General features: G+C 70.9%; 106 protein-coding genes and 1 pseudogene (1 of these 107 only partly in view). 62 read left to right on the plus strand and 45 right to left on the minus strand.

What is annotated here, in order from left to right:
- From ABD371_RS22745 to ABD371_RS22770, 6 genes and pseudogenes are all read right to left on the minus strand, one after another.
- Window positions 1-178 (minus strand): annotated as a pseudogene (locus ABD371_RS22745) (ABC transporter); the annotation flags it as partial.
- A gap of 100 nt (window positions 179-278) precedes the next feature.
- A complete protein-coding gene (locus ABD371_RS22750) occupies window positions 279-605 on the minus strand; it encodes a DUF1048 domain-containing protein (protein WP_344479651.1) in 327 nt (108 codons plus the stop codon).
- Window position 606: 1 nt separating this feature from the next.
- Window positions 607-963 carry a DUF1048 domain-containing protein gene (locus tag ABD371_RS22755; RefSeq protein WP_344479653.1) on the minus strand — a complete coding sequence of 119 codons (357 nt, stop codon included), beginning with the start codon at window positions 961-963 and terminating at the stop codon, window positions 607-609.
- Entirely contained in the window at window positions 960-1,286 is a 327-nt protein-coding gene (locus ABD371_RS22760) for a PadR family transcriptional regulator (RefSeq protein WP_344479655.1), read from the minus strand. Before ABD371_RS22760 ends, ABD371_RS22755 begins: the two co-directional genes overlap by 4 nt.
- 76 nt (window positions 1,287-1,362) lie before the next feature.
- Entirely contained in the window at window positions 1,363-2,703 is a 1,341-nt protein-coding gene (locus ABD371_RS22765; protein WP_381734219.1) for an MFS transporter, read from the minus strand.
- A 226-nt stretch (window positions 2,704-2,929) separates the two neighbouring features.
- Window positions 2,930-5,920, minus strand: coding sequence for a bifunctional [glutamine synthetase] adenylyltransferase/[glutamine synthetase]-adenylyl-L-tyrosine phosphorylase (locus ABD371_RS22770; protein WP_344479659.1), 2,991 nt, complete (start codon window positions 5,918-5,920; stop codon window positions 2,930-2,932).
- Window positions 5,921-6,151: 231 nt separating this feature from the next.
- Here ABD371_RS22770 and ABD371_RS22775 point away from each other — a divergent pair, with 231 nt between their 5' ends.
- Together ABD371_RS22775 and ABD371_RS22780 are read left to right on the plus strand one after the other, a co-directional pair.
- A complete protein-coding gene (locus ABD371_RS22775) occupies window positions 6,152-6,667 on the plus strand; it encodes a pyridoxamine 5'-phosphate oxidase family protein (RefSeq protein ID WP_344479661.1) in 516 nt (171 codons plus the stop codon).
- A 23-nt stretch (window positions 6,668-6,690) separates the two neighbouring features.
- Window positions 6,691-7,122 (plus strand): VOC family protein, encoded by a 432-nt coding sequence (locus ABD371_RS22780; RefSeq protein ID WP_344479663.1) that lies wholly within the window; start codon window positions 6,691-6,693, stop codon window positions 7,120-7,122.
- Window positions 7,123-7,176: 54 nt separating this feature from the next.
- Here the strand turns inward: ABD371_RS22780 and ABD371_RS22785 are convergent, their stop codons facing one another.
- Window positions 7,177-7,386 carry an antitoxin gene (locus ABD371_RS22785; protein ID WP_344479664.1) on the minus strand — a complete coding sequence of 70 codons (210 nt, stop codon included), beginning with the start codon at window positions 7,384-7,386 and terminating at the stop codon, window positions 7,177-7,179.
- A 104-nt stretch (window positions 7,387-7,490) separates the two neighbouring features.
- Complete coding sequence (locus tag ABD371_RS22790) at window positions 7,491-8,852, minus strand: glutamine synthetase family protein (RefSeq protein ID WP_344479665.1); 1,362 nt, start codon at window positions 8,850-8,852, stop codon at window positions 7,491-7,493.
- Window positions 8,853-9,091: 239 nt separating this feature from the next.
- On the opposite strand from ABD371_RS22790, the gene ABD371_RS22795 reads away from it, so the two are divergent.
- From ABD371_RS22795 to ABD371_RS22805, 3 genes are all read left to right on the plus strand, one after another.
- Complete coding sequence (locus ABD371_RS22795) at window positions 9,092-9,463, plus strand: hypothetical protein (protein WP_344479666.1); 372 nt, start codon at window positions 9,092-9,094, stop codon at window positions 9,461-9,463.
- A gap of 66 nt (window positions 9,464-9,529) precedes the next feature.
- Window positions 9,530-10,177, plus strand: coding sequence for a thioredoxin-like domain-containing protein (locus ABD371_RS22800; RefSeq protein ID WP_190121867.1), 648 nt, complete (start codon window positions 9,530-9,532; stop codon window positions 10,175-10,177).
- A gap of 5 nt (window positions 10,178-10,182) precedes the next feature.
- Entirely contained in the window at window positions 10,183-10,848 is a 666-nt protein-coding gene (locus tag ABD371_RS22805) for a DUF305 domain-containing protein (RefSeq protein ID WP_344479667.1), read from the plus strand.
- Between the two features lie 73 nt (window positions 10,849-10,921).
- Here the strand turns inward: ABD371_RS22805 and ABD371_RS22810 are convergent, their stop codons facing one another.
- Window positions 10,922-11,377 carry a DUF5990 family protein gene (locus ABD371_RS22810; RefSeq protein WP_344479668.1) on the minus strand — a complete coding sequence of 152 codons (456 nt, stop codon included), beginning with the start codon at window positions 11,375-11,377 and terminating at the stop codon, window positions 10,922-10,924.
- Between the two features lie 91 nt (window positions 11,378-11,468).
- On the opposite strand from ABD371_RS22810, the gene ABD371_RS22815 reads away from it, so the two are divergent.
- A complete protein-coding gene (locus ABD371_RS22815) occupies window positions 11,469-11,888 on the plus strand; it encodes a CBS domain-containing protein (RefSeq protein ID WP_344479670.1) in 420 nt (139 codons plus the stop codon).
- Here ABD371_RS22815 and ABD371_RS22820 read toward each other — a convergent pair.
- Together ABD371_RS22820 and ABD371_RS22825 are read right to left on the minus strand one after the other, a co-directional pair.
- Window positions 11,873-12,754: an alpha/beta fold hydrolase gene (locus ABD371_RS22820; RefSeq protein ID WP_344479672.1), complete on the minus strand. Its 882-nt coding sequence runs from the start codon at window positions 12,752-12,754 to the stop codon at window positions 11,873-11,875. The genes ABD371_RS22815 and ABD371_RS22820 overlap by 16 nt on opposite strands.
- Window positions 12,754-13,428, minus strand: a complete 675-nt coding sequence (locus ABD371_RS22825; RefSeq protein WP_344479673.1) for a DUF998 domain-containing protein — start codon at window positions 13,426-13,428, stop codon at window positions 12,754-12,756. Before ABD371_RS22825 ends, ABD371_RS22820 begins: the two co-directional genes overlap by 1 nt.
- 90 nt (window positions 13,429-13,518) lie before the next feature.
- Here ABD371_RS22825 and ABD371_RS22830 point away from each other — a divergent pair, with 90 nt between their 5' ends.
- The 3 genes from ABD371_RS22830 to ABD371_RS22840 all read left to right on the plus strand — a co-directional run bounded on the left by ABD371_RS22830 (window position 13,519) and on the right by ABD371_RS22840 (window position 17,549).
- Window positions 13,519-13,947, plus strand: coding sequence for a DUF6153 family protein (locus ABD371_RS22830; protein ID WP_344479675.1), 429 nt, complete (start codon window positions 13,519-13,521; stop codon window positions 13,945-13,947).
- An 80-nt stretch (window positions 13,948-14,027) separates the two neighbouring features.
- A complete protein-coding gene (locus tag ABD371_RS22835; RefSeq protein ID WP_344479676.1) occupies window positions 14,028-15,641 on the plus strand; it encodes a multicopper oxidase family protein in 1,614 nt (537 codons plus the stop codon).
- Between the two features lie 153 nt (window positions 15,642-15,794).
- Entirely contained in the window at window positions 15,795-17,549 is a 1,755-nt protein-coding gene (locus tag ABD371_RS22840; RefSeq protein ID WP_344479678.1) for an NAD+ synthase, read from the plus strand.
- An 83-nt stretch (window positions 17,550-17,632) separates the two neighbouring features.
- Here ABD371_RS22840 and ABD371_RS22845 read toward each other — a convergent pair whose 3' ends face one another.
- Window positions 17,633-18,664: an endonuclease/exonuclease/phosphatase family protein gene (locus ABD371_RS22845; RefSeq protein ID WP_344479680.1), complete on the minus strand. Its 1,032-nt coding sequence runs from the start codon at window positions 18,662-18,664 to the stop codon at window positions 17,633-17,635.
- 411 nt (window positions 18,665-19,075) lie between these two features.
- Here ABD371_RS22845 and panB point away from each other — a divergent pair, with 411 nt between their 5' ends.
- The 3 genes from panB to ABD371_RS22860 all read left to right on the plus strand — a co-directional run bounded on the left by panB (window position 19,076) and on the right by ABD371_RS22860 (window position 21,958).
- Window positions 19,076-19,936: a 3-methyl-2-oxobutanoate hydroxymethyltransferase gene (gene panB / locus ABD371_RS22850; RefSeq protein WP_344479682.1), complete on the plus strand. Its 861-nt coding sequence runs from the start codon at window positions 19,076-19,078 to the stop codon at window positions 19,934-19,936.
- A 112-nt stretch (window positions 19,937-20,048) separates the two neighbouring features.
- Complete coding sequence (locus tag ABD371_RS22855) at window positions 20,049-21,062, plus strand: ATP-binding cassette domain-containing protein (RefSeq protein ID WP_344479683.1); 1,014 nt, start codon at window positions 20,049-20,051, stop codon at window positions 21,060-21,062.
- On the plus strand, window positions 21,059-21,958 hold the full coding sequence (locus ABD371_RS22860) for an ABC transporter permease (protein WP_344479685.1): 900 nt from the start codon (window positions 21,059-21,061) through the stop codon (window positions 21,956-21,958). Before ABD371_RS22855 ends, ABD371_RS22860 begins: the two co-directional genes overlap by 4 nt.
- A gap of 38 nt (window positions 21,959-21,996) precedes the next feature.
- Here ABD371_RS22860 and ABD371_RS22865 read toward each other — a convergent pair whose 3' ends face one another.
- Window positions 21,997-25,275, minus strand: coding sequence for an ATP-binding protein (locus ABD371_RS22865; RefSeq protein WP_344479686.1), 3,279 nt, complete (start codon window positions 25,273-25,275; stop codon window positions 21,997-21,999).
- A gap of 128 nt (window positions 25,276-25,403) precedes the next feature.
- On the opposite strand from ABD371_RS22865, the gene ABD371_RS22870 reads away from it, so the two are divergent.
- Window positions 25,404-26,210 (plus strand): site-2 protease family protein, encoded by an 807-nt coding sequence (locus tag ABD371_RS22870; protein ID WP_344479688.1) that lies wholly within the window; start codon window positions 25,404-25,406, stop codon window positions 26,208-26,210.
- Between the two features lie 21 nt (window positions 26,211-26,231).
- Here the strand turns inward: ABD371_RS22870 and ABD371_RS22875 are convergent, their stop codons facing one another.
- Both ABD371_RS22875 and npdG read right to left on the minus strand, forming a co-directional pair.
- Complete coding sequence (locus tag ABD371_RS22875) at window positions 26,232-26,411, minus strand: hypothetical protein (protein WP_344479689.1); 180 nt, start codon at window positions 26,409-26,411, stop codon at window positions 26,232-26,234.
- Between the two features lie 97 nt (window positions 26,412-26,508).
- Window positions 26,509-27,204 (minus strand): NADPH-dependent F420 reductase, encoded by a 696-nt coding sequence (gene npdG, locus ABD371_RS22880; RefSeq protein ID WP_344479691.1) that lies wholly within the window; start codon window positions 27,202-27,204, stop codon window positions 26,509-26,511.
- A 117-nt stretch (window positions 27,205-27,321) separates the two neighbouring features.
- Here npdG and ABD371_RS22885 point away from each other — a divergent pair, with 117 nt between their 5' ends.
- Window positions 27,322-27,927 carry a hypothetical protein gene (locus ABD371_RS22885; RefSeq protein ID WP_344479692.1) on the plus strand — a complete coding sequence of 202 codons (606 nt, stop codon included), beginning with the start codon at window positions 27,322-27,324 and terminating at the stop codon, window positions 27,925-27,927.
- Between the two features lie 228 nt (window positions 27,928-28,155).
- Window positions 28,156-29,436 (plus strand): MFS transporter, encoded by a 1,281-nt coding sequence (locus ABD371_RS22890; protein WP_344479694.1) that lies wholly within the window; start codon window positions 28,156-28,158, stop codon window positions 29,434-29,436.
- A 55-nt stretch (window positions 29,437-29,491) separates the two neighbouring features.
- On the opposite strand, the gene ABD371_RS22895 is transcribed toward ABD371_RS22890, so the two are convergent.
- Window positions 29,492-29,731 carry a hypothetical protein gene (locus ABD371_RS22895; protein ID WP_344479695.1) on the minus strand — a complete coding sequence of 80 codons (240 nt, stop codon included), beginning with the start codon at window positions 29,729-29,731 and terminating at the stop codon, window positions 29,492-29,494.
- 77 nt (window positions 29,732-29,808) lie between these two features.
- On the opposite strand from ABD371_RS22895, the gene map reads away from it, so the two are divergent.
- Both map and ABD371_RS22905 read left to right on the plus strand, forming a co-directional pair.
- The gene (gene map, locus ABD371_RS22900; RefSeq protein WP_344479697.1) at window positions 29,809-30,666 is read left to right on the plus strand and encodes a type I methionyl aminopeptidase; all 858 of its coding nucleotides are present in this window, start codon (window positions 29,809-29,811) and stop codon (window positions 30,664-30,666) included.
- Between the two features lie 101 nt (window positions 30,667-30,767).
- A complete protein-coding gene (locus ABD371_RS22905) occupies window positions 30,768-31,487 on the plus strand; it encodes a biliverdin-producing heme oxygenase (protein WP_344479698.1) in 720 nt (239 codons plus the stop codon).
- 49 nt (window positions 31,488-31,536) lie between these two features.
- On the opposite strand, the gene ABD371_RS22910 is transcribed toward ABD371_RS22905, so the two are convergent.
- The 3 genes from ABD371_RS22910 to ABD371_RS22920 all read right to left on the minus strand — a co-directional run bounded on the left by ABD371_RS22910 (window position 31,537) and on the right by ABD371_RS22920 (window position 35,608).
- A complete protein-coding gene (locus ABD371_RS22910) occupies window positions 31,537-32,292 on the minus strand; it encodes a PhzF family phenazine biosynthesis protein (protein WP_344479700.1) in 756 nt (251 codons plus the stop codon).
- Between the two features lie 113 nt (window positions 32,293-32,405).
- On the minus strand, window positions 32,406-34,136 hold the full coding sequence (locus ABD371_RS22915; protein WP_344479701.1) for an HtaA domain-containing protein: 1,731 nt from the start codon (window positions 34,134-34,136) through the stop codon (window positions 32,406-32,408).
- 23 nt (window positions 34,137-34,159) lie between these two features.
- On the minus strand, window positions 34,160-35,608 hold the full coding sequence (locus ABD371_RS22920; protein WP_344479703.1) for an HtaA domain-containing protein: 1,449 nt from the start codon (window positions 35,606-35,608) through the stop codon (window positions 34,160-34,162).
- 254 nt (window positions 35,609-35,862) lie between these two features.
- On the opposite strand from ABD371_RS22920, the gene ABD371_RS22925 reads away from it, so the two are divergent.
- From ABD371_RS22925 to ABD371_RS22945, 5 genes are all read left to right on the plus strand, one after another.
- Window positions 35,863-36,864 carry a heme/hemin ABC transporter substrate-binding protein gene (locus ABD371_RS22925; RefSeq protein ID WP_344479705.1) on the plus strand — a complete coding sequence of 334 codons (1,002 nt, stop codon included), beginning with the start codon at window positions 35,863-35,865 and terminating at the stop codon, window positions 36,862-36,864.
- 2 nt (window positions 36,865-36,866) lie between these two features.
- Window positions 36,867-38,033 carry a FecCD family ABC transporter permease gene (locus ABD371_RS22930; protein WP_344480012.1) on the plus strand — a complete coding sequence of 389 codons (1,167 nt, stop codon included), beginning with the start codon at window positions 36,867-36,869 and terminating at the stop codon, window positions 38,031-38,033.
- Complete coding sequence (locus tag ABD371_RS22935; RefSeq protein ID WP_344479706.1) at window positions 38,024-38,929, plus strand: heme ABC transporter ATP-binding protein; 906 nt, start codon at window positions 38,024-38,026, stop codon at window positions 38,927-38,929. Before ABD371_RS22930 ends, ABD371_RS22935 begins: the two co-directional genes overlap by 10 nt.
- An 82-nt stretch (window positions 38,930-39,011) precedes the next feature.
- Window positions 39,012-39,986 (plus strand): FTR1 family protein, encoded by a 975-nt coding sequence (locus ABD371_RS22940; RefSeq protein WP_344479708.1) that lies wholly within the window; start codon window positions 39,012-39,014, stop codon window positions 39,984-39,986.
- Window positions 39,919-40,875 carry an SCO2278 family lipoprotein gene (locus ABD371_RS22945; protein ID WP_465270034.1) on the plus strand — a complete coding sequence of 319 codons (957 nt, stop codon included), beginning with the start codon at window positions 39,919-39,921 and terminating at the stop codon, window positions 40,873-40,875. The genes ABD371_RS22940 and ABD371_RS22945 overlap by 68 nt, the downstream gene beginning before the upstream one ends.
- Window positions 40,876-40,896: 21 nt before the next feature.
- On the opposite strand, the gene ABD371_RS22950 is transcribed toward ABD371_RS22945, so the two are convergent.
- Window positions 40,897-41,688, minus strand: a complete 792-nt coding sequence (locus ABD371_RS22950; RefSeq protein ID WP_344479710.1) for a bifunctional DNA primase/polymerase — start codon at window positions 41,686-41,688, stop codon at window positions 40,897-40,899.
- 129 nt (window positions 41,689-41,817) lie between these two features.
- Complete coding sequence (locus tag ABD371_RS22955) at window positions 41,818-42,435, minus strand: TetR/AcrR family transcriptional regulator (protein WP_344479711.1); 618 nt, start codon at window positions 42,433-42,435, stop codon at window positions 41,818-41,820.
- Between the two features lie 205 nt (window positions 42,436-42,640).
- Here ABD371_RS22955 and ddaH point away from each other — a divergent pair, with 205 nt between their 5' ends.
- Entirely contained in the window at window positions 42,641-43,471 is an 831-nt protein-coding gene (ddaH, locus tag ABD371_RS22960) for a dimethylargininase (RefSeq protein ID WP_344479712.1), read from the plus strand.
- Here ddaH and ABD371_RS22965 read toward each other — a convergent pair whose 3' ends face one another.
- The 3 genes from ABD371_RS22965 to ABD371_RS22975 all read right to left on the minus strand — a co-directional run bounded on the left by ABD371_RS22965 (window position 43,472) and on the right by ABD371_RS22975 (window position 47,747).
- Window positions 43,472-44,509: a small ribosomal subunit Rsm22 family protein gene (locus ABD371_RS22965; RefSeq protein ID WP_344479713.1), complete on the minus strand. Its 1,038-nt coding sequence runs from the start codon at window positions 44,507-44,509 to the stop codon at window positions 43,472-43,474.
- A gap of 65 nt (window positions 44,510-44,574) precedes the next feature.
- Window positions 44,575-45,993, minus strand: a complete 1,419-nt coding sequence (locus ABD371_RS22970) for a multidrug effflux MFS transporter (RefSeq protein ID WP_344479714.1) — start codon at window positions 45,991-45,993, stop codon at window positions 44,575-44,577.
- Window positions 45,994-46,061: 68 nt separating this feature from the next.
- A complete protein-coding gene (locus ABD371_RS22975) occupies window positions 46,062-47,747 on the minus strand; it encodes an alkaline phosphatase D family protein (protein ID WP_344479716.1) in 1,686 nt (561 codons plus the stop codon).
- 40 nt (window positions 47,748-47,787) lie between these two features.
- Between ABD371_RS22975 and ABD371_RS22980 the strand changes: the two genes are divergently transcribed.
- The 4 genes from ABD371_RS22980 to ABD371_RS22995 all read left to right on the plus strand — a co-directional run bounded on the left by ABD371_RS22980 (window position 47,788) and on the right by ABD371_RS22995 (window position 53,401).
- Entirely contained in the window at window positions 47,788-48,567 is a 780-nt protein-coding gene (locus tag ABD371_RS22980; protein WP_344479717.1) for an SDR family oxidoreductase, read from the plus strand.
- 50 nt (window positions 48,568-48,617) lie between these two features.
- On the plus strand, window positions 48,618-48,947 hold the full coding sequence (locus ABD371_RS22985; RefSeq protein WP_344479719.1) for a MazG-like family protein: 330 nt from the start codon (window positions 48,618-48,620) through the stop codon (window positions 48,945-48,947).
- 371 nt (window positions 48,948-49,318) lie between these two features.
- Window positions 49,319-49,843 carry an Rv1352/Rv1906c domain-containing protein gene (locus ABD371_RS22990; RefSeq protein ID WP_344479720.1) on the plus strand — a complete coding sequence of 175 codons (525 nt, stop codon included), beginning with the start codon at window positions 49,319-49,321 and terminating at the stop codon, window positions 49,841-49,843.
- A 222-nt stretch (window positions 49,844-50,065) separates the two neighbouring features.
- Entirely contained in the window at window positions 50,066-53,401 is a 3,336-nt protein-coding gene (locus ABD371_RS22995) for a S8 family peptidase (protein ID WP_344479722.1), read from the plus strand.
- Window positions 53,402-53,508: 107 nt separating this feature from the next.
- Here ABD371_RS22995 and ABD371_RS23000 read toward each other — a convergent pair whose 3' ends face one another.
- Window positions 53,509-53,802 (minus strand): MBL fold metallo-hydrolase, encoded by a 294-nt coding sequence (locus ABD371_RS23000; RefSeq protein WP_344479723.1) that lies wholly within the window; start codon window positions 53,800-53,802, stop codon window positions 53,509-53,511.
- A 390-nt stretch (window positions 53,803-54,192) separates the two neighbouring features.
- Here ABD371_RS23000 and ABD371_RS23005 point away from each other — a divergent pair, with 390 nt between their 5' ends.
- On the plus strand, window positions 54,193-54,456 hold the full coding sequence (locus ABD371_RS23005; protein WP_381734222.1) for a winged helix-turn-helix transcriptional regulator: 264 nt from the start codon (window positions 54,193-54,195) through the stop codon (window positions 54,454-54,456).
- Window positions 54,457-54,769: 313 nt separating this feature from the next.
- A complete protein-coding gene (locus tag ABD371_RS23010; RefSeq protein ID WP_344479725.1) occupies window positions 54,770-55,192 on the plus strand; it encodes a hypothetical protein in 423 nt (140 codons plus the stop codon).
- On the opposite strand, the gene ABD371_RS23015 is transcribed toward ABD371_RS23010, so the two are convergent.
- Window positions 55,131-55,526: a HEAT repeat domain-containing protein gene (locus ABD371_RS23015; RefSeq protein ID WP_344480017.1), complete on the minus strand. Its 396-nt coding sequence runs from the start codon at window positions 55,524-55,526 to the stop codon at window positions 55,131-55,133. The genes ABD371_RS23010 and ABD371_RS23015 overlap by 62 nt on opposite strands.
- A 123-nt stretch (window positions 55,527-55,649) precedes the next feature.
- On the opposite strand from ABD371_RS23015, the gene ABD371_RS23020 reads away from it, so the two are divergent.
- Window positions 55,650-56,246 carry a dihydrofolate reductase family protein gene (locus ABD371_RS23020; RefSeq protein WP_344479726.1) on the plus strand — a complete coding sequence of 199 codons (597 nt, stop codon included), beginning with the start codon at window positions 55,650-55,652 and terminating at the stop codon, window positions 56,244-56,246.
- Between the two features lie 68 nt (window positions 56,247-56,314).
- Here the strand turns inward: ABD371_RS23020 and ABD371_RS23025 are convergent, their stop codons facing one another.
- Window positions 56,315-56,950 (minus strand): choice-of-anchor C family protein, encoded by a 636-nt coding sequence (locus tag ABD371_RS23025; RefSeq protein WP_344479727.1) that lies wholly within the window; start codon window positions 56,948-56,950, stop codon window positions 56,315-56,317.
- 290 nt (window positions 56,951-57,240) lie between these two features.
- On the opposite strand from ABD371_RS23025, the gene ABD371_RS23030 reads away from it, so the two are divergent.
- The gene (locus ABD371_RS23030) at window positions 57,241-58,362 is read left to right on the plus strand and encodes a lipid II:glycine glycyltransferase FemX (protein ID WP_344479728.1); all 1,122 of its coding nucleotides are present in this window, start codon (window positions 57,241-57,243) and stop codon (window positions 58,360-58,362) included.
- A gap of 16 nt (window positions 58,363-58,378) precedes the next feature.
- Here ABD371_RS23030 and rph read toward each other — a convergent pair whose 3' ends face one another.
- The 3 genes from rph to ABD371_RS23045 form a co-directional block, all read right to left on the minus strand.
- Window positions 58,379-61,021: a rifamycin-inactivating phosphotransferase gene (gene rph / locus ABD371_RS23035; protein WP_344479729.1), complete on the minus strand. Its 2,643-nt coding sequence runs from the start codon at window positions 61,019-61,021 to the stop codon at window positions 58,379-58,381.
- A 197-nt stretch (window positions 61,022-61,218) separates the two neighbouring features.
- The gene (locus ABD371_RS23040; protein ID WP_344479730.1) at window positions 61,219-62,061 is read right to left on the minus strand and encodes a helix-turn-helix domain-containing protein; all 843 of its coding nucleotides are present in this window, start codon (window positions 62,059-62,061) and stop codon (window positions 61,219-61,221) included.
- A gap of 7 nt (window positions 62,062-62,068) precedes the next feature.
- Window positions 62,069-62,851 carry a DUF6879 family protein gene (locus ABD371_RS23045; protein WP_344479732.1) on the minus strand — a complete coding sequence of 261 codons (783 nt, stop codon included), beginning with the start codon at window positions 62,849-62,851 and terminating at the stop codon, window positions 62,069-62,071.
- Window positions 62,852-63,041: 190 nt separating this feature from the next.
- On the opposite strand from ABD371_RS23045, the gene ABD371_RS23050 reads away from it, so the two are divergent.
- The 3 genes from ABD371_RS23050 to ABD371_RS23060 all read left to right on the plus strand — a co-directional run bounded on the left by ABD371_RS23050 (window position 63,042) and on the right by ABD371_RS23060 (window position 65,099).
- Entirely contained in the window at window positions 63,042-63,479 is a 438-nt protein-coding gene (locus tag ABD371_RS23050; protein WP_344479734.1) for a glycine-rich domain-containing protein, read from the plus strand.
- Between the two features lie 121 nt (window positions 63,480-63,600).
- Complete coding sequence (locus ABD371_RS23055; RefSeq protein WP_344479735.1) at window positions 63,601-64,257, plus strand: class I SAM-dependent methyltransferase; 657 nt, start codon at window positions 63,601-63,603, stop codon at window positions 64,255-64,257.
- Window positions 64,258-64,589: 332 nt separating this feature from the next.
- Entirely contained in the window at window positions 64,590-65,099 is a 510-nt protein-coding gene (locus ABD371_RS23060; RefSeq protein WP_344479737.1) for a DUF6879 family protein, read from the plus strand.
- Between the two features lie 92 nt (window positions 65,100-65,191).
- Here the strand turns inward: ABD371_RS23060 and ABD371_RS23065 are convergent, their stop codons facing one another.
- Complete coding sequence (locus ABD371_RS23065) at window positions 65,192-65,662, minus strand: NUDIX hydrolase (protein ID WP_344479739.1); 471 nt, start codon at window positions 65,660-65,662, stop codon at window positions 65,192-65,194.
- Between the two features lie 230 nt (window positions 65,663-65,892).
- Between ABD371_RS23065 and ABD371_RS23070 the strand changes: the two genes are divergently transcribed.
- The 6 genes from ABD371_RS23070 (at window position 65,893) to ABD371_RS23095 (ending at window position 70,024) form a co-directional block, all read left to right on the plus strand.
- Window positions 65,893-66,159 carry a hypothetical protein gene (locus tag ABD371_RS23070; RefSeq protein ID WP_344479741.1) on the plus strand — a complete coding sequence of 89 codons (267 nt, stop codon included), beginning with the start codon at window positions 65,893-65,895 and terminating at the stop codon, window positions 66,157-66,159.
- A complete protein-coding gene (locus tag ABD371_RS23075) occupies window positions 66,128-66,655 on the plus strand; it encodes a DUF6879 family protein (RefSeq protein WP_344479742.1) in 528 nt (175 codons plus the stop codon). Before ABD371_RS23070 ends, ABD371_RS23075 begins: the two co-directional genes overlap by 32 nt.
- 18 nt (window positions 66,656-66,673) lie before the next feature.
- Window positions 66,674-67,519, plus strand: a complete 846-nt coding sequence (locus tag ABD371_RS23080; RefSeq protein ID WP_344479744.1) for a helix-turn-helix domain-containing protein — start codon at window positions 66,674-66,676, stop codon at window positions 67,517-67,519.
- Window positions 67,520-68,163: 644 nt separating this feature from the next.
- Window positions 68,164-68,943 carry a hypothetical protein gene (locus ABD371_RS23085; RefSeq protein WP_344479746.1) on the plus strand — a complete coding sequence of 260 codons (780 nt, stop codon included), beginning with the start codon at window positions 68,164-68,166 and terminating at the stop codon, window positions 68,941-68,943.
- Window positions 68,944-69,237: 294 nt separating this feature from the next.
- On the plus strand, window positions 69,238-69,366 hold the full coding sequence (locus ABD371_RS23090; protein WP_344479748.1) for a hypothetical protein: 129 nt from the start codon (window positions 69,238-69,240) through the stop codon (window positions 69,364-69,366).
- 235 nt (window positions 69,367-69,601) lie between these two features.
- The gene (locus tag ABD371_RS23095) at window positions 69,602-70,024 is read left to right on the plus strand and encodes a hypothetical protein (protein WP_344479749.1); all 423 of its coding nucleotides are present in this window, start codon (window positions 69,602-69,604) and stop codon (window positions 70,022-70,024) included.
- Between the two features lie 220 nt (window positions 70,025-70,244).
- Here the strand turns inward: ABD371_RS23095 and ABD371_RS23100 are convergent, their stop codons facing one another.
- From ABD371_RS23100 to ABD371_RS23115, 4 genes are all read right to left on the minus strand, one after another.
- Window positions 70,245-70,820 (minus strand): TetR/AcrR family transcriptional regulator, encoded by a 576-nt coding sequence (locus tag ABD371_RS23100; protein WP_344479751.1) that lies wholly within the window; start codon window positions 70,818-70,820, stop codon window positions 70,245-70,247.
- Window positions 70,817-71,917, minus strand: coding sequence for a saccharopine dehydrogenase family protein (locus ABD371_RS23105; protein ID WP_344479752.1), 1,101 nt, complete (start codon window positions 71,915-71,917; stop codon window positions 70,817-70,819). The genes ABD371_RS23100 and ABD371_RS23105 overlap by 4 nt, the downstream gene beginning before the upstream one ends.
- Window positions 71,918-71,950: 33 nt before the next feature.
- Complete coding sequence (locus tag ABD371_RS23110) at window positions 71,951-73,843, minus strand: FG-GAP-like repeat-containing protein (protein ID WP_344479754.1); 1,893 nt, start codon at window positions 73,841-73,843, stop codon at window positions 71,951-71,953.
- 73 nt (window positions 73,844-73,916) lie between these two features.
- Entirely contained in the window at window positions 73,917-74,642 is a 726-nt protein-coding gene (locus tag ABD371_RS23115) for a hypothetical protein (RefSeq protein WP_344479755.1), read from the minus strand.
- Window positions 74,643-74,947: 305 nt separating this feature from the next.
- Between ABD371_RS23115 and ABD371_RS23120 the strand changes: the two genes are divergently transcribed.
- Window positions 74,948-76,117, plus strand: a complete 1,170-nt coding sequence (locus ABD371_RS23120; protein WP_344479757.1) for a hypothetical protein — start codon at window positions 74,948-74,950, stop codon at window positions 76,115-76,117.
- Window positions 76,118-76,202: 85 nt separating this feature from the next.
- Window positions 76,203-76,742: a hypothetical protein gene (locus tag ABD371_RS23125; protein WP_344479758.1), complete on the plus strand. Its 540-nt coding sequence runs from the start codon at window positions 76,203-76,205 to the stop codon at window positions 76,740-76,742.
- 70 nt (window positions 76,743-76,812) lie between these two features.
- Here the strand turns inward: ABD371_RS23125 and ABD371_RS23130 are convergent, their stop codons facing one another.
- The 4 genes from ABD371_RS23130 to ABD371_RS23145 form a co-directional block, all read right to left on the minus strand.
- Window positions 76,813-78,339: an NHL domain-containing protein gene (locus ABD371_RS23130; protein WP_344479760.1), complete on the minus strand. Its 1,527-nt coding sequence runs from the start codon at window positions 78,337-78,339 to the stop codon at window positions 76,813-76,815.
- A gap of 195 nt (window positions 78,340-78,534) precedes the next feature.
- Complete coding sequence (locus tag ABD371_RS23135; RefSeq protein WP_344479761.1) at window positions 78,535-79,425, minus strand: S1 family peptidase; 891 nt, start codon at window positions 79,423-79,425, stop codon at window positions 78,535-78,537.
- Between the two features lie 771 nt (window positions 79,426-80,196).
- Window positions 80,197-80,469, minus strand: coding sequence for a DUF397 domain-containing protein (locus tag ABD371_RS23140; protein WP_344479762.1), 273 nt, complete (start codon window positions 80,467-80,469; stop codon window positions 80,197-80,199).
- 4 nt (window positions 80,470-80,473) lie between these two features.
- On the minus strand, window positions 80,474-81,355 hold the full coding sequence (locus ABD371_RS23145; protein WP_344480019.1) for a helix-turn-helix domain-containing protein: 882 nt from the start codon (window positions 81,353-81,355) through the stop codon (window positions 80,474-80,476).
- Window positions 81,356-81,599: 244 nt separating this feature from the next.
- On the opposite strand from ABD371_RS23145, the gene ABD371_RS23150 reads away from it, so the two are divergent.
- Both ABD371_RS23150 and ABD371_RS23155 read left to right on the plus strand, forming a co-directional pair.
- Window positions 81,600-82,073 (plus strand): ATP-binding protein, encoded by a 474-nt coding sequence (locus tag ABD371_RS23150; protein ID WP_344479764.1) that lies wholly within the window; start codon window positions 81,600-81,602, stop codon window positions 82,071-82,073.
- A gap of 69 nt (window positions 82,074-82,142) precedes the next feature.
- Window positions 82,143-82,679 (plus strand): NUDIX hydrolase, encoded by a 537-nt coding sequence (locus ABD371_RS23155; RefSeq protein ID WP_344479765.1) that lies wholly within the window; start codon window positions 82,143-82,145, stop codon window positions 82,677-82,679.
- Between the two features lie 156 nt (window positions 82,680-82,835).
- Here the strand turns inward: ABD371_RS23155 and ABD371_RS23160 are convergent, their stop codons facing one another.
- A complete protein-coding gene (locus ABD371_RS23160; protein WP_344479767.1) occupies window positions 82,836-84,248 on the minus strand; it encodes an APC family permease in 1,413 nt (470 codons plus the stop codon).
- A 189-nt stretch (window positions 84,249-84,437) separates the two neighbouring features.
- Between ABD371_RS23160 and ABD371_RS23165 the strand changes: the two genes are divergently transcribed.
- From ABD371_RS23165 to ABD371_RS23195, 7 genes are all read left to right on the plus strand, one after another.
- Window positions 84,438-85,232: a polysaccharide deacetylase family protein gene (locus ABD371_RS23165; RefSeq protein ID WP_344479769.1), complete on the plus strand. Its 795-nt coding sequence runs from the start codon at window positions 84,438-84,440 to the stop codon at window positions 85,230-85,232.
- Complete coding sequence (locus ABD371_RS23170; RefSeq protein WP_344479770.1) at window positions 85,229-85,996, plus strand: SDR family NAD(P)-dependent oxidoreductase; 768 nt, start codon at window positions 85,229-85,231, stop codon at window positions 85,994-85,996. The genes ABD371_RS23165 and ABD371_RS23170 overlap by 4 nt, the downstream gene beginning before the upstream one ends.
- Window positions 85,993-86,739 (plus strand): SDR family NAD(P)-dependent oxidoreductase, encoded by a 747-nt coding sequence (locus ABD371_RS23175; protein WP_344479772.1) that lies wholly within the window; start codon window positions 85,993-85,995, stop codon window positions 86,737-86,739. Before ABD371_RS23170 ends, ABD371_RS23175 begins: the two co-directional genes overlap by 4 nt.
- Complete coding sequence (locus ABD371_RS23180) at window positions 86,736-87,854, plus strand: C45 family autoproteolytic acyltransferase/hydrolase (RefSeq protein WP_344479773.1); 1,119 nt, start codon at window positions 86,736-86,738, stop codon at window positions 87,852-87,854. The genes ABD371_RS23175 and ABD371_RS23180 overlap by 4 nt, the downstream gene beginning before the upstream one ends.
- Before the next feature lie 134 nt (window positions 87,855-87,988).
- On the plus strand, window positions 87,989-89,050 hold the full coding sequence (locus tag ABD371_RS23185; RefSeq protein ID WP_344479775.1) for an SGNH/GDSL hydrolase family protein: 1,062 nt from the start codon (window positions 87,989-87,991) through the stop codon (window positions 89,048-89,050).
- 87 nt (window positions 89,051-89,137) lie between these two features.
- A complete protein-coding gene (locus ABD371_RS23190) occupies window positions 89,138-89,656 on the plus strand; it encodes a helix-turn-helix domain-containing protein (protein ID WP_344479777.1) in 519 nt (172 codons plus the stop codon).
- Window positions 89,657-89,740: 84 nt separating this feature from the next.
- Window positions 89,741-90,178 (plus strand): NUDIX hydrolase, encoded by a 438-nt coding sequence (locus ABD371_RS23195; protein WP_344479778.1) that lies wholly within the window; start codon window positions 89,741-89,743, stop codon window positions 90,176-90,178.
- A gap of 6 nt (window positions 90,179-90,184) precedes the next feature.
- Here ABD371_RS23195 and ABD371_RS23200 read toward each other — a convergent pair whose 3' ends face one another.
- A complete protein-coding gene (locus ABD371_RS23200; protein ID WP_344479780.1) occupies window positions 90,185-90,805 on the minus strand; it encodes a hypothetical protein in 621 nt (206 codons plus the stop codon).
- A gap of 179 nt (window positions 90,806-90,984) precedes the next feature.
- Between ABD371_RS23200 and ABD371_RS23205 the strand changes: the two genes are divergently transcribed.
- Window positions 90,985-92,013 carry a hypothetical protein gene (locus tag ABD371_RS23205; protein ID WP_344479781.1) on the plus strand — a complete coding sequence of 343 codons (1,029 nt, stop codon included), beginning with the start codon at window positions 90,985-90,987 and terminating at the stop codon, window positions 92,011-92,013.
- Window positions 92,014-92,042: 29 nt separating this feature from the next.
- Here the strand turns inward: ABD371_RS23205 and ABD371_RS23210 are convergent, their stop codons facing one another.
- On the minus strand, window positions 92,043-93,749 hold the full coding sequence (locus ABD371_RS23210) for an ABC transporter substrate-binding protein (protein WP_344479783.1): 1,707 nt from the start codon (window positions 93,747-93,749) through the stop codon (window positions 92,043-92,045).
- Window positions 93,750-94,008: 259 nt separating this feature from the next.
- Here ABD371_RS23210 and ABD371_RS23215 point away from each other — a divergent pair, with 259 nt between their 5' ends.
- The gene (locus ABD371_RS23215; RefSeq protein ID WP_344479784.1) at window positions 94,009-94,548 is read left to right on the plus strand and encodes a hypothetical protein; all 540 of its coding nucleotides are present in this window, start codon (window positions 94,009-94,011) and stop codon (window positions 94,546-94,548) included.
- Window positions 94,549-94,626: 78 nt separating this feature from the next.
- Here the strand turns inward: ABD371_RS23215 and ABD371_RS23220 are convergent, their stop codons facing one another.
- From ABD371_RS23220 to ABD371_RS23230, 3 genes are all read right to left on the minus strand, one after another.
- A complete protein-coding gene (locus ABD371_RS23220; RefSeq protein WP_344479786.1) occupies window positions 94,627-98,352 on the minus strand; it encodes an nSTAND1 domain-containing NTPase in 3,726 nt (1,241 codons plus the stop codon).
- 111 nt (window positions 98,353-98,463) lie between these two features.
- Complete coding sequence (locus ABD371_RS23225; RefSeq protein ID WP_344479787.1) at window positions 98,464-98,925, minus strand: hypothetical protein; 462 nt, start codon at window positions 98,923-98,925, stop codon at window positions 98,464-98,466.
- Between the two features lie 46 nt (window positions 98,926-98,971).
- The gene (locus ABD371_RS23230; RefSeq protein WP_344479789.1) at window positions 98,972-100,267 is read right to left on the minus strand and encodes an MFS transporter; all 1,296 of its coding nucleotides are present in this window, start codon (window positions 100,265-100,267) and stop codon (window positions 98,972-98,974) included.
- A 140-nt stretch (window positions 100,268-100,407) separates the two neighbouring features.
- Here ABD371_RS23230 and ABD371_RS23235 point away from each other — a divergent pair, with 140 nt between their 5' ends.
- The 9 genes from ABD371_RS23235 to ABD371_RS23275 form a co-directional block, all read left to right on the plus strand.
- Window positions 100,408-101,331: a LysR family transcriptional regulator gene (locus ABD371_RS23235; protein ID WP_344479790.1), complete on the plus strand. Its 924-nt coding sequence runs from the start codon at window positions 100,408-100,410 to the stop codon at window positions 101,329-101,331.
- Between the two features lie 741 nt (window positions 101,332-102,072).
- A complete protein-coding gene (gene asnB, locus ABD371_RS23240; protein ID WP_344479791.1) occupies window positions 102,073-103,932 on the plus strand; it encodes an asparagine synthase (glutamine-hydrolyzing) in 1,860 nt (619 codons plus the stop codon).
- A gap of 62 nt (window positions 103,933-103,994) precedes the next feature.
- On the plus strand, window positions 103,995-105,377 hold the full coding sequence (locus ABD371_RS23245; RefSeq protein ID WP_344479792.1) for an aspartate aminotransferase family protein: 1,383 nt from the start codon (window positions 103,995-103,997) through the stop codon (window positions 105,375-105,377).
- A 3-nt stretch (window positions 105,378-105,380) separates the two neighbouring features.
- A complete protein-coding gene (locus tag ABD371_RS23250; RefSeq protein WP_344479793.1) occupies window positions 105,381-106,406 on the plus strand; it encodes an ABC transporter permease in 1,026 nt (341 codons plus the stop codon).
- A complete protein-coding gene (locus ABD371_RS23255; protein WP_344479795.1) occupies window positions 106,403-107,242 on the plus strand; it encodes an ABC transporter permease in 840 nt (279 codons plus the stop codon). The genes ABD371_RS23250 and ABD371_RS23255 overlap by 4 nt, the downstream gene beginning before the upstream one ends.
- Window positions 107,239-108,960: an ABC transporter ATP-binding protein gene (locus ABD371_RS23260; protein WP_344479797.1), complete on the plus strand. Its 1,722-nt coding sequence runs from the start codon at window positions 107,239-107,241 to the stop codon at window positions 108,958-108,960. The genes ABD371_RS23255 and ABD371_RS23260 overlap by 4 nt, the downstream gene beginning before the upstream one ends.
- Window positions 108,957-110,567 (plus strand): ABC transporter substrate-binding protein, encoded by a 1,611-nt coding sequence (locus tag ABD371_RS23265; RefSeq protein ID WP_344479798.1) that lies wholly within the window; start codon window positions 108,957-108,959, stop codon window positions 110,565-110,567. The genes ABD371_RS23260 and ABD371_RS23265 overlap by 4 nt, the downstream gene beginning before the upstream one ends.
- A gap of 135 nt (window positions 110,568-110,702) precedes the next feature.
- Window positions 110,703-112,022, plus strand: coding sequence for an LLM class flavin-dependent oxidoreductase (locus ABD371_RS23270; RefSeq protein ID WP_344479800.1), 1,320 nt, complete (start codon window positions 110,703-110,705; stop codon window positions 112,020-112,022).
- A gap of 65 nt (window positions 112,023-112,087) precedes the next feature.
- Window positions 112,088-112,356: the 5' portion of a hypothetical protein gene (locus ABD371_RS23275; protein WP_344479801.1), read on the plus strand. It continues 412 nt past the right edge of the window; 269 of the gene's 681 nt are visible here — the first part of the coding sequence; it begins with the start codon at window positions 112,088-112,090; the stop codon falls past the right edge of the window.

The raw sequence follows: 112,356 nt of genomic DNA on the forward strand, positions 1-112,356 counted from the left end.
TGGTCTTGCCCGCCCCGTTCGGGCCGAGCAGCGCGAAGACCGAACCCTCGGGGACGGCCAGATCGACGCCGTCGAGCACGGTCCTCTCCCCGTACGACTTGCGCAGACCGAGAGCGGAGACCGCGGCAGACGGCCGCCGCCCCTGATTATTTGACATGAGCATGACAGATAAAGCCATGACGGCTTCCTTTCGGAGTGGGGAGAAGCGGGCGGGGGGCAGGGTTCGCGGCGGCTTCACGCGCGCGGGCCGCCCCGCCCGCCGGTACGGGACGCGGGTGTTACTTCCCGGCGGTGCCGGGTTCCCCGGCGATGGAATCCTGGTAGACGTCCGCGTAGGTGCGCGAGTCCTTGATCAGGCCGTCGCAGAACGCGGCGACGTCGGTGCCGATGAGCTCCAGGACCCCCTTGCCCCCGGCGGCGCCCTCCTCGAAGAAGTCGACGACCCCGGGGAGCAGGGACTCGCCGAGCAGGTCGACCGGTCCGACCTTGAACAGGTACTTCCGCATCTCCTGGTAGACGATCCGGTAGTCCGGCGGGAGCGCCTTGACCCGGGCGGTGTGCGCCCGCCACTGCTTCTTGCCCTCGATGATGTCCTGGATGCCCATCTCAGCCTCCCAGCCGGCTCAGTTTCCTCGCGACGTTCCTGTTCAACTGCTCGCGCCACCGGTCGCGATAGGTACGCGCCCCTTCCCCGCCGGCCAGCGCCGCGCAGAAGCCCCGGACGTCGTCGCCGAGGACCTCGGGGACGCTCTGCCCGTCCGCCGCCGTCTCTTCGAGCAGCCCCAGGGCGGCGTCGAGGATCGGCATCAGATTGCGGCCGGTGAAGTCCCCATGGGGAAAGAGATGGGCCTTGATCTGGCCCCATGCCGCCCGGTGGTCGTCCGGCAGGGCCTCGGCCCGGACTTCGAACGCCTTCCAGTCCCTGGTGAGATCGCTGCCGGTGATGGTCTCCCAGAAGTTCATCTCCCGCCCTCCTTGAGCCTGTCGATGCGTGTTGAGACGTACTGCCATTTCGTCCAGAACTTCGCGAGTTCCTCGCGTCCGACGTCGTTGAGCGCATAGAACTTGCGCGGCGGACCGACCCCGGACGGCCGCTTCGTCACCTGGACGAGCTTGTTCCGCTCCAGCCGCAGCAAGATGGTGTACACCGTCCCCTCGACGACGTCGGCGAAGCCCAGCTCGTGCAGCCGGCGGGTGATGGCGTACCCGTAGGTCTCCTCGCGGCCGATGATTTCGAGCACGCACCCTTCGAGCGTGCCCTTCAGCATCTCCGTCAGGTCGTCCATGGTGAGTCCTCCTCGACCCAGTGGTACTGCGTAGCACCGAGTACGACTATACGGTACCACCGAGTAGTGGAGGATGTCAGCGCCCCGGTGCGGCTCGGACCCGGCGGGCCCGGGAGGCGAGCAGGGCGAGCAGCGCGCACGGGAGCAGGAGCAGGGAGAAGGCGGTGGCGTAGCCGACGGTGTCGCTCGCGCTTCCCTGAGCGAAGGCGTTGAACAGGGCGGACGCGAGGCCGAGGACGGCTATCTGGCCCAGGTTCTGGCTGGTCTGCATCGCGCTGCTGGCCTGGCCCAGCCGGTCGGCCGGGCTGTGCGCGAGCGAGAGCACGGTGACGGCGGGGGCGAGCAGGCCCATGCCGAGGGCCGCGACGACCATGGACGATCCGGCGACGGGCGAGGGTGTCGAGGGGTGCGCGCCGACGACGGCGGTCACGACCGCCGCCGCCATCACCAGCGCACCCGCCACGACCAGCCGTTCGCGCGGGCAGTTCTCCAGCCTTCCCTGCACCCAGGAGGCGGCGGCCCAGGCGAGGGCCGCGCCGGTGAAGGCCAGTCCGATCGCCGGGGGCGAGACATCGCGACCGGTGACGAGCATCAGCGGTACGAGGGCCTCCAGGGTGAAGAACACCCCGGAGCCCAGCCCCCTCAGCAGCACCGTGACCGGCAGGCCGCGCGCGGCGCGCCAAGTGCCCGGCGGGAGCAGCCGGGGCGCGAAGACGGCCAGCAGGGCGAAGCCGGCGACCGAGAACAGCAGATGGCGTGCGTCCCAGCCGGAGACTCCGTACTGGCCCAGCGCCGCGCCGAGGCTGACGGCGGTGGCGACCAGCAGCGGGGGGCGCGCCGCGCCGGTCGCCGACGGCTCTGCGGGCGAGGTCTTGGGCTCGGGCTCGGGCTCGGGCTCGGGCGACCAGGAGCCGCCGCGCAGTTGCGCCACGACGATCAGGGCGGGTACGGCGGTGAGCGCGGCCAGTCCGAAGAACATCTCGCGCCAGGACCACCACTCCACGACCAGCCCCGCCAGTGGCGGTCCGATCAGCGAGGGAACGATCCAGCAGGTGCTCATCAGGGCGAGTGCGCGGGGGCGCAGCCGTTCGGGATAGGCCTGTCCGATGGCGGTGTTGATCGCCACGGCGACCATTCCGGCCGCCAGCCCGTCGAGGAACCGTCCGGCCGCCAGCTGCCAGATGGAGGTGCTGGCCCCGGAGACCAGCAGCGTCACGACGGCGAGTGCCATGCCGGCGGCCAGCGGACGCCGTGCCCCGGCCCGGTCGGCCCAGTGGCCGCCCAGTACTCCGCCCAGCAGGCTCGCGGCGACGAAGCAGCCGGCCACCAGCGGGAAGAGGGCCACCCCGTCGAGGTCGCGGGCGGCCGTCGGCAGGGTGGGGATCACGGCCAGCGCGGCGAGTCCGGTCAGGAACATCACGGCGGCGAAGCTGTAGGTGGCGGCGGCGTACGCGCCGGAGAAGAGTCCGCCGTCCCCGCCGTCCCCGCCGCCGTCCCCGCGGTCGGGAGGAGTGGGCGGGGCCTGCGGCGAACGCTCCGGATCATGGGTCACGAGCGCACAAGCTATGCGCGCCGCGCGCCGCCGTGCCACCGGATTTCCGGTGCGCCCGGGTCCCCGGCCCCGGCCCGGCCCCGGGTCCCGGTCAGGCGTCGTAGAAGAGGGCCTCCATCACCGCGCGGGCGCGGCGGGTGATGCGGCGGTAGTCGTCGAGCATGTCGCCGACATGGCCGGGTCCGTAGCCGAGGTAGCGGCCGAGCGCGGCCAGTTCGCGGCCGTCGGAGGGGAAGGTGTCACCGGCCCGGCCGCGTACCAGCATCACGCCGTTGCGGACGCGGGACGCCAGCACCCAGGCCTCGTCGAGGATCTGGGCGTCCTCGGCGGCGATCAGCCCGGCGGCGTGGGCGGCGGAGAGCGCGCGCCGGGTACGGGTGGTGCGCAGGCCGGGTTCGGCCCAGGCGTGGCGCAGCTGGATGAGCTGGACCGTCCACTCGACGTCGCTCAGCCCGCCCCGGCCGAGTTTGGTGTGGAGCGTGGGATCCGCGCCGCGCGGCAGCCGTTCGGACTCCATGCGGGCCTTGAGCCTGCGGATCTCGCGCACCGCGTCCTCGCCGACGCCGTCGTGGGGGTAGCGCAGCGGGTCGACGAGTTCGATGAAGCGCTCCCCCAGCTCGCGGTCCCCGGCCATCGGCTCGGCGCGCAGCAGCGCCTGGCTCTCCCACACCAGCGACCAGCGCCGGTAGTACGCCTCGTAGGAGGCGAGGGTGCGGACGAGGGGGCCGCTCTTGCCCTCGGGCCGGAGGTCGGCGTCGATGAGGAGCGGCGGATCGGCGGTGGGGAGCTGGAGCAGTCTGCGCATCTCGGAGACGACGGCGTGCGCCGCGCGCCCGGCCTCCTGCTCGTCGACGCCCTCGCGGGGCTGGTGGACGAAGAGGACGTCGGCGTCGGAGCCGTACCCCAGCTCGTGTCCGCCGAAGCGGCCCATGCCGATGACGGCGAAGCGGGTCGGCAGCTCGTCGCCCCAGCGTTCGCGCACGGCGGCCCGGAGCGCGCCGGCGATCGTCGCCGCGTTGAGGTCGGTGACGGCGTCGCCGACGCGGTCCGCCAGGGCGCCGGTGTCGGCCTCGGCGGGGCTCTCCTCGGTGCCGTACGAGCTGATGAGGTCGGCGGCGGTGGTGCGGAACAGCTCCCGGCGGCGTACGCCCCGGGCCACCGCGACGGCGGTCTCGGCGCTGGCCTGGCGGCCGACGGCGGCCAGCACCTCGGGCTCCAGGTGCTCCCGGGAGCGCGGGTTGAGGCCGCCGGGGTCGCCGAGGATGGCGACCGCCTCGGGGGCGCGCAGCAGCAGGTCGGGGGCGAGCCAGCCGGCCGAGAGGACCCGGGCGAGGTTCTCGGCGGCGGCGCCCTCGTCGCGCAGCAGCCGCAGGTACCAGGGGGTTTTGCCGAGGGCGTCGGAGACCTTGCGGAAGCCGAGGAGCCCGGCGTCGGGGTCGGCGGAGTCGGCGAACCAGCCCAGCAGGACCGGCAGCAGGGTCCGCTGGATGGCGGCCTTGCGGCTGACGCCGGAGGCCAGTGCCTCCAGATGGCGCAGGGCGGCGGCCGGGTCGGCGTAGCCGAGGGCTTCGAGGCGCTGGCGGGCGGCCTGGGTGGAGAGCCGGGTCTCGCCGGGGGCGAGCTGGGCGGCGGCGTCGAGGAGCGGCCGGTAGAAGAGCTTCTCGTGCAGTCTGCGGACGACGGAGGCGTGCCGCCGCCACTCCCGGTTCAGTTCGAAGACCGGGTCCATGCGCAGGCCGAGCGAGCGGCCGAGGCGGCGCAGATCGGCCGGGTCCTCGGGGACGAGATGGGTGCGGCGCAGCCGGTGGAGCTGGATGCGGTGCTCCATGGCGCGCAGGAAGCGGTAGGCGTCGTCGAGCTGGCCGGCGTCCGCCCGGCCGACGTAGCCGCCGGCGGCCAGTGCCTGGAGCGCGTCGAGGGTGCTGCCGCTGCGGAGGCTAGGGTCGCTGCGGCCGTGGACGAGCTGGAGCAGCTGGACGGCGAACTCGACGTCGCGCAGTCCGCCGGGGCCGAGCTTCAGCTCGCGCTCGACCTCGGCGGCCGGGATGTTGTCGATGACGCGGCGGCGCATCTTCTGGACGTCGGGGACGAAGTTCTCGCGCTCGGCGGCCTGCCAGACCAGCGGGGACACGGCCGCGATGTACTCCTCGCCGAGGGCCGGGTCGCCGGCGACCGGCCGGGCCTTGAGCAGGGCCTGGAACTCCCAGGTCTTGGCCCAGCGCTGGTAGTAGGCGAGATGGCTGGAGAGGGTGCGTACCAGCGGGCCGTTGCGCCCCTCGGGGCGGAGATTGGCGTCGACCGGCCAGATGGTGCCCTCGACGGTGGTTTCGGAGCAGATCCGCATCAGATGGGAGGCGAGCCGGGTCGCGGCCCGGATCGCGCTGTTCTCCTCCGCGCCGCCGGCGGGTTCGGCGACGAAGACGACGTCGACGTCGGAGACGTAGTTGAGTTCGTGGCCGCCGCACTTGCCGAGCGCGATGACGGCGAGACGGCACTGTGCCGCGTCCTCGGGGGCGGCGGTGCGGGCGATGGCGAGCGCCGCGCGCAGGGTGGCGGTGGCGAGGTCGGCGAGTTCGGCGGCGGTCTCCTTGAGGTCGATCGTGCCGCAGACGTCGCGGGCCGCGATGCCGAGGAGGCTGCGCCGGTAGGCGATGCGCAGCGAGACCGGGTCGTCGGCCTCGGCGAGGCTGTGCTCGAACTCCTCGACGCCGGGGTGGAGGTCCGCCGCCTCCCAGGTGACGAGCGTCCGCCAGTCGCCGGGGTGCCGGGCGAGGTGGTCGCCGAGCGCCTCGGACGCGCCGAGGACTCCGAGGAGCCGGTCGCGCAGGGGTTTGGCGGCGAGGAGGGTGTCGAGGAGGACCCGGCGGTCCTCCTCGGGCTGTGCCTCCACCAGTCGTACCAGGCCGCCGAGGGCGAGATCGGGGTCGGCGACCGCGCCGAGCGCGTCGAGGAGCACGGGGTCGCTGTGGACGGCCGTCATCACGGGGAGATCGAGCAGCCGGTGGGCGGCTCCGGGGTCGGTGAAGCCGTGCCGGACCAGCCGGGTGAAGGTACTGCTTCTGCGCCCGGGTACCGCCGTCATCCCGCCGTCTCCTCGTTCTGAGCCGCTCCGCGCGGTGGTGCCGCGCGGGGTGCCGCGCCCGTGGCCCGGACGGTGTCCCGTCCTGCGATCAAGGCCGGTGGAATCGAGACTAGTCGCAGCGGCCGCCCTCCGAGGAAACCGGTCCCGCCGGGACCGATGAGTTGTGGCCGTCGCGTCGGTCCACACCATGACGAACCGATGTTCCCGACGGACCCGATGGAGAGGACCACCATGGCGGAGACCGAGCCCCGTGCCGAACTGGACGCCCGCTACAGCGAGGAGTCGGCCACGGCCGAGAACTGGTCCGACGCGGTCGCCCGGCTCCGGGCGGCCGAGCTGTTCTGGCTGTCGACGGTACGCCCGGACGGCCGCCCGCACGTCACCCCGCTGCTCGCCGTCTGGCTGGACGGCGCGCTGCATTTCTGCACCGGGCCCGAGGAGCGCAAGGCCAGGAACCTGCGGGAGAACCCCGAGGTCGTTCTCACCACCGGGGCCAACACCCTGCGGGAGGGGTACGACCTGGTGGTCGAGGGCGAGGCGGTGCGGCTGACCGACGAGGAGCGGCTGCGCGCGCTGGCCGCCGCGTACACCGCGAAATACGGTGCGGAGTGGACCTTCGAGGTCCGCGACGGGGCGTTCGTCGCCGACGCGGGCATCGCGCTGGTGTTCCGGGTGGAGCCGCGCACGGCCTTCGGATTCGCGAAATCCCCCTACGGTCAGACACGGTGGCGGTTCACCCGTGAGTAATCCTCGTCGAAAGGATTTTCCCCATGGAATGGACACTTGAGGTCGTCAGGGTTCCGGTGACGGACCTGGACCGCTCCAAGAAGTTCTACGCGGAGGGCTGCGGCTTCGCGGTCGACGTCGACCAGGAGGTGGCCCCGGGCGTCCGGATCATCCAGCTGACCCCGCCGGGCTCACGCTGTTCGATCGCCCTGATGGGCGGTTTCCCCGACCATCCCGGGCAGCCCTCGGCCGCCCCGGGCTCCCTGCGCGGGCTCCAGCTCTGCGTCACCGACATCGCGGCGGCCAGGGCGGCCCTGGTCGAGCGGTCGGTGGCGGTCAGCGAGATCCAGCACGTGGGCGCGAGCGGCTGGGAGGACGGCAGGGGCGGCGAGTGGAACTCCTTCCTCTTCTTCTCCGACCCCGACGGAAACGCCTGGTCGGTCCAGGAAGCCCCGTCCCCGCTGTCCCAGCGCTGACGGATGGGCGGCCGGGCCGTGACCCGGCCGCCGTCCCGGCCGCCCCGCCTCCCCTCAGCCCGCCGGCGGCGGGGGCGGCGGCGGAGGCTGGTCCTGACTGCCCGTGCCGAACTGTCCCTTGAGCTTGTCCTGCGCCTTGTCCACATGGCCGCTGTACTTGCCCTTGGTCTTCGCGTCGAAGGCGTCACCCGCCTTGTCCACACCCTTGTCGACCTTGGACTCATGGCCCTTCAGCATCTGCTTCAGCTTGTCCAGTACGGACATGGGCTCATCCCTTCAGCACTCTTTCCCCCGTCCCCTCCAGGGTCACCGCACAACCCGCCCTCCGCATCCCGGGCGGCGGCGCGGGCTCCGGGGCCCGGTGCGGGTCAGAGCACCGGCAGGTTCTTCCGCAGTTCGAAGGCGGTGACCTCGGAGCGGTACTCCTCCCACTCCTGCTTCTTGTTCCTCAGGAAGAAGTCGAAGACGTGCTCGCCGAGGGTCTCGGCGACCAGCTCGCTGCGTTCCATCAGGGAGATGGCCTCGCCGAGGTTCTGGGGCAGGGGCTCGATGCCCATGGCGCGGCGCTCGGCGTCGGAGAGGGCCCAGACGTCGTCGTCGGCGCCGGGGGGGAGTTCGTAGCCCTCTTCGATGCCCTTGAGGCCGGCGGCGAGGAGGACGGCGTAGGTGAGGTAGGGGTTGGCGCCGGAGTCGATGGAGCGGACCTCGACGCGGGAGGAGCCGGTTTTGCCGGGCTTGTACATGGGGACGCGGATGAGGGCGGAGCGGTTGTTGTGGCCCCAGCAGATGTAGGAGGGGGCTTCGCCGCCCGCGCCGGCGCTGCGGGCGGAGCCGCCCCAGATGCGCTTGTAGGAGTTGACCCACTGGTTGGTGACGGCGGAGATCTCGGCGGCGTGCCTGAGGAGGCCGGCGATGAAGGATCGGCCGACCTTGGAGAGCTGGTACTCCGCGCCGGACTCGTAGAAGGCGTTGCGGTCGCCCTCGAAGAGGGAGAGGTGGGTGTGCATGCCGGAGCCCGGGTACTCGCTGAAGGGTTTGGGCATGAAGGTCGCCTGGACGCCCTGCTCCAGCGCCACCTGCTTCATGACCAGGCGGAAGGTCATGATGTTGTCGGCGGTGGAGAGCGCGTCCGCGTAGCGCAGATCGATCTCCTGCTGGCCCGGCGCGCCCTCGTGGTGGCTGAACTCCACCGAGATGCCCATGGATTCCAGCATGGTGATGGCCTGGCGGCGGAAGTCCATGCCGACGTTCTGCGGGGTGTGGTCGAAGTAGCCGGAGTTGTCGGCGGGCACGGGCCGGCTGCCGTCCAGCGGCTTGTCCTTGAGGAGGAAGAACTCGATCTCGGGGTGGGTGTAGAAGGTGAAGCCGAGGTCGGAGGTCTTGGCGAGCATCCGCTTGAGGACATAGCGCGGGTCGGCGAAGGAGGGGGAGCCGTCCGGCATCAGGATGTCGCAGAACATGCGCGCGGTGCCGGGGGCCTCGGCGCGCCAGGGGAGGATCTGGAAAGTGCCGGGGTCCGGCTTGGCGATCATGTCGGACTCGTAGACGCGGGCGAAGCCCTCGATGGCCGAGCCGTCGAAGCCGATGCCCTCGTCGAAGGCCTGCTCGAGCTCGGCGGGGGCCACCGCGACCGACTTCAGGAAGCCGAGCACATCGGTGAACCACAGGCGCACGAACCGGATGTCGCGCTCCTCAAGCGTACGGAGCACAAATTCCTGCTGCTTATCCATTTCCACCCAATCCTTGCTGGTCAAGCCGCCTGCTCCCCTGAGCATCCCATCCATGGGTTTCAGGCACATTGCGAACCCGGGCTGAGCCCATTGTGAGTGAGCGGCTCCGGGGAGACGACCCCGGAGCCCGCCCGGGCCGGGGCGGGCGGGCCGGGGCGGCGGGGAAGGGGCCGGGGAAGGCGGCTTTAAGCCGCCCCGTATGAGGTGCCCGGGGGCCCGGCTCGCTACGATCTGCGACCATGGGGGGTTCGCGCCTCGGGCCGGGAGCCCGCGTATGGCGTCCCACGGCGCTGCTGAGCGCTGTGGCGACGTTCCTCGGCGCGCTCTTCATCTGTCTGGGCCCGGCCGGTACGGACCACGCCCGGCTGCTGACGACGAGCCCGGCCGCGCAGCTGACCCCGGCGTACTCCTGTCCCTTCGACAGCGGGTCCTGCGGTGTGATGACGACGGTCACCCCCGCCGTGCTCACCCCGCAGCCGCCGGACGCCCCTCCCCTCGCCGAGGCGCGGCTGCCGCGCCTCGACCGGGCGGTCCGCTCCGGGGCCCCGGTCAGCACCGCGGCCCGGCCTCGCGCCCCCGATCTGCACGTCCTTCAGGTGCTGCGGACGTAAGAAGGCCACGCCCTCGATCCGCACCGCCCCGTTTGATCCCCCGCTCTTCGACGAAGGACCACACCCATGGCCACGCGTAAGAACACCGACGACCGCCGCGCCCGAATAGAGGCCCTGCGCAAGGCCGAGCAGGCCCGTGAGCGCCGCAACCGCTTCATCACCATCGGCCTCAGCGCCGTGGTCGTCGCCGGACTGGTCGGCTTCGGCGTCTATGTCATCGACAAGCAGTCCGCCAAGGAGGAGCAGCGCGAGGCCCTGGCCAAGCAGCCGATCGCGGCGGAGAAGTCCTGGGACGCCAAGAAGCTGGGCCGTACCCATGTCGACAAGGCGGTGAGTTACCCGCAGAAGCCGCCGGTCGGCGGCGACCACCACCAGGCGTGGATGAACTGCGACCGCAATGTCTACAAGGAGCCGATCCCCAACGAGAACGCCGTCCACTCGCTGGAGCACGGCGCGGTGTGGGTGACGTACAACGACAAGGCTCCGAAGGACCAGGTGAAGAAGCTTGAGGACCGGGTCAAGGACACCTCGTACACGATGATCAGCCCGGTCCAGGACCAGGCCGACCCGATCATGCTGACCGCGTGGGGCAAGCAGGTGAGCGTGGACAGCGCGAGCGACAAGCGGGTGACGCAGTTCTTCGAGAAGTACATCCAGGGCCCGCAGACCCCGGAGCCGGGCGCGGCCTGCACCAGCGGCGTCAGCGGCAAGTGATGGGCATGACGCGTACGCACTGGGCGTCCATCACGGCGGTGGTGCTCGCGCTGCTCTTCGCCGGAGGGGCGACGCTGGCGACGGCCGGCGACGGCGGGGCCTCCGGGCCCGCCGCGCCGACGGCGGAGTCGGCGGACGCCGGGTTCGCGCGGGACATGTCCGTCCACCATCAGCAGGCGGTGGAGATGTCGTTCGTCGTCCGTGACCGCACGGACGACGAGGAGGTGCGCCGGCTGGCGTACGACATCGCCAACACGCAGGCCAATCAGCGCGGCATGATGCTGGGCTGGCTGGATCTGTGGGGCCTGCCGAAGGTCGCCCCGGACGCCGAGCCGATGGCCTGGATGGCGGCGGGCGGCGGGGACGGGAAGGATCCGCACGCCGGGCACTCCATGGCGAAGGCCGGGGAGGGTTCGCTGATGCCGGGCATGGCGACCGCCGAGCAGCTGGCGCGGCTGGGCCGGCTGAGCGGGGAGCGGGCGGAGATCGAGTATCTCCAGCTGATGATCGTCCACCACAACGGCGGCGTCGACATGGCCGAGGGCTGTGTGCGGCTCTGCACCGTGGGACCGGAGCGGGAACTCGCCCGGGGCATGGTGGACGCGCAGCGCTCCGAGGTCGAGCTGATGGTGGACCTGCTGAAGAAGCGGGGCGCTCAGGTCCGTACCTGATCACTCGCCGTCCCCGGGCCGTCCGGCACGGCCCGGGGACGGCGGGGCAGCGGGGGCGGCCGGGGCGGCGGGGTCAGTTGGCGGACCAGCTGATCAGGGGCGGGCGCAGCGCCGCGCAGAGCGGCAGGCCCTGGGGGTCGGTGAGGCCGATGACGGTCTCGGCGGTGCCGCCGGAGGCGATCGCCGCCTCGGGCAGGTCCGCCAGGAAGAGCTTGGCGCGGCGGAACATGGCGAACTCCCCGCCCGGCGGCAGCTCGCCCCAGGTGAGGTAGACGAAGCGCGCGCCGCGCCGGCCCTGGACGTGCGGGCCCCGGAAGTCGACGCCGCCGTCCGCGGCGGTCACCGTCGACAGCGGGATCTCGAAGACGGCTTCGGCCGCGTCCGCCCGTACCAGCTGATCGGGCTCGCGACCGCGCTGGGTGCCGATGTGCACATCGGTCCACTCCCCGCAAGCACTGCCGGGCAGTTCCCGACCGGTGATCCGCAGTGTCAGTGCCGCCATGCCGCCCGCCGCTCCCTTTTCCTTCATTTTTTCACCCTTTTGGCCTACACCGGTCGCGTACTCCACCTGGCCCAGCCGACGATGGGTCGCGAAGCCACTTCGAGGAGGCGCGTACGCGATGACGACAGCAAAGGACATCATGCACGCGGGGGCCCAGTGGATCCCCGCGCACGAGACGCTCGACCGGGCCGCGCAGCTGATGCGCGACCTGAAGGTGGGCGCGCTGCCCATCGCCGACGCCGATGAACGGCTCTGCGGCATCCTCACCGACCGGGACATCGTGGTCGGCTGTGTGGCCATGGGCCACGACCCGGCGAAGGTGACGGCGGGCGAGATGGCGCAGGGCACCCCGCGCTGGATCGAGTCGGACTCGGGTGTGGAGGACGTACTCCAGGAGATGGAGTCGCACCAGATCCGGCGGCTGCCGGTGATCGAGGACAAGCGGCTGGTCGGCATGATCAGCGAGGCGGATCTCGCCCAGCATCTGTCGGAGGAGCAGCTCGCGGGGTGGGTGGAGCGGGTCTACGCGAGGGGCTGAGCGGCGGCTTCGTCGGCGGCCGGGTCGTCCTCGCCGCCGTCCGCCGGGGCGTCGTCCCCGAGCACCGCGCGGGCCACCGCCTCCGGCTGGTCCAGCATCAGCAGATGGCCGGCGGGGGTGACCTCCCGGAAGCGCGCGCCGAGCGCCAGGGAGAGTTCCCGCTGCCGGGCGGTCCAGCGTCGGCCGCCCGCCGTCGCGGCGAGGACGGTGACGGGCGTACCGGCCAGCGGGTGCCGCTCGCGCAGGGCGAGGAGTTCGGCGGCCACGGCACGGTAATGGGCGTTCTCCAGGAGGGCGCCCCTGACAACGCGCGAGGTGGTGTAGCAGCGGTGCACCAGCCCGGCGGGGGCCGGGTCGCCGCCGCCGGTCCTGGCGAGCCGGACCGCGGCGCGCCGGGCGAGCGGCCCGAGCGCGGCGGGAACGCCCAGGGCGCTGAGCGCGCCGCCGGCCAGCCGGGCGGCGGCCGTGCGCACGGCGGGCGCGGCGGGGGTGCGGGCGTCCTCCTCCACGCTGGAGTCGACCAGCACGAGGGAGGCGGTGCGGGCGGGGTGGAGCCGGGCGAAGGCCTCGGCGTGGAACCCGGCGAGCGAGTGCCCGACGACGGTGGCCGGCGCGTCGAGACCGAGCGCGTCGAGGACGCCCGCGATGCGGTGGGCCTCACCGGCGGCGGACGGCGGGACGAGCGCGGGGCCGCTGAGCCCGTGTCCGGGGCGGTCGAAGCGGACCACCGTCCGGTACGGGGCGAGCAGGGGCACGACGGCGTCCCAGTCGAACCAGCTGAGGCCCAGGCCCGCGCTCAGCACACAGGCCGGTCCACTGCCCTCGGCGACCACATGGTGGGGGACGCCTCCGATCCGTACGAACATCAGCGTGCCGCCTCACTTTGGCGCTCCCGCGCCAGGGACAGCGCGAGCAGTCCCAGCCAGACTGCCACGAACAGGACCTGCGACCGCTGACCGGCTCCCAGCGCGTAGGTGCCCTCCCCGGCCGTGAAGGCGGCGACGGAGGCGAGGGTCCAGCCGGTGGCGGCGAGTTCGAGCGCGACGAGGACCGGGCCGAACCGGGCCAGCAGGGGCCAGCGGCGGTGGCGGCGGGCGGCGACGGTGAGCGCGACGATTCCGATGATCGCACCGGTCATGGCGAGGGAGGAGCTGACGGCGTGCGCGGTGTGGGTGGCGGGGACGAGCCCGGCGGTCTCCCGGGCGGCGCACTCGGGGTCGGCGGTGGGCGCGCAGCTGAGCGGCAGCCGGGAGTCGACGGCGGTGGCCGCGCCGAAGAGGGCGACGCCGCCCCAGCCGATGAGGTCCCACGGTGTGCGGGAGGCGTGGGCGAGCGCCGTCTTCAACGCCCAGAGCGCTCCGGCGAGGACGAGCAGTCCGGCGGCGAGGTCGGTGGCCCGGAAGAGTCCGCCGAAGGGCTGGTCTTCGGCGGCGAGTTCGCTGACGTAGGTCTGGACGGGGTCGAGGCCGGTGGTGAGGACGACTTCGAGCAGCCAGGCCGTGTAGACGAGCGCCCCGAGGGCTATCAGTACGGCGATCATATGAACAATGATCTCCGACCGCCGGAACCGGGGGCACGGGCAGGGGCCCGGACACTCCTACCCGGTAGGGGTAGGAGTAGGATCCGCTCCATGGCAAGGGCGTGGAGGGTACGGCGGACGCGGAGGCTGTGGACGCCGCTGCTGCCGCTCGTGCTGCTCTTCGGCCTCGCCACCATGCACACCCTGGGGCATCCCTCCCCGGCCTCGGCCGTCGAACAGGCCCACACCCAGGCCCCGGCCGCCGCGCACGGACCCCCCGCCGCGGCGGAACACCACGCGGCGGCGGACGCGAACCACGGCTCCGCCGCGCCCGGCGGGCACGGCACGGACCCGTCGCTGGTCTGTCTGGCCGTGCTCGGCGTCTGGGGCGTCGCGCTCCTCGGAGCCGTACGGGCGTGGCGGCGGCGGCGCGCGCGAGAAGCCGTCCGCGTGCGCGGACCGCGCCCCGGCCCCGCCCCCGCACCCCGCGCCCCTCCCCCGCGCACCCTGCTGACGCATCTGTCGGTCCTGCGGATCTAGGCCTCGCCACGCCGCCCTCGCGGCGGCGCGCGGCTCATCCGTATGCCCTTCACCGACATCACCACGAGGTGCACTCAGTCATGCGTACGCACATCACACGCCGCTCCGTCGTCGGAGCCTCCCTCGCCGTGGCCGGGACCGGTGTCCTGGCCGCCTGCTCGTCCTCCGGGGGCGACGGGAGCGGCGGACACGGCGGCCACGGGTCCCAGGGGAGCAAGGGGAGCGAGGAGACCAAGGCCGCCGACGGGTTCGTCGAGCCCGGCGGCAAGGAGGTCGCCGAGGCCGAGGCCGCCCGGCGCGGGGGCCCGGAGCGGAAGGTGCGGCTCACGGCCGCCGCCGCGCGGCTCGACCTCGGGGACGGTCTGACCGTCCCCTCCTGGGCCTACGGGGACCGGCTGCCGGGCCAGGAGGTGCGGGCCACCGCCGGCGACACCCTGGCGCTCACCCTCGCCAACCACCTCCCCGATTCGACCTCGCTGCACTGGCACGGGCTCGCGCTCCGCAACGACATGGACGGCGTCCCCGGGCTCACCCAGCGGCCCGTCAAGGCGGGCGCGGAGTTCACCTACCGCTTCGCCCTCGCGCACCCCGGCACGTACTGGTTCCACCCGCACTCCGGCGTCCAGCAGGACCGGGGGCTGTACGCGCCGCTGATCGTCGAGGACCCCAAGGAGCCGCTGAAGTACGACCAGGAGTGGGTCGTCGTCCTGGACGACTGGGTCGACGGGGTGGAGGGCTCCACCCCGGACGCCGTCCTCGCCGAACTCAGCAAGGGAATGCAGGGGGGCGGGGGCGGCGGCGGGCACGAGGGCCACGGCGGGATGACCCGTGCGAGCCTGACCGCGCCCGACCCCGAGGGCCCGTCGCGGATGATGATGGGCGCGCGCAGCGAGCTGCTCGGCGGCGACGCCGGGGACGTGGCGTACCCGCACCATCTGATCAACGGGCGGGTCCCCGGCGACCCGTCCGTCTTCCGCGCGAAGCCCGGCGACCGGGTGCGGCTGCGCATCATCAACGCGGGCGGCGACACCGCCTTCCGCGTCGCGCTGGGCGGCCACGAGATGACCGTGACCCACACCGACGGCTTCCCGGTGCGGCACGCGAAGACCGACGCCCTGCTGCTGGGCATGGGTGAGCGCTACGACGTGCTGATCACGGCGGGGGACGGCGTCTTCCCGCTCACCGCCGTCGCCGAGGGCAAGAACGCCACCGCGCTCGCGCTGCTCCGCACCGGCGGCGGGGCGGCCCCGGCCGCCTCCGTGCGGCCGAAGGAGCTGTCCGGGAAGCTGCTCACCGCCGACCGGCTGCGCGCCGACGCCTCCGTGGCGCTCCCCCGCCGCACCCCCGACCGCACGATCAGGATCGAGCTGACCGGGGGCATGGCGAAGTACGACTGGGGCTTCGACGGGAAGGCGTACTCCCCCGGGCCCCGGCACGAGGTGCGCTCCGGCGAGCGGGTCCGGCTGGTCTTCAGGAACCCCACGGGGATGTGGCACCCGCTCCATCTGCACGGGCACACCTTCGCCCTCGCCAACGCCGCCGGCGGGGCGCGCAAGGACACCGCGATCATCCTGCCCAACGGGACGCTGAGCGTGGACTTCGACGCCGACAACCCGGGCCTGTGGATGATCCACTGCCACAACGTCTACCACGCGGAGGCGGGCATGATGACGGTGCTCGGCTACCGGAAGTAACCCCGGCGCGGGCGGCCCGGCCGGTCCGGGCCGCCCACGGCACCGCCCACGACACCGCCCCCGGGCCTCCCCCGGCCGGCCGTGGGCACCCGTGGGCGGTGCCACACCGCTCCACCAGGACATCGCGTCAGAAAGACGATTACACTGGGGGGCGTGCCTCAACTACGCCTCGCCCTGAATCAGATCGACTCGACCGTCGGCGACCTCGCCGGCAACACCGAGTCGATCGTGCACTGGACCCGGCACTCCGCCGCGCAGGGGGCGCATCTGGCCGCCTTCCCGGAGATGGTGCTGACCGGCTACCCCGTGGAGGATCTGGCCCTGCGCTCGTCCTTCGTGGAGGCGTCCCGGGCCGCCCTGCGCTCGCTGGCCGCGCGCCTGGCCGACGAGGGCCTCGGCGAGCTGCCCGTCGTCGTCGGCTATCTGGACCGCTCCGAGAGCGCCCAGCCGAGGTACGGCCAGCCCGCGGGCACCCCGCGCAACGCCGCCGCCGTGCTGCACCGGGGGGAGGTGGCGCTGCGGTTCGCCAAGCACCATCTGCCCAACTACGGCGTCTTCGACGAGTTCCGCTACTTCGTGCCCGGCGACACCCTGCCGGTGATCCGGGTCGGCGGCGTCGACGTGGCCCTCGCCATCTGCGAGGACCTCTGGCAGGACGGCGGCCGGGTGCCCGCCGCCCGCTCCGCCGGGGCCGGGCTGCTGCTCTCGATCAACGCCTCGCCCTATGAGCGGGAGAAGGACGACACCCGGCTGGAGCTGGTGCGCAAGCGCGCCCAGGAGGCCGGCTGCACCACCGCCTATCTGGCGATGATCGGCGGCCAGGACGAGCTGGTCTTCGACGGCGACTCGATCGTGGTCGACGCGGCGGGCGAGGTCATCGCCCGCGCCCCCCAGTTCTCCGAGGGCTGCGTCGTCCTCGATCTGGAACTCCCCGCCGCCGGCGGGATCCCCTCCGGGGTGGTCGACGACGGGCTGCGGATCGAGCACGCCGTCATCTCCGCCGAGCCGGTCCCGGCCTACGAGCCCGAGCTGACCGGCGGCTACGCCGACCGCCTCGACGACGACGAGGAGGTGTACTCCGCGCTGGTGGTGGGCCTGCGCGCGTACGCCGCCAAGAACGGCTTCCGCTCGGTCCTGATCGGGCTCTCCGGGGGCATCGACTCCGCGCTGGTCGCCGCGATCGCCTGCGACGCGGTCGGCGCGAAGAACGTGTACGGCATCTCCATGCCCTCGAAGTACTCCTCGGACCACTCCAAGGGCGACGCGGCCGAGCTGGCCCGCCGTACCGGACTCAACTTCCGCACCGTGTCGATCGAGCCCATGTTCGACGCCTACATGGGCTCGCTGGGGCTGACCGGGCTCGCCGAGGAGAACCTCCAGTCGCGGCTGCGCGGCACCCTGCTGATGGCCGTCTCCAACCAGGAGGGCCACATCGTGCTCGCGCCGGGCAACAAGTCCGAGCTGGCCGTGGGGTACTCCACGCTGTACGGCGACTCGGTCGGCGCGTACGGGCCCATCAAGGACGTCTACAAGACGACGGTCTTCCGGCTGGCGAAGTGGCGCAACCGGGCCGCCGAGGAGCGCGGCCAGACCCCGCCGATCCCCGAGGCCTCCATCACCAAGCCGCCCAGCGCCGAGCTGCGCCCCGGCCAGATGGACACCGACTCGCTGCCGGACTACGACGTGCTGGACCGGATCCTCGCCCGGTACGTCGACCGGGACCAGGGCAAGGACGCGATCGTGGCCGCCGGGTACGAGGAGGAGCTGGTGGCCCGGACGCTGAGGATGGTCGACACCGCCGAGTACAAGCGGCGGCAGTACCCGCCGGGCACCAAGATCTCGGCGAAGGGCTTCGGCAAGGACCGCCGGCTGCCGATCACCAACCGCTGGCGCGAGTCGACGCACTGACACACCGGCACACGCCGGAACACAAGACGCGAGAGGGCCCCCGGAGCGTGCTCCGGGGGCCCTCTCGCGTCTCACTGTCCCGGTCAGGGGCCGAGCTTCACCCGGGCCGCGATCGGCAGATGGTCGCTGTCCGTGCGCGGCAGCGTCCAGGAGGACACCGGCTCGACGCCCTTGACCATGATCTGGTCGATGCGCGCCATCGGGAAGGACGCGGGCCAGCTGAAGCCGAAGCCGTCGCCCACCGCGCCCTGCGTCGAACGCATCTGGGACGTGACCGCGTTCAGCGCCCGGTCGTTCATCGTGCCGTTCAGATCGCCGAGCAGCACCACCTTGCCGACCCGCTCGTCGGCGATCGCCTCGCCGAGCGCGTCCGCGCTGTCGTCGCGCTGGCCCGCGGTGAAGCCCGCGCGCATCTTCACGCGGACCGAGGGCATGTGGGCGACATAGACGGCGACCTCGCCCTTGGGCGTGGTCACGGTGGTGCGCATCGCCCGCGTCCAGCCCATCCCGATGTCGACGGGTTTGGTGCCGGTCAGCGGGTACTTGCTCCACAGCCCGACCGTGCCCTGCACCGAGTGGTACTTGTAGCTGCCCGCGAGCGCCCGCTCATAGGCCTTGACCTGACCCTGGGCCAGCTCCTGAAGGGCCAGCACCTCCGCGCCCGAGGCCGCGACCTTCGCCGCGGTGCCCTCGGGGTCCGGGTTCTCGGCGTTGACATTGTGGGTGGCGACCGTCAGATCGCCGCCGGCCGTGGACTTGTCGGTGAGCAGACCGCCGAAGAGATTGACCCAGACGACGGCGGGCGCGAGCACGGCGATCAGCGCCGTGGCCGAGCGCCGCCACAGCGCGGCGGCGAGGAGCACGGGGACGAGGACCACCCCGAACCAGGGCAGGAAGGTCTCCCCCAGACTGCCCAAGTTGCCGATCCGGTTGGGGATCTGGGCGTGGAAGACCATCAACAGGGCCAGCAGCACGGCGCAGACCGCCAGGACGATGCCGCGCCGCCAGATGTCGGGGTCGTCGCGCCACCGTTCGCGCGGACGCCGGGAGCGGGAATCGGTGACGAGGTCCTCCGGGCCGTCGTTCCCGGTCTCCGTCTTGTACGCCTGCACCATGGAGCTGTCCTTACTGCCTTGCCGCCGTCACACGAGCCTCGCGGATGACACTAGGCGATGACGGTACTTGTCCCGCCTCTCCGGGGGCGGCCGTTCTGTGCCGATGACGAGTGGGCGGCGTGCGTGGTTCCGGATATCGGGCCGGGTGGGGCCGGTGTGACCGAGCACGCATCCCGGCGGGGGCCGCGCGGCGCGGCGTCCGTACGGTGCGCGGCGCGGCGCACCGTACGGCGTACGGGGGCATCGGCCCGGCCGGGTGGCACGCCGTGCCGTCTCACCACGGGTGCCCTGGGTGCGACGCTCCGTGAAGGGAGCGGCCCCCTTCCGTGCAGGCGACACGAAGTGCCACCATGGGAGGTGATCCGGGGACGCCGTCAGGGCGCCTCGAGATGACATGAGGAGCCGTTGATCATGACGCTTCAGGCTGCCCAGAAGTCCGCCGACAGCAGCAAGGCGCTGTACGGAGGCAAGGGCACTAGGCGCATCACCGTCCACGACATCGCCGCCGCCAAGGAGCGCGGCGAGAAGTGGCCGATGCTCACCGCGTACGACGCGATGACCGCGTCCGTCTTCGACGAGGCCGGGATCCCGGTCATGCTGGTCGGGGACTCCATGGGCAACACCCACCTCGGCTACGAGACCACCGTGCCGGTCACCATGGACGAGATGACCCTGCTGTCCGCCGCCGTGGTGCGCGGCACCCGCCGGGCGCTGATCATCGGCGACCTGCCCTTCGGCTCGTACCAGGAGGGCCCCGTACAGGCCCTGCGCAACGCGACCCGGCTGGTCAAGGAGGCCGGCGTCGGCGCGGTCAAGCTGGAGGGCGGGGAGCGCTCCCTGCCGCAGACCGAGCTGATCGTCCAGGCCGGCATCCCGGTCGTGTCGCACCTGGGGCTGACCCCGCAGTCCGTGAACACCATGGGCTACCGGGTGCAGGGCCGCAGCGACGAGGCCGCCCACCAGCTGCTGAAGGACGCGAAGGCCGCGCAGGACGCGGGCGCGTTCGCCGTCGTCCTGGAGATGGTGCCCGCCGAGCTGGCGGCCGAGGTCACCCGCTCGCTGCACATCCCGACCGTCGGCATCGGCGCGGGCGCGGGCACCGACGCGCAGGTGCTCGTCTGGACCGACATGGCCGGCCTCACCGGCGGCAAGGTGCCGCGCTTCACCAAGCAGTACGCGAACCTCCGGCAGACCCTGGGCGACGCGGCGAAGGCGTTCGCCGAGGACGTCGCCGGCGGCGCGTTCCCGCAGGAGGAGCACACCTTCCACTGATCCGCTCCCGGCACGACCGACGGCCCGCCGGCCTTCCCCCTCCGGCGGGCCGTCGGCGGTCTGTCGGTGGTCTGTCACCGGTCTGTCGGCGGGGTCGCCCATCGTGGGACGCATGACACGAACCGACAACAGCCCGGCCGGCGGCGGGGCATCCGCCGTCGAGGTACGGGGGCTGGTCAAGCACTACGGCGGGACCAAGGCGCTGGACGGGGTGGACGTCACCGTCCGCGAGGGCACCGTCCTCGGCGTCCTCGGGCCCAACGGGGCCGGCAAGACCACGCTCGTACGCTGCCTGGCCACCCTGATCCTCCCCGACGCGGGCACCGCCACGGTCGCCGGCCACGACGTGGTGCGCGACGCCCGGCGGCTGCGCCGGGTCATCGGGCTCACCGGGCAGTACGCCTCCGTGGAGGAACGTCTCTCCGGCTGGGAGAACCTGTACATGATCGGGCGGCTGCTCGATCTCTCCCGCCCGGCGGCCCGGCGGCGGGCCGACGAGATGCTGGAGCGCTTCGGCCTCACCGAGGCCGCGAAGAAGCCCGCGACGCAGTACTCCGGCGGGATGCGGCGGCGGCTCGACCTCGCCGCCTCGATGGTCGGGGAGCCCGATGTGCTCTTCCTGGACGAACCGACGACCGGACTCGACCCCAGGACCCGCAACGAGGTGTGGGACGAGGTCGAGCGCATGGTCGCCGAGGGGATGACCGTGCTGCTCACCACGCAGTACATGGAGGAGGCCGAGCGGCTCGCCGACGAGCTGACCGTCATCGACCGGGGCAGGGTCATCGCGGGCGGCGGGGTGGACGAGCTGAAGGCGAAGGTCGGGGGCCGCACCCTGCGGATCCGGCCCAGCGACCCCGCCGACCTGCCCCTGATGGCGCGGGCGCTGCGGGAGTCCGGTCTCGACGGGATCGCCGGGGCGAGCGCCGTCCCCGAGGAGGGGCAGCTGTACGTTCCGATCCTCGCCGACGAGCAGCTGACCGCCGTGGTCGGGCTGCTGGCCGCCCACGGCTACGGCATCGCCTGGATCGACACCCGTCTGCCCAGTCTGGACGAGGTGTTCCTGGCGATCACCGGCGGGACGCCGGCCGTGTCCGAGACGCTTCCCGAGGAGGCCGCCGTATGAGCACGAGTACGAGTACGACCACCAGTACGACCACCGGTACGGCTACGGACACGGGTGCCGGAAGCGCCCCGGGGGCGGCGCGGACCGGGCCCCCGGCCGGCGGAGGGGACCGGGGAAGCGGCCGGATCACCCCGAGGGCGCATCTGCGGCACATCGGGGCCCTGGTGCGGCGGAACGCCCTTCAGATCAAGCAGGACCCCGAGTCGATGGCCGACGCCGTGCTGATGCCGATCATCTTCACGCTGCTGTTCACCTATGTCTTCGGCGGCGCGGTGTCCGGCGAGGGCAACCAGGACAAGTACGTCAACTACCTCGTCCCCGGCCTGATGGCGATGATGGGGCTGAGCATCTCCATGGCGGTGGGCACCGGCATCAACACCGATGTGAACAAAGGGGTGATGGACCGCTTCCGGTCCATGCCGATCGCCCGCTCCTCGATACTGATCGCGAAGATCGTCGTGGAGATCGGCCGGATGACGGTCGCGATGCTGATCCTGCTGGGCATGGGCTTTCTGCTCGGCCTGGAGATCAAGACGTCCGTCCTGGAGCTGCTGGCCGCGATGGGGCTCTCCCTGCTCTTCGGCGCCTCGCTCATGTGGATCTTCATCCTGCTCGGTCTCTCGCTGAAGACGGCACAGGCCGTCCAGGGAATGGCGATGCTGGTACTGCTGCCGCTCCAGTTCGGATCGTCCATCTTCGCCCAGCCGTCGACCATGCCCGACTGGCTGAAGACCTTCGCCGACCACAATCCGCTCTCCAACCTCGCGGACGCGTCCCGCGCCCTGATCAACGGCGGTGAGCTGGCCTCCTCCGTCTGGGCGACCCTCGGCTGGGCGGCGGCGATCACCGTCGTCACCGCGCCGCTGGCGATCCGCGCCTTCCAGAAGAAGACCTGACCCCGGGACCTGGGAGCTGAGCCGTCACGGGGGGCGGCTCAGACCAGGGCGGCGGCCTCCTCCAGGGTGAGGAGGCCGCCCTCCGCGTAGCAGGCCTCGTAGGCGGCGGCGCCGAGCGCCGCCCGGACCGCCGCCCCCACCTCCTCGCGGCAGATGCGCTCGTGGGAGGAGAGAAAGTGGTCCTCGGGAACGAGCGCGTCGGAGGCCGCGAGCAGCCGGGCCGCGTCCGGGGCCCGCTCGGGGCCCGCCGCCGCCAGTACGCCGGCCGCCGTCACCAGGTACGACGGGGCCAGGTGGGGCGCGATCATCATGGCGAGCGGCTCCCGGGCGGTGGCGAGCGCATGCCTGGTCCGCTCCAGCGCCAGCCGGAGATCGCCGTCGCCGAGATCGAGCCAGGCGATGTAGCCGATCATCATGCCCTTGAAGAACTCCATGGTGTGGGAGTCGAACTGGACGAGCAGCCGCTCGATGTGCTCCCGGGCCTCGGCCCGGCGGCCGGTGCGGCCCAGCCAGAGACAGAGATAGATCCGCGCGACGGCGGTGCTCTCGTTGTCCGGGCCCTCGTTCTCCTCAAGCACCTGACGGATCATCTTCTCGCCGCGCTCCAGCTCGCCCAGCTCCAGCAGGATGCCGCCGAGCCGGGCCCGGAGCACCCCCACATTCCCCCGCGCGCCGATCCGCTCGGCGTACTCGATGGCGAGGGCGAAGTCCTCGCCGGCCGGCCCGTACTCGCCGCGCCGCTCCCTGGCCTCGCCGCGCGCCGAGAGCGCCTGGGCGGCCCCCCAGGCGTCGCCGAGGCGGCGGAATATCTCCAGCGACTCGTCGGCGTCACGGGTCGCGTCCCCCGCCAGACGGCCCCGGTTGGCGAGGATGCCGGCCCGGGTCTCCAGCGCGCCGGCCAGCTCCCACTCGTACCCGAGTTCCCGGCAGGCCCGGACGGTCTCGTCCAGCATGCTCTTGAGCGTCTCGATCTCGCCGGTCATCAGGATGGCGAAGAACCAGAGGATGCCGGGGGTACGGCAGGTCTGCGGCAGCCCCGGGCGGTAGGCCAGGCTCACCGCGCGCAGCCGGTCCATGCTCTCGGGGCCGTCCCAGGCGTCGGCCTCGTGGTTGAAGAAGATGAGGTGGATGAGCGCGACGCCCCGGCGGGCCTCGTGGAGCAGCTCGGGCCCCATGGGCGGCGGTGCGTCGGTGAAACGCTCGAAGACCGGGGGCACGGGGGCGACGGGGGACGTGAAGGGATCGGGGCCGAGCGCGGTGGCCGCCCCGGACCAGTGCCGGGCCTCGGTGCGCAGATCGCGTATCTGCCAGTACCAGAAGAGATGGAGTACGAGGGAGAGCGCCTCCTGCTCGTCCTCGGCGGCGACCGCCCGGCGCAGGGCGGTGCGCAGATTCTCGTACTCGCGCTGGAACAGCTCGATGGCGGCGCGCTGGCGCGGGCCGCGCAGCAGGGGGTCGGTGACACGGGCGAGTTCGCGGTAGTGGACGAGGTGGCGGCGCTCGGTCGCGGCCCGGTCGCCCGCCTCGCCGAGGCGTTCGGCGGCGTACTCGGCGACGGTCTCCAGGAGGCGGTAGCGCATGCCGTCCGGGCCGTCGGGGGCGGCGACGACCAGCGATTTGTCGATGAGGGAGCCGAGGGCGTCGGCGATGTCGACGCCTGAGCCGTCGGCGCAGACGGCCTCCGCCGCCGCCAGGTCGCAGCCGCCGGAGAAGACGGAGAGGCGGCGCAGGACGGCCCGCTCGGAGGTCTCCAGCAGCTCCCAGGACCAGTCGACGACGGCGCGCAGGGTCTGCTGGCGGGGCAGGACGGTGCGGCTGCCGGCGGTGAGGAGACGGAAGCGGTCGTCGAGGCGGTCGGCGATCTGCCGGGGGGTGAGCACGCGCAGCCGGGCGGCGGCGAGTTCGATGGCGAGCGGGAGGCCGTCGAGCCGGCGGCATATCTCGGCGCAGGCCTCCGGGTCGTCGTCGGGGGTGAAGCCGGGCCGGGCGGCGGCCCCGCGCTCGGTGAGCAGCCGCAGCGCGGTGGGCGCGGGCAGCGGGCCGACCGGCCGCAGCAGTTCGCCGGGGACGGCGAGGGGCTCCCGGCTGGTGGCGAGGATCCGCAGCCCGGGGCAGTGGGCGAGGAGGGTGTCGGCGAGCACGGCCGCCGCGCCGGCCACATGCTCGCAGTTGTCGAGGACCAGGAGGATCCGGCGGCGGGCGCAGTGCTCGGTGAGGCGTACGAGGGCGTCGTCGCCGCCGTGCCGTTCGGCGGCCAGCAGCTCTTCGGCCCCCGCGCCGCGCAGCACGGTGTGGCGGGCGCCGAGAACGGTGAGGACGGCCTCGGCGACATCGTCCGGGTCGGTCACCGAGGCCAGTTCGGCGAACCAGACGCCGTCCGGGGCCTGTGGTGCGAGCCGCTCGGCGACCTCCTGGGAGAGCCGGGTCTTGCCGGCTCCGCCGGGTCCGGTGAGGGTGACGAGCCGGGCGGCGGCGAGATCCTCCCGCAGCACCTCGATGTCGTGCTCCCGGCCGACGAAGGAGGTGAGCCGGGCGCGCAGATTCCCCCGGGGCGCGGGGGCCGCTTCCTGAGCCGGAGCCGGGGCCCGGGCCTGGTCCGGGGCCGTGAGGAGGTCCCGGTGGAGCGCGCGGAGGGCGGGGCCGGGGTCGGCGCCGAGGCGGTCGGCGAGATCGCGGCGGAAGGTCTCGTACTCCGCGAGGGCCCGCGCGGGGCGGCCCGTCTCGCTCAGCGCGCGCAGCCGCAGCAGGCGGAGCGGCTCGTCCAGCGGGTGGGCGGCGCAGAGGGCGGCCGACTCGGGGAGCGCCTCGGCTCCCCGGCCCAGCGCCAGCAGGGCCGTCAGCCGGGTGCGGCGGGCGTCGGTGCGGCGGGCCTCCCAGCGGGACGCCTCGGCGGCCCGGTCGGGCAGATCGGCGAGCACGGGTCCGCGCCACAGCTCCAGCGCCTCGTCGAGGAGGGTCTCCGCCGTGTCCGGGTCGCCGTTCGCGACCGCTTTCGCGCCCTGGGTCGTGAGCCGGTCGAACCGGTGCAGATCCACGTCGTCCGGCTCGGCGCACAGCCGGTAACCGCCGTCCACGGAGGCGACGGCGGACCGGCCGAGCGCCCGGCGCAACCGTCCGACCAGCGCCTGCACCGCCCCGGGCGCGTCGGCCGGCGGGTCGCCGTCCCAGACCTCGGCCACGATGCGGCCGAGCGTGACCGGGTGTCCGGGCCGCATCGCCAGCACGGTCAGCAGGGCACGCAGCCTCGGTCCGCCGACGGCGACGGGGGTGCCGTCGGCCCGCAGGGCCCTGGTGGTGCCGATCAGCGAAATACGCACCCGGCCATTGTCCCCGGTGCGGGCCCGCCCGGTCGCGCGGCCGAAACCACGGGGGTTGGGGCCCGCACCGGGCCCGTCGCCTGTACGGTTCGGTCCGCCAGATCCCCGTACGTTCAGGAGTCCCGCCCATGCCCACCACCTCTCGCCACAGCGACTGGCGCGTCAGTCCCGTGTTCCTCGGGATCTTCGCGGTGATGGCGGTGACCGGCTGGGCGGTGTGGACGGACTACGCCGCCTCCGCCGGTCTGGCCGTCTTCCTCTTCGTCACCTCGGCGTGGATCGTGTCGCTCTGTCTGCACGAGTACGCGCACGCCGCCACCGCGCACCACAGCGGCGATCTGTCGATCGGGACCAAGGGCTATCTGTCGCTCAACCCCCTGGCCTACACCCACGCGATGCTGAGCATCGTGCTGCCGGTGCTCTTCGTGATCCTGGGCGGCATCGGTCTGCCGGGCGGCGCGGTCTTCGTCGAGCGGGGCAGCATCCGGGGCCGCTGGAAGCACAGTCTGATCTCGGCGGCGGGGCCGCTGACCAATGTGCTCTTCGCGCTGGTGTGCACCGCGCCGTTCTGGCTGGACGCGCTGGACGGGGTGCCGCTGATCTTCCAGTACGCGCTGGGCTTCCTGGCGCTGCTCCAGGTGAGCGCCGCGATCCTGAACTTCCTGCCGGTGCCGGGGCTGGACGGCTACGGGGTGATCGAGCCGTGGCTGTCGTACCGGATCCGCCGCCAGGTGGAGCCGCTCGCGCCGTTCGGGCTGCTGCTGGTCTTCGCGCTGCTGTTCATCCCGGCGCTCAACGCGGTGTTCTTCGACGCGGTCGACGCGGTGCTGAGGGTGCTGGGCGTCGACGAGATCATGAGCGCCTGCGGCTTCGACTACTACCGCTTCTGGGAGGGCGAGAACGAGCACTGCCTCCCGTACACGCTCGGGGCGTAGGGGCGGGTCGGCCGACCCGGATCAGCCGGCGGCGGCGCGGTCGATCCTCGCCTTGCGGAAGTAGTAGATGGCCATGTTGGAGGAGAGGCCGGCCACCAGCACCCAGACGACGCCGATCCACATGCCCTGGGTGAAGGAGAGCACGGCCGCCACCACGGCGAGCGCGCAGACGACGAGTGCGAAGAGAGCGAGGCGGGGCATGGGGGGAGGCTCCTGTCGGGGTGTATGTCCGTCCCGTCCAGTGTCCCCCATGCCCCGCTCGCGGCTCGCCCAGGGCCCGCCGGGGGGGCGGGGAGTGTCAGACGTCGGTGACGCGCAGGCCGGCGTGGGCCTTGTAGCGGCGGTTGACCGAGATCAGATTGGCGACCAGCGACTCCACCTGGTGCGCGTTGCGGAGCCGGCCCGCGAAGACGCCCCGCATGCCGGGGATGCGGCCCGCGAGCGCCTGGACGATGTCGGTGTCGGCGCGGGACTCGCCGAGCACCATCACATCGGTGTCGATCCGCTCGACGGAGGCGTCCTGGAGCAGGACGGCCGAGAGGTGGTGGAAGGCGGCGGCGACCCGGGAGTCCGGGAGCAGGACGGCCGCCTGCTCGGCGGCGCTGCCCTCCTCGGGCTTCAGCGCGTACGCGCCCTTCTTGTCGAAGCCGAGCGGGTTGACGCAGTCCACGACGAGCTTGCCGGCCAGCTCCGCGCGGAGGGACTCCAGGGTCTTGGCGTGCCCGTCCCACGGCACGGCGACGATCACCACATCGCTGCGGCGGGCGCACTCGGCGTTGTCCGCGCCCTCGACGCCCAGTCCGAGTTCGGCGGCGGCGCTCTCGGCGCGCTCGGCGGCCCGGGAGCCGATGATCACCTTCTGGCCGGCCTTGGCGAGCCGGTAGGCGAGACCGCGCCCCTGGTCCCCGGTGCCGCCGAGGACGCCGACGACGAGGTCCGAGACGTCGGGGAGGTCCCACGGGTCCTTGGGCGCTGTGTTCTGAGTGGAAGTCATGGGCCGACCCTACTCGCAGGTACGGAAGGGGGCCGGGGCCCGGCCGGGGCTCCCTAACGGGTGAGGCGCGGCCGACCGCCCCTCGTTCGCGCGGCGGGTGCTGAAGGATGCGGGGGCATGGACGCCGTACGGGTGGCGCTGTTGCGCGAGGTTCTGACGGGCACCGAGTGGCCGGGCGCGGCCCGGAGGTTCGCGGGGGTGCTGAGATCGTCGGTGGTGCCGCAGGGGGGCGGGCTACTGCTGGTGGGGACGGAGGAGTACGAGCCCTGGCACATGGCCGCGCATCTGGTGGACGAGGCCGCCTGGTCGGGGCTGCCGGAGCTGGCCCCCACGCTGGTGCGCCACCGCGCCCGGCCGGGCGACCCGCCGCATCTGGGGGTCGGCCTCGGCCGGCTGGAGGGGGTGCGGCGCGGTGAGACGCTGCTCGTGGTCGCCCCGGAGCGGCCCGAGGACGCCCTGCTGGAGCGGGTCCACGACGCCCGCAGGGCCGGTGCCACGGTGCTGGCGCTGGACGGCGGCGACGCCGAGACGCGGGGGCTCGCCCACGAGACGCTGTCGGTGGCGGCGGACGGCTCGGTGGTGGACTTCGACATGGTCCAGCACCTGGTGAGCGCCGCCGCCGGCGAGAACAGCCTCCCCGGCTCCCGGGGCTCCCGCCGCTTCCGCGACCGCCTCTCCCGACTGGTCGACCAGCTCACCGCACCGCCCCCGGCCCGCTGGTGAGCCCCTCCGGGGAGGTTGGCGGGGGTCCGGGCCGGGGCCCGGTGATCCCGGTGAGCCTCGTCCTGGTGGGCCCGTACCGTGCCCGTACCGCTCCTGTGGACCTCGCCCGCCGGGAGCGTCGCCCCGGCGGGGCCCGCGCGAGCGGGAGTACCCAGGGCCCCAGGAATCGTGCAGGTCACAGGTAATTCGGTTGCCCGGGGCGGCCGACGGCGCGGACGATGGTCCGTTGTGACGTCGAAGCTCTCCGCGATACTCCCCGATCTCTCGCCCTGGCGATCCTCCGCCGACTTCCGGCTGCTCTGGATCCAGGGGCTGATCGCCTACTTCGGCAGCTCGATGGCGATGATCGCGCTGCCGTTGCAGATCAAGGATCTGACGGGTTCCCCGCTCGCGGTCGGCGCGATGGGCGCGGTGGAGCTGGTGCCGCTGATCGTCTTCGGACTGTACGGCGGGGCGCTCGCCGACTCCATGGACCGGCGGAAGCTGATCATCGGTACGGAGGCGGGCCTCGGGGTCCTGGCGGTGATCCTGATGGTGAACGCGCTGCTGCCGGAGCCGATGCTGTGGCCGCTGTACGTGGTCGCGGCGGGGGTCTCGGCGATGGCGGGGCTCCAGCGGCCGGCGCTGGACGCGATGCTGGCCCGGATCGTGCCGCACGACCAGCTGACGGCTGCCGCCGCGCTGAACAATCTGCGCTGGCAGCTCGGCGGGATCGCGGGCCCGTCGGCGGCGGGGCTGGTGGTGGCGTACTCGGGCCATGCGACGGCGTACGGGATCACCCTGCTCGGGTTCGCCGTCTCGGTGCTGATGTGTATGCGGCTCGCCCCCGCGCCGCCCGCGCACGACGCGGAGAAGCCCTCGCTGCGGGGCATCGTGGAGGGTGCGCGCTATGCCTGGTCCCGCCCGGTGCTGCTGGGGACCTATGTCATCGACCTGGTGGCGATGATCTTCGCCTTTCCGATCGCGATCTTCCCCTTCCTCGCGGACGACCTGGACGCGCCGTGGTCGCTGGGGCTGATGTTCGCCGCGATCGCGGTCGGCTCGGTGGTGATGAGCACGATGAGCGGCTGGACCAGCAAGGTGCGGCGGCACGGGCTGCTGGTGATCTACGGCGCGACCATCTGGGGTCTGGGCATCGCGGCGGCGGGCTGGTTCGGCAATGTGTGGCTGGTGCTGTTCGCGCTGGCGGTGGCGGGCGCGGGCGACACGCTGAGCGGGCTCGGCCGGATGACGATCTGGAACCAGACGATCCCGGACGAGCTGCGGGGCCGGCTGGCGGGCATCGAGGTGCTCTCGTACAGCGTCGGCCCGCAGCTGGGCCAGGTCCGCTCCGGCGCGATGGCGGGGTGGACGGGCACCCGGGCGGCGATCTGGAGCGGTGGTGTGGTCTGTGTGGCGGGCGTGGTCCTGCTGACGGCGGCGCTGCCCAAGCTGCTGCGGTACGACTCCGACACCGACGAGGACGCGCAGCTCCGCCGTGCCCAGCGGGAGAAGGCCGCGAGCGAGTGACCGGGGCGGGGCGAGGCCGGGGCGGGCCCGAACCCGGCCCCGGCTCACCCGCCCGTCAGGCCCCGGGCCCGTCCTTGGGGGCGTCCTTGGGAGCGTCGTGCCACTTCGGGTCGTTCTCCCACTCCTGGTTCCGCTCCCGCGCGGTCGCCATGGCGTGCTCCGCCTCCTCGCGCGAGCCGTACGGACCGAAGCGGTCCTTCGCCGGGCAGTCGGGGCCCTCCTCGACCTTCTGGTGCTTGAGGCAGTAGTACCACTCGCCCGGTTTGCCCACCGTGCGCCTCTTGAACAGGGCCATCGCCCGCTCCCTTCCCGTCACACAGCCGTGCCTTCGAAGGCCATGCTGCCCCACACCCCGTGGTTAGACTCGCTGGCATGTCTGGCCAGTCACTCCTCGTGCCCGGGGAACTCTCCCCCACCCGCTCCGTCCCCGCCGCCATCAGGCGACCCGAATACGTCGGGAAGCCCGCCCCGACCCCGTACAGCGGGCCGGAGGTGCAGGACTCCGACACCATTGAACGGATGCGGATCGCCGGCGGCATCGCCGCGCGGGCGATGGCGGAGGCCGCCCGGCACATCGCCCCCGGGGTCACCACGGACGCGCTCGACCGGGTCGCCCACGAGTACATGTGCGACCACGGCGCCTACCCCTCCACGCTCGGCTACCGGGGCTATCCCAAGTCGCTCTGCTCCTCGGTCAACGAGGTCATCTGCCACGGAATCCCCGACTCCACCGTGCTGCGCGACGGCGACATCGTGAACCTCGACGTCACCGCGTACATCGGCGGGGTGCACGGCGACAACAACGCCACCTATCTCTGCGGCGATGTGGACGAGGAGTCCCGGCTGCTGGTGGAGCGGACCCGGGAGTCGCTCGACCGGGCGATCAAGGCCGTCAAGCCCGGCCGGCAGATCAACATCATCGGCCGGGTGATCGAGTCGTACGCCAAGCGCTTCGGCTACGGCGTGGTCCGCGACTTCACCGGCCACGGGATCAACACCTCGTTCCACTCCGGGCTGATCGTCCCGCACTACGACTCCCCGCACGCGACCACCGTCATCCAGCCCGGCATGACGTTCACCATCGAGCCGATGCTGACCCTCGGAACGCATGAGTACGACATGTGGGAGGACGGCTGGACCGTGGTCACCAAGGACCGCAAGCGGACTGCCCAGTTCGAGCACACGCTGGTGGTGACGGAGACCGGCGCGGAGATCCTCACGCTGCCCTGAGCGCGCGGCGGAGCGGATTTTTTTACCGACAAGGCGTCGGGAACCCATTGACTTAGGTAAACCTAAGTAGGATGATCGGAGGCGGCAGCGGCCATGTCCGCATGCCGTCCGTTCGTCCGCCCCCGGTCCTGGAGGTCACCGCCTTGGACGCCATCGCCACCGACACGCCCACCGGTACGCCCTTCTCGACGCTCATCCGGGTCGCCTCGCACGAGCAGCACACCGAGGCGGAGGGCTCCCCCTTCATGGGCCACCTCCTCGGCGGCCGGTTCGGCGTCGACGCGTACGCCCGCTACACCGAGCAGCTGTGGTTCGTGTACCGGGCGCTGGAGGAGGCGGCCGAGTCGCTCAAGGACGACCCGATAGCGGGCCCCTTCATCCAGCCGGAGCTGTTCCGCACGGCGGAGCTGGAGCGGGACCTGGCGCATCTGATGGGCCCCCGGTGGCGTGAGCTGGCCACCGCGCTGCCCGCGACCGAGGCGTACGCCGCCCGGGTCGCGGAGTGCGCGCGCGTCTGGCCCGCCGGGTATGTCGCCCACCACTACACGCGCTACCTGGGCGATCTGTCCGGCGGTCAGATCATCCGCGACAGGGCGGAGAAGACCTGGGGCTTCGAGCGCAAGGGCGACGGCGTCCGGTTCTACGTCTTCGAGCGGATCACCAACCCGGCCGCGTTCAAGCGGGGGTACCGCGAGCTGCTGGACGGGGTGGACACCGACGACCTGGAGAAGCAGCGGATCGTCGACGAGTGCAAGCGCGCCTTCGACTTCAACGGGGCCGTCTTCCGCGCGCTGGACGGCGAGTTCCCGCTCAGCGCCTGAGCGATCACCGGGAAGCCCCGCGGGCCCGTGCCCGCGGGGCTTCCCGCCGTCAGCTCATGAGCCGCAGGGCATCGGCGACGCTGAGGCGGCGGGCGGGGACCGGGGCCGGGCCCGCGATGCCCCGGGCCGGGACCGCGGCGGGGGACGCGAGGCGCACCCGGCCGCCGATCTCCACCGTGCCGTCGGGGCCGGGGGCCGTGAGGATCTGCGAACCCCGGCCCTGAGTGATGTTCAGGGCGCGGCCCAGCAGATCCGTGAGCTGCAACGCGGCCCCGCCGGTCGCCTCGTCCTCGACGATCGGCCCGCCGCGCCGGGGGAAGCCGCGCGCCCGCACCCGGCCCGCCGCCTCGTCCTCCCACGCCCAGGCGTAGAGCCAGCCCTCGCCGGGCGGCGGCGCGGGCAGCGCGTCCACCTCGGCGGGGGTGGCGTACCGCTGGAGCAGCCGGGGCGGGACCCACTCGGCCCGTGCGGTGATCCAGGTGAACTCCCCGTCGCCGCGCGCCCAGACCGGGCCGGCCGGCACATGCAGCTCCGCCAGGTCGAGCAGCCAGGCCGCGCCGACGAGCGGATGCCCGGCGAAGGGGAGGCGCTGTCCGGGGGTGTGGATGTCGACGGCGCCGCGCTCGGGGTCGTCCACGAAGACGGTCTCGCTGAAGCCCAGCTCGTTCGTGAGCTTCTGCCGGGACGCCTCGTCCGGGTAGCCGCGTGCGTCGCGTACGACTCCGAGCGGGTTGCCGTGCCGCCCGTCGGCGTCGCAGAAGACGTTGAGGACATCGAGCACATGGCGCAGGTCGCGTTCGTTCACGGGGGCATTGAAGCACCAGATGGGCGATATCGCGTCGGCGCGCGGAACGGCGGCGGGGCCGCACCGGCGCGCGTGGCGTCGGTACGGCCCCGCCGAGGGGGTGCGGGAGCGGGTCAGGAACCGGCTCCGGCCTCCCGGCGGCGGATGGCGAGGACGACGCCCGCGCCGGCCGCCGCGATGCCCGCCGAGGCGGCGATCAGCGCGGTGGCGGGGAGGTCGGCACCGGTGGAGGCGAGGGATCCGCCGGTGGAGCCGCCGGTGGCCGCGCCGCCCGTGGTGCCGCCCGTCGTGCCTCCGGTGGTGCCTCCGGTCGTACCGCCGGTGGTCGAGCCGCCGACGGTGCCGCCGGTGGTGGAGCCGGTCGTACCGCCGGTGGTGCCGCCCGTGGTGGAGTCGGTCGAACCGCCCGTCGAACCGCCCGTCGAGCCTCCGGTGGAGCCGGTGGAGCCGCCGGTCGAGCCGGCCTGGGGCTCGGGGAGTTCGGCGCCCTTGTCCAGCGAGACGGCGAGGTTGACCGGGTCGATCGGCTGCTCGCCCGGCTCGTAGAAGCCGCTGAAGGCGCGGTCGTCCCCGGCCTTGGTGAGGATGCCCTTGACGTCGGTGAGCTTCACGACGCTGTTCTCGGCCTTGAGCGCGCCGGCCGGGACGGTCAGCGTGCCGACCTCGACGTCGTTGTGGACCTCGACCTTGCCCGTCTTCTGGCTCTTGCCCTTGACGTCGAGGACGACCGAGCCCTTGGTGCCGTTCACCTTGACTTCAAAGCCGCTGAACGTCGTGTCGAGGGCGTGGGTGCCCTTGTCCTTGTCGTAGTGGCCCAGGTAGCGGACACTGCCCTCGAAGGCGACGGAGAGCGACTTCTTGGCCGCGTCGTAGGTGCCCTTGCCCTGCGGGAAGCGGTAGCCGCCGGCGGTGGCCTTCGCGCCGCCGGAGAACCGGGCCTCGCCGTGGGCGATCGGACCGGAGATGTACTTGCGGAAGCGCTCCATGATGCCCCAGTCGAGGTTGCCGTCGACGATCGCGCCGCCCCCGGCGGCCCGGGCCCCGGACTTCGTGGAGCCGGAGGCGTCGCCCTCGGGCTCGAAGCCCGGGTTCTTCGACGGCGGCGGCGCGGGACGGCCGCCCTCCGGGTCGGGCTCGGGGTCCGGGTCCGGCTTCGGCTCCGGGTCCGGCTTCTCGGAGGGGGGCGGGGACGGCCTGCCGCCGCCGGCCGCCGGCTTCACCGCGAGGGAGACGGTGTCGAGGACCTCGCCCTCCGGGTAGCGGAAGGCGGACGCGCCCTCGGCGGTCAGGGTGGCCGGGATGTCCTTGAAGACGATCGCCCCGCCGGCCCCGCCGCCGCCGGGGGTCGCCCTGGTCATGTCCAGCTCGGCGATCGGGATGTCCTCGCGGACCTCGCCGTCGAGGGTGACATCGCCCTGAATGGTGCCGCCCTCGCGGTCACTGGTCATCCGGACGTCGGAGAGCTTGAGGGTGAAGCGCTTGGCGGTGAAGACGACACTGCCCTTGAAGGACGTCTTGTTGACATGGCCGTTCATGTCATAGGTGCCCGTGCCGTCCGTGAAGGTGAACGGGCCGTTGTCCTCGGCCTGCTTCGCGCCGTCCGCGACCGCGATGTTCCCGGCCCCGACGTACTTCCGGAACGATTCCTTGAAGCCCCAGTCCAGCGTGCCCGCCTCCAGCTTGATCGCGGAGGAGCCGGCCGGCACGGCTGCCGCCGCCGTCTGGCCCTCGGCGGCCTTCGAGGTGTCGGCCGCGACCGCCGGGAGGGCGAGTGCGGTGGCTCCGAGCGCGGCGGCGGTGGCCGCCGCCGCGGCGATGACGATGGGTCGGCGGGTCGCTGGCATGGTGGATTGCTCCTAGGTGTGAATCAGTTCTGGGCCGTACGGCGACGGCGCACGAGGACCAGGGCGAGGCCCGCCGCGGCGAGCACTCCCAGGCCGATGGCGACGTAGACCCAGGTGAGGGAGGAGGACTCGGAGGAGTCCGCGGCGGGGGCCGCGTCGGCGGCGGGCTTCTCGGCGGCCTTGGACCCGGTCGCGGAGGGGGTGGGGCCCACATCGCTGCCGAGGTCGGGCAGCGCGGGGAGCGCCGCCTTGTCGTCCACGGCCACCGCGAGGGAGACCGGGTCCATGGCGGTGCCCGCCTTGTACATCGAGCCGAAGGCCTTCGCGCCGCCCTCGGTGAGGGTGGCCGGGGCCTCGGTGAGGGAGGCGAGGCCGTCCTTGGGGGCGAAGTCCTTCGCGGTGAAGGTGACCAGCGGAACGGCCTTGCGGGTCTCGCCCTCGCTGAGGACGTCGGCGCTCAGGGTGCCCTTGCCGCCCTTCACCTCGGTGGTGACCTTGGCGAGGGTGAGGTCGAGGTGTTCCCCGGTGAAGCGGACGGAGCCGGCGAAGGAGGCCTTCAGGGACTGCTTCCCGGCGTCGTACGTGCCCTTGCCCCGCGGGAAGCGGAAGAGCGCGCCGCCGTCCTGGGCCCCTTCGGCGAGGGTCCATTCGCCCTGGGCGATGGAGCCGGTGACGTACTCGCGGAAGGTGCGGCGCACACCCCAGTCGACGACGGCGTCACGCACCGGGGCGGCCTTCTTCTCCGCCTTGTCGCCGGACTTCCCCGCCTTCTCCGCGGGCTTGTCGGCGGCCGGGGACTCGGCCGGCTTCTCCGGCTTCGCCTGCTTCTGGCCCTGCTCCGGGGCTCCGGCCGTGACGTCGGCGCTCAGGCTGATCGGGTCGAGCGGGGTGCCCTCGGTGTAGAAGCCCGCGAAGGCGTCGGCTCCCTGGGCGGTGAGCGTGGCGGGGACGTTGTTCAGCGCGACGGGGCTGCCGCCGCCCTTCATGTCGATGCCGGAGAGGTTGAGCGAGGCGAAGGCGACCTGGCGCACGGTGGTGACCTTGCCGCTGCCCCGGGCCTTGCTCACCATGTCGACGTGGAGCGTGCCCGCGCCGCCGGAGATCTTGACGGTGGGGCGGCTCAGGGCCAGCTCCAGCTCATTGCCTCCGTCCGGCTTGGTGTGGCCGGTGAACTGGACGCCGCCGGTGAAGGCGGCCTCGAACGCGCCGGTGTCGGGGTCGTAGGAGCCCTTGGCCGAGTGGAAGCGGAAGAGGCTGTCGCCGACGGTGGCGGCACCCGCCGTGAGACGGAAACTGCCGTTGGCGATGGGGCCGGTGACGTACTTCTGGAAGGACGACTTGATGCCCCAGTCGAGCCTGCCGCCCTGCACCGAGCGGTCCGCCGCGTGGGCGGTCCCGACCGGGAGCAGCGCTCCGAGCAGGGCCGCGAGAAGCGCGACGGCGAGCACACGGGCCCGTCGATACGGCAGCATGAGATCCCTCCGAGGGGGTACAGCGTCTGGCAGAGCGAGGTAAGGCTAACCTAAGCTATGTCCAGCCTGTACCGGTAGCCCCTTGCATTCCGGTTTTGGCTACCGGGTCCGGTTTTCTCAACTCAGCCGTCGGCCCGGGACGAGCGGGGGAACGCCCCCCGAACCATGCCGGAAACGGCGTGCCTTGGAACGACAGGACGGTGCCCTCGGTGCTCTCGCAGCCCTCCGCGCGTTCAACGCGCAGATTTCGCCTGGTGGGCGCGGCTCTGACCGCGTTCGCCGTCGCTCTGGTGGCGACGGGCTGTGCGGGTGATTCCGCTTCGCCGGCCGGGAAGGACTCCGCCGCCAAGGGGAAGCCCGCCGTGGCCGCCGACCGGGTCGAGCCGCTGAGCACGGCCGCGAAGCCGCGACTGCCCGTGACCGTGCGGTCCGAGGACGGGAGGAGGGTCACCGTCGGCTCCACCGACCGGATCGTCCCGCTGACCGGTTCCCTGAGCGAGATCGTCTTCACCCTGGGCCTCGGCGGGAACGTGGTGGCCCGCGATGTCACCGCCACCTTCGAACAGGCCGAGAAGCTGCCCGTGGTGACCCGGGGCCACGATGTCTCCGCCGAGAGCGTGCTGTCGCTGAAGCCGACGGTCGTCCTCGCCGAGACGGTGTCCGGACCCGCCGAGTCCATCCAGCAGATCCGCGATGCGGGCATTCCGCTGGTGGTCGTGAAGACCGCGAAGGGCCTCGACGACGTCGGCACCCGGATCGAGAAGGTCGCCGAGACGCTGGGCGTGCCCGCCTCGGGCACCGAGCTGGAGAAGCGCACACAGGACCGGATCGCGGCCGTCCAGAAGGACATCCCGCAGCCCGCCGAGGGGAAGAAGCCCCGGGTGGCCTTCCTCTATCTGCGGGGCACCGCCTCGGTGTACCTCCTCGGCGGCGCGGACTCCGGGGCCTCCTCGCTGCTGGAGGCGGCCGGCGCGGTGGACGCGGGCAAGGAGTCCGGTCTGACGAAGGACTTCACGGCGATCACCAGCGAGGCGCTCGCCAAGGCCGCGCCGGACGCGATCCTCGTGATGAGCAAGGGGCTCGACTCGGTCGGCGGCGTCGACGGACTCGTCAAGATCCCGGGAGTCGCCCAGACCCCGGCGGGCATGGACCGCCGGGTGGTGTCGGTGCCGGACGGGGTGCTGCTGAACTACGGCCCCCGCACCGACGAGGTCCTCACCTCGCTGGTGGACCAGCTGTACGCGAACGGCGCGTGACCATGTCGACCGAGGCCCAGTCCCGCGCCCCCGAACCGCCCCGCGCCGAAGCGGGCAGCGCCGAACCGCCCCGCACCGAAGCGGGCGGCACCGTCCACCCGGCCAAGACCCCCGTACCCCCGGCGGCGGTCCCCCGGGGCCGCCGCTCCACCGCGTATCTGCTCACCGCCGGACTGCTCGGCGCGCTCTTCCTCGTCGCGCTGGTGTCCGCCGGATACGGCGCGTACGACATCCCGCTCGGCGATGTCATCGCCTCCGCCCGGCACCGCATGGGCCTGGGCGGGCAGCCGCTCGACCGGGTCGGCGAGAGCGTGCTGTGGAATGTACGGCTGCCGCGTGTGGTGCTGGCGCTGCTGGTCGGAGCCTCGCTGGGATGCGCGGGCGCGCTGATGCAGGGCGTGTTCGGCAATCCGCTCGCCGAGCCCGGCATCATCGGCATCTCCTCGGGAGCGGCCGTGGGAGCGGTCGCCTCCATCGCGCTGGGGCTGACCTTCTTCGGCAACTGGACCATCACCGTCTTCGCGTTCGCCGCGGGCCTGGTGACCGTCCTCCTCGTCTACGCGCTCTCCCGCTCCGGCGGGAAGACCGAGGTCGTCACCCTCATCCTCACCGGCATCGCCGTCAACGCCTTCGCGGGCGCGCTGATCGGCCTCTTCATCTTCTTCGCCGACAACGCGCAGATCACCCAGATCACCTTCTGGCAGCTCGGCTCGCTCTCGCAGGCGACCTGGCCCAAGGTGCTCGCCGTGCTCCCGTGCACCGTCCTCGGGCTGCTGATCGCCCCCTTCTACGCGCGCAAGCTGGATCTGCTCTCGCTCGGCGAGCGCTCCGCCCGCCATCTGGGCGTCGACGTGGAGCGGCTGCGCATCGTCCTCATCCTGGTCGTCGCGCTGCTGACGGCCGCCGCCGTCGCCGTCGCGGGCATCATCACCTTCGTGGGGCTGCTCGTACCGCATCTGCTGCGGATGGCGAACGGCCCCGGGCACCGCTTCCTCGTGCCCGGCTCCGCGCTCGGCGGCGCGCTGGTGCTGGCCGTCGGCGATCTCGCCGCGCGGACCGTCGCCGAGCCGGCCGAGCTGCCGCTCGGTGTGCTCACCGCACTCTTCGGCAGCCCGTTCTTCTTCTGGCTGCTGCGCAGGACCCGTCGCAAGCAAGGTGGTTGGGCGTGAGGACTCTCTTCGGCATCCGAGGGCGCGAGCTGCCCGAGCGGCCGGCCCCGGGCACGGTGCTCGCCGAGGCGCGCGGGCTCCATGTCCGGCTGGGGGGCCGCGAGGTGCTCGCCGGGATCGAGCTGTCGGCGCGCGCGGGCGAGGTGCTCGCGCTGGTCGGGCCCAATGGCGCGGGCAAGTCGACGCTGTTCGGGGCGCTCGCCGCCGATCTGAGGGCCGATCGGGGCACGGTACGGATCGCGGACCGGCCCGCCGGTGAGTGGAAGGCCGGTGAGCTGGCCCTGCGCCGGGCGGTGCTGCCGCAGTCCGCCGCGCTCTCCTTCCCCTTCCCGGTGGAGGAGGTCGTCCGGATGGGGCGGGCCCCCTGGGCGGGGACCGCGCTGGAGGACGAGGACGACGAGGCCGTCGCCGAGGCGATGGCGGCGACGGAGACCGCCGAGTTCGCCGGCCGCACCTTCGCCGCGCTCTCCGGGGGCGAGCGCGCCCGGGTCGCCCTCGCCCGGGCGCTCGCCCAGCGCACCTCGCTGCTGCTGCTGGACGAGCCGACCGCCGCGCTCGACCTCCGCCACCAGGAACTCGTCCTGCGCGTCTGCCGCGAGCGGGCGGCGGCCGGGGACGGCGTGGTCGTCGTCCTGCACGACCTCGGGCTCGCCGCCGCGTACGCGGACCGGGTCGCGGTGCTCCACGAGGGGCGGATCGCGGCCGAGGGCGAGCCCGCGAAGATCTTCGACGACGAGCTGCTGAGCCGGGTCTACCGGCAGCCGGTGGAGGTCTTCCCGCACCCGCGTTCGGGCGAGCCGGTCGTCGTCCCGCGTCGCGGGCAGCGCTCGCCCAACGCCCCGCTCCCCGGCCCGATCCCCGGCCCGGCGAACCGAACGGACGAACCGAACGGGTGAGCCGACCGAACCTCCTCGCTGATCGGAACGTCCTTCTGAGCGGTGCTCCACGACGCGTGCGCCGATCGTCGGAGAGGGCGGGATGTTCGACAACTATCTGTTCGGGCTGGGGCAGGGGATCGCGGCGGGTCTCGCCGTCTGTGTGCTGATCGGGTGTCTGATCCGGACCGGGCGGCGGGAGTCGCCGTATCCGCTGCTGCTCGGCGCGGGGGTCGCGGTGCTCGGCTCGCTCGGGGCGGGCTTCGCGCTGGAGTTCGGCACCCGCTCGCCGGGGCTGACCTTCGAGGCGGCGGAGGTGCTCGGCGGGTTACTCGCGATCGCGGCGGCCGGCGCCGCCGCGAGGCTGGTGCTCCGGATGACGCACGGGGAGCTGGGCGCGGCCCGGCGCGGGCTGTTCGCGGCCGGACTGCTGCTGGTGGGGCGGGAGGGGGTGGAGAGCGCGCGGTTCGCCTGGTCGGCGGTCCGGTCGGCGATCGACCCCGACGGCTCCGCCGCGCCGCTCGCCCTGCTGCTGCTCGGGGCCGTGACGGCCGTCGGGCTCTGTCTGCCCGCGCTGCGGGCGGTACGGCGGCTCCCGGCGGCCCGCTGTCTGCCGTGGACGGCCGGGCTGCTGGCGATGGCCGCCGCCGGGATGCTCGGCTCCGGAGTGCGCCGGCTCCAGGAGGCACGGCTGCTGCCCGGTGCTTCGGACAAGGCGTACGACCTCGGGTCGGCGCTGCCGCCGGACAGCTGGTACGGCACTCTCCTCACGGCGGTCGTCGGCGTCCCGGCCGACCCCACCTTCGTCCAGTTCTCGGTGTGGGCGCTCTGTCTGGTCCCCGCGCTCGTGCTGCCGGGCGCCCCGGTAGGCTTCGGGCGGTCAGCCGGGGGCGAGGAGAAGACGACCGATGAGAAGGCCGATTCCGGTGAGAAGGCGGCACGCGCCCGGCCCGCGGGGCCGGACCCGGACGCTGTCGGCCGCCCCGGCGGCGCTGGCGCTGACACTGGCGCTGACGGCGACCGGCTGTGTGACGGTCCACGGGGAGCTGGCCGTGGTGCCGGCCGCGACGGAGGCTGAAGCGGCCCTGGCCCTGAAGGAGTTCACCGCCGCCTACAACGCGGCGGACAAGGCGTACGACCCCGCTCTCGCCGCCCCCCGGGTCACCGGGGCGCTCGGTTCGGTCAACCAGGCCGGGCTGAAGTCACGCAGCGTCAACTATCCGGACGGCAACCCCCGGCACACGCCGCTGGAGCTGACCGACCCCCGGTTCACCATCACCAAGAAGGCCGGCTGGCCGCGCTACTTCGTCGCCGACGTCGACTCCAACCGCGACCGGGACGGGGGCCGGCAGGACAACCGCTGGGTGATCGTCTTCCTGCGCAACGGCCCCGACCAGCTCTGGCGCGCGGCCTATCTGACGATCCTCGCGCCCGCGCAGATCCCGGCCCTCAGGACCGGTCAGGACGGCTTCGCCACTCCCGTCCCCGTGGACAGCGCCACCCTGGCGCACCGGCCGCGCGCGCTGAGCGACGCGTACGCCTCCTATTTGCAGACCGGCTCGCCGCGCACCTTCAAGGACGGCCCGCACACCTCCGGCTGGCGCGCCTCCCGCGCCGAGGAGTCCCGCCGCCCCGGCCGCTCCAAGCAGTATCTGGACGAGCCGGCGACGCGCGGCGACTTCGCCCCGCTCGCGTTCCCCACCGAGGACGGCGGCGCGCTCGTCTTCTTCACCGTGCGGAACTTCGAGCGCGAGACCGCCGCGAAGGGTGTCCCCATCAAGATCGCCCCCGATGTGCGGGCGCTGCTCTCCGGCCGGGTGAAGTCCTCGCTCACCAAGGAGCGCGTCTCCAGCCAGGCCGTGATCGTCCCCCCGGCGAAGGACGGCGGCGAGGCGGACGCCAAGGGCGGCGGCAAGGTCGACGTACTCGCCCGGCTGACGGGCCTGACCTCGGCGAAGGGCGCGTAGGCCCCCCTCGGCGGCCCTCGGTCAGCGGCGGCCCAGCGGCCAGGCGAGCCGGTGGTCGGCGTGTTCGTCCTCGGCGTCCGGGTCCGGGGGCTGGTGCTCTCCGGCGTACCGGGCGCAGGCGTCGGTGAGGGTTTCGAGGAGGGTGAGCGGGTCGGGGAGGGCGTACTCGGGGCCGCGCAGCCAGCGGACCGCGTTCTCCCCGGGGAGCAGCGCCGGGGGTACGAGGACATAGCTGCCCCGGCAGTGCCAGCGCAGGCCGGGGTGTTCGGCCATGGTCTCGGGGCGGCAGTCCAGCTCGCAGGGCCACCACTCGTCCTCGTCCTCGGGGGTGCCCCGGGTGGCGGTGAAGAAGAGGGCCCGGCCCGCTTCGCCCTCGCCGGTGGACTCGGCGACCGGTCCGACCTCGATGCCCTGGTCGAGCAGGCGCTCCAGCGCGGCGCGGCCGGCCTCCAGGGGGACGTCGAGGACGTCGTGGACCATGCCGGTCGCGGTGATGAAGTTGGCCTCGGGCTGGCCCTGGGCCCAGCGCAGGATCTGGGCGCGGTCGGTGGTGGACTGCGTCTGCCAGGCGAAGGAGACGGGGTGCCGGCCGGGCGTGGGACAGCCGATGCGCTCACAGGAGCACCGGTACGCGACGGGGTGGGCGGCGGGTGCCAGAGGCATGCCGGCCTCGGCGACAGCGAGCAGCAGTGACTCGCGGCGGGAGTCGTCGGCCTCGGTGTCCCTGGGACGCCTGCGCAGCCACTGGGGCAGCCGGCTCTCCCAGGTGAGCCTGTTCTCCGTGCCGCTGTGGCGGCTTCTACCGTCGGCCATCTATCCCCTCACACCTCACGCTCGCCCCAGGTGGTCTCTACCATCGTCCCACCATCCTGCGCCGTGAGCGGCCACGGTTGCCCACCGGGGGGCGCACACAGGGGGCGGCCGGGGGCGGGGCGGGGGTGGTCAGGCCCTGGGCGAGAGACCGCCGAGCGCGTAGTCGACCAGGGTGTCGGCGTACTCGTGGGTCAGCGGGAGGGTGCGCAGCATCCAGCGGTGGGTGAGCGGGCCGACAAAGAGTTCGACGGCGACACGGTGGTCGATCCCCGGTCTCAGCTCACCCGCCGCCTCGGCGGAGCGCAGCCGGTCGACGTAGAGCTGGAGCGAGGGGTTGAGGAGCCGCTCGACGTAGAGGGCGCACAGGGCCGGGTCGACCACTCCCTCGGCGGTGAGTGCGCGGGTGGGCGCTTCGAAGGCGGGGTTGGTCAGCTCGTCCACGGTGGCGCGCAGCACCAGTTTGAGGTCGGCCGCCAGATCGCCGGTGTCGGGGATGACGGGGGTGGTCTCGGTGGCCTGCTCGCCGAGGTCGAGGAAGGCGTCGAGGAGGACGGCGGCCTTCGACGGCCACCAGCGGTAGATCGTCTGCTTGCCGACCCCGGCGCGGGCGGCGATTCCCTCGATGGTGGTGCGGGCGTAGCCCGCCTCGGAGACGAGTGCGAGGGCGGCGTCGTAGATGGCCCGGCGGGATCGTTCGCTGCGCCGGCCGGCGTCGGGGGTCCTGGTGTGTGCCTGGTTCTCGTTCATGGGTTCAATCTAGCAACGCTGGACCGAGACGTTTCGTCTCGATTAAGCGTCGACCCTGCCCGGACCTGCCCGCCCTGTGCCCGGACCTGCCGGAACCTGCCGGAACCTGCGACTGAACAGGACGTTCCGGCCCGATTGGCCTCACCATGGCTGCACGGCACGCAGATCGTGTGCCGCTGTCGCAGTCGTCTGTGAGGAGCCCTCATTGCGCTCATCGCTTCATGACGCATCGCCGCGCCGCTATCTGATGTGCCCACCCGCGCACTTCATGGTGACGTACTCCATCAACCCATGGATGGATCCGGCGAAGCCCGTGGACCTGCCGCTGGCCATGACCCAGTGGGAAGATCTGCGGGACCGTTACCGCTCGCTCGGCCACACCGTCGAGCTGCTGGACCCGCGCCCCGGCCTGCCCGACATGGTGTACGCGGCGAACGGCGCGACCGTCGTCGACGGCCGGGTGCTGCTCGCCCGTTTCGCCCATCCGGAGCGGGAGGCGGAGGCGGACGCCCACCGGGACTGGTTCGTCTCGGCCGGCTGGCCCGAGGACCGGATCCATGAACCGGTCCATGTCAACGAGGGCGAGGGGGACTTCGCCGTCACCTCGTCCTATGTCCTGGCCGGGCGCGGTTTCCGGTCGAGTCCGCTCTCGCACGGGGAGGCGCAGGAGTTCTTCGGCCGGCCGGTGGTCGGCCTCGATCTGGTGGATCCGCGCTACTACCACCTGGACACGGCACTGTCCGTGCTGGACGACGCCTCGGACGAGGTCATGTACTACCCGGGCGCGTTCTCGGCGGGCAGCCGCGCGGTGCTGGCCCGGCTCTTCCCGAACGCGCTGATCGCCCGCGAGCGGGACGCGGCGGCGTTCGGCCTCAACGCGGTGAGCGACGGACGGCATGTGCTGCTGCCGCAGGCGGCGGTGGGGCTGTTCGAGCCGCTGCGGGACCGGGGGTACGAGCCGATCGGGATGGATCTGGGCGAGCTGCTGAAGGGGGGCGGCAGCGTGAAGTGCTGTACGCAGGAACTGCGGGAGTGATCAGTCCCGCGGGGGCGGCCAGGGGTCGCCCCACTCCGCGTCGCGGGAGGACTTGTACAGCGGCCCCTGCCGCTTGGTGACCGTCTGCCGGGTCAGCGTCCCGTCCCGGTCGCAGAGCTCCAGCAGCACCAGGCCCTTGCGGATCTGGGGCTTGCGGGTGATCCGCGCCGGGGCGGGGCCGACCGGGAAGCGGGTGGCCGCCACATAGCTGAACTTCTCGTCCTCGTACGGCAGCGAGCCTCCCTTCACCTGGCGGTGGAGGGAGGAGCGGCTGACGCGGGCCGAGAAGTGGCACCAGTCGGAGCCGGGCACGATGGGGCAGCCCGCGTCGTGGGGGCAGGGGGCGGCGATCGTCATGCCCGCGCCGATCAGCAGGTCCCTGGCCTCGATGACGCGCTGGTAGCCGTCGGGGGTGCCGGGTTCGACGATCACCACGGCGTCGGCCGCGCGCGCGGCCTCGGCGACGACGGCGGCGCGGTCGGCGGCGGTCAGCTCCTTGAGCACGTACGACACGGTGACGAGATCGGTGCTCTCGATCCGGATCGCCGCACTGATACGAGAGCGTTCCCAGCGGGCGGTGCGCAGCGCGGGCACCCCGGAGGCGAGCGCCAGCTCACGCCCGAGCGCGAGCGCCGGCTCGGCCCAGTCCAGCACGGTGGTACGCGGCCCCGCGCCCTCCTTCGTACCCCCGTCGTCCGTACCCCCGGTGTCCGCCGCCCAGGCCTCGGCCACGGCCCAGCTCGCCGCGCCCGTCCCGCCGCCGATGTCGGTGTGGGTCGCGGGCGTCCACTCCGGTGCGGCCTCGCGCAGCGCGGCGAGTGCGGACCGTACCGCCTCGAAGGTCGCGGGCATCCGGTACGCGGCGTACGCGGCCACGTCCGAGCGGTCGCGCAGCACGGGCGCGTCGGTCGGGGTGGTCCCCCGGTAGTTCGCGATCAGCCGGTCGACGGCGCGCGCGGCCTGGGTGGGCGGCAGCCCGTCGAGCAGCCCGGAGAGGGCGGCACGCAGGGCTTCCGAGGTAGGGAGGGTGTAAGACACCCGGAGAGTTTAGGCCGTGCGCCCGGGGTCTGTCGTTTGGGTCAGGCTGGGCTCGCGAGCCCCGGCTACACCGCCGCCGCGCCGCCCGACCGCTGCCGCCACGGGCGGCACATCCCCAGGAAGCACCCCAGCGCCGCCACCGCGCAGACCAGCTGGACCACGGCCATCGGCACGGCCGTGTCCTCCCCCGCGATGCCGACGAGCGGTGAGGCGACGGCCCCGATGAGGAAGGAGGAGGTGCCGAGCAGCGCGGAGGCGGAGCCCGCCGCGTGCGAGGCGCGGGTCATCGCCAGGGCGTTGGTGTTGGGCATGGCCAGACCCATCGCGGCCATCAGGACGAAGAGCCCGCCGGCGACGCCGATCAGTCCGACGTCGCCGAAGACGCCCGCCGTCATCAGCAGCAGCGCGAGCGCCGCGAGAGCGATCACGGCCAGGCCGATCCCCAGCACCTTGTCCAGGCTGATCCGTCCGACCAGCAGCTTGCCGTTGATCTGCCCGACGGCGATCAGGCCGATCGAGTTGACGGCGAAGAGCAGGCTGAAGGTCTGCGGGGAGGCCCCGTAGATCTCCTGCACGACGAACGGCGAGGCGGCGATGTAGGCGAAGAGCGTGGCGAAGGCGAAGCCGCCGGTGAGCATGTAGCCCGCGAAGGACCGGTCGGCGAGGAGTCCGCGCATCGTGCGCAGGGCCTGACCGACGCCGCCGCCGTGCCGCCGCTCCGGGGGCAGGGTCTCGGGCAGCCACTTCACCACCACGAGGGTGAGCAGCACGCCGACCATGGCCAGCACGAGGAAGATCCCGCGCCAGTCGGTCAGCCGCATCACCTGTCCGCCGATCACGGGCGCGATGACGGGCGCGACGCCGGAGACCAGCATCAGGGTGGAGAAGAAGCGGGCCATCTCCACGCCGTCGTAGAGATCGCGGACCACCGCGCGGGCGATGACGATGCCCGCCGCGCCCGCCAGGCCCTGGAGCAGCCGGAAGCCGATGAGGAGTTCGGCGGTGGGCGCGAAGGCGCAGATGGCGGTGGCGACGACATAGAGGACCATGCCGATGAGCAGTGGCCGCCGGCGTCCCCATTTGTCGCTCATCGGCCCGACGACCAGCTGTCCCAGCGCCATGCCCATCAGACAGGCGGTGAGGGTGAGCTGGACGGTCGAGGCGGGCGCGGAGAGGGATTCGGTGACGGCGGGGAGCGCCGGGAGGTACATGTCCATCGAGAGCGGCGGGAGCGCGGTGAGCCCGCCGAGGACGAGGACGAACAGCAGCCCGACGCGGCGCGCGGCGGCGACCGGGAGGCCGGGGGCCGCCGGGGGGCCGGCGGCCCCCGGGGTTCGGGTGCCGGGGACCCCGGCCTCGGGGACCCTCGCCTCGGGAATCTGGGCCTCCGCCCCCGTACCCGCTCCGGATGCCACCGCCGCCGCGACCACCGCGCCGGGTATGTGGCTTTTACCGTCGTCCGAGCCGCGCTCCGGCTTCCCCATCGCATCTCTCCGTATCGTTGAATCCTGTCCCATGCTCTCAGCTCGCCGGACGGTCCGAGACCCTCGCGTCACACCGGTGTGAGCCCGGGGTCCCCGGCCTCGGTGACGAAGGACGCGGCCGTGGTGATCGGCGCGTCCGGGACGGTGACGGCGGCGACCGTCCTGAAGTCCGCGCGCGCCCGGCGCTCGGAGAGGGTGACGGTGGTGTAGCCCCGGCGGCCGTTGAAGAACCGCAGGTGCGGGTTGGCGCGGGTGAGGTCCTCGTGGTTGCCGGGCCGGTCGGACCCGTTCCCGCCGCTGCTCACCGAGGTGGTGGCGATCTCGGTGCCGAGGGTGCGGGAGCGGGGGTCGTCCCAGTCGGCCTTGAGGTCGAAGCCGTACGCGGCGTGCACATCGCCCGTGAGGATCATCAGATTCCCGATCCCGGCGGTCCGCGCCCCGTCGAGCAGCCGCCGCCGGGCGGCCGGACAGCCGTCCCAGGAGTCCATGTCCACCCGGTGCCCCGCGCCGGGCACGTCCCGCCGCCGGGCGAAGGTCACCTGCTGCGCCAGGAGGTTCCAGGTCGCGCCGGAGTCCTGCCAGCCGTCCAGCAGCCAGCGCTCCTGCGCCGCGCCCGTCATCGTCCGCGCCGGGTCGTCCAGCTCGGGCCCCGGCGGGTGCCAGCCGTCCCCGTAGAGCTGGTCGGAGCGGTACTGCCGGGTGTCGAGCACATCGAACTGCGCGAGCCGCCCGAAGTGCAGCCGCCGGTAGAGCCGCATGTCCGGGCCCTTCGGCCGCTGCGGCAGCCGCAGCGGCTGGTTCTCCCAGTACGCCCGGTACGCGGCGGCCCGCCGCAGCAGGAACTCCTCGGGGGGCACCCCCTCGGCCTCCGCCCGCCCGGCGGCGTAGTTGTTCTCGGTCTCGTGGTCGTCCCAGGTGAGGACGAAGGGGTGCGCGGCGTGCGCCGCCTGGAGATCGGGGTCGGAGCGGTAGAGGCCGTAGCGGAGCCGGTACTCCCCCAGGGTGCGGGTCTCCCGGTTGAAGTGGGCGGGGAGGGTGCGGTCGGTGTACTTGCGCGCGCCGCCCGCCGCGTTCACCCCGTACTCGTAGAGGTAGTCGCCGAGGTGCACGACGAGGTCGAGATCCTCGTCGGCGAGATGCCGGTACGCGGTGAAGTAGCCCTCGTGGTACGCCTGGCAGGAGACGGCCGCGAGCTTCACCTCGGTGATCCGCGCCGTTCTGGCGGGGGCGGTACGGGTGCGTCCGGCCGGGCTGATCCAGTCGCCCGTCCGGAAGCGGTAGTGGTAGACGCGGTCGTTGTCGAGGCCCTTGACCTCCAGATGGACGCTGTGGTGCACCTCGGGGTGGGCGATGACCTTGCCGCGCTGGACGATCCGGCCGAAGCGGGCGTCGTGGGCGATCTCCCACTGGAGTGTGATCTTGCCCTTCGGCAGTCCGCCGCCGGGTTCGAGGGGGCGGGGCGCGAGCCGGGTCCAGAGCAGCACGGAGTCCGGCTTGGGGTCTCCGGACGCGACGCCGAGGGTGAAGGGGTTCGCCGCGAGGCGCTTGGCGTCGGCCTCGGCCGCGTGCGCGGAGCCGGGCAGCCCGATGCCGAAGGCGAGGGCCGCCGCCGCGCCGCCGACGAGCCTGCGGCGGGGGAGGTACGAAGCCGTCCGCTCCGCCCATCCTTCGGTGATGCGGCGGGCGGCGGCCCGGAGTTCGGGGGCGTGGGTGTGGGTGGGGGTGGGGGCGTGGGTGCGGGCCGCCTGGTTCATGGGCGTGCCCCGTGTGGCCGGGGGTCTACGCTGCGGCCCCATGAACGCTGAGACCGCTTCCTCGCACTCCCCGCGCTCCTCGAAGGTCGCTGTCGTGACCGGTGCGGGTTCGGGCATCGGCCGGAGCGTCGCCGTGACGCTCGCGGACGCGGGCTGGTCGGTGGCTGCGGCGGGCCGCAGAGCCGGGGCGCTGACGGAGACGGCGGCGCTGAGCACCGGAACGATCCTCGGTATCCCCACTGATGTGACGTCACCGACCGATGTGAACACGCTTTTTGCGACAGTATGCGAGCATTTCGAACGTGTCGACCTGTTGTTCAACAACGCGGGTGCGTTCGGGCCGAGCGGCGTCCCCTTCGAGGACATCCCCCACGACGAGTGGCGCGCGGTGGTCGACGTCAATCTGACGGGGGCCTTCCTCTGCGCGCAGTCCGCCTTCCGGGCGATGAAGGCCCAGTCCCCCCGGGGCGGTCGCATCATCAACAACGGCTCGATCTCCGCCCACGCGCCCCGCCCGCGCTCGGCCCCGTACACCGCGACCAAACACGCGATCACCGGTCTCACGAAGTCGCTGTCGCTGGACGGCCGGGAGTACGGGATCGCCTGCGGCCAGATCGACATCGGCAACGCGGCGACCGAGCTGACCCGGGGGATGCGTACGGGTGTTCCCCAGGCGAACGGAGAAGTGGCCGTGGAGCCGCTCATGGCGGTGGCGGACGTGGCACGGACGGTGCTGCACATGGCCGAGTTGCCGCTTGAGGCGAATGTGCAGTTCGTGACCGTGATGGCGACGGCCATGCCCTATGTCGGCCGGGGTTGAACAGGGGCCGAGGGGGTCCCTCGCCGGGTCTCGCATGGGACGCTGAACCCATGGATCACACCACCCTCGACCCGATCTGGGACGCCGTGGACCGGCTTCACACCTGGCTCGACGACAACAACAAAACCCGCCCGCGCGAGGAGGAGCTGCTGCTGCGCGTCCTCAAACTCTCCGAGGAGGTCGGCGAGGCCGCCCGGGCGGTGGTCGGGGCGACCGGCCAGAACCCCCGCAAGGGCGTCACGCACCGCTGGGAGGACGTCGAGTCCGAGCTGTCCGACGTCATCATCACGGCCATGGTCGCCCTCCGGACCCTGACGCCGAACGCGGCGGCGGTACTTGAGGGGCGGGTGGGCGCGGTGACCGCGAGGTCGCTGGGCTGAGCCTCTCGCGTACCGCGCTCACTGGCGCGTACCCCCACCGGCCGTGTGCGGCGGCCGGGGGGTCCGCCGACCGGAAGCGGCGGCGACGGCGGCGGCGACCGTCGCCCGAAGTGTGCCCGTAAGACAGCCCTCGCCGTCCTCGGCGTGCTCCCCCCGCAAGGGCGGCGGGGTCAGCAGATCGGTCCGGATCGTTTCAGGTCCAAGAGTGATCACATCGCCTCTCGCCGTGTCCACATCCGTCGCAAACCGTCGTCGTACCGGAGAGGTAACAGATCTTGGGGCCGCCGTCCCCGCCCCATCCGCCCCGGATAGATTCGCTGTCCCCCCACACCGTCCGTTCACCATCCACGATCCACCAAGGGGAATGGCGCATGAGCCAGCAGTACCCCGGGCAGCAGCCCTATCCCAACCACCCCGGCTACGGACCGCCTCCCCCGCCCCCGAAGAAGAAGCTCTCCACCGGCGCCACCGTCGCCATCGTGCTCGGCAGCGTCGTCGGCTTCTTCCTCATTCTCGGCATCATCGGCGCAGCCCTCAGCGACGGCGAACCCACCGACGAGAAGCCCGACACCGCCAAGGCCCCCTCCGCCCCGCCCGCCGCCGAGAAGGCGGAGAAGGCGGAGAAGGCGGAAGAGCCCGGGAAGCCCGCGTCCGCCGAACAGTCGTACGGCGACGGCGACTATCTCGTCGGCGAGGACATCCCGGCCGGCACCTACACCACCCCGGGCGCGAAGAAGGGCCCCTTCGAGTTCTGCACCATCACCACCAAACCGTCCGAGGGCGAGATGCCCCAGATCAAGAGCGCCAACGCGGACGAGCGGATCATCATCACCCTCACCAAGGCGGACGGGGTGCTCACGGTGCAGGGGTGCGAGCCCCTGACTCCGCGGAAGTAGCTCTCGCGGAGGGGGCGGGCCGCGTGAATCCGGCCTCCCGAGGAAGCTAGGACGGCAGCCTCGGCGGACCCGTTCATCCGGATCGGGAGTGCGGCCGGAAGTCACGCTTCAGCAGGTCGGTTCCAGCCATCATCGGACTTTCAGTCAACCTCGGAGGCATGAACTCCACTTCTCCCGGGGTGAGCGAGGCGGCATCGGCTCGCTCAGCCCCCAGGAGGATTTGTGTTCAACAAGCAGCAGCGCGCAGGGGTCTCGGCGCTCACCGTCGCGGTCTCGCTGGCGTTGGTCGCCGGAATGACAGGGGTGGGGACCGCCACCGCCACCGCTTCCTCGCCGCACGGCGGCAGCACCAGCAACAGCGGCAGCGGGGTGGCGGCGGAGTGGGTCACGCTGATCACCGGGGACCGGGTCAGGGTGGACGGGCAGGGGAAGGTCACCGGCTTCGACCACGCCGAGGGGCGGGAGGGCATAGCCGTACAGACGTACACCGAGCGTGGTCACACGTACGCGGTGCCTCATGACGCCCGTGAGCTGATAGCCGACGGCAGGCTGGACCAGCGGCTGTTCGACGTCACCGAGCTGAGCCGGGCGGAGAGCCGGAAGGCGTACCGCGACGGGCTGCGGCTGATCGTGGAGTACGGCGGGGCGGCTGCCGGGGCGGGGGCGCGCAAGGCGGTCCGGACGGCCGGGGAGACGGAGCTGAACCGGTCGCTGAAGGCGCTCAACGCGGATGCGGTGACCGCGACGCCGGAGCTGTGGGAGACGCTGACCAGGGGGACGAACAGCGGGGCTCGGGCGACCGCGGCCGGGATCAGCAGGATCTGGCTGGACGGGATCCGCAGGGCGACGCTGGAGAGGAGCACCGGGCAGATCGGCGCGCCCAAGGCGTGGGAGTCCGGCTACGAGGGCAAGGGGGTGAAGATCGCCGTACTCGACACGGGGGTCGACGCCGAGCACCCCGACCTGAAGGGCCGGGTCGTCGCGGCCCAGGACTTCAGCGGGTCCCCGGACGCCACCGACCGCAACGGCCACGGAACCCATGTGGCTTCCACCGCCGCCGGCAGCGGGGCCCGGTCGAAGGGAACCCACCGAGGGGTCGCGCCCCAGGCCGAGATCCTCAACGGCAAGGTGCTGGACGACGACGGCTTCGGCAGCGACTCCGGCACCCTCGCCGCCATGGAGTGGGCGGTGGCCCAGGGCGCGGACATCGTCAACCTCAGCCTCGGCGGCCGGGACACCCCCGAGATCGACCCGCTGGAAGCCCACATCAACAAGGTGACGGCCGAGAGCGGCGTGCTCTTCGCCGTGGCCGCGGGCAACGGCGGACCGCAGACGGTCGGCTCGCCCGGCAGCGCCGACGGCGCGCTCACCGTCGGAGCCGTCGACCACGCCGACAAGCTCGCCGACTTCTCCAGCACCGGCCCCCGCCTCGGCGGCGGCCTCAAGCCCGACGTGGCCGCGCCCGGTGTGAACATCTCCGCCGCCGCGGCCTCCGGCACCGGAACCGGCACCACCCCGGGCTACACCTCGATGTCCGGTACGTCGATGGCCACCCCGCACGTCGCCGGCGCCGCCGCCCTCCTCAAGCAGCGGCACCCTCGGTGGAAGGCCAAGGAGCTGCGGAGCGCGCTCGTCTCCTCCGCGCAGGACACCGGGCACACCCCGTACGAGCAGGGCACCGGCCGGATCGTCGTCGACAAGGCGATGAACCAGACCGTGGTGGCCGAGGAGTCCTCGCTCGACCTCGGCAAGCAGGCGTGGCCGCACACCGACAACACCCCGGTCACCAAGAAGATCACCTACCGCAACAGCGGTACGGCGGACATCGACCTCGATCTGAGGATCGCCGCCCACGGCCCCGCCGGCAAGCCCGTCCCCGCCGGCTTCTTCGCCCTCGGCACGGACCGGGTCACCGTCCCGGCCGGCGGCACCGCCTCCGTCGACTTCACCGCCGACACCCGTATCGGCACCGACAACGGCCACTTCACGGCCACCGTCGTCGCGTCCTCCGGCGACGGCCAGACCGTCCGGTCCACCGCGGCCGTCGAGCGGGAGGTCGAGTCGTACGAGGTCACCTTCAAGCACCTCGGGCGGGACGGAAAGCCGAGCCGGAACTTCGAGTCGACGCTGTCCTCGCGGACCGACGGGGAATGGCACTTCGTCAATTCCGCGGACGGCGACGTCACGCTCCGGCTGCCCAAGGGCGAGTACGTGCTCGACGCACAGTCCCTGGTCGATCCGGACAACCCCGACCAGGGGCGCGACATGCTGATCCAGCCCCGGCTGACCGTCGACAAGACCCGGACGGTCACCCTCGACGCCCGCCACGCCAAGCCCGTGAAGATGACCGTGCCCGACAAGAAGGCCTCCTTCGTCGGCGGGTTCATGCAGTTCACCCGGTCCACGCCGGACGGCGGCAGCTTCAACGGGTTCTACGCCACCGAGGACTTCGCCCGGTTCCGCGTCGGGCATCTCGGCCCGCAGGTCACGGACGGATCCCTGAAGCAGGTGTGGGCGGGGAACTGGCACGGAAAGGGCGCCGCCACCGACACCGAGTACAACGCCGCCTCCGGCGGCCCGGTGAAGCGGATCGCCACCGGCTACACCCGCGCCTTCAAGGCCGAGGAATTCGCGGCGGTGAAGGTCGGCATCGGCTCCTCCGCCAAGGGCAAGCAGGCCGTCCTGGGCGCGAACCTGAACATGCCGCTCGGCGACTGGGGAGTCTCCGACCTGAGCCTCGCCCGCCCCCTGCCCGACACCCGCACCATGTACGTCACCACCGGCGACAAGGCCAAGTGGAGCTTCACCTTCCTCCAGCTCGCCGAGGGTGACCCGGAGAACGGCTACCGCGTCGACGCCGGCCTGGACTCCCGGCCCAAGACCTACCCCGCCGGCAAGACCCACAAGGAGACCTTCAACACCGCCGTCTTCAGCCCGGCACAGTCGTCCCTCGCGCGCCTCGACGACCGGATGATGGCCCAGGTCCCGCTGTTCTCCGACGGCCGGGGCCACACCGGCTCCTCCGCGACCACGTCCGAGAAGACCACCCTGCACCGCGACGGCAAGCAGATCGCCGAAAGCACCAAGGCCCTGACCCACGGCGAGCTGCTCCCCATCGGCAGCGAGCCCGGCCGGTTCAAGCTCACCACCTCCGTCACCCGCGCCGCCGCCACCGCCCGCGTGAGCACCCGTATCGACGCCGACTGGACCTTCCGCGCCGGCAAGGCCCCCGCGAACGACGTCGAGACCCTCCCGATCTCCACCGTCCGCTTCACCAACGCCAAGGTCTCCAACGACAGCACCGCCCCCGCCGGCGCGACCCAGACCATCCCCCTCCACCTCCACGGCACCGCCGCCAAGGCCAACAACGTCAAGTCCCTCACCGCCCACGCCTCCTACGACGGCGGCAAGACCTGGCGCAAGCTCACCATCACCAACAACAAGGCCACCGTGAAGAACCCCGCCAAGGGCAAGGCCATCACCCTCCGCGCCCAGGTGACCGACAAGCAGGGCGGCACCGCCAAGGTGACCGTCCACAACGCCTTCTTCGGCAAGTAGGCACCACAGCACCACAGCACCACCCGATCGCGTCAGTCACACCGACGCTACGACGGCGGCCCGGCGGAACACCTCACCACGAGGGTTCCGGCGGGCCGCCGTCCGCGTCACGGCCTCATGAGGGCCCGGGCCAGCTCCCAGGGGTCGTGCGCGCTGAAGACCGTGACCTCTTCCGCGTGGTCGCGGTCACGGTCACGGTCACGGTCGCCAAGGAGGTCACGCAGTCGGTCACGGGCGGCGACGCGGGCGACGGCATCGGTTTGCGCGCCCTGCTGGACCGGATCGAGGACGGGGTGCGACAGGGGCGGGGTGTGCTCCACCTCGCCGTGATGGAAGTACGCGTCGCCCGCGTGCAGCAGCCATCCCCGGCTCCCGTCGCTGTCGCTGTCGCGCACCGCCATGCCCGCGTGCACTCTCCTCGGGGTCCAGCGAGGGCCGCGCGTGGGTCACCCAGTCGGAACCCAGTGTCTCTTCGGGACGCTGTCGGTCGGCGGTGCCCAGACCGGTGTCGACAAGCATCAGCCCGTCCGAGGCTGTCTCGATGAGCAGGCAATGACATACGACAGCCAATTCGCGGTTCGTGACACCCGCCGCGAGTTGTTCGCCGAGCGGCGGAATCTCGCGGAGGGAGCCGCAGTTGATGTGATGAATGCCCCGGTGCCGGCGGCGGCCCGCTGGAGGACTGCCCGAAAAGCGCCCTCGTCCCGCCCGTCCAGGAACCGCGCTGCCCCGTCGACATCACCCTGGCCGCGCTGGGAGGCCGGTGGACCCCGCTGGTACTGCGGGAATTCCTGCGGCGCGGTCGGACCACCTACTCCGACCTGTCCGCCGCCCTGCCGACCCTCTCGGACAAAGTCCTCTCCGATCGGCTGACCCGGCTGACCAGCGCGGGCGTAATCGAGCGCCACCGCACCCCCGGCTGGCCCCCGCGAGTTCGCTACACCCTGACCTCTCAGGGCAGGGCACTGGAGCCAGTGGTGCGCAGCATGTGGGAATGGGGCGCAGCCCGGCGGGAGGATCTCAACGAATCGGCGGACCCTCTGGAGAGTCTCTGACACTCAGTGATCGTCGTCGGCGGCACCGGTTCGTCTCTGCGGTAACCGGCCACCTGAGTCTTCACGCTTCACCCTGAGGTCGTGGAAACGACTCCGCCCCATGGGGGATGAGCCCGGTCCGCGAGGGTGATCCCTCGGCGCGGTCGCCGGGCCAGGCTGAAGTCATGTCCCCGAAGATCCTTCACACTCCCCCGCCCGTCGACGACACCGAACGCCCGGTCCCCCGCTGGGCGATGCGCCTCGCCCACGCCCGCTCCCATGGCTTCTGCTGCCGTCGTGCCTGTGGCGGCTGCCCTTCGCCTTCCACTTCGAGATGGGCCAGGTCCAGGGACTCGGCATGCCGCCGTACTGGATCAGCGTTCCGTACGTTCTCGGGCTCAGCGTGCTCTCCGAAGCGATCGCGCTCCTCGCCATCGGACTGGTACGGGGCTGGGGCGAGGTGGCACCCGCCTGGATCCCGGTCATCGGCGGCAGGCGCATACGGCCGATGGCGGCCGTCGCCCCCGCCGTCATCGGCGGCCTGGCCCTCACCGCGATGTTCACCGGCATCCCCATCGGCGACGGCCAAAGGTTCACCCCGTACGGTGTCATCGATACCGTCCACTACACCAGCGAGGCCTGGCAGGCCCTCGCGACGGTGTGCATCGCCCCCACCGCCCTGTGGGGGCCCGTCATCATCGCCCTGGCCGTCGCCTACTACCGCCGCCGTCGGGCAGAGCCCCGAACGGGCGAGTGAGGTGAGTGGGGCGCATGGGCGCTTCCGCCGACGCGCCGTCCGGCTCCATGAGGGCGTCGTGCATCCCGGTCCAGATCCATTCGGCCTGGTTGTCGTCGGCCTCGGAGAGCGCGAGGGCGATGAGCCTTGTGGCGGCAGGTGTCCCCACGCGGGCCAGGGCTTCCGCCGTCCGGCGGGTCACCGCTGTGTCCTCGGAGTCCAGTAGCAGCCTCGCCAAGGCTTCCGCAGCCTCAGGGGCGTCGGCGAAGGAAGCGAGGTCGCGTCCGGCGCGAGCGCGTACCGGCCATGAGGGAGACGAGGCCTCGGCCAAGGCCGTCTCGAAACCACTCGTCATCTCCGACACGGTCACACGCTCTCATGGCCGATGAAGCGGGCCAAGCCGAGCCACCGGGTGCCATGATCACTCGGCGGCCTCGGGCCGCGCCCGCGACGGCGTAACCAAGCGAAGGGACCTGGCATGCGCAAACTCGTCCACTACATCGGCACCACTCTCGACGGCTTCATCGCAGGCCCGGACGGCGGGGACCCCACCGGTCCGAACGGCTTCTGGCCCATAGCCGAGGACTACGTCCAGCACCTCGTGACGGAGTACCCGGAAACCCTGCCCGTCCAGGCCCGGCAGGCCCTGTCCGTCACGGCCGGGGGCACCCACTTCGACACCGTGCTCGAAGGGCGGCGCAGCTACGAGATCGGCCTCGCCGCCGGCATCACCGACGCCTACCCCCACCTCCGCCACCTGGTCTTCTCCCGCACCCTGACCGAGAGCCCGAACCCGGCCGTCGAACTCGTCGCCGACGACCCGGTGGCCACCGTTCGCCGGCTCAAGCACCAGGACGGCAAAGACATCTGGCTGCTCGGCGGCGCCGGGCTCGCGGGCTCCCTGTACTCCGAGATCGACACCCTGATCCTCAAAGTCGGCCCTCTGACCATCGGCAACGGCATCCCGCTGTTCTCCCGCGAAGCCACCTTCGACCCGCGCACCTGGACACTCGCGGACCACACCGTCCTCAAGAGCGGAGCGGTGTTCCTCACCTACACACGCGTCAGCAACTGAAGTGAGTACCTCGGCCGCGCTTCCGTCGACGCGCGACCGAGGACCCGCGGAAGCCACGTACGCCCTGCTTACCCGTGGGCGGCGTCGCGGTGGTCGCAGGAGGACGGGCAGGAGGAACGGGCCTCGACACGGACGTCGTCGATCACCGGGCCGTTGGCCGCGGTGGGGCCCGTGGTGCTGACGAAGGCGACGGTTGTCGTGGAGGCGTTGGCCACGAAGACGAACTGGCGCGTGACGTACCCCATGGCCGCGTAGGTCTTGCCGGTGACGTCGAAGGAGAAGTTCTGCAACTCCTGGCCGTCGATGAGGACCTGGCCCGTCTTCACGGCGGGGGCGGTGTCGGTGGGGTTGCCGGCGAGCGCGTAAGTGACGGTGTACGCGGTGCCGGGGGTGGTGGTGAAGGTCTGGCTCACCGCGCTCGTGCCGTTGAGGTCGACGGACTGGTCGCCCTCGGCCGCCTGCCAGGTCCCGGCACCGATCAGGTCGACCGCTCCGAGGGTCACGGACCACGGTCCGATGTCCTCTCCCGGGAAGTACGGGGTGAAGAGGTTGGCGGGGGCCCTGGGGTATTCGAAACTGCCGTCGTGGAACCGGCTGACGGGCGGCACCGACGCCACCGCCGACGCCGCACTGGAGCTGACGCCCGCACCGGCCAACAGCAGGGCGGCCACGGCCGTGGCGGCGGAAACACGTAACGAGAACATGAGGGCTCTCCCTGAGACGCGAACGTGAACGTGGACGTGAACGGGATCTTTGATCGTGATTCGTCAGGCTACGGCGGCCCGGCCCTTCGGGTGGAGACGCTGTGAGCCGCCCCGAGCGGCGCTTATGAGCGCTGAGCAGCGCTCGGTTCAGCCCCGCGCCCCCTTCAACCGCCCCCGGAACGGCGCGACACACCACCGTGGAACGTCTGCCCCGACGAGTCGGAACAGTTGGAGCTGATCGACGGCAGTGCGCTCAGTAGGCTGAGGCATCGATCGAAGGAGCACCGCGCATGAGTTTCCGCCTCAAGGCGATCACCCGTGAGGAGCATCTGGCCTTCATCACGGCCAGGCCCTCGGCCAGTCATATGCAGCTTCCTTCCTGGGGGGATGTGAAGCCGGACTGGCGGGCGGAGAGTCTGGGCTGGTTTGACGGCGGTGGCCGTCTTGTCGGCGTGGGGCTGGTGCTGCTCCGGCCGCTGCCGAAGATCAAGCGGTACCTCGCCTATCTGCCCGAGGGGCCGGTCATCGACTGGGAAGCGCCGGATCTTGAGCGCTGGCTGAAGCCGATGCTCGCGTATCTGAAAGCGCAGGGCGCTTTCTCGGTGAAGATGGGCCCGCCGGTCGTCGCCCGCCGCTGGAGCGCGGAGGCGGTCAAGGCCGCGATCGCGGATCCGCAGGCCAGACAGCTGCGTGACGCCAGGGCCACCACGCACGAGCCGGGGGCGTTCGATGTCGCGGACCGGCTTCGGCGGATGGGCTGGCAGCAGACCGAACCCGGCGGCGAGGACGGCTTCGCCGCCGGTCAGCCGCGCTATGTGTTTCAAGTTCCGTTCGCCGGACGCTCGCTGGAGGACATTCAGCGCGGGCTCAACCAGCAGTGGCGTCGCAACATCAAGAAGGCCGAGAAGGCGGGCGTCAAGGTCGTCCTCGGGAGCCATGACGATCTGCCCGCCTTCTACGCCCTCTACGTGGAGACCGCCGAACGCGACCGGTTCATCCCACGCCCGCTGGCCTACTTCCAGCGCATGTGGGCCGCGCTGACGGCCGAGGACCCCAACCGTATGCGCCTCTACCTCGCCCACCACGAGGGCGAGGTCCTCGCGGCGGCCACGATGCTGACCGTCGGCGAGCACGTCTGGTACTCCTACGGTGCCTCCACCAGCCGAAAGCGCGAGGTCCAGCCGAACAACGCGATCCAGTGGCGGATGATGTCCGACGCCCATGAACTCGGCGCGGGCATCTACGACTTCCGGGGCATCACCGACACTCTGGAGGAGAGCAACCACCTGCTGGGCCTGCTCCGGTTCAAGGTCGGCACCGGCGGTCAGGCCGTGGAGTACCTGGGCGAGTGGGACTTCCCGCTCAACAAGCTGCTGCACAAGGCCCTCGACCTGTACATGTCCCGCCGCTGACTCACCTCATGGGCCGTCAGGCCAGAACCTCGACATAGCCGTCGGCTCCGTGCACGCGGATCCGCTGCCCGTCCCGGATCAGCCGGGTGGCGCGGTCCACGCCCACGACGGCCGGCAGGCCGTACTCCCGGGCGATGACCGCGCCGTGGGTCATCAGGCCGCCGACCTCTGTCACCAGGCCCGCGATCCCGACGAACAGCGGGGACCAGCTGGGGTCGGTGAAGGTCGTGACCAGGATGTCGCCCGCTTCGAGGTCGGCATCCGCGATGTCGAGGACGACCCGCGCCCTCCCCTCGACGGTCCCGGCGGAAACCGGCAGGCCGACGAGGGCACCGGCCGGTACGTCCTCGCGGCGGTACGCCCCGGTGACGGCCTCGCCGTCCGAGGTGAGCACGCGGGGCGGGGTGAGCGCGGCGTACGACCGGAACTCGTCCTTGCGCTGCCGGACGAGTCCGTCGTCCACGCGCTGTGAGCGCACGGCCTCGTGGAATTCCGGGAAGGTGAGGAAGAAGACGTCCTCCCGCTCGGCCAGTACGCCGGCTCGCACCAGGCGCTCGGCCTCGGCGAGCAGGGCCCGCCGGTAGACGAGGTAGCGGCTGACGATGCCGTACTTCGGGTACTCCCGGTAGCCGATGAAGGTCCGCACCCGGTCGATCATCCGCTTGGTCTCGTCGGCCTTCCGGTCCCCGTCCGGCAGGGCCCGCAGACGGGACAGCACGTCGGACTCCTTCTCCAGCGCCTTCTGCCGCCCTTGCTCGAAGCGCCGGCCTGCGGCACCCGGTCCAAAGTTCCTGACGTTGTCGAGGATCGCCGGGACGAGTGCGGCGGGCCGCTCGCCCCAGCGCGGCCGGGTGATGTCGATCTCGCCGACGCAGCGCATGCCGTACCGGTCGAGGTAGCCCTCCAGGGCCTCGCGCGCCTCGGCTCCGCCGGGCAGCTTCACCAGCCCGTCGAGCCCGTCGCGGAAGTCCTCGTCCCCGACGCCCCGCAGGAATTCCACCACCTCCGGGTACGGGCGGATCGCGTCGGCGACGTCGAGCAGCTCCAGTCCCATCTCGGAGGTGATGTTGCCGGGGGCGGACAGGGTGAGCGTGTCGGCCGCGTTCTTCTCGCCCAGCCATTCCCCCAGCCGGTCGTTGAGCCACCAGGTGGCTTCCATCCCCGCCATGATCGCCTGAAGGCTCAGCGGATCGGCGAGCACTCGTTTGTGCTCCTCGAAGGCCTCCAGCAGGAAGTCGAACAGCGCCGGTCCGGTCTTCGTCCGGATATCGCGCTCCAGCGCCGCGACGGAGGCCCGGCTGCGCTCGACCAGCCCGGTGACGACCGCCGGGTCCGTCGCGACCGGGGCACCCACTGCGGCCAGCGGCCCGCTTGGTTCCGGGGCCGCTTCCGCTTCCGGTTCCGATTCCGGTTCCGGGAGCAGGGGGACGAAGTCGTCGCGGTCGAGGACGGTCTCCAGCGCGTCCCTGGCCAGCGGGTCGTCCCTGCCGATGAGACCCAGAAGACCCGCCCGGCCCGCGGGCGAGGTCAGATGCCCGGTGACGTCGACGAACAGCCGCCCGCCGGCCTCCCGCATCGGTGCCATGGCCGTCAGCTGCCACACGGACAGGCCCAGGGGCTTCATGGGGTCGGTCATCATCTGCTGATGGCCGACGGAGACGTAGACACGGTTCTCCCGGTCGCCCGTCTCCGCGACGGGCACGGGGAACAGAGTGGTGATCGGCCGGCTCTGAACGATCCGGAAACCGTCCTCCACCAGACACCATTCGATGTCCTGCGGTCGGCCGAAGCGCGCCTCGATCCGCCGCCCGAGCCCTACCAGCCGTACAACCTGCTCATCGGTCAGCGCCGGCTGCCGCTGCCGCCGCGATTCGACCGCCACCTCCCGGGTGCCGCCGGTCGGCACGGCGAGGACGGCCCGCTGCTTGGCCGCGACGGTCCTGGCCACGACCTCGTCGTCCCGCACCGCGAAGACATCCGGGTTCACCAGACCGGAGACCAGCGCCTCACCGAGGCCGAAGCCCGCGTCCACGGTCGCGACCTTCCGGTTGCCCGTGACCGGGTCGGCCGTGAACAGGATCCCGGACGCGTCCGGGAACACCATCCGCTGCACGACCACCGCCATCTGGACCGTACGGTCGTCGATACCGTTCCGCCGCCGGTAGACCACCGCCCGCTCGGTGAACAGCGAGGCCCAGCAACGGCTGATGTCCCGGAGCACCGACGCCGGCCCCACCACGTTCAGATACGTGTCCTGCTGCCCGGCGAAGGACGCCGTCGGCAGATCCTCCGCCGTCGCGCTGGACCGTACGGCATAGGCCGCGTCCCTGTCCCCGTACCGGGAGAGCGCCCCGACCACCGCCTCCACCAGACCGTCCGGGACCACCGCCCCCTCCACCGCCCCGCGGACCTCCGCGCTGAGCGTACGAATCGCCTCCCGGTCATCCGGGTCCACCCGCGCCAACCGGTCGAGCCGGTCCCCGATCCCCGGGATATCCGCCATCACCCGCCGAAAGGCATCCGTCGTCACACAGAAACCCTCCGGCACACGAACCCCGTCGATCCGCGCCAGCCCACCCAACTGCGCACCCTTGCCACCGACGACCGCTGTCCGCGTCTCATCGACCTCTTCAAGATCCAGCACATACGTCTCAGCCATCGCGACCGGCGTCTCCCACTCCGTCGAACCACCTGCTGGTGGCGTCGGTGGACGATTTTCCGCCCAGACCGGGGCCTTGTGGCAAGCCCCCCAGTGCGCTATAAGTTGAGAACGGCAAGGAGAGGTCTGTCCATCTCCTTGCCTTTGTTTTTTGGGTCGGGGCAGTAGGGCTTGCGGCCCGGCCGTTCGAGCCGCGGTCAGTCGTCCAGCCGCGCGAGAGCCTGGGCGATCAGCGCTCTCGCCTGCTGCCCGTACACGGCGGACCGCTTCAGCAGGTCGAACGCCTTGGCGTAGAGCGCGATCTCCCTGGGCTGGGTAACGGAGAACTCCGCCGAGTAGGTCTCCACAAGGACGAGCTTGCTGTCGAACATGGAGAAGGAGTTGCCCGGCCAGATGTGCATCGGCGCGCCGGCGGGGAGGATCCCGAGGCTCATGTGGGGAAGGGACATGACAGCGAGGAGGCGGTCGAGCTGGCCTCGCATCACGTCCGGTCCGCCGAAGTTGGTGGAGAGGGCCTGTTCGGCGAGGAGGACGTTGAAGATCCTGTCTCCCTTGTAGAGGTATCGCTGGCGTTCCATCCGCTTGGCCACGGCGGCGTCGACGTCGTCGGGGATCTCGTAGTAGTCGACGACCTGGCGGAAGGTCTCTGCCGCGTACTCGGCCGTCTGGAGAGTGCCCCAGACCACGGTGGGATGCCAGATCCGGAAGACCTTGGTCCTCGCGTAGACCGGGAGTGCCTTGCGCTGCCGGGGCTCCGCCCCTGCCTGGAGCTGACGGCGCCACTCCAGCCGCAGTTCCTCGATGTGCCGGACGGTGGCGATCAGGTCGTCGGCCTGGTCCTGGGTATGGGTCAGCTCGCACCAGACGCGGATGTCGTCCTCGCCGGCGTTCTGCCGCCCGTTCTCGATCCGGGAGACCTTCGACTCCTGCCACCCGGTCGCGGCGGCGAATGCCCGACCGCTGGAGTACCCCGCGTCCTTGCGGAATCCCCGCAGTCGGGCACCCAGTGCTTCTCGCTGTGCCTGTGCTTCGGTGCTCACTGATGGATCAAGGCTTGTACTCGGGGTGGGGGACGGCGATGGACCAGAGCCGGTCCCGTACGCGGACGCACTCCGCCACGGTCCCGGGGTCCGTCACCAGCTCGGAGCCCAGGACCCGGCCCTCCGCGTCGAAGTACCCCACGGCGAGGAGCCGGTCGTCGAACAGCCACCAGTCGTTGCCCGCCACGGGGAAGGCGATGCCTTCGGGGAGACGATGCCGGGGCAGCCATCGGATGTCCTCGCCGGCCTCCGTGTTGAGGCGCGTCAGGGAGTGTTCCCACTCAACGTACTGGGAGTGCGGCTCCGTGACGACGCGGACGCGGCGCACGGTCTTGCCCTCCCCCGGGACCCGCTTCATGAGTGTCATCCACGGGTCCAGCCACGCGTAGTCGTCGGGCTCTCCCCGCTGCCAGCGGGCATACGGTGTGTCCTCGACGGGGGAGCCGTAGTCGTCTCTCAGCTCCAGATGGAACGCGTCCCGCGCGAAGCTGCCGAACAGTTCGTCACGCTGGGCGCTGGTGATCAGCTCCACCGCTCTCCTCCAGTAGGGCTGTGATCGAGGACGTTCGCAGTTCTTGATCTCGCCGGCTGGCAGGCCGTCCTTGGTCAGGTGCTCGAACAGCTCGGTCGGGACCTCTACGACCGTGTGGCCGTCCGGCACGTCGAGCCGCATGAGCAGGTCAGCCGCGAGGACCTTCCAGCCCTGCACGACGTAACTGTCCCGGTCGCTGGCGTACAGGGTGGGGCTGTCTCCCGGGGTGGAGTTCTTCCCAAGGAACCGTAGCTTCATGGCGGTTCTCCCGTCCGCGTCCTTGCTCAGGTTTGCGCGATGTCCTCGATGGTCGGCGAGTCGTTCGAGCCCGTCAATCGTGTTGCCGCAAACTCGCGCAATCTTTTTGAGAGTTGATGGGCGCTCGCCCTAACGTCATTCGGGAGCCCACGCCAAGAGCGAGGCGCACCACGACCTGGAGGTGCCCCGAATGGATACCGCAGTAGTAGCGTTACGCGATCCGAAGGAACTGCTGGGCGAGGAAATCTGGGACCGGGAGGCCAAGCTCCTGACCCGCGACTACCTCATGGACAGCGTGATGGCGGGCCGGCTCCTCGGCCAAGCCGTCGCGTACCTGATCACCGCCATGGAGACCATGGGCGAGGATCTGGAACTCGGCTGCGGCGAACTCGTCGACGTGGCCGTGCACACCCTCATCCTCGACACGGCGAACTACGCCGCGTTCTGCGAGAAGTACAACAACGGGCAGTTCCTCCATCACATCCCCGAGATCGACCGCAAGGCCGACGGCACCGTCATGCGGACCGCGGCCGTCGTCGAGCAGCACGGGTTCGAGGTGGACTGGCCGCTGTGGGAGCGCGACTCGTCGAAGTGCTCCCCCTGCGCCCAGGGCACGAGCTGCCACTGACCGGCAGGGACACAAAGCCGGGGTCGCCCATAGGGGGTGGCCCCGGCCGTCACGTTCAGCGCTGTCGTCGGAGCCGGACGGACGGATCCTCAACACCCACTCCAACGAGGAACATCGCCACATGAGCGTTGAGAATTACTGGGATCGCTACGCGACCGGAGCCGTGACGAAGATCGGCTCGGTACAGGATTCCGTCGACAAGGGGTTCGGCTGGACGCAGTACGACCACCACGGCCCCGCCGAAGAACTGCTCCACCAGCCCCAGAGCGCCCTGGAACTGGGCTGCGGCAGCGGAAACGAGGTCGCCCACCTCGCCCGCAAGGGCATCGCCACCACAGGCATCGACCTCTCCCCCGTACAGATCCGGTACGCCAAGAAACGCTGGGGCGACATCGAGGGAGCCCGCTTCCACCTCCGCGAGGCCGTCGACTTCCTGACCACCACCGAGGAGACGTACGACGCCGTCTACTCGGTCTGGGGCGCCTTCTGGTTCACCGACCCCCGTCGCCTCCTGCCCGCCATCCACAAGCGCCTCAACCCCGGCGGCGTCCTGGTCTTCTCCCAGGCACCGGCCGTCGAGGGCTGCTACGGCGCACAGGGCATGTACGGCAACGGCTTCACGGGGAAGGTCCTGCCGGTCCAGCGGTGGGCCTACTCCGAGGAGATGTGGCACGGCATCCTGATGAACTACGGCTTCCTGGAAACCGAAGCGCGCGTCCTGGAAGCCCCTGACCCCGAGAACCTGGGCACGCTAATCGTCCAGGCCCGGATCCGGTAGCCGGCACAGCATCCCCTGTCGGCCACCCGCACCAGGTGGCCGACAGGGACCCGGTACCCGCGCTCCAGGATGTCCAGCGGGGGAAGTCCCCCCGCGATCTTCACCGTCTCCACGCTGACGTGAAGATCCGCAGGATCAGGCAGGCGATGCAACACAGTTCGTCCAAGCAGTCGTTCGGGTCGTCGACGATGCCGCTGGCCTTGTCGAGGCAACTCGACTGAACATTTCCGAGAACGAGACAGTGGTGGGGTCCCTCGCCATAGGGTGCAGTTCTCCCTGCCGAGCGACAGGGAGAACTGCCGCCAAGGACGCTGAGCCGGAGGTACAGAGGAATGTCGAGTTCTCCGACGTTCAAAGAGCTGTTCCGCGACTGCCAGAGGACGGCGATCCATCTGGAAGCACGCGATGCCTACAGCAAAACGGACTCGGCCTTCGTCGACTGGAAGGCCGGAGAGTCCATCGATCCCGCCGAACGCTGGGGTGGCTGGCTCTCCATCGTTTCGGAAGCGGTCTCGCGGGGTGTCGAAGTACGTCGGGCGCGCATCGTGTCGACACCGGTCAGCGAGTACATCCGCTTTGAGCACGAGGTCACTCAGGGCCTCAACATCAAAGCGGGCGAGCAGGTGCGATGGCTCCCCCGGCGGAGGGCTTCGGACCTGCTCCTTCCGGGCAGCGACTTCTGGGTGTTCGACTCCCGGCTGCTGTATCTGAACCACTTCGATGGAGAGGGCGAGGCCACAGAGCCGGAGATCACTGACAACCCGGAGTTGGCCAAGCTGTGCGGATCGGCCTTCGAGGCCGTCTGGGAGCGGGCGACACCGCACGCCGAGTTCACCCTCTGAACCTCACCTGCTGCTCTGCTAGGTCGAGAGGTCGACCGCTGGGGCTTCGGATCCCTTTGATTCGCAGGCTACTGAGGGCGCATCGGCCGAGGTCACCCAAGGTAGGGAGTCGGCCGGTTCTCCAAGAAGTGTGTCAACCGCAGCCGCTGGGTGTGGTGCATGGGTAGCGCGGCCAACTCGCCGGGGTCCACGAACCGAAGTTCTGTGCTCTCGTCAGAGATAGCCGGCGTCCCGCCGATGACCTGCGCCCGGAAGCACACGTTGAACTGTCGCCGTACCTCTCCGTCGCTGTACGCGATGATGTGGCGCGGGTCGGTGTAGGTACCGACAAGGCCCGTAATCTCTACATCCAGCCCGGTCTCTTCTCGGACCTCCCGGACAGCCGCTCCCGGCAGCGACTCGCCCATGTCCATTCCCCCGCCCGGCAGCGCCCACAGGTCGTTGTCCCGGCGACGCTGGAGGAGGATGCGGTCCCGGTCATCGGTGACGACGGCGGACGCCGCGACAACCATGCTGTTGGGCTTGGGGGCGTTCGGGTCGTCGTAATACTCGGTCCGTGCCATGGATTCAGCCTTCCATCGGCCCCGCGCAGGCGGGGACAATCCCCCAGCCCTAGAGGCTGCGGCATCACGTCAGGCTGTCTGGTTATCAGGACGGCGAGGAGCCCGGCGGAAGCAACGCAGCGCGAATCGGCCGTTCTGGGATGGCATCCGCCTGTGCCCTTGACCAGAGCCAGGCGCGCAGGGAAAGTCGCACGCAACAATGCGCAACCGACTCTACGTGGGAGGGCACCATGAACCTCACCTTCGTTGGGATCGATCCGGAGACGACTGGTGGCGGCTCCGCGACCGTGTGGGTTGAAGAAGAGACGGCTGATCTGGTCCTTCAGGGCAAGGAGGCCAACGGGCTTCTGAAGGAGATGATCGGGGAGGCCGAGTGGGTGCCAGGCCATGATCGGGGTATCCCCGACCACGAGACCGTAATCCGTATTCCGGCCCGCATGGTGCCGATTTCGAGGAAGGCGTGTGATGTCGCAGAACGGCGTTCCGGACTTCGCTGAACTACTGCGATCGGCACGGCACACCGCCGTGCACCTGGAGCTGCGGGACATTTACGACGTCGGTGACGAGACCAACAGCTTTGACCGGTTCCTGCGGACCGGGGCGGTCGACCTCGACCCTGAGTCGGCGCAGTGGCAGGGGTGGACTCCGCTGGTGCGCGAGGCAATCAGCCGGGGTGTCGTCATGCGCCGCGCCCGGATCGTCTCCACACCGGTCACGGACTACATCCGGTACGAACACGCCATGACACCGGTCAACGTCGCGATCGGTGAGCAGGTCCGCTGGCTCCCGCGCGACCGGGCCTCGGACATCGCACTGCCCGGCAACGACCTGTGGCTGATCGACGACCGCCTCGTTCTCTTCCACTTCTTCACCGGGGTCGGCGACTGGGCCGGGCACGAGTTCACAGAAGACCCTGACGTGGTGAAACTCTGTACCTCGGCATTCGAAACCGTGTGGGAGCGAGCCACTCCCCACGACGATTTCACCGTCTGACCCCTCACCTGCTGCTCCATGCCTTCGTCCCCGTCCTCAAGCGCTCAGGCCGCCCGCGAAGCTCTCGCCGTGCGTCTGACGCACCTTCGCAAGGATGCCGGCCTCACAGGGAAGGATCTTTCCGCCCGATGCGGCTGGCATCCGGCGAAGACGACCCGTGTCCAGAAGGGCGAGGTGGCCCCCACTGACGCTGACATTCGCGCGTGGTGTGTCGCCTGCGGTGCAGCTGATCAGACGGAAGATCTGATCGCCACCGCGCGGGCGGTCGACTCCATGTACATGGAGTGGCGTCGCCTGCACCGCAACGGGATGCGCAAGGTCCAAGAAGACTTCTACACACTGCACGAGAACGCCCAGACGTGCCGTGTGTACACCTCGAACGGCATTCCTGGTTTCTTCCAGACACCCGGATACGCGACGGCGCTCATGCGCAGCATCACGGACTTCCAAGGCACCCCCGACGACGTGACCGAAGCGGTCGCCGCGCGGGTGGCTCGCAGTCGATTCCTGTATCAGGGTGGGCATCGCTTCGTGGTGCTGGTCGAAGAGTGGGTACTGCGGACCCGAATCGGCGATACCCGGGTGATGTCCGACCAGCTCTCGCACCTTCTTTCAGTGATGCCGCTGGCCAGCGTTTCGCTGGGGGTGATCCCCTTCACTGCGCAGCGTGCCATCTGGCCACTGGAGGGCTTCTACCTGTTCGACAACCGGCACGTGGTGGTCGAGACGCTGACGGCCGAGATCAATGTGAAGCAGCCGCGCGAGATCGCCGACTATACGAAGGCGTTCCGGGGGTTGGGCGAGATGGCTGTATACGGTTCGAAGGCCCGGAAGTTGATCGAGTCTGCGATCGACGCTCTCTGAGTTGGCGCGCAATTCTCCGCAACTTCGTTGCCTTCCCTCCTGCCGCATCGGCAAGGTTGTCGCACTGCCCAAGCGCTGCACGATGGGTGCTGATCCCCACCCATCGGCCCGGGCATTGGACGAAAAAACTCTCAGCCCTGCCCTCTGACGGGCCTGTTTCCCATCCCCGGAAGGAACCGTCATCTCGGTGATCGCTGCCAGAGCCGTCGCCATCGTGGATCCGACCGCTCTTCGCGCCGCATGAGGTGATCTCAGACTTCTCGTCGGCCCTCCAGCGGAGGCCTGCGAGGGGGAACCCGCCCCGGCATCAGCTCGGGAAAGCACGCCAGGGCGGGCTGTAGGTGCACAACGGCCCGGAGACGGACTCCGGGTCGCCGTACCCAGAGGAGGGTACCGCCTTGTCTCTGAAAGAAGCACTCGCCCGCGAGGCCACCATACGCGGTGGCGACGACGACAACACCGATATCGAGGACGGCGACGGCCAGGGCGGAAGCGGTTCGCCCGGCCACTGATCACCGGCCACTCCAGGAAAGGGGCCCCGGTCGAGGATCGGGGTCCCGCCGGCCGCCATGTCGAAGCGCACGAACCGGAATTCAGACTCAGGCCCGATATTCTCCCTCTCTGAGGTCTCTGCCATGCATCTCTTGGTCGTCGACTGGGACTACTTCTTCCCCACCCCCGCGGCAGGCGGGCCACAAGGACCGCACGACGATCTTTTCAAGTGGGCAGTCGCTGAAGACGAGTTCCACACGGAAACCATCTGGGAGGCGCGGCACCGCGACTTCACAGCAGCCGGTGTCGAGCTGCCGCAGGTGACGGGCTGGCGGGGTTTCTGGCGCAGGTTCCGCTTCTCTGCCGGAACCGTGCTCGTCTATGCCGACAGCAACGCGTGGGCGGGACTGCTCTGGCCCTCGGACCTCGGCCGAGCCGAGGAGCACTGGGATTCGGTGCACCTGTACGACGCGCACCATGATGCCGGGTACCGGCAGAACCACCGGAGCTTCGAGCAGTGGAGAACGTCGGGCGACGGCATCCGGTGCGAGTCCTGGATGCTCGCGCACCACTGGGCCGGGGCTTCCCTCCACGTCCGCTTCCCGCCTTGGCGGCAGTCGCTCGACCGCCCTCGGGAGGAACCACTCGTACCCGTCGACATGACGATCGACGACGGGCAACCACCTACCGCTGCCTTCGATCTGGTCTTCGTCTGCCGGTCCGGCGCTTGGGTGCCGCCGTGGTGCGACGGGGCGTTCACCGAGTTCCTTCACAGCGCCCCGCTACCGAAGACCGTGTTCGGACGGAACCGTTGGGTGCATCCCCGTCCGGACCCGGCCCGGATGGCAAAGGTAAAGCGGGGGCTGTACGCGAAGGTCGAGGAGATGAATCGCGCCGGAGTGGGGGAGGCTCCGGGTGGGGGCAGGGAGTGAAGGAGGGGCCTGGGCAGGGGGCGCGGGTGGTGGTTCTCGTGGTGCTTGGATGTTGGCTTGAGGCGCGGATGCAACTGAATGAAATGGGCCTTGATCGCTGACAGAAGGCCAGGTCAGGAAGTGTCGGCCCCGCGCGTGCGGGGGTGTTCCGGTGATCATGCACCCGAGGCGCTGGGCCTGGTTGTCGGCCCCGCGCGTGCGGGGGTGTTCCGCCCAGGTCGTCATCGCGCTCCTCGCGCACCTCGTCGGCCCCGCGTGTGCGGGGATGTCCCCAGACCTTGTAGGGAGTTTCCCGTGAACCGGATCATCACCGCTGCCGCTGTGTTGCTGGCGCTCGTCACCTTCCCTCTGTCGGCCGATGCGGCCGAGCATGTCTCGGCAAGGCAGGGGAGCGTGTGGTGCGAAGCCTGCTTCCCCTCATAAATCCAAGGGGGAGGCAGGCAAGGGGCGGTCCGTCATCCTGGCGAAGGTCACTGCCGTCTGCGTCGGCACCAAGGCGGTCACTCTCCTGTGAAACTCGGCAAGAAGTACGTGGGGCGGACCCATGACATCAGGTGCCAGGGAGGTAGTTTTCGCGTGATGTTCCGCGTCTCGGGAAAGGTGAACGGGAAGATGCGCTACGGAAACTGGGGTGCCGGGGACCCGAAGAAGAACCCCTGTGGCTGAGCTGGAAGCCCATCCGGTCCGGACGATCTTCCGGAAGGCAGCCACCGACTACCAAGCGCCCCTGCTCGAATCGGAGGGGTTCAGCGTTCTTCTCGCCACAGGGGACGGGAACACCGACCTCACCGCAGCGATCCTCCCCGAGCCGACGACACGGCTGTGGGTCGGCGGCTACCCGTGGTCGGACTACGACTGGGGGCCCGGGGAGTGGGGCGACGGTGACGTGGGCGAGCTGGACGACCTGTCCGCCGCTGTCTCGGCCGTCCAGAGCGGCGACGGCGAGCTGTACTTCCGCTCCCGCGACGGCGAGTTGGAATACGTCGGGGGCCGGCTCGGGGACCACACCATCAACCCGCCGTTCGACGACGCTGTCGCCCTGCGTCGCACTCTGGCTCCTTGGGCCAGCCCTCCGGGGTAACCCCCCTCTCTCTTGCCAGGGGAGGTTGAAGGGCGCGGCAGAGGGAGGTCCGAGCTGGACGGGCGGCTCTGGGCGCGAGGCAACTAAATGAAATGGGCCTTGATAGCTGACAAAAGGCCAGGACAGGAAGGGTCGGCCCCGCGCGTGCGGGGGTGTCCCTGGTGCGACGCTCTGGACGCCGCTGCCCCCGCCGTTGGCCCCGCGCGTGCGGGGCACCCCCTCACCTCCCCGTCAAAATCCCCAGCGCCGTCCGCAAAATCAGCTCGTCCGTCGCCTGCGACGGACTCCCCCCCACCCCCGACCGCAGCAGCGAGCTGCCCTCGATCAGCGCGATAAAGGTCTCCGCCCGAGCCCGAACCTCCTCGGCCGGAACATCCGGCGCATGGGCACCGATCCGAGCCGCCACCAAGTCCGCGTACTGGACGTAGAAAGCGCGAACCGCCGTCGCCACCGACTCGTCGCGAGCGGCCAGAGCCCAGAGCTCGACGAACACCCGGACCAGCTCGGCGTCGGTCTGCTGAGCGAGAAGAACCGTGACGAGGTCGTCCAAAGGCGCGTCCGGAGACGAGGGAACAGCAGCGGCCACCTCGTCCAAGGAGCGCTGGAGGATCCGGGCGAGAAGCTCGGACACCAGGGCGTCGCGGGTCGAGAAGTAGTACTGAAGATGACCTAGACGGACGCCCGCCGTGTCGGCGACCGCGCGGAGGGAGAGGGCCGAGTGGCCGCCAGCGATCAGAGTCGTCTCGGCGGCGTCCAGGAGGGCGGCGCGGCGGGCCGTGCCCTTGGCGGTGGTCACGCCGCCGCCCGGGAAGGGGCGTCGGCGAGGGAGACGGAGACGCCTACGTCGGAGAGGGCACCCAGCACAGTCCCCGGGAGCGGGTGGGACTCCGGGAAGGCAACGCCCGCGCGGGCCGCAGGAGCGCCGTCTTCGCCGAGCACTCGGCGCAGACCGAGCAGCCCGCCCATGGCGGTCATGTGGGCCTGGCCGAGCGGGTCGGTCACGGTCGCGGTGAGAGAACCGGCAGGGCCGTGGGCCTCGATGCGGAGGATGGCGGTGCCGCCTTGGCCCGGGGAGTAGAGGAGGCGGTGGCGGAGGGGGCGCCAGCGGGGGGAGCGGGTGTGGCGGAAGAAGCCGGATTTGGCGAGGGTGAGGAGGGTGGTGGTGGAGGTGGGGCTGCTGAAGCCGAGGCGGGTGGAGACGGTGTGGGGGTTGAGGGTGAGGGGGAGGGTGAATTGTTCGGGGGTGTCGATGCGGGCGACTTTGGTGCGGTGGGGGCCGATGGGGAGGGTGCGGGGGGAGGTGAGGGGGGTGACGACGGTGGGGTGGCCGGATTGGAGGATTTCGAAGTCGACGCCGAGGCGGTCCATGAATTCGACGGAGTCGACGCCGGCGCGGTCGGAGAGGTCGTAGCGGATGGCGGTGTCGAGGGTGTCGAGGCCGCCGAGGCGGTCGGCGAGGGCGGCGGCGACCAGGGGGACGACGCCGCCCATCCAGCCGGAGGAGAGGAGGACGGGGGCGGAGGGGGAGGCCAGGGAGGTGAGGGTGATGGCGCGCTGCATGCGGGCCGTCCAGCGGGTGACGTCGACGTAGGGGATGCCGCCGGCGAGGGCGGCGCGGAGGACCCGGTCGTCCGGGTCGTTCACCAGGCTGACCACCGCGCGTACGGAGGCGTGGAAGGGCTCCGGCGACGCCAGGTCCCACCGCGTGGCCTCGGCAGAACCCTCGGTCGAGATCTCGGCGCACAGGTCCGCCGCCTTCTCCGGTGAGCGCCCCGCCAGCAGCAGCGGCCATCGGCCCCCCACCGCCCGCGCCAGTTCGGCGCCCACCGTCCCGTATCCGCCTACGAGCAGAACCGGCCCTTCAGGGACGTGTACCAGCTGATCCGTGTCCATGAGAGCCACTATAGGTCACTCGACCTAAAAGCGTTATCGGGTCCTGAAGCGGCGGAAGAGGTTCCGGGCGACGTACACCCCGGGGCCGCCGAAGCCGACGATGTCGACGCGTCCGTCGCCGGTGATGTCGGCGAGGAAGCGGGGGTGGCGGTCGACCCGCCAGCTGCCCGCGTGGTCGTTGTATCCGAAGCCGCGGGACACCAGCTGGGCCCGGTCGAAGCGGCCGTCGCCGCGGCTGTGGGAGACCCAGACGCCGTCGTCGCCGAAGCCGACGAGGTCCGGGTTGCCGTCGCCGGTGACGTCGGCGAGGAGGCGGAGGTGTTTGGCGCTCCGCCACCCCTGGAGGTGTCCGAAGTCGTTCAGGACGAGCTTCGAGGGCTCGAAGGTGCCGTCGCCGCGCCCGCGTGCGACGACCACGCCCTGCGGGCCGAAGCCGAGGAGGTCCGGGGCTCCGCCGCCGGTGGTCCTGACCAGGAAGCGGGGGTGTTCCTCGACCGAACTCCACCCCTGGTCGACGCCGAAGTCGTCGAGGACGTACAGCGGATCGGCGAATCCCCCTTCCTCGTCCTGGAGGGAGACCCAGACGCCGTCGTCGTGGCAGCCGACCACGTCAAGCCTGCCGTCACCCGTGGTGTCCGCCAGGAAACGAGGATGCTTGTCGGCCAGCCACCCGCCCGCCTTCTCGCCGTGCCCGAAGGCCCGGAGGACGGGCTCGTCGGCGACCGGTGCAAACTTCCCCTCCTCGTCCTGGAGGGAGACCCAGAGACCGTCGTCGTGGCAGCCGACCACGTCAAGCCTGCCGTCACCCGTGGTGTCCGCCAGGAAACGAGGATGCTTGTCGGCCAGCCACCCGCCGGCCCCCTCGCCGTGCCCGAAGGCCTTGAGGACCGGCTCGCCGCCCGCGGCCTCGAATGTCCCGCCTTCGTCCTGGGGGGTCACGCGGACGCCGTCGGCGGCGAGTACGACGATGTCGGCCCTGCCGTCGCCCGTCGTGTCGGCGAAGGTCCACAGGTCCGAGGGGCTCGGGGTGGGCAGGGGTGCGTGCAGGACTCGTTCGTCGCCGTCGTCGAAGGTGGCGTCGCCCCGGCTGGACGACGTCACGGCCCCCTTCTCGGGGTCGAGTCCCACGATGTCCTCCCGCCCCGCTCCCGTGGTGTCGGCGAGGAATCGTGTGCCGGCCTCGGCCGCCCACCAGCCCGGTTGGCCGTCGTGGGAGCGGAGAGGACGGCCGGCCGCGCCGCTCTCCCAGCCGCCGGCGGTCTCGTCGCTCCCGAACCGCTCAAGGACCAGCAGCAGGTCGCTGAAGGAGGGCGTCGCGCCGGGCGCGGGGCGCAGGGCGGTCGAGCGGGTCAGCCGCCAGGACAGGCGGCCGTTCCAGTGGGTCAGCGGCGTCCAGCTGAGCACGGGGTCGCTGGTGCGTTCGGGCTCGGCCGGGACGAACCGCCAGCGCTGGCTCTCGGCGTTGTCGTCGTGCTCGCGCAGAACGACCCGGATGCCCTCCCCGGGGGAGGACTCGGCAAGGTCAAGGTCGAGGTCAAGGTCGAGGACGGTGTGGTCGGTCGCGCCCTCGATGAAGTAGAGCCCGGCCTCGCCCTCGACGGGGACGATGTTCCACTGCTGGCTCTTCTTGCCCTCAGCGGCGTCCGACTGGCGGACGCCCTGGTCGGGGGCGGCGGGGCTGTCGAGCGCCTTGCCGCTGACCGCGTTGCGGATCACGTACGCGTGACTGTCCTGCGCCTGCCCGCCCGGCGCGCCTTTCGCGGGCGGTACGGGCACGAGCCGCCACCGCTCCGGGCTCGGGCCGTCGTCGCCGAAGTCGCGGACGACGAGCGCCCCGTCCGGGCTCGGCACGGCCTTGCCGCCGAGGGGTTTCCCCGTGGCGGCGTTGACGATCTCCAGCTTCAGTTCTTCCGTGGGCACGGGCATCGTGGTGCCTCTTCCAAGCGGCGCGGGCCTTGGCCCGGGAGGGTCGGAGGGATTGCACGGCAGCGGTGACGGATCACGTGAAGACGTGGTGGTACGGGACGTCCCACTCGCCGGGCAGCCTCGGGTAGAACGTGTTGATGACCGTCCCGGTGAAGTCCCCGCCCCAGTTGTAGGTGAGGCGCGCCTCGCTGTCGGCCGTCACCGCGTGGTCCTTGAACCCGAGGATGGTGTCGGGGTGGGTGATCGGTACGAAGGTGATCCCGCCCCACGGCGTCACGGTGACGACCCAGAGCTGGGTGTCCTCGGGCGCGCCGTTCTTCCCGCGCCACTTGTCGCCGACCTTGCCGGGGAGGCCGACCTGGAGGGTGTCGGCCGAGCTCTTGGGGGCGTCCTGGTTGGCGGTGATGCGCCTGCGCCGGGGCTTCGGCGCGCCGTCGTCGCCGCGCCCGGTGACGGCTTCGCCCGCGACGACGTCGGCGGGCTTGGGTGACACCTGGCCCGCCGCGCTCTCGATGAAGTAGAGGGTGCGCTGCCCGAAGAAGCCGCCGGGGGTGATGTGCCAGAGGTGGCCCTGCGCCTCCTTGGTGTCCGGGTCGAGCGCGGTGGCCAGCTTGACGCCCTTGTCGTGGCTCTCCTCCTTCAGCTCGGCGGGTCGCAGATAGCCGCCGTTGAAGGCGTGGACGAGCATGACCGGGCGGTTTTCGAGCAGTGCCGCCACGATCGCGTTGTCGTAGCTGTTCACCGCCACCGGGCCACCGACCACCAAATTCGACATCGCCGTGCGCTCTTGGGTGTACATAGCGGAAACCTCACCTGTCCTGAATGTGGAATTGCCGTCGACTCAATCGCTCAAACACCAAACGCCCAAGCACCCAATCGCCTTCCCTTCCTATCGGTCCGGAGATCGGGAGCAGCGGTTCAACTTACCTCTGCCTTCAGCGAGTTGGGATCACCCACCGAGGCTTTATCACTCGATTGAGCGGCATGCACGGAGGCGTCTTCCCGGGCAATGGCACCCGTGATAACTTCGATTTTCGGAACATGCGCATATGTCTGTTTTCACTTCACCGAGCGCGATTCGGCCGGATCAGTCGAGGACGAGAAATGCCTTCCAACGCGTACAACCTGGAACGTGCCAAGCGCCAGCCGCTGACAAAGAAGAATCTGCGGGAACTGAATATCGAGCAGACCTGGCAGTCCGTCCTGGACCACCCCAGCCTGGTCTACGTCGACGACTACGGCAGGCGGCACAGGCCCGTCGGGTTCTCCGTGAACAAGTCGAGCTTCGGGATCTTCCCCGGGACCGCTCACAAGCTGGGCTGGCTCGCCTATATGAACCTCGGGGAGCCGCTGATCGAGGAGCGGCGCAACATCGACCAGCCGCCGCCCGACACGTTCTCCTCGCGCACATACGCCAATCGCAGCCAGACGTCCACGATGAACTTCACCGATTCGGTCGAGTTCACCGTGTCGAACCAGGTGACGTGGTCGCTCCAGGGGGATGCCCGGCTCACCTTCGGCGGCAGCGTCGGCGCGGAACTCCAGCTGCAACTGCAGAGCCAGCTCCAGCTCGCCCTTCAGGCGGAACTCGGGGCACAGCTCGGGGCTCAGGCCGGGGCGCAGGTCGGGACACAGCTCCAGAACGACCTGAACAACAAGAACACGGTCACCGTGACCAATAAGAACAGCAAGGACAACATCGGGGTCGACACCGCCAACGCGACCGAGACGGGCGCGAAGAACTCGATGACGAACTCGGCGGGGGCCTCGGTAGGGGCCTCGGCCGGCACCTCGGCGAAGACGTCCGTGACGGGCTCGGTGGGGTTCACGACCCAGGGCAGTGCCGCCGGGAAGGCCGAGCTGAACGCCCAGCTGATGCAGAGCATCACGGCTTCCGTCGGCGGTTCCCTGACCACCGGCTGGGCTTCGAAGTCGGAGATCTCGGGCGCGGTCCCGCCGGGTTCCCGGGTGGAGACCATCGTGACGCAGCGGCGCACTCGCAAGCAGTACTCCTACGAGATCCCGGTGACCTTCTCCGGGCTGCTGGCGGTGCAGTACGACGTGCCGGTGGCGGTGCTCTCTCCCCCGCAGTCCGGGGTCCACCCCGGCCTCGACCGGCTGGTGGCCCGTGAGATCGGCGGCATCGGCCTGGCGGGCGGCGGCTTCCGCATGAAGGGGCTGGCCGAGGTCGTCTCGGCCCTGGAGGTCCACCACACGATGTTCGACGGCGAGGGCCTGACCGGCAGCGACCGGGCGCTGCACAAGAGGCCGTAACAGCCTCAGCCGCAGCCGCCGCAGCAGCTCCAGAAGCCTTGACCGGGCGGGCAGCACCGCCATGACACGACCAGGAGTGACGACCATGGTGTTCAACAACATCTTCGACTTCGCGGGCAAGGGCGCGGGACTCTTCTCGGTGACGACCGACGGTGCCAAGCCGCAGCCGGGGGCTGGTGTCGACTTCGAGGACTCCGAGGACGACACGTACGACGACAAGACCACGAGCCTGTTCAACAGCGGGATCCACGGGGCTTCCTCCCGGGCGAAGGTCGTACGGGAGGAGTCGCCCGAGGCGCGCGCCATCCTGGGCTTCCTCGGCTCCTTCATCCAGACCACTCAGGCGTCGGCCGGTGCGCAGGCCCAGTACGCCGGCGATCCCGGCTCGGTGTCGGGGGTGGCGTCCGCCGGCATGCGGGAGTCGAGTCCGACGGTGACGGAGCACAGCGGCCTCCAGAAGGACGAGGATCTGGAGAACATGCCGAGGAAGAGCGATTTCGCCCAGCCCCCCACGGCTCAGCCCCCGCAGTCTCCCGAGGCTCCGGAGGCTCCGACGCCCAAGCCCCCCTCGGCTCCGAAGGCTTCCAAGCCCGCCGCCGAGGACCCGCCCTCCACTTCCCAGTAACGGAGTCCGGAGGGAGTTCCGAGCGAGTTCCGCGGGGCCAGGGGCGAGGGCGCCCCTGGCCCCGCGGGCGTCACAGCGGGAGCAGCTGCCACTGCCGTTCGCGGTGGTCGCCCTCCGCCCCGTGCTGCTTGATGGGCGTACGGGCGTTGGTGTCGACGCGCAGCAGCAGACCACTGTTGCGGTTCGCGATCTCGTACACCCTCGGGGTGTCGGTCTGGGGGCCGACGGGGATCAGCCGCCACTGCTGGTGGTGGGCGTCGCCGCCCTCGTAGGCGCGTTGTGCGACCAGCGCCCCGGCCGTCTCCTGCGCTTCGACGACCTCCAGGACCTTGCCGCTGCGCATGTTCTCGATCGTGTAGAGGACTTCGCCGTTGTCCTGGCCCGCCGCGACCAGCCGCCAGCGCTGGTGGTCCCGGGGGGCGGGGAGGGCCTGGTGGATCTCGGCCCCGTCCTTGGTGGACTCGCGCAGGACTCCCATCCGCAGCTTGCTCCGGACATTGGCCCAGGAGACCACCGCGCCCGAGTCGGGCAGTCCGGCCAGCTTCGGCGAGGCGATCTTCCGGATGCGGTGGTTGAGGTGGTCGGCGATGTAGAGGGTGTCGACGCAGTCCACCGCGAGCCCCGTCGGGTTGTTGACCTGGGCCGAGGCCGCGGGGCCGTCGTCACCGCCGAAGCCTCCGGCCCCGGTCCCCGCGACCGTACTGATCACACCGTCCGCCGCGACCTTCCGGACCCGATGGTTGCGGTAGTCGGCGATGTAGAGGGCACCGGCGCTGTCCACCATCACCCCCATCGGAAAGTGGAGCTGGGCCGAGGCGGCGGGGCCGCCGTCGCCGCCGAAGCCTCCGACCCCGGTCCCCGCGACCGTACTGATCACACCGTCCGCCGCGACCTTCCGGACCCGGTGATTGTCGGTGTCCGCGATGTAGAGGTTGCCCGCGCCGTCCACCGCCACTCCGTACGGGCGGTTCAGCTGAGCCGCGACCGCCGGCCCGCCGTCACCCCTGGACCCCCCGGCCCCGCTCCCCGCGACCGTACTGATCACACCGTCCGCCGCGACCTTCCGGACCCGATGGTTGCCGTAGTCCGCGATGTAGAGGGCACCCGCGCCGTCCACCGCGACCCCGTGCGGGCGGTTCAGCTGAGCCGCGACCGCCGGCCCGCCGTCACCCCTGGCCCCCCCGGCCCCACTCCCCGCGACCGTACTGATCACACCGTCCGCCGCGACCTTCCGGACCCGGTGGTTCTCGGTATCGGCGATGTAGAGGTTGCCCGCGCCGTCCACCGCCACCTCGCGCGGACCGTACAGCTGGGCCGAGGCGGCGGGGCCGCCGTCTCCCCGAGAGCCTGCGGACGTGATCCCGGCGACGGTGGTGATCCTCCCGTCGGTCGTGATCTTCCGGACCCGGTGGTTGCTGTGGTCGGAGAAGTAGAGGGTGCCGGTGCTGTCCACCGCGATGCCGTACGGACGGTTCAGCAGCGCCGAGACGGCGGGCTCGCTGTCGCCCTTGAACCCTGCGGTCCCGGTACCCGCCACCGTGCTGATCGGAGGAGCGGAGTCCTCGCCGCCCTTGGCTGCCGTACGAGCAGTGCTCATCGTCATCCCTTCACCGTTCAACCGGCCACCCTGCACGGGTGGTTATTGATTGATTCCAGAAAGTCACATGAGCGTCGGGGTTGGCAAGATCACTTACGGGTGATCCTCGCGCGGCACGTTGACGCGACCTGCCGACGCGCGACAGGCGGCCCCCGCCCGAAGGCGGGGGCCGCACGTGTCACGCGGAGGGAAGGCTTAGAAGACGCTCAGGCCGTGGATGCCGAGCGGGCGGGTGACCGGCTCGTAGAAGGTGATGCCGCCGGAGGTGCAGTTGCCGCTGCCGCCGGAGAGGAGGCCGTGGGCGGTGTTGCCGCTGAAGAGGGGGCCGCCGGAGTCGCCGGGCTGGCCGCAGACGTTGGTCTGGATGGTGCCGTAGACGACCTGGCCGCCGCCGTAGTTGACGGTGGCGTTGAGGGCGGTGACGTTACCGGTGCGCCAGCCGGTGGTGGAGCCGCTGCGCTCGACGCGCTGGCCGACACTCGGGGTGTTGGCGTTGATGATGTCGCGGTAGGTGCCGTTGTGGAGGTAGACACGGCCGTCGGCGTTGGCGTTGTTGGCGTGGCGGATGACGCCGTAGTCGTACGTGGGGAACTGGCCGGCGGCCACGTTGCCCAGGGTGCCGCCGCTGAAGGTCCAGGAGGGGCGGCCGTTGGTGCAGTGGCCGGCGGTGAGGGCGTAGTAGACGCCGCCGCCGACGACGTTGAAGCCGAGGGAACAGCGCGCACCGGTGCCGTAGATGGCCTCGCCACCGGCGATGAGACGGTTGAACTTGCCGGGGGTGTGCTTGATCTGAAGGGCCCCGGCCTGGTCGCCGGCCGTCTTCTTGATCTTGGCTATCTCGGCGGCGGAGACGGTGCTGTCGACGGTGACGACGACCTTGCCCGTGGCCTTGTCGGTGTACCAGGAGGTACCGCCGATGTCGGCCTTGAGGACGCCGTCGCTCGCCTTCGCGAGCTGCGCGGCGCTGGGGGTGGCGGTCGCGTGGGAATCGGCCACGGCGGTGGGGGCGGCGAGGGCGGCGGCGGTGACCAGGCTGGCGGCGACCGCGAGCAGTCGCGCACCTCTGGTGAACTTCTTGACCTTCACGAATCCTCCAGAATCCGGGGCCCGTTCGGGTGTCCGGGCCCACTGCGGCGCAGACGACAGTCCCCCGACCATGCGGCAGTCATGGGCCTGTCAAACGGCGTGGTACGGATCCTGGGTGCCCCACGCCGTCGCGACAAGCTCGCCTTTTGGCCGCACTACGCGCGTTGTGGTGGGGAAGTGCACACGGTGGCGAAATCGGGCCCCCGGCTTTCCGCCGTGAATCCAGTGGTATGAACAACTGGCGCAAGGGCGACACCCAGCCACCGAATGGACTTTCGTCGGATTCCGGCAAATGTGTGTGCGCAGGTAAGTACCGAGTGATACGTGAAGATCCCGTGCAGAGGTTTCCCTTGGGGAACTCGGAGCGGATTGGCTGCTCATCGTCCTCTTGACACGAAGCGCGGGATCACCGGAATCAATGCCCCGCCATACGGTGTTCACTCGGGCGACGAAAGATCCACGCCATTCCGGAACGTGCCACGGGCACTGCCGGCCACTCCCCCGGCCCGGTTCCTGAGAGTCGGCTGTGAGGTGCCGGGGAGATTGGGCCGCCAAGAGGCACGCGTGGCCAAATGAGAGTACGGAAAGCGCTCACCGGAATCGGCCAACGTCCGCTGTATGGGCCGATTGTCCTCTTCGATCACCGGGGGCGCGTGTCTGGTTTATGCGCGGCGCACATGCTGGGGGCGCACAACCGGAACCTGATCCATGAGAACGGGCCACCTCGCCGTACGAAGGCGAGGTGGCCCGTGGGGTGAAGCGGTACGGCTGTTAAAGATCGCCGGACTTGAGAGAGGTGACGAAGCCCGCCCATGCGGAACCCTCGAAGACGAAGGCGGGGCCGTCAGGAGCCTTGGAGTCGCGGACAGCTATCGCGTTGGGGAACAGGGCCGCTTCGACGCACTCGCCGCCCTGATCATTGCTGTAGCTGGAAGTGAACCAATCGGCCCCCTCCAACTGCGCCACCTCCACGCACTGACCGCCCTGATCATTGCTGTAGCTGGAGGTGAACCAGCGGGCCTCGGCCAGCAGTTCATTGCTCATCTGCTCAGTACTCCTTTATCGCTTCTCGGATCATGCTCAAGGATTCCTGAGGTCCCAGAGCATCGGCTTGCAGGTCCGCGAACGCCTCGTCGTACCGTGCCACGTCCGTTGCGCTGCGGACCACCTGGGCGTCGACCAGTCCCTCCAGATAGACGATGGGCTTCATCGCCTCTCCCTCCCGGAAGCTCAGGAGAGTGAAGGCACCGTTCATGCTCCCGTGCGCACCACCCTTGAAAGGGATCACCTGGATCCGGACCGAGGGCAGCGAGGAGGCGACCTCCGCCATGTGCTCCAGTTGGGCCCGCATCACCGCTGGGCCACCCGTCTGGCGACGCAGTACCGCCTCGTTGATGACAGCGGTGAAGCGGAGAGGCATTTCCGCCCGGCGCAGGACTTCCTGGCGCGCCATCCGGACCAGCACTCGCTTCTCGGTCTCCGCGTCGTTCCCCTTGAACGCTCGCTGATGGAGCGTTCTGACGTACTCCTCCGTCTGGAGCAGGCCCGGGACGAACTCCGCCTCATACTTCTGCATCGAGGCCGCCGTCTCCTCCAGCCCCAGATACGCCTTGAACGTCGGGCTTATGGCCGGCCGGTACTCATCCGTCTGCCACCAGTCCTTCTTCGTCTTCGTCACCGCCGCGTACGCCGTCAGCAGCGCCCGCTTGTCCGCGTCCGCCCCGTACATGTCGCACAGCGCGATCACGTCCGCCGGCTCCACCGACGCGTTCTCCCCCGTCTCCAGCCGGGTCAGCTTCGACGGGCTCCAGAGCAGCCTTCTCACGACCTGGTTGGCCCTCAGCTCCGCCGCCAGGCGAAGTTGCCTTAACTCAGTACCCAAGTGCAGACGGCAGAGAGCCGGCGTGGCCGACTCAATGTTCGTGATCATCTGCTTCCTCCCCGCACGCGTTATCCAGTGTGTCGGCGATGGTTCCGCCAAGGCAAGAAACGTTCTGCGCCACAGCAGGAGCTTCTGCGCTGCTTCGAACATGCCACGAAAGAGAAGCAGTTCTCGCAGAACTTTGATTTCAGAAGCCCCTTGAGACGGCACCAACAGTAGCGCTCCCGGTGCCATCCTGGACGCGGATTCATCGCCCCGAAGTTCAACGAGGCACCCAGCAAAAGGATTCGCGATGCCCGGACCCTTCAACTCCCCCACCCACCGGCCAACTTCGGCCAACGGCAGCACCCCGCCGCCCGGTCTCGACCCCGACACCGCGCGCATTCAACGGATCAAGCTCTCTTTCCCGCCGGAAGCCGAGTGGGTCGTACGGATCCGCCATCTCTCCGGCGCAATTCTGTATCGCAATGGACTGACCGACCCCGACCTTCTGCACACCACCGAACTACTGGTGAGCGAGATCGTCACCAATGCCATTACCCACGGCGGCGGCGAAGAGGTCAGCTTCACCCTGGAATGCGACCCGCGCCGGGAGATCCGTATCGAAGTGGACGACCACGGGAGCGGCGTACCGAGGATCCGGCACCCCAGTCACGACGACGAAAGCGGACGCGGGATGCTGCTCGTCGACCTGCTGGCCCAAACTTGGGGAAGAAAGGGCTCTTGCACCTGGTGCACCGTGCCGACACAAGAAGTGGTGGCCTGACGGTTCGATCGAGAAATATCGAATCGTCGGACGATCCGGTCGGACGCAGCACGGAAGCAGGTGGCGTGTATGCCTGTCGCGGACAGCGACATCGTGAAGGCACTCACGAGTTATATGCATCAGCATCCGGCGGAGACAGGGGCATTGATGCCGCTGTACGACGCCATACGGGACCACTCCTCGCAAGGGGGGTGCCGCCATGAGAACCAGTGCCCGCTGGTGAAGGCGGCGGCGCTGGTGGTGGACGAGCAGGAGCGGGTGCTCGCCTTCAGCCATCGGACGTGGTGGGCGCTGGCGGAGGGGTCGCCCTTGCCCCACGACGAATCGATGGGGGCGGCGGCGCTGCGTGTGCTGGGCGAGTTCGCGGGCATGGAGGGCGTGTGGGCCGTGCCGGGGGCCGAGGACCCCATCGCGGTCGATGTGATCTGGGCGGCTCCGGAGGAGGGACACCGGCTGAGGTTCGGGTTCCGCTATCTGTTCCGGGCGCACTCGCGGGCGCTGCCCGCCCGGCTCGCGGCGAGCGGGCGGGCCAGATGGGTGCCGATAACGGAGATCGCGCCCCGGCTGGCGGAGCGGCTGACCGCCCGTATGGCGCTCCCCCTGTGAGTCCACGGGCCGAGCAGATCGCGTGCATCCTGTCCGTACTCGCCCTGACCGGCGCGCTGGCCTGGGCGGTGCTGGGCGGTGCGCGCTGAGCGGGCGGACATGGCTGTGGGTCTCTCCGGGCGGAGAGACCCACAGTGCCGTCAGACCTTCAGGCCTTCAGACCTTCGTACCGCCCGGAGTGATCTCCTCCGGGCCCGGGGCCAGCTCCTCGCCGCCCTCCTCCATGTGCAGCTCCGGGGGCTTGCGGGTGAAGAAGCGGGTGGAGACGGCGAGGAGGATCACGCCGACCGCCATCCAGAGGAGGCCGACGACGAAGGTGTCGCCGGTGAGGCTGGTCCAGAGCCAGACGGTGCTGGCGAAGCCCAGGCCGGGCAGCAGGCCGTTGATCAGGAGCGAGCGGGCTCCGAGACGGCTCTTGCGTCCTCGGCCGAAGAGGTAGTGCTTGATCACGCTCAGGTTGACCATGGAGAAGGCGGCCAGCGCACCGAAGTTGATCATTACGACGGCCTGGTCGAGCGTGAGGACGGTGGAGAGCAGGGCCACCGCCGAGACCGCGAGGAGCGCGCCGACCGGGGTGCCGAATCTCGGGTTCAGCCGGCCGAAGAGGCGGCGGGGCAGCAGCCCGTCCCGGCCCATCGAGAAGATGATCCGCGAGACGCTGGCCTGGGAGACCATCGCCGAGCCGAAGCAGCCGAGGACGTACACCGCGGTGAAGGCACCGCTCAGGGCGGAGCCTCCGACGGTCTCCATCAGCTCCGCGCCCGCCGAGTCCGGGTTGGTGAAGTCGTTGTCGGGGCGGACGAGCGAGCCGACCCAGGCGACCAGGATGAAGAGTCCGCCGCCGATCGCGGTGGTCAGGATGATGCCCAGCGGGATCGTGCGGCGCGGGTTGTGCGCCTCCTCGGCGAGCGTGGAGACCGCGTCGAAGCCGAGGAAGCTGAGCGCCAGGATCGCCGCGCCGCCCGCCAGCAGCGACCACTGGCCGGACTCGGGGACGAAGGACTGGAGCGCGTCGCCCGCCGAGACCTGGGACTCGATGCCGCCGAGGGTGACGAAGGTGATCAGGAGCAGCGCCGTGACGCCCATGACGATCGCGGTGATCCGGCTGACGAACTTGACCCCGAGGACGTTGAAGACCAGCACCACCAGGAGGACCAGGACGCTCCACACGCCTTGCGGCACCCCGGGGAACTGCGCGTGCAGATAGATGCCCGCCAGCAGGAAAGACACCATGGGGAGGAAGAGATAGTCGAGCATCAGGGTCCAGCCGGTCAGAAAACCGACATGGCCGCCGAACACCTTCTGTGAATACTTGTACGCGGAGCCGGCCGCCGGAAAGCTGCGGACCATCCGGCCGTAACTGTGTGCCGTCAGCATCATCACGCCGAGTGCGAGGACGTATGCCGCCGGGAGATGGCCGGCGGTCTCGTCGTTGACAATCCCGTAAGTGGTGAAGACCGCGACGGGCGACATGTACGTGAGGCCGAAGAGCACGATCGCGGGCAGCCGCAGCACTCGTGTCAGCTGGCGTGTCTGCTGGGGCGCTTTCTCTGTTTCGCTACTGGACACCGGCTTGATTCCTCTCCGCGCCCGTCGGTTCAACGGGAGTTCAATCGATGCCCGAAGAGTGGCAAAACCCGGCGGTGACCGACATACGTAATCTTACGGAGTTCGGAAAACTTCCCCGGTCGTTAGCGTGTTCCTCGTTCCCGCACGGAGAGAGGACCCCTTATGTGGCCAGCAGGCTATAGGGCGGCTTTGGCGCTGACGGTCGACTTCGACGCCGAGGAATTGTGGCTCGCCGAGGACCCCGCGAACGCCTCACGGCCGGGGGTTCTCTCCCAGGCCCGGTACGGGGCCGAGGTCGCGGTCCCGCAGCTGCTTGAGATGCTCGACCGGCTCGCGATACCGGCCACTTTCTTCGTGTGCGGCGGCGACGCCGAAAGATATCCCTCGATCATGGAATCCGTGGTCGAACGGGGGCATGAAATCGGCCACCACGGCTACTCCCACCGGTCTCCGCATCTCATGGAGCGGGACGAGGAGGCCGAGGAGCTGGCGCGCGGGCTGGCGGTGCTGAGGGAGTTCACGGACCGGGTGGAGGGGTATCGGTCGCCGTCCTGGGACATCAGCCCCCACACCCTGGATCTGCTGGTGGAGCACGGCTTCGGCTACGCGTCCAACATGATGGACGCGGTCCTCCCGTACCCGCATGCCCGGCACGACCTGGTGGAGATCCCCGTCCACTGGTCGCTGGACGACGCTCCGCACTTCTGGTTCGACGCGACGAGCTGGGACAAGACGATCCGGTCGGCGCGCGAGGTGGCCGAGCTGTGGGAGGAGGAGACCACCGCGATCCACGACGGCGGCGGGCTGGTGACGCTCACCGTCCATCCGCAGATCATCGGGCGGCCGGGGCGGCTGCGGATGCTGGAGAGGTTCCTCGCCGGGGTGCGGGAGCGGGATCAGATCTGGTTCGCGCGGTGTGACGAGGTGGCTGGGGCGACCCGTACGGCTACGGCTCCGGCTCTGGTTCCGGGGGTGCGGTCGTGAAGCGCCGTACCGCTGTGGTCACCGGGGCCGCGCGCGGGATCGGGCACGCGATCGCCCGGCGGCTGGTGCGGGAGGGGTGGAACGTCCTGCTCTCGGACATCGACCCCGCCGTGGTCGAGGCCGGCCGGGTGCTGGGCGACTCGGCCGCCGCCGTGATCGCCGATGTGTCCAAGCCGCGTGACGCGGCGCGTACGGCGGAGGCTGCCGTGGCGGCCTTCGGGGGCGTGGACGCGCTCGTCGCGAACGCCGCCGTGGGCGGGCCCGACACCCCTCTCCTGGACACCGACGACGACGCGATCCGCCGGGTCTTCGAGATCAACTTCTTCGGGGTACTGCACAGTGTGCAGGCGGTCCGGCCGCTGCTGGCCGAGTCCGCCGAGGGCGGCTCCGCCGGGCGCATCGTCGTCATCGGCTCCCTCTTCGCCCAGCAGCCCACGCCCGGCGCGGGCGCGTACAGCGCTTCCAAGGCCGCCGTGCACTCCCTGATGCGCACCCTGTCGCTGGAGCTGGCCCCGCACTGCACGGTCAACGCGGTCGCCCCCGGCTATGTCATGACCGACATGCACCGCGAGGAACTCGACGCGCGGGCCCGGCGGGCCGGGCGTTCCTTCGAGGACGAACGGGACAGACTGGCCGCCGAGGTGCCCCTCGGGCGGCACGGGACGGGCGCGGACGTCGCCGACGCCGTGCACCATCTGCTCTCCGGCGGCGACTACATCACCGGGCAGACTCTCAACGTCAACGGAGGAGTGTTCACCTCATGAACCGTGTTGTTTCGGGGCCGCGCAGGCTCGTCGTCACCGGGGCCGGGTCCGGCATCGGGCGCGCCACCGCCGCGCTGGCCACCGCGCGCGGGTGGACGGTCGCCGGGCTCGACCTCGCCGAGGCGGAAGGGCCCGTACCGTCCGTACCGCTCGTACCGTGCGACATCACGGACGAGGACTCCGTACGCGAAGCCTTCCGTCAGGTCGACTCCCTGTGGGACGGGCAGGCCCCGCACGCCCTGGTGCACTGCGCCGGCGTCTACCGCTTCAAGCCCGCCACGCTCACCTCCGCCGCCGACTGGGACGCGGTCGTGAACCTCAACGCCCGGGGATCGCTGCTGGTCGCCGCCGCTGCCGCCGAGCGGATGACCGCTTCGAGCGGCGAGGGCGGGAGTGTTGTTCTCCTGTCGTCGATCGCCGCCTCGCGCGGGGACGCGGGCGAGCCGAGCGCCGCGTACAGCGCCAGCAAGGGCGCGGTGGAGGCCCTGACGCGTCAACTGGCGGTCGAGTGGGGACCGTACAAGATCCGCTGCAACGCGGTCGCCCCCGGGGTGATCGACACCCCGATGACCACCGTCTCCCATAATCCGGAGGCTTTCGAGCAGGTGCTGCGGCGCATTCCGGCGGGGCGGCTGGGCACGGCGGAGGAGGTGGCGCGGGTCTGTCTCTTCCTCGCCTCCGAGGAGTCCGCCTATGTGAGCGGGACCGTCATCGCCGTCGACGGAGGACAGGGCGCGTCATGAGCGACATAGCGATCATCCGGGTGAAGGGCGGGGCGCGCGAGCGCGGGCTGGTGTACGGCCGCGCCGCCGGGGAGCGGGTGCGGCTCTCCCTGGAGAACTACGAGCGGGTGTACGCCACCTTCGCCGACCTGCGGTGGGACGCGGCGACCGCGCTCGCCGAGACGTACATCCCGGCGGTCGAGGCGTTCGACGCGAGCGCGCTGGAGGAGATGGAGGGGATCGCGCTGGGGGCGGGTGTCGCCTTCGAGGACATCCTCGCGCTCAATCTGCGCACCGAGATCCTCTTCTCCGGGAAGGCCCGGAAGCTCGCTTCGGGGGTGCGTCCACCCGGTGAGTGCACCTCCTTCTGCGATCTGCGCGGGCCCGAGCCCGTCGTGGGGCAGAACTGGGACTGGATCCCCTTCTCCCACCGGACCGTCGTCGTCCTCGAAGCCGTCCCCGAGACCGGGCCCCGCTGGGTCTCGGTGGTCGAGGCCGGACTGCTCGCCAAGTTCGGCATGAACTCGGCAGGGGTGACCGTGCTGACCAACGCGCTGGTCACCTCGCTGGACCGGGGCGCGCCGGGGATGCCGTACCACCTGCTGCTGCGGGCGCTTCTGTCGTCCGAGTCCCTGGACGCGGCCGTGGACACCCTGCGCTCCGCGCACCGGTCCTCGTCCGCGAACTACCTGGTCGTGGGCGGCGGGCGCGCCGTCGACGCCGAGGCGCGGCCCGGCGGGGCGGACGATCTGCACCTGCGGCGGGTGGAGCGGGGCGAGTTCCTCGTACACGCCAATCACTTCCTCGGCGGGGACTCCGACTTCGCCTCGCACGGGGTGGACCACGGGCCCCGCGTCATGCCCGACACCCTCTTCCGGCAGGAGCGCGCCACCACTCTGGCCGAGCTGATGCCGGTGCCTTCGGTCGCCGGGTGGCACGAGGTGCTGAGCGACCACGCCAACCACCCGGACTCGGTGTGCTGCCACCCCGATCCGGGCGAGGAGGAGCCGCTGTCGCGGGGGTCGACGGTGGCGAGCGCGGTGATCGAGCCGGGGCGGCGGCTGATGCATCTGGTGCTGGGGCATCCGTGTGCGGAGCCGAGGGTGACGTACGACTATGGGGAGTTCTTCGCCTGAGGGGTGGCGGCATGAAAGATCTGACTACTTAGCCCGATTGGGGATCGTTGGACCGTTTTGCCAGCGGGTGAGGCGCCTTCGCCCGGAGGGTCGTATTCCAGTGCCGGGCGTCTTCTGCCGATCCTGGAGGATTCATGCGACACCCTGTCTCCCTTCTGCGAACGCGGGCGCGGGCGCGAGCTCTGGCGCTGGCCGTTGGGCTCGCGCTGGCGGCGTCCACGCTGTTGCCCTCCGGCTCCGCCGGGGCTGCCGATCAGTACGAGTGGGCCGCGCTGGGCGACTCGTACACCGCGGGCATCTTCGTCGGCGATCCACGACCCGCATTCGGTGACGCGTCGCGGGACGGCTGCGACCGCACCACCAACGCCTACCCCGATGTCGTCGAGCGCGAGCTGGCCGAGTTCCCGCCGGGCAAGCCCGTCCGTCTGACCGACGTCAGCTGCGGCGCCGCCACCATCGCCCATATCGCCGACGACCAGCAGACCCCGCTCAGCCCCGTCCGGCCCCCCGCCGACGGCTGGCCGGCGGTGGACCCGCAGACCCGGCGGGCCGAGCTGGGCGACCAGACCGACATCGTGACCGTCGGCATCGGCGGCAACAGCCTGTCCTTCGGCGAAATCCTCCTGAAATGCCTCGAACAGGGCTCGACCGGCAAGTCCTGTCGCGAGCACTACACCAACCCGCCCGAGGGCGAGGAGACCATCCAGGACAAGCTGGCCCGCGTCCAGGACGAGTACATCGAGATGCTCGCCAAGGTGCACCAGGCCGCCCCCAACGCCAAGGTCATCACGGTCGGCTACCCCGCCGTCCTCCCGGAGACGGGCAGCGACTGCGATCGCCTCTCCCTCACCGAACTCGGCCCGATCACCCACGCCGATGTCGACTGGCTCCGTGAAAGCGTCCTCAAGCAGCTGAACAGCACGATCCAGCGGGTCACCAACTTCTTCGGCGACCGCTACACCGACGTCTACTCCTCCAGCATCGGCCACGACGCCTGCCGGCCCGCCGGCACCAAGTGGGTCGAGGGCCTCTGCGGCGACGCCGCCGACCACTGGCCCGCCAACCTCCCCGGCACCCTGCCGAGCTGCGCCACCATCGGCAAGCGCGCCACCGTGGTCCACCCGAACGCCGCAGGGCACGCCAACACCGCGGCACACGTCGAGCGGGTTATCCGCATCAGTCTGTTGGAACGCTGAACCGGTCGGGCGGTCGGGGGCGCTGCCATGGGGCGGGCAGTATGGTTGCCGTCTGCGACAGTGCCATCACAGGTTTGCGGGGGTCCGGTGCTGGAGATCGACAAGGTCGTCGGTGGCCGCGTGGAGAAGGCGCGGCGGCGCAGAGGGTGGCATCAGCGCGATCTCGGGGCAGCGATCGGCCGGTCGGAGTCGTGGGTTTCCCAGGTCGAGCGGGGCGTGGCGGCCTTGGACAGCCTGGCGATGGCTGAGCGGATCAGTCGGGTGCTGGGTCTGACCGTCGATCATGTTCTGGCGTTCGATGTTCGATGCCCGGTCAGGCCACCGACGCCTCCGTCGCCCGTTCCCTCTGTCGCCGCGCCGTCGGACGCGGCAGGCTCTGAGGCTGTGCTGCGACGCGCGTTCGCCCTGGGGTCGCTGGCAGGTCTGGCGACCGCCGTGACCGGTCTTTCCTCTGACGCTCAGGCTCAGATCAGCAGGCCTCCCGGTAGTGGGGTGAGCCCGGCCACGGCGGACGAACTACTTTCGATCGGGGCCAGTTACCGGCGTTCGTACCGATCCTTTCCCGCGTCGAGTCTGGTGCCGGTGGCTCATCATCAGGTCCAGTAGTTGGCCGAGCGGGTCGAAGTCGACGGCGGCTGGATCCTCCACTGACCCCGCCAACCCCACTGTCGGAAAGCCGGTACGAACACCGTGATTGAACGAGTCCGCGCCATCCTCCTCACACCCCACGACACCGTGCTACTCATCAAACGCATCCGTCCGGGCGTGCCCCCGTACTGGGTTGTCCCCGGCGGGAAGGTCGAGCCCACCGACGACGGCCTCGAAGACGCGCTGCGGCGCGAGATCCATGAGGAGATCGCCGGTGTGCCCAGAGTGCTCCGGCTCTTTCACACGCTGGAAAGCCCTGGTGAACGCCAGTACTTCTACCTCGCCACGATCGAGGCGTGGGCGTTTGAAGCGCGCACGGGGCCGGAGTTCAGCGAGGAGGGGCGCGGGGAGTATCTCTTGGAAGAAGTGGTGCTCGCTCCTGATGCGCTGGAGGCGGTCAATCTTCAGCCGCGAGAGATTGCGTCTCTGCTCGGGCAGGCAGTCTCCGGTTCCGGCCTGGGTAGGCTGGAAAGGCCCTGACCGGGGTCAGAACGTGTCCTCGATCGCGCCGATCGGGATGCAGTCGTCCTCGGACAGGTTCTTGCAGAGGGTCGCACCGGTGAGGTCCGCCTTTTCGGGGACGAACTGCCAGACCCAGCGGTAGTAGACGGTGTTCGCGCGGAGGGTGCCGAACATCGGGACGCCGTCGGTGCTGCCGGAGAAGAGGAACTGGTCTTCTGTCATGTGGTCGGTCCCGTCTTCGAGCATGCCTCCGTTCAGATTCGGATCGTCGGTTTTGAGGCGCGGGTAATTGATCGCCAGCTCTTGGGCGACCGGTGCCTGGATGCTGCGGTTGGGCGGGTCGGCCTCGACTCGCAGCAGGAGGGTCATCGCCTTGGTCCCTGCGGGCGGGGGGTCGGCAGGGAGGTCCACCACGGTGCGGGCCGCGATGATCCGCACCTTGTAGGTGTAGTTGGCTTTTACGTGCAGGGCCGGCTTGCGGGCCGGGGGGATGGTCGGGCGGGTCGGCTGGTCGGTGGCGTTCTTGCCGGGGCCGGTGGACATGGACGGTGAGTCGGGCGGGCTGGATGCTGAGGGTTTGGCGCTCGGCCGGTCGCCGTCGGCGGTGGACGGGGTGTCTCCGCCGCAGGCTGTCAGGGCGGTCATGAGGGCGGCAGTCGCGCACGCCCAACGCATCGGGGCGAGGCGCCCTCGGATTCTGTTCACTGTTCCCCCGGTTCGGACATATGACGATGAGCTGATGATCACTCTAAAGGTGAGTGGTCGGGCGCCGAACTGGCCCTGGGGAAAGGCCCGTTGTCAGTGGTGCTTCCTATGCTGAAGGCATGGAGATCAGCAAGGAGACGCTTGAGGACGCCTGGCGGCGGACGGCAGCCGGGCATGCGCTGCTGCACGGGGTGGGGCTGCCGCAGGTGGTGCTCTCGGAGGAGGAGTTGGATGAGTGGGAGGGGTGGGACGGGGCGGAGGGTGAAGGTCTGGCGCTGGTGCTGGAGGAGGACGGCACCGTGCGCGGCTATCACGGTGCCTACCAGGAGTCCTTCGCCACCCGCGACCTGGGGCAGGTGCTGTATCTGATCGCCGAGGCGGCGATACGCGAGCGCGGCGGCAGTCCGGCGGAGACCGCCGAGGCGCTGGAGCGGATCGATCCGCTCTGGGGGCGACGGTTCCGTACCGGTGGTCTGGATGGCACGGGCGCGATCGAGGCGTGTGGGCGGGACCCGCTGGAGGGGTTCGCCTGGATAGCGAATTCCTGGCGGGAGCAGCAGCCTTACACGCACCTGGCCTTCTTCCGCGCCGGGCCGGGGCGGACCGTGGACGTCGAGCGGCTGGCCCTGCTGTACGGGGCCGATCCCGGGCAGATCGCGGCCGGCACTCGGCTCAAGGATCTACAGGCCGTGGACGGCGGTCGCGCCCACTGGGACCGCCAGTGGGACAGCTTCTGCTTCGGGCAGTCCGGTGAATGGGCCTTCCTGCTGCACCACGACACCCCGCCGAAGGCCCGTTTCGACAGGGACGGGTACGACGCGCTCGGGGTCGGAGAGAGCGTGTGGCTGACCGCCACCCTGGGCAAAGCGATCTACACCTTCTCCTATGTCAAGGACGGCCACAGCGTCAGCGACGACAACGGCGCGCTGGAACTCCTCGCGTACGACCACGGCCGCTCTCCCTACCTCCGGGGCGGGCGGCTGGACTTCCTGAACCGCGCACTGAGGCGCGCCGAGCTGGATCATCCCGAGCTGACCGATACGTATCAGCTGTACTTCCACGCGCTGGAGGAGTCCCTCGGGCTGGGGCTGCCGCGCCGGGAGTTCGCGGAGGGGGAGGTGCGGGCGGGGTACTGGGCAGGGAAGTAGCGGGGGGCGGCGGTGAGGGGCGTTCGGGCTCAGGCGATCGTCAGGATGTGCTGGCCCGCGCCGGAGAGGCGGTAGGTGAGGGTGGGCTGGGAGAGGCTCGCGTCCGGTGTGTCGTAGGGGTAGCCGCGGACGGACTGGCCGGGCTCGGCGAAGAGGTAGGTGCCGTTGACGCCTCGGTAGGCGGAGTCGCGGAGGTAGCCGCCGACGGCCCCCGGGCGGAGGGAGCCGGTGACGGAGAAGGCGGCGTGGACCATGCGTACCTGGTCGTAGGCGGCGCTGGCCTGGCTGCGGCCCGGGGCGGAGCCGAAGGCGCGGGCGTAGGACTCGGTGAAGCGGCGGCCCAGGGGGTCGTCGGGGCGGCCGGTGACCGTGGACCAGATCACGCGGGCGGCCGGGTGCTCGATGCGGCGGGCGAAGCCCGGTACCGAGGGGGTGTAGATGTGGTAGGTCAGCTGGTCGGGGCTGTGGGCGGTGATCGCGTTCTGGAGTGCGGCGGCGGTCTCGACGACGAGGTGGGAGACGACGACGACCTCCGGGCGGTCGGCGAGGACGCCCGCGATCAGCTCGTCCACATGGTCGACGGCGAGACCGACGCGGTGGGTCGACACGACCGTCCAGCCGATCTCGCGGGCGCGGCTCTCGAAGGTCTCGTCGGTGACCGCGCAGCCGTAGCCGTCGAGTTCGATCACGGCGATGCGGGGGGCGCGGTCGGCGGGGCCGGTGGTCCGGGAGCCTCGCAGATAGGCGAGCAGCGCCGACTGGTAGGCCGTCTCAGAGGGGCAGGTCGAGAAGACATGGCCGAGGCGGCGCGGGTCCTCGCGGACGGCGTCGACGCTGCGGGTCCAGGTGTTGGTGTGGAGGAAGGGGCGGCCGAAGCCGGCCGCGAAGTCGAAGATCCCTGAGCTGAGCGCGCTGGCGTAGCTGCTGGTGATCGCGTCGACGTCCGCCGCGACGAGCGCGGCCAGGCCCTCGCGGACGGAGGTCTCGTCCAGCGGGTCGACCTCGACGAGGACGTGTTCGAGGGGGCGTCCGCCGTCGGCGGTCAGCGTGTTGACGTCGTGGACGGCGAGGGCCGCGCCCTGCGCGGTCTCGCGGCCGTCGGCGGCGAAGGCTCCGGCGACGGCGATGGTGCCGATGCGGACGGTGTCGCGGGGTGCTTTTCGGGGCTTGGCGGTGGTGGCCGCCGCGACGGCGTCCGGGGTGGTGGCCGTGGCCGTGGTGGCGTGGCGCTCGACGTCCAGGACGCGGATGCCCGAGCGCTGCTCCACGCCGCCGGGGATCGGCAGCCGGATCAGGTCGCGGTCGACGGCGAGGGCGCTCAGACCGGCGCGGGAGTCCTGGTCCAGCTTCTTGAGCAGCCGCTCGACCTGGGTGGTGACGGTACGGACGCTGGTGCCGAGGCGGCTGGATATCTCGCGGTTGGCGAGGCCCATCGCGACCAGCGAGATGATGTCGATCTCGCGGGAGGTGAGCCCGGCGGGCGGGCCGTCGAGCGGCTCCAGGGTGACCGTGATCGTCTGCCGCTCGCGCTCGCTCGGCCCCAGCGCGCACCAGGACCAGTCGCCGTCCTCGCACCAGAGGAAGCGGGCCGCGCTCATGCCGGAGGCGTGGAATCCGGCGACACGAAGAAGGAGGGGGGCGCTGACGCCGCCGGTGGGGGCGTTCCCGCCGGAAGGGGTGAGGGTGACGTCCCAGGTGCTGGGAGTGCGCTCGGTATGAGGCTTCGGCGACCGCACGGCGGCTCCTCCCTTCATCGGGACGGCTCGCGCCGGCCCGCCCTCGCGACGGAACCCCCGCGCTCAGCACGATAGCCGCGAAGAGCGGCCAGGGGAATACCAGCCATGGCCTGAAATCGATCAGCGAAATTGTTTCCGCTGGTGAAACGGGGTGCGCAACAAACCTGCGGCGGCGAAAGCTGATGTCGAACAGCGGGGAGCCCGCCGGATCCGACCGGCCGGACCCCCACCTCGTCCACCAGCACAAGGGGCACCACCGATGAACCGACGCCTGAGCGCCACGCTCGCCACCGCAGTCCTCGCCGGCAGCCTGACCGCGATATCGACCCCCGCTCAGGCGGCTCCCGTGCCGGGATGCGTCGACGCCGGCAAGGTCTTCCGTACGATCAGCGCGAAGTCCACCAAGTGGGTGCCGACCAACGTCCACAGCGACTGGGCGCGGCCCGGCGTGAACATCTCGTACGCCAAGAACAAGACCGGCTCCTGGACGCTGACGGGCTCGGTCGGCGGGCAGGCCGAGATGAAGATCCTGCTGGTGAAGGCGAGCGCGTCGTTCAACGTCTCCCTCGCCAAGACCTGGACCAAGTCCGACACCTGGACGTACTCGGCCACCGTGAAGAGGAAGGCCGGGAAGACCAAGGGCCGGCTCATGATGTTCCACGAGGCGAAGAGATTCACCGCGAAGAAGACCCTCGTCTACAACAAGAACGGCCGCTGCGCGGTCAAGACGGTCTACAAGAAGACGATCACCGCGCCGGTGAAGCGGAACGTGAATGTGTGGGGCATTCAGTACGCCTGAACCAACTGACCGGGGGGCCGGGGGACCCCCAGGGGGCGGGGCGCTGCGGTACAGGGGGCCGCAGCGCCCCGGGCCGGTTCAGCAGATCTCGCGGAATGGCAGGCCGGGCAGGTGGGCCTGCCATTCGGCGCGGGAGAGCCCGGAGCCGGCGCGCTCGCAGACGGCGGTGGCCAGTCGCGCGGGGTCGAGGTCGTACGACTGCACCTCCGTGAAGAGGCCCGCCGTGCGCAGAGTGCGGCCGTCGGGGGTGAAGGCGAGGGAGAGGACGGGGTCGCCGGGGGTGGGGAGGGGGGATCCCAGGCGGCGGCTGGACTCGATGTCCCAGAGCTGGACGCCGCCCTCGCCCTCCCCCACGGCCAGGGTCTTCCCGTCCGGGGAGAAGGCCAGGGCGGTGACTCCGTACTGGTGCTGTCGTACCAGGTCTTCGGCGGTGTAACTCATCTCGCTGTCGCTGTCGGCACCGCCGTCGATGCCCGGGAGTCTCGCCAGACGCTTGCGCAGCAGCCCGTCCCAGACGGTGACGCGGCCCTGGGCGTCCCCCACCGCGAGACGGGACCCGTCGGGGCTGAACAGGAAGGTCTGAGCGTTCTCCTCCCTGAGGATCTGCGGCGACACCCGGCCGGTGCCGAGGTCGGCGACCGCACCGCCGGTGCCGACGAGGACGGACGCGTCCCGCCGTACGGCCAGCGGGGAGCCGCCGATCCCGGAGAGCGTGCCGGACTTGCGGCCCTGCCCCGCCCGGCGGATGTCCCAGATCTCCACGATGTCCTTGTCGCCCCGCACCCCGGCCGTGTAGAGCCAGCGTCCGTCGGCGCTCAGGGCGAAGGGGCCCGCCCCGGGGCGGCCCTCCCGGTCGGGGGCCGAACGCACGGTCGCGTGCTCCCTGCGGTTCGCCACGTCCCAGACGATCAGCCGGTCGGTCGCGTAGTCCCAGTAGGCGTAGTACCGGCCGTCGGCGCTGAGCACGGAGGTGAGGTCGCAGTGCGCCGCGACTCTCTCGTCCTCCACGGTCTCCTGCGGCACGCACGGCTGTCCGGGCGGCTCGCCGACGGTCCTGCCGCTGTCCACGTCGACCAGGCGGAACCCCTTCCGCCCGGTGGTGTTGGCCACCAGGGCGAGTGTGCGGCCGTCGGCGGAGAGCTGTTTACGGACATGGCTCCCCCGCGTCCATCCGTCCGTCACCGCCCGTCCCAGATCCAGCGACCGCACCTCGTTCTCGTCCATGTAGCGCAGGACACCGGCACCGGGATCGAGGGAGAACTCCTCCACCGTCTCCACATTGACCAGGGAGTGCCGGAGCACCGGGGCCTCGTGGGACGACAGCCGCCACAGCAGCAGCTCGCCGGGGCCCGAGGTGACCAGAAACGCGCCGTCCTCGCTGAACCGCATCGTCCTCGGCCGCTTGCCCGGCAGCCCGGGCAGCTCCCGGCCCGAGGCGAGGTCCCATCTGCGGACCCCTTCGTCGGTGGCGACGGCGGCCGAGCGGCCGTCGGGGGCGAGGGCGAAATCGCCCCAGAGACAGGACCGCTCGCCGCCCGGCCGCTTCGCCCAGGGCGCGGCGAGCCGCTCGCTCGCGGCGATGTCCCAGATCTCCAGCGGATGCCCGTCCCCGCACAGGGCCAGCAGACGGCCGTCCCCGCTCAGCGCCAGCTCCGAGAGGGCCGACTCCCGTTTCGGCCCCTCCACCTCCAGCAGACGACGGCCGTCGCGCACGTCCCAGACGGTCACGGAACCGTTCAGGGTCTCCACGGTCAGCAGGCCGCCGTCCCGGCCGAAAGCGAGCTGCGCCACGTCGCCCCCGGGGAATCGCCGGGTGACCCGGGCGGTCCGGACGTCCCATATCGCGACCCCGCCGCTCTCGCTCAGCAGCGCCAGACTGCGGCCGTCCGGGGCCACCTCCGCGCCCAGCCCCCAGTGGCCGGCCGGCCCCGGATAGGTGCGCGTACGGCGGGGGTCGCGCAGATCCCAGCTTCTGACGCGGTCCTGCCCGGCGACCACCAGCGTCCGGCCGTCCGCCGTCAGACGCACGCTCTCCTCCCCGACGGCACCGAGATCACGTGTGGTGAACGTGTCGGCCTCCCGCTGCGACACCGCCCCCACCAGCGCCGACCGTGTCTCCGTCGTGTCCGCCAGCCGCCATGCCGCGACGCTCAGCCGCATCGCGCGCTTCGGGTCCGTGAAACGCAGGGCCTCGGCGACCGAGGCGATACGGCGGGCCTCGGCCTCGGTGTGGCGGCGGTCGGCGGTGGTGTTCTCCTGCCAGGCGACGACGCCGGCGACGAGGGCGAGGACGAGGACGAGGGTGAGGGTGGTGAGGAGGGTGCGGCGGCGGCGGTGTTCGGTGGCGGCGGCGGTGCGGGCGGTGGTGAGGAAGATCCGTTCGAGGGGGGTGAGGGTGGCGGACTGTCCGGGGTGGGAGAAGTGCTGTTCGGCGGTGGCGAGGCGGGTGCCCCGGTAGAGGGCGCTCGGGTCGCGGCCGAGGTCGTGCCAGAGCTGGGCGGCCTCGGTGAGACGGCGGTGGGCGCGCAGGCGTTCGCGGTCCTCGTCGATCCAGGTGTGGAGGCGGGGCCAGGCGGTGATGAGGGCCTCGTGGGCGAGGTCGGCGGAGTCGTCCCTGAGGGTGAGGAGGCGCGCGCGGGCGAGGCGGTCCACGATGTGGGCGGTCTCGGTGGGGTCGCCGAAGGAGAGTTCGGCGACGGGGACGGGACGGCGGGTGTCGGGGGTGCCGTCGCCGGGGGTGATGAGGCGCAGGAGGACGAGGCGGGCGAGTTCGCGCTGCTGGGTGGAGAGGGCCTCGTACGCCTCCTCGGCGGTGTGGGCGATCGCGCCGTGGGCTCCGCCGGTGGCCTCGTACGCGGCCATGGTGAGGGTGCGGCCCTTGCGGCGGCGCCAGGTCTCGCGCAGGGCGTGGGAGAGGAGGGGGAGGCCGCCGGGTTCGCCGTCGACGTCGGCGATCAGGCGGGCGGTCAGCTCGCGTTCCACGATCAGGCCGGCGGCATGGGCGGGGCCGACGACGGTCTCGCGGAGTTCGGCCTGGGTCATCGGGCCGACCAGGAGGGAGGAGTCGGCGAGGGCGTCGGCGAGGGAGCGGTGTCCGGCGCAGCGGGCGTAGAAGTCGGCGCGGACGGCGATGACGACGCGGAGCCGGCTGTCGGGTGCGCGGGCGGCGAGGAGCCGTTCGATGAATTCGGCGCGCTCGGCCGGGTCCGTGCAGAGGGTGAAGACCTCTTCGAACTGGTCGACGACGACGAGGGTGTCGCCGCCGGACGGTCTGGGGGTGAGGGCCGCCGCGTGGGTGCGGAGCGGGTGCGGGCCGGGGGTGAGGACGCGGATGGCGGCGAGTTCGCCGGACCGGGAGCGCAGGGCGGGTACGAGACCGGCTCTCAGCAGGGACGATTTTCCGCTGCCGGACGGGCCGAAGACCGCCGCGAAACGTCTGGTGAGCACCAGTTCGCGGGCCGCTTCGATCAGCTGGTCGCGGCCGAAGAACCGTTCGTGGTCGGCGGGCTCGAAGCGGGCCAGGCCCTGGTACGGGGAGTCCGCGCCGTCGTCCTCCTCCGCGCTCCGCGCCGCCACCTCGCCGGAGATCTCGCGCCAGCGGCCCTCCCACTCCTCGCACCGCTCCTCGTCGCCGCCGCAGGCCCGGACGTACGCGAGGACGACGGCGAGCGAGGGGAACTGTTCACCGCCGGCCGCCCGGGAGAGTGTGGTCACGGAGTACGGGACCTGTTTGGCCATCGCCCGGTAGGTGGGGCCGCCGGCCTCCTGGCGCAGCTTGCGCAGCTCGTACGCGAATCTCTCCACCGGTCCCGCCGACGGATCGACCGGTGCCTCACGACGCCCCACCGCTGTGGCCCTGCCTCTCCCCCGCCGCCCTCCGGGCTGGTCCGGGGGTCTCTGCCGACGGGCGTCAACCTACCTGGCGGGCCGGGACGGCTGGAGGGAGAGGCCCTTGGGCGGGATCAGCCCCTTCTCGGGGTGGGCGCGGAAGGCCGCCCGCCAGACGGTGGGTTCACAGCCGGGGCCGTTGGGCTGCTCCTTCACCAGCTGGGCGGTCTCGGTGTCCTTGAGCGGCTCGCCGCCCTTCGCGGGGGTGACCGTCAGTTCGACCGGCAGCTTCTTGGGGCCGATGTCGTCCGGGAGCCGTACCGACAGGGTCTCGAACGGATCCTCGGGGTTCAGCGACGCCCGCTCCTCGCAGTCGCCGTTGGCGCAGAGCCTGATCGTCGCGCCTCCGGTCCTCTCGAAGTCGGCGGGCTGCCAGACGACGGAGACCGCCGAGTCCATGCCCTTCTTCGTGCAGTTCAAGGCTTCATCGGCGGTGCAGCCGGTCAGGGCCAGGACTGGCAGGGCCGCCAGGAGGAGGGTTTTCCGCATGCCGGGAATACTCGCCGCCCGGGGGCCATGAGTCCAGGGAGAGGTCTCACGGCCTCGGCTCGGCGGTCGCGGTCGCGGTCGCCGCCTCGGCCTCGGGCTTCTCCGCCGTCTGCTCGGCCGGGCCGTCGGCCGGCGAGGCCGGGCCCGGGCCGAGGATTCCGACGAGGAGGGCGACGGCGGCGAGGACGACGGCGCCCCACAGGAGGGTGGAGATGCCGGCCGCTTCCACGACGGTGCCGCCGAGGAACGCGCCCAGGGCGATGGCGGCGGTGAAGACGCCGACGTAGAGGCCGGTCACCTGCTCGACGCGGGAGGGCGCGGCGTAGGTCATCCAGATCTGGCAGCCCACCGAGAGGCCGCCGTAGGTCAGGCCCCAGAGGGCGACGCTGACGCCGGTGAGGATGGGGACGGTGCTGAAGAGGGCGAGGAGGGCGATGGACGCGCCGATGCCGGTGGTCAGGCCGAGGATGGTGGAGCGGGAGCGCTTCATGGCGATCGCGCCGGTGGCGAAGTTGCCGATGAGACCGAAGAGGCCGTAGACGAGGAGGACGAGGGCGATGCCGCCCGGCGACAGCCCGGTGCGGTCCTCCAGGACGGGCCGTACATAGGTGTAGGCGGCGAAGTGCGAGGTCACGATGAAGACGATCAGCACCAGGCCGACGAGGACGGCGGGGATGCGCAGCAGGGACTGCTCGGCGGTGGCCTGGCCGTCCGCGCCGACGGGCGTCTCCGGGCGGGGCAGCCGGGGCAGGGTGAGCACCAGGCCGGCGGCGAGGACGACCGCGATGGCGGAGAGGATGCCGAAGGCGGAGCGCCAGCCCCAGGCGTTGCTGATGAAGGTGCCCAGGGGGACGCCGACGACCGAGGCGGCGGCGACGCCGCTGACGGTGGCGGAGACGGCCAGTCCGATGTTGCGGGGGGCGACGATCCGGGTGGCGACGGCGGCTGCCAGGCCCCACACCGCTCCCATGCCGAGACCGAGGATGATCCGGGAGACGACGAGCATGCCGAAGCCGTCCGCCAGCACGGTCAGGACGTTTCCGAGGGCCAGCACCAGCATCGACACGGCCAGCACGAGCCGCCGGTCGAGCCCGCCCAGGAAGCGCGGTACGGCGGGGGCGGTGACGGCGGTCACCAGTCCGGTGATGGAGAGGCTGAAGCCCGCCGTGCCGGGAGAGATGTCCAGGCCGTCGGCCATGGGGGTGAGGACCCCGACCGGGAGCATCTCTGATGTGACGACCACGAAAGTGCTCAGCGCCAGGACCACGACCGCGAACCACTGCCACGGTGTGGTGTGCGCGGGATCGGGGCCGGTGTTCTGAACGGGTGCATGCGAGACCATGACCCCAACCAAGCAGCGCGCCGGGGCGGGAACAACAGCGATCTGCTCAAGGTTCCATGAGCTGGAGTAATCGATGCGGGTGTGGGTGCGAGTGCGGGTGCACGATTCCCGGTACCGGTGAGGGCGAAGGGGAAGTGGCGATGAACCAGGTCCATATCCAGGAGATCGAGTGCCTGCTCGTCCTGGCCGAGGAGCTGCACTTCGGCCGGACGGCCCGCCGGCTGGGGTGCTCGCAGAGCCGCGTCAGCCAGCTCATCGCCGCTCTGGAACGCCGGGTCGGCGTCCGTCTGGTCGACCGCACCAGCCGGAGCGTGGGGCTCAGCCGGTTCGGCGCGCAGTTCGCCGACGAGGTGCGCCCGGCGTACGAGACGCTGAACACGGTGGTCGCGCAGGCCCGTGAGCGCGCCAGCAGCGGGACTCTGCGCCGGCTGAACATCGGCTTCCACGGGAGTGTGTACGAGGAGCTGACCGAGGCGTTCCGCCGGTTGCGCACCCATCACGACGTGACGATGGCGCTCAGCGAGATCCCCCTGGGCTCGCCCTTCTCGGCCGTGCTCGAAGGCCGGGTCGACGCCTCCCTGGCCGAACTGCCGGTCGAGGACGCCGCGTTGACCGTCGGATTCCGCTTCCCTCCGCAGGACCGGCTGCTCGCCGTCTCCTCCTCGCACCCGCTGGCCCGGGGCGGCCGGGCGGACGTCGAGGAGCTGGCGGGGCTGGACATGATCCACCCGGTCGGGGACGCCCCCGACTACTGGATGGCCGCCCGGGTGCCGCACCGCACCCCGCTGGGCGCGCCGATCCGTTCGACGGCGGGAATGACCACCGTGCAGGAGGGTCTCGCGCTCGTCGCCTCGGGCGAGCACGGCATGCTGGTCTGCCGGCCGCTGGCCGAACGCGCCCTGCGCAGCGACGTCCGCTATCTGCCGGTCGAAGGGCTCGATGAGCCTTCGCAGATGGGACTGATCTGGCGCACCGACCGCACCACGCCGCAGCTGCTCGCCCTTGCCCGGCTCCTTCAGGAGGAGTTCGCGCGCGTGAAGGTGCCCGAGCCAACACCCGCATGACGGGTGCCAGTTGGGTTCCGGCCGGGGCGGCCGAATCCAACTCATCTCACATGTCGAGAAGTTGAGGGGTAAGTTCTTGCGTTGCCACAACACCTACTGCGATCCTCGCTTCTATGATCACTCCGACCCGCACCGCCGACACGCTCCCCGGCGTGCAGTGTGCCCCGGTCATGTGCGTCTGTTGTCAGAACTGAACCCTTTGAGAACGGTCAGGTTCTGATCCCCCGCCGGTTCGTCGCATGCCGCAGCGCCGACGCCGGTAACAACGCCTCCGGAGTCACGATGGCGAACGCCGCCACCCCCACCCGCACCATTCTGGCGAGATACGGCCGTACATCGGGACGGCCCACCTGGCAATTCAGAGCCCCCGTCGGCGGGGAGTGTTAGGTACGCCGGACCAGCCATGGCCGCAGGCCGCGCGGAGCACGGCGCGATGACGCGCCGGTAAGCGCGCGTCCGCACGCCGCGCCGGGCACCTGCACCACCTTCACCTTCATCTCCAGCGGCTCGGCCGCCGGAGCTTCCACGCTCTTCCGCGGTTCCGCCGCGGCCGAGCGCCTTCCACAGCCATGCCCCTGAGTCCCTGACGGCTCCGCGCTGTCCGCCGTCGCCGCCGGACAGAGGGCTGTGCTGTCGACAAAGCGACCCGTGACGCCGTCACCCGTCTCTCTTTGCCGACCCCATGAACAACACCCGCATCGAATCCGATACGAGGGATCCGAGAAACGAGAGGGATTTGCCATGTGCGGAATAGTCGGGTGGGTCAATCTGACCGGACTCGGTCCTGACGCGCGGGCCATCGCGGAGAAAATGAACGACGAGCATGTCCGCCGGGGCCCGGACGGGTCCGGGACATGGCTCTCCCGATTCGCGGTGCTCGCGCACCGAAGGCTTTCGGTGATCGACGTCAAACACGGGGAGCAGCCCATGCTCCTCCCCGCGGAACCGGGCTCCGACACCCGTTTCGCGCTCACCTACAACGGTGAGCTGTACAACTACCGAGAGCTGAAAAGCGAGTTGACCTCGCGCGGCCACACGTTCCGGACGTCGAGCGACACCGAGGTGCTGCTCGCCGCCTGGGCCGAGTGGGGCGTGCGCGCCGTGGAGCATTTCAACGGGATATTCGCCTTCGCGGTCTGGGACAACCGGGAAGAGACTCTGTGGCTCGTCCGCGACCATCTCGGTGTGAAGCCGCTGCACTATTACCACGACGGCAGCGATCTGATCTTCGGTTCCGAGGCGAAATCGATTCTCGCGCATCCGGACGTCGTCACGGCGGTCGACGAGGACGGTCTGCGACAGCTCGCGCTGCCGTTGCTGAAATTCCCGGGAACCAATCCCTACAGCGGGATCTCGGAGGTGCTTCCGGGCCAGATCCTGGAATTCTCCCGGCGGGGCGTCCGGACGATCCAGTACTGGGACGTCAAGGACTTCATCGGCCGTCCGACCGAGTCGGAGAACCTCGGCGACGCGGTGGAGCAGCTGCGCTCGCTGCTGGACGACACGGTCGCCCGGCAGACGATCTCGGACGTGCCGCTGTGCACCTTCCTCTCCGGCGGTCTCGATTCCTCGGCCGTCACCGCGATCGCCAATCGGCTGCCGGGACGGGACGGAGTGAGTTCCTTCTCCGTGGACTTCTCGGACGCGGGCGACTCGGTCGACTCCCGGTCCGCGCAGGACCGCAAGTACGCCCGGGAAGCGGCCGATCACATCGGCTCGCGGCATTCCAACATCGTGCTGGACAGCTCACTCCTCGCCGGTGTCGACGTGCGTGACGCCACGATTCTCGCGCGGGACCTTCCCAATGGTTTCGGCGATCTCGACACCAGTCTTCTGCTGCTCTGCAAGGAAGTGCGGAAGCACGCCACCGTCGCGCTCTCCGGGGAGGCGGCCGACGAGATCCTCGGCGGCTACCGGTGGTTCCACGAGCCCGGGGCGGTGTGGGCGGACACCTTCCCGTGGATCGCCGACACCCCCGCCCACGGCTATCTCCATCAGCGCGTCCTGAGCACGATCGACCCCGAGCTGGCCCGGTCGCTGCGCCTTGACGAGTATCTGCGCGACGAGTACTCCAGCGCCATCGGCGGGCTCTCCTTCGACCGGGGGCTGAGCAAGGAGGAGCGGCGGCACCGGGAGATCATCTACCTCGCCATCAGCTACTTCCTGCCGATGCTGCTCGACCGGACCGACCGGCTGAGCATGGCCAACGGCCTTGAGGTGCGCGTCCCGTTCTGCGATCACCGGATCGTGGAGCACCTGGTGACGCTGTCGCAGCACATCCACAACGCCGGCGGCCGGGAGAAGGGCGTACTGCGCGACGCGGTGAAGGACCTGCTCCCGGTGGGCGTGCTGGAGCGGAAGAAGTCGCCGTACCCGACCACCCCGGACCCGGACTACTCGCGGCAGCTCGAAGAGCAGTTCGCGAACGTCGTCGCCGACCCGCCGGACGGGCTCTCGGACATCTTCGCCCCGCATGTGCTCTCCCCCGGCAAGGTCACCGACCTGGCGAGGTCGCACGGCCTCGTCAGCAATTTCGAGGGCGAGGTCGTCCTGAACTTCGCCTCGTGGTTCCGGCAGTACTCGCCGAAACTCGCCATCTGAATACCTCAACGTCCACTTCCTCTCATTCATCTGAATTCATCAGAACAATCCGGGAGAGCGACTTGTCCACGTCAGACAGCACAGCAGACATCCAGCGGCAGACCCGCGACCACCTCTGGCTCCACTTCACCAACCACGCCAAGCTCTCCGCCGGGGGCGAAGTCCCCGTCTTCACCCGAGCGGAAGGCTCGTACCTCTGGGACGACAAGGGACGCCGATATTTCGACGGCCTTTCCGGGCTGTTCGCCGTCAACGCCGGCCACGGCCGCCCCGAGCTGGCGGAAGCCGCCGCCAAGCAGATTCGCGAACTCGACTACTTCCCGATCTGGAGCAGCGTCCACCCGCGTGCGGCGGAGCTGGCCGAGGCCCTCGCGGAACGCGCTCCGGGCGATCTGAACCGCGTATTCCTCACCAACAGCGGCGGCGAGAGCGTCGAGACGGCCTGGAAACTGATCAAGCAGTATTTCAAGGCCATCGGACAGCCCAGCCGGCACAAGGTGATCAGCCGGACCATCTCGTACCACGGAACCAGCCACGGCGCGCTCTCCATCACCGGGCTGCCGGGGCTGCGCGCGCCCTTCGAGCCGCTCGTGCCGAGCGGGCACAAGGTGCCGCACACCGACATCTACCGCGCGCCGGAGCATCTGCGCGACGACGAAGTCGCCTTCGGCCGCTGGGCGGCGGACAGAATCGCCGAGGCGATCGAGTTCGAGGGCCCGGAGACGGTCGCCGCGATCTTCCTTGAGCCCGTACAGAACTCGGGTGCGGCGATCCCGCCGCCCAGGGGCTATTTCGAGCGGGTCCGTGAGATCGCCGACAAATACGGGGTGATCCTCGTGTCGGACGAGGTGATCACCGCCTTCGGACGTATCGGCGAATTCTTCGCGATCAATCGATACGGCATCACGCCCGACATCATCACCGGTGCCAAGGGACTCACGGGCGGAGTGATTCCGGCCGGTGCGGCGATCGTCAGCGACCGCCTCTTCGAGCCGTTCACCAAGAAGGAGAACACCTTCATGCACGGCCTCACCTTCGGAGGCCACCCGGTCGCCGCGGCGGTGGCCCTGGAGAACATCGCGATCTTCGAGCGCGAGAAGCTCAACGAGAACGTCCGCGCCAACGAGGATCTGTTCGGCTCCACCCTGGACAAGCTCCGGGATCTGCCGATCGTCGGCGACGTACGCGGGGCCGGGTACTTCTGGGGCGTCGTCCTCGTCAAGGACAAGGAGACCCGGGAGCCGTTCACCGCGCAGGAGCGCCGCCGTCTCCTGGACGAACTGCTCGGCCCCGCGCTGCGCGAGGCCGGACTCCACGTCCGGCTCGACGAGCGGGGAGACCCGGCGATCCTGCTGGCTCCCCCGGCCACCGTCGGCCGTGAGGAGTTCGAGTTCATCGAGCAGACGCTGCGCGGAGTCCTCTCCGAGGCCTGGGAGAGGTTCTAGAACGTGAGACGGCCCCCGCACCCGGATCGGCCCGGGACCACTTCCCCGAAGCTGTCGGCGGCACGCGCGTCGACCGTCGCGTACGTGCTGCGCCGCTGCGGGTACTTCGTGGTCGTGGTGTTCTCGGTATACACGCTTTCGTTCTTCCTGCTCTACGCGTTGCCGAGCGACCCGGTCGCCCTCATGCTCGAACGCCGCTCCGCGGGTGCGGGGGGCAGCACGTCCGAACAGGTCGAGGCGCTGCGCGCGCAGTACGGCCTCGACCAGCCGCTGCTGGTCCGATACGTCGAGACGCTCGGACAGCTCCTGAGCGGGGACCCCGGTACCTCCTTCCAGTCGGGCAGGCCGGTTCCGGAGATCATCGGGGCGGTGGCTCCGAACACCCTCGGACTCGCCGCGGGCGGGCTCGTCATCGCGATCCCGCTCTCCCTCGCCCTGGCGCTGGCGACCTCCTGGCGGCAGGGGAGCGCGCTCCACCGGATGCTGGTGAACGTACCGGCGCTGGTCGCCGCGGTCCCCGCCTTCTGGCTCGGGCTGCTGCTGTTGCAGCTGTTCTCCTTCACGCTGGGGTGGGCCCCGTCCGCCGGAGGCACCGGCCTGTCCGCGCTGGTACTGCCCTCCGTCGCGCTCGCCCTGCCGGTGTCCGCGTCGCTGACCGCAGTCCTCGTACGCGGTCTGGACGACGTCCAGCGGGCCGACTTCGTGGAGCTGCTGCGCGCCAGGGGGCTTCCCTGGCGGCGCGTCTACCTCGCCCATGTGGCACGGAACGCGCTGCTGCCCTTCGTGACGCTGGCGGGGCTGACCGTCGGCGGAGTGCTGGTCGGCACCGTGATCACGGAGACGGTGTTCGCGAGGGCCGGACTCGGCCGGCTGCTCGCCTCCTCGGTGGAGACGCAGGACGCGCCGGTGATCCTCGCGATCGCGGTGCTGGCGGCGGTGCTCTTCGCCGCGGTCAACCTCGCCGTCGACCTTCTCTATCCGGTCCTCGACCCGAGGACGCGTCACCGAGGCAGTGGAGCCCGCGCATGACCGTCACAACAGCACCACCCATCACTTCAAGGCCACGGGCCTCCTCCGTGCCCGTCCTCGCCCTGGCCTTCCTCGGTCTCGCCGGGGTCGCCGCACTGCTGCCGAAGGCCGTCGCGCCCCACGACCCCTTCGCGCAGGACGTCTCCCAGCGGCTGCGTCCGCCGTCCGCCGAGCATCTCTTCGGGACGGACGAACTCGGCCGCGACCTGCTCAGCCGGGTCGTCCACGGGACCCAGGCGAGCCTGTCGATCGCCCTGCTCGCGGTGGCGTTCGCGTTCGTCCTCAGCCTGGTCATCGGTCTGACGGCGGGCTACTTCGGGGGCGTCGTCGACCGGGTGCTGATGGCCGTCGTGGATGTGCTGCTGGCGCTGCCCTCGCTGCTGATCTCGCTGCTGATCGTCTCGGGGCTCGGCACCGGCGCGGTCAATCTCGCGATCGCCGTGGGCATCGCCTCCGTACCCGCCCTGGCCCGGGTCACCCGCGCCGAGGTGCTGAGCGTCAGCGCCCGGACCTTCGTGGAGGCCGCGAAGGGCTTCGGGCTCCCCGGGCGGCGCGTCCTGCTGCGCCATGTCCTGCCGCACGCCCGGGGCCCGATCACCGCGCTGGTCGCGCTGGAGCTGGCGACCATGGTGCTGTCCGTCTCCGCCCTCAGCTTCCTGGGGTACGGGACCCAGCCGCCGGACCCGGAGTGGGGCAACCTCATCGCCGGAGGCCGCGACTATTTCGCGACGGCCTGGTGGCTGACCACCCTGCCCGGCGCGGTGCTCGCGGGCGTCGTCCTCGCGCTGCACCGGGTGGGGCGCGGGCTCGGCGCTTCGGAAGCGGGGCCGGCATGAGCGCCGTCGAGAACACCCCGGGCACGCTGCTGCGGCTGGAAGGGCTCCGGGTCGCCTACCCGGGCGGGCCGGCGGCGGTCGACGGGCTCTCCCTCACCGTGCCGTCGGGCAGCTCGGTCGCCATCGTCGGCGAATCCGGCTCGGGGAAGTCCACCACCCTCCACGCGCTCCTCGGGCTGACCCCGCGCACCGCGCGCGTCGGCTTCGACCGGCTGGAGTTCGACAGCGGAAACGGGTCCGGGGGGCTGCGGCGGATCGAGGACCCGCGCGAACTGCGCGGGCGCTCCGTCGGACTCGTACCCCAGGACCCGATCCGGTCGCTGGATCCGCTGATGCGGATCGGGGCCCACTTCGCCGAGCTGCACCGGCACTTCCTGGGCCTCGCCGACCGGGCCGAGAGCCGCGTACGCACCATCGCCTCGCTCGAAGCCGTCGGCGTCGACCGGCCCGAGCTGCGGCTGAGGCAGTATCCGCACGAACTCTCCGGCGGACAGCGGCAGCGGATCCTCATCGCGCTCGCCCTCATCGGCGAACCCCGGCTGCTGCTGGCCGACGAGCCGACCTCCAACCTGGACGCCACCGTCCAGCGGCGGGTGCTGGACCTCTTCGACGAGGTGCGGACGGCACGCGGGCTCTCGGTGCTGCTGGTCACCCATGACATCGCGGTGGCGGGCGAACGCGCGGACCACCTCGTGGTGATGCGCGCCGGACGCGTCGTGGAGTCCGGGACGGCCGACGAGGTGCTGGGCGATCCGAAGGATCCGTACACCCGGCAGCTGCTGGCCTCCCAGCCGAGCGCGCTCCCGGCCCGGCCCGCCTTCCGGGCCGAGTCCCCGCCGAGGGTCGTGCTCGAGGCGCGCGGACTGACGAAGTCGTTCGCCGGGGGGAGGGGGCAGGAACGCGTCGACGCCGTACGGGAGGTGAGCCTCACCCTCCACCGGGGGCAGACGGTCGCGGTCGTCGGCGAGTCCGGGGCCGGGAAGTCCACGCTGCTGCGGCTGCTCACCGGGCTGGAGCGCGCGGACTCCGGGGCCGTCCTGCTGGACGGGGACGAGGTGCGCGGCAGCGGCAGCGGCAGCCGAGGCGGCCGGTTCGGCCGGAAGGCGCGCGCGGACTTCGCCCGGCGGGTGCAGCTCGTCTACCAGAACCCGGCGCGCAGCCTGAATCCCTCGCTCCCGGTCGGGCGGGTCATCGCGGAGCCGCTGGAGGCGCACCGCGTCGGCGGGGCGCGGTCGCGGGCCGAGCGGGTACGGGAGCTGCTGGAGCAGGTCGAACTCCCCCCCGACATCGCCGAACGGCGTCCGGGGCAGCTCTCCGGCGGGCAGGCGCAGCGGGTGGCGATCGCCCGCGCGCTCGCCCTCGAACCCGAGGTGGTCGTGCTGGACGAGCCGGTCTCGGCGCTGGACCAGGCCGTGCAGTTCGCCCTGCTGCGACTCCTCGACGAGTTGCAGCGGCGGCTGGGCATCGCCTATCTGCTCGTCTCCCACGACCTCGGTGTGGTGCGCGCCGTCGCCGACGAGGTGATCGTCATGCACCGGGGCCGGGTGGAGGAGCGCGGGGACACACGGTCCGTGTTCACGGCTCCGGCCAGTCCTCATACGCGGGCGCTGCTGGACGCGGTTCCGGCCCTCAGCTCCTCCTTCTCCTCTGCTTCTTCTGTTTCTTCTGCTTCTTCTGCTTCTTCTGCTTCTTCTCACGACAGGACGTCACAACCATGAGTCGCGCGACCCTGACGCGCTTGTTCGCCGCTTCCGGAGCCGCCGCGCTCCTGCTGACCGGCTGCACGAGCGGAGTCGACGCTTCCGCCGGCGCCGGCGCGGATACCACGCGTCTGCGTGTCGCGTACGGCTGGTATCCGACCTGCTTCGACTACGCGCAGTCCAATCCCTTCGCGCTCTTCGGCAGACAGGTGCTGGACACCCTGCTGAGCGAGGATCCGGAGACCGGCGAATTCGAACCGTATCTCGCCACGTCCTGGAAGAGCCTGGACGGCGGGCGCGCCTACGAGTTCACGATCCGCGACGGGGTGACCTTCAGCAACGGCGAGAAGCTGACCGCGCGGGTCGTCGCCGACAACTTTGAAACGCTGTGGAAGCTGGCCGAGCAGGGCGTCTCCCCGACGCCCGGCGCGTATCTCCGCAACTACGACCGTGCCGAGGCGCTCGACACGCGGACCGTGCGGGTGTCGTTCAAGAAGCCCAACGCCGGGTTCCTCCAGGCCAACAGCGAGGGCCAGTTCGGGATCATCGCCCCCGAGTCCCTCGCGAAGAGCCCGAAGGAGCGCTGCGCCGAGGGGACGATCGGCTCGGGGCCGTTCGTGCTGGACGAGGCGGTGCAGGACGAGCGGGTCGAGTACGTCAAGCGGGAGGGGTACGACTGGGCCCCCGACGCCTACGGCCGTGACGGCGCGGCCTCGCTGGAGCGGGTGACGATCCAGATCGTGCCCGAGGAGAGCCTCCGGGCCGCCGGCGTGGTGTCGGGCGAGTACGACCTCGCGTACTCGATGACCGAGACGGGCCTCGCCCAGGCCAAGGGGCAGAACGGGGTGAAGACCGTTCTCGCCTCGGACCGCAGCGTGGTGAACACCTTCGTCGTCAACACCGCCGATCCGGTGCTCGCCGACCCGGCGGTGCGGCAGGCGATCCAGCGCGGGATCAACCGTGAGGAACTCGTCAGCGCGTTCTACGGAAAGGGCGTCGAGCCCGCCACCGATGTGGTCTCCCCCGGCCACCCCTCGTACAAGGACCGGGGCGAGCTGCTCGGCCACGACCCCGAGCACAGCGCATCCGTCCTCGACCGGGCCGGCTGGGTGAAGGGCAAGGACGGGATCCGGGCCAAGGACGGCCGGCAGCTGCGGCTGTCGCTGGCCTTCTCCGCCGGTGACATCGGCTCGGCGGAGTCCGGCTGGGAGTATGTGAAGAACGGTCTCGCCGACATCGGCGTCGCGATCGATCTGAAGCGGGTCTCCGACGCGGAGCAGGCCGACCTCCGCAAGTCCGGGAAGTGGCAGCTCGCGGTCTACCAGGGCGCGAGCCGCGGCGACGCCGACGGGATCGCCGCCTTCTACTCCACCCGGCTCTCCACCTGGAGCGGGCAGGCGCCCCGGCCCAAGGCCGACGGGCCGCTCGCCGAGCAGGCCGCCACGGTCGACCCGGAGAAGCGGCGCTCACTGGTGGACCGGGCGGTGACGGAGATCGTCACCCAGGCGTACGGAATCCCGCTGTTCGACTCCGCGCAGGTGCTGCTGGCGCGCTCGGCGGTGCGGGATCTGACCTTCCCGGTCAACGCGTGGGAGCCGATCCTCTACCGCGTCACGAAGAAATGAAGCACTGATCTCACGAGGGCGGCGCACCGGCGGAGCCGCTGTGCGGTGCGCCCCTCCTGAAGACCGCTCCCCGCCCGCCTCACGCGTCCCCCCACGTGGGCGGCGGGCGGGGGGTGAACCACCTGAAAGGAAACAATGTCCACCTCGTCACCCACCTCGTCGCCCGACTCGTCGCCCGTCGCCGGCCGGCGGACCGGCGGTGCGCCGATCCTGCTGCTCAACGCGCAGTACCTGCCGACCAGCAAGGACTGGCGGACGGCGGACGGCCGTGCCGACTCCCCGTTCCATCTGGGCACCTTCGTACGGGAGGCCCAGCGGGCCGAGGCCGCCGGGTTCGACGCGCTGTTCCAGGCCGACTTCTCCGGTGTGAACCGGGCCGCGCTGCGCTCGGGTCCGCCGCTCCAGCTCTTCGAGTCGTTCCAGGCCGCCGCCGTGATCGCCGGGGCGACCTCGCGGATCAAGGTCATGCCGACCGTGTCGACGATGTACGCCCACCCCTCGGCGTTCGCCCGGAGCCTCGCCAGTCTGGACCGGCTCTCCGAGGGCCGGGCCTGGATCAATGTCGTCTCCTCCTTCCGGCCCGGCACCGCGATCGGCGTCAAGCGCGAGGTCTCGCGCTCGCAGCACCACGCCCAGGCCGAGGAGTTCCTCAAGGTCGCCAAGGAGCTGTGGGCGAGCTGGCCGCCCGAGGCGAACACCCCGGACCCGGTGACGGGCCACTACATCCGCGAGGGACTGATCAAGGACGTTCAGCACCAGGGCGAGTTCTACCGGCAGTCCGGGCCCATCGACATGGCCCCCTACTCGGCCGCGTTCCCGTTCACCCTCCAGGCCACGTCCTCACTGACCGGGGTGCGGCTGGCGGCCCGTACCGCCGACGGCGTCTTCGCCGGAACGCCCACCCTGGGCGCGGCGAAGGAACTGCGCCGCATCCTGCGCCGGGAGGCGGTGGCGGCGGGCCGGCCGGCGGACAGCGTGGCGCTGCTGCCGGGCAGCTACATCCATGTCGTCGGCACCCGCGAGGAGGCGGAGCTGCTGCTGAGCGCGGAGCGCGCGCGGACCCAGGTCTTCGGCGGGCAGCTCGCCGTCGAACAGCTGCGGGCACGGTATCCGGGGCTGCGGCTGGACGGGGTGGGCCCGGCCGACCGGATCCCCGCCGATCTGATCTCCGAGGACCCGGACAAGGTGTTCGAGGAGTTCGGATCGCGCTATCTGCCGCTGTGGGATCTCGCCCGGACGGAAGGCCGGAAGCCCGGACGGACCGTGGGCGAATTCGCGGCGGAGGTGATCTCGCTCAGTGAGCACGCGCGGTTCATCGGCACGGCCGAGCAGATAGGCGATGAGTTGCGCCGCTGGTACGACGAGGGCGGGGTGGACGGATTCCAGACCATTCTCGGGAATGAATTCGAGGCGCTCTGCGAACGCGTCATTCCCCGGTTCCTTGGCAAGAGCTGAATCACGCACGTTCAACGGAAAACGTTCAACGGAGCACGTTCAACGGAGCAGGAGAGGTATCACGCATGACCGAGATCCAGCAGGTGCCGGCCACCCCCGCCGAGCACGCGAACGTGGGCACGCTGACCGACTCCGCACGGCGTACCGCCCTGTGGAAACGACGCCTCTTCGAAGCGGAGGCGGGGCTGACCCGATTCCTGGTCGAGGCCCGGGCGGGCGTGCACATGCAGGAACTCCTGAAGGTCAAGCACGACATCTTCGAATCGCTCCCGGAAGGCGAGGAGGAGCAGGAGTGGAAGGCGGCGTTCTTCCGGGGGCAGGCCCTGATGGAGAA

The sequence above is a fragment of the Streptomyces amakusaensis genome, from assembly GCF_039532665.1.
In the GTDB taxonomy this organism is placed as follows: domain Bacteria; phylum Actinomycetota; class Actinomycetes; order Streptomycetales; family Streptomycetaceae; genus Streptomyces; species Streptomyces amakusaensis.

Coding starts and splice junctions, on each gene's coding strand:
- ABD371_RS22810 (WP_344479668.1), bottom strand. CDS start 11,377: ATGAAGGAAAAGGGAGCGGCGGGCGGCATGGCGGCACTGACACTGCGG.
- ABD371_RS23235 (WP_344479790.1), top strand. CDS start 100,408: ATGAACCAGGTCCATATCCAGGAGATCGAGTGCCTGCTCGTCCTGGCC.
- ABD371_RS23255 (WP_344479795.1), top strand. CDS start 106,403: ATGACCGTCACAACAGCACCACCCATCACTTCAAGGCCACGGGCCTCC.
- ABD371_RS22905 (WP_344479698.1), top strand. CDS start 30,768: ATGCCGTCCGTTCGTCCGCCCCCGGTCCTGGAGGTCACCGCCTTGGAC.
- ABD371_RS23260 (WP_344479797.1), top strand. CDS start 107,239: ATGAGCGCCGTCGAGAACACCCCGGGCACGCTGCTGCGGCTGGAAGGG.
- ABD371_RS22770 (WP_344479659.1), bottom strand. CDS start 5,920: ATGACGGCGGTACCCGGGCGCAGAAGCAGTACCTTCACCCGGCTGGTC.
- ABD371_RS22750 (WP_344479651.1), bottom strand. CDS start 605: ATGGGCATCCAGGACATCATCGAGGGCAAGAAGCAGTGGCGGGCGCAC.
- ABD371_RS23225 (WP_344479787.1), bottom strand. CDS start 98,925: ATGCGGAAAACCCTCCTCCTGGCGGCCCTGCCAGTCCTGGCCCTGACC.
- ABD371_RS22830 (WP_344479675.1), top strand. CDS start 13,519: ATGGCAAGGGCGTGGAGGGTACGGCGGACGCGGAGGCTGTGGACGCCG.
- ABD371_RS22800 (WP_190121867.1), top strand. CDS start 9,530: ATGGCCACGCGTAAGAACACCGACGACCGCCGCGCCCGAATAGAGGCC.
- ABD371_RS22825 (WP_344479673.1), bottom strand. CDS start 13,428: ATGATCGCCGTACTGATAGCCCTCGGGGCGCTCGTCTACACGGCCTGG.
- ABD371_RS22970 (WP_344479714.1), bottom strand. CDS start 45,993: ATGGGGAAGCCGGAGCGCGGCTCGGACGACGGTAAAAGCCACATACCC.
- ABD371_RS22790 (WP_344479665.1), bottom strand. CDS start 8,852: ATGGATAAGCAGCAGGAATTTGTGCTCCGTACGCTTGAGGAGCGCGAC.
- ABD371_RS23070 (WP_344479741.1), top strand. CDS start 65,893: ATGAACCTCACCTTCGTTGGGATCGATCCGGAGACGACTGGTGGCGGC.
- ABD371_RS23120 (WP_344479757.1), top strand. CDS start 74,948: ATGCCTTCCAACGCGTACAACCTGGAACGTGCCAAGCGCCAGCCGCTG.
- ABD371_RS23000 (WP_344479723.1), bottom strand. CDS start 53,802: ATGGCGGTGCGCGACAGCGACAGCGACGGGAGCCGGGGATGGCTGCTG.
- ABD371_RS22765 (WP_381734219.1), bottom strand. CDS start 2,703: ATGTTCCTGACCGGACTCGCCGCGCTGGCCGTGATCCCCACCCTGCCG.
- ABD371_RS23050 (WP_344479734.1), top strand. CDS start 63,042: ATGGATACCGCAGTAGTAGCGTTACGCGATCCGAAGGAACTGCTGGGC.
- ABD371_RS22795 (WP_344479666.1), top strand. CDS start 9,092: ATGGGGGGTTCGCGCCTCGGGCCGGGAGCCCGCGTATGGCGTCCCACG.
- ABD371_RS22950 (WP_344479710.1), bottom strand. CDS start 41,688: ATGGCCGACGGTAGAAGCCGCCACAGCGGCACGGAGAACAGGCTCACC.
- ABD371_RS22940 (WP_344479708.1), top strand. CDS start 39,012: ATGTTCGACAACTATCTGTTCGGGCTGGGGCAGGGGATCGCGGCGGGT.
- ABD371_RS23020 (WP_344479726.1), top strand. CDS start 55,650: ATGCGCAAACTCGTCCACTACATCGGCACCACTCTCGACGGCTTCATC.
- ABD371_RS23105 (WP_344479752.1), bottom strand. CDS start 71,917: ATGGACACGGATCAGCTGGTACACGTCCCTGAAGGGCCGGTTCTGCTC.
- ABD371_RS22990 (WP_344479720.1), top strand. CDS start 49,319: ATGAGCCAGCAGTACCCCGGGCAGCAGCCCTATCCCAACCACCCCGGC.
- ABD371_RS23015 (WP_344480017.1), bottom strand. CDS start 55,526: ATGACGAGTGGTTTCGAGACGGCCTTGGCCGAGGCCTCGTCTCCCTCA.
- ABD371_RS23265 (WP_344479798.1), top strand. CDS start 108,957: ATGAGTCGCGCGACCCTGACGCGCTTGTTCGCCGCTTCCGGAGCCGCC.
- ABD371_RS23230 (WP_344479789.1), bottom strand. CDS start 100,267: ATGGTCTCGCATGCACCCGTTCAGAACACCGGCCCCGATCCCGCGCAC.
- ABD371_RS23130 (WP_344479760.1), bottom strand. CDS start 78,339: ATGAGCACTGCTCGTACGGCAGCCAAGGGCGGCGAGGACTCCGCTCCT.
- ABD371_RS23270 (WP_344479800.1), top strand. CDS start 110,703: ATGTCCACCTCGTCACCCACCTCGTCGCCCGACTCGTCGCCCGTCGCC.
- ABD371_RS22855 (WP_344479683.1), top strand. CDS start 20,049: ATGACACGAACCGACAACAGCCCGGCCGGCGGCGGGGCATCCGCCGTC.
- ABD371_RS22885 (WP_344479692.1), top strand. CDS start 27,322: ATGGACGCCGTACGGGTGGCGCTGTTGCGCGAGGTTCTGACGGGCACC.
- ABD371_RS22815 (WP_344479670.1), top strand. CDS start 11,469: ATGACGACAGCAAAGGACATCATGCACGCGGGGGCCCAGTGGATCCCC.
- ABD371_RS22845 (WP_344479680.1), bottom strand. CDS start 18,664: ATGGTGCAGGCGTACAAGACGGAGACCGGGAACGACGGCCCGGAGGAC.
- ABD371_RS23150 (WP_344479764.1), top strand. CDS start 81,600: ATGCCCGGACCCTTCAACTCCCCCACCCACCGGCCAACTTCGGCCAAC.
- ABD371_RS22780 (WP_344479663.1), top strand. CDS start 6,691: ATGGAATGGACACTTGAGGTCGTCAGGGTTCCGGTGACGGACCTGGAC.
- ABD371_RS22775 (WP_344479661.1), top strand. CDS start 6,152: ATGGCGGAGACCGAGCCCCGTGCCGAACTGGACGCCCGCTACAGCGAG.
- ABD371_RS22805 (WP_344479667.1), top strand. CDS start 10,183: ATGACGCGTACGCACTGGGCGTCCATCACGGCGGTGGTGCTCGCGCTG.
- ABD371_RS23125 (WP_344479758.1), top strand. CDS start 76,203: ATGGTGTTCAACAACATCTTCGACTTCGCGGGCAAGGGCGCGGGACTC.
- ABD371_RS23060 (WP_344479737.1), top strand. CDS start 64,590: ATGTCGAGTTCTCCGACGTTCAAAGAGCTGTTCCGCGACTGCCAGAGG.
- ABD371_RS22915 (WP_344479701.1), bottom strand. CDS start 34,136: ATGCCAGCGACCCGCCGACCCATCGTCATCGCCGCGGCGGCGGCCACC.
- ABD371_RS22755 (WP_344479653.1), bottom strand. CDS start 963: ATGAACTTCTGGGAGACCATCACCGGCAGCGATCTCACCAGGGACTGG.
- ABD371_RS23080 (WP_344479744.1), top strand. CDS start 66,674: ATGCCTTCGTCCCCGTCCTCAAGCGCTCAGGCCGCCCGCGAAGCTCTC.
- ABD371_RS22920 (WP_344479703.1), bottom strand. CDS start 35,608: ATGCTGCCGTATCGACGGGCCCGTGTGCTCGCCGTCGCGCTTCTCGCG.
- ABD371_RS23030 (WP_344479728.1), top strand. CDS start 57,241: ATGAGTTTCCGCCTCAAGGCGATCACCCGTGAGGAGCATCTGGCCTTC.
- ABD371_RS22930 (WP_344480012.1), top strand. CDS start 36,867: ATGTCGACCGAGGCCCAGTCCCGCGCCCCCGAACCGCCCCGCGCCGAA.
- ABD371_RS23215 (WP_344479784.1), top strand. CDS start 94,009: ATGAACCGACGCCTGAGCGCCACGCTCGCCACCGCAGTCCTCGCCGGC.
- ABD371_RS23145 (WP_344480019.1), bottom strand. CDS start 81,355: ATGATCACGAACATTGAGTCGGCCACGCCGGCTCTCTGCCGTCTGCAC.
- asnB (WP_344479791.1), top strand. CDS start 102,073: ATGTGCGGAATAGTCGGGTGGGTCAATCTGACCGGACTCGGTCCTGAC.
- panB (WP_344479682.1), top strand. CDS start 19,076: ATGACGCTTCAGGCTGCCCAGAAGTCCGCCGACAGCAGCAAGGCGCTG.
- ABD371_RS22875 (WP_344479689.1), bottom strand. CDS start 26,411: ATGCCCCGCCTCGCTCTCTTCGCACTCGTCGTCTGCGCGCTCGCCGTG.
- ABD371_RS23115 (WP_344479755.1), bottom strand. CDS start 74,642: ATGTACACCCAAGAGCGCACGGCGATGTCGAATTTGGTGGTCGGTGGC.
- ABD371_RS23045 (WP_344479732.1), bottom strand. CDS start 62,851: ATGAAGCTACGGTTCCTTGGGAAGAACTCCACCCCGGGAGACAGCCCC.
- ABD371_RS22860 (WP_344479685.1), top strand. CDS start 21,059: ATGAGCACGAGTACGAGTACGACCACCAGTACGACCACCGGTACGGCT.
- ABD371_RS23010 (WP_344479725.1), top strand. CDS start 54,770: ATGGGCCAGGTCCAGGGACTCGGCATGCCGCCGTACTGGATCAGCGTT.
- ABD371_RS22835 (WP_344479676.1), top strand. CDS start 14,028: ATGCGTACGCACATCACACGCCGCTCCGTCGTCGGAGCCTCCCTCGCC.
- ABD371_RS22785 (WP_344479664.1), bottom strand. CDS start 7,386: ATGTCCGTACTGGACAAGCTGAAGCAGATGCTGAAGGGCCATGAGTCC.
- ABD371_RS22895 (WP_344479695.1), bottom strand. CDS start 29,731: ATGGCCCTGTTCAAGAGGCGCACGGTGGGCAAACCGGGCGAGTGGTAC.
- ABD371_RS23065 (WP_344479739.1), bottom strand. CDS start 65,662: ATGGCACGGACCGAGTATTACGACGACCCGAACGCCCCCAAGCCCAAC.
- ABD371_RS22975 (WP_344479716.1), bottom strand. CDS start 47,747: ATGAACCAGGCGGCCCGCACCCACGCCCCCACCCCCACCCACACCCAC.
- ABD371_RS22955 (WP_344479711.1), bottom strand. CDS start 42,435: ATGAACGAGAACCAGGCACACACCAGGACCCCCGACGCCGGCCGGCGC.
- ABD371_RS22870 (WP_344479688.1), top strand. CDS start 25,404: ATGCCCACCACCTCTCGCCACAGCGACTGGCGCGTCAGTCCCGTGTTC.
- ABD371_RS23055 (WP_344479735.1), top strand. CDS start 63,601: ATGAGCGTTGAGAATTACTGGGATCGCTACGCGACCGGAGCCGTGACG.
- ABD371_RS23185 (WP_344479775.1), top strand. CDS start 87,989: ATGCGACACCCTGTCTCCCTTCTGCGAACGCGGGCGCGGGCGCGAGCT.
- ABD371_RS23075 (WP_344479742.1), top strand. CDS start 66,128: ATGTCGCAGAACGGCGTTCCGGACTTCGCTGAACTACTGCGATCGGCA.
- ABD371_RS22985 (WP_344479719.1), top strand. CDS start 48,618: ATGGATCACACCACCCTCGACCCGATCTGGGACGCCGTGGACCGGCTT.
- rph (WP_344479729.1), bottom strand. CDS start 61,021: ATGGCTGAGACGTATGTGCTGGATCTTGAAGAGGTCGATGAGACGCGG.
- ABD371_RS22820 (WP_344479672.1), bottom strand. CDS start 12,754: ATGTTCGTACGGATCGGAGGCGTCCCCCACCATGTGGTCGCCGAGGGC.
- ABD371_RS23175 (WP_344479772.1), top strand. CDS start 85,993: ATGAACCGTGTTGTTTCGGGGCCGCGCAGGCTCGTCGTCACCGGGGCC.
- map (WP_344479697.1), top strand. CDS start 29,809: ATGTCTGGCCAGTCACTCCTCGTGCCCGGGGAACTCTCCCCCACCCGC.
- ABD371_RS23200 (WP_344479780.1), bottom strand. CDS start 90,805: ATGACCGCCCTGACAGCCTGCGGCGGAGACACCCCGTCCACCGCCGAC.
- ABD371_RS22980 (WP_344479717.1), top strand. CDS start 47,788: ATGAACGCTGAGACCGCTTCCTCGCACTCCCCGCGCTCCTCGAAGGTC.
- ABD371_RS23180 (WP_344479773.1), top strand. CDS start 86,736: ATGAGCGACATAGCGATCATCCGGGTGAAGGGCGGGGCGCGCGAGCGC.
- ABD371_RS23205 (WP_344479781.1), top strand. CDS start 90,985: ATGGAGATCAGCAAGGAGACGCTTGAGGACGCCTGGCGGCGGACGGCA.
- ABD371_RS23140 (WP_344479762.1), bottom strand. CDS start 80,469: ATGAGCAATGAACTGCTGGCCGAGGCCCGCTGGTTCACCTCCAGCTAC.
- ABD371_RS23110 (WP_344479754.1), bottom strand. CDS start 73,843: ATGCCCGTGCCCACGGAAGAACTGAAGCTGGAGATCGTCAACGCCGCC.
- ABD371_RS22760 (WP_344479655.1), bottom strand. CDS start 1,286: ATGGACGACCTGACGGAGATGCTGAAGGGCACGCTCGAAGGGTGCGTG.
- ABD371_RS23025 (WP_344479727.1), bottom strand. CDS start 56,950: ATGTTCTCGTTACGTGTTTCCGCCGCCACGGCCGTGGCCGCCCTGCTG.
- npdG (WP_344479691.1), bottom strand. CDS start 27,204: ATGACTTCCACTCAGAACACAGCGCCCAAGGACCCGTGGGACCTCCCC.
- ABD371_RS23155 (WP_344479765.1), top strand. CDS start 82,143: ATGCCTGTCGCGGACAGCGACATCGTGAAGGCACTCACGAGTTATATG.